At 65.2% G+C, this 114,077-nt stretch carries 101 protein-coding genes, 1 tRNA gene and 2 pseudogenes (1 of these 104 running past the window's edge); 56 read left to right on the plus strand and 48 right to left on the minus strand.

What is annotated here, in order from left to right; genetic code table 11:
- Positions 1 to 289: 289 nt before the first annotated feature.
- From ACFRAH_RS08665 to ACFRAH_RS08690, 6 genes are all read left to right on the plus strand, one after another.
- Positions 290 to 958: a DUF5134 domain-containing protein gene (locus ACFRAH_RS08665; protein WP_377990492.1), complete on the plus strand. Its 669-nt coding sequence runs from the start codon at positions 290 to 292 to the stop codon at positions 956 to 958.
- A 161-nt stretch (positions 959 to 1,119) separates the two neighbouring features.
- Positions 1,120 to 2,625, plus strand: coding sequence for a glyceraldehyde-3-phosphate dehydrogenase (locus ACFRAH_RS08670; protein ID WP_377990493.1), 1,506 nt, complete (start codon positions 1,120 to 1,122; stop codon positions 2,623 to 2,625).
- A gap of 8 nt (positions 2,626 to 2,633) precedes the next feature.
- On the plus strand, positions 2,634 to 3,659 hold the full coding sequence (locus tag ACFRAH_RS08675) for an ATP-dependent 6-phosphofructokinase (RefSeq protein WP_377990494.1): 1,026 nt from the start codon (positions 2,634 to 2,636) through the stop codon (positions 3,657 to 3,659).
- Positions 3,660 to 3,761: 102 nt separating this feature from the next.
- Positions 3,762 to 4,355 carry a histidine phosphatase family protein gene (locus tag ACFRAH_RS08680; RefSeq protein WP_377990495.1) on the plus strand — a complete coding sequence of 198 codons (594 nt, stop codon included), beginning with the start codon at positions 3,762 to 3,764 and terminating at the stop codon, positions 4,353 to 4,355.
- A gap of 124 nt (positions 4,356 to 4,479) precedes the next feature.
- Positions 4,480 to 5,193, plus strand: a complete 714-nt coding sequence (locus ACFRAH_RS08685; protein WP_377990496.1) for a hypothetical protein — start codon at positions 4,480 to 4,482, stop codon at positions 5,191 to 5,193.
- A gap of 88 nt (positions 5,194 to 5,281) precedes the next feature.
- The gene (locus ACFRAH_RS08690; RefSeq protein WP_377990497.1) at positions 5,282 to 7,444 is read left to right on the plus strand and encodes a transglycosylase domain-containing protein; all 2,163 of its coding nucleotides are present in this window, start codon (positions 5,282 to 5,284) and stop codon (positions 7,442 to 7,444) included.
- A gap of 41 nt (positions 7,445 to 7,485) precedes the next feature.
- Here the strand turns inward: ACFRAH_RS08690 and ACFRAH_RS08695 are convergent, their stop codons facing one another.
- From ACFRAH_RS08695 to ACFRAH_RS08750, 12 genes are all read right to left on the minus strand, one after another.
- On the minus strand, positions 7,486 to 8,217 hold the full coding sequence (locus ACFRAH_RS08695) for an ANTAR domain-containing protein (protein WP_377990498.1): 732 nt from the start codon (positions 8,215 to 8,217) through the stop codon (positions 7,486 to 7,488).
- A gap of 29 nt (positions 8,218 to 8,246) precedes the next feature.
- A complete protein-coding gene (locus ACFRAH_RS08700; RefSeq protein ID WP_377990499.1) occupies positions 8,247 to 8,594 on the minus strand; it encodes a hypothetical protein in 348 nt (115 codons plus the stop codon).
- Positions 8,595 to 8,655: 61 nt separating this feature from the next.
- Entirely contained in the window at positions 8,656 to 9,441 is a 786-nt protein-coding gene (locus tag ACFRAH_RS08705; protein WP_377990500.1) for a DeoR/GlpR family DNA-binding transcription regulator, read from the minus strand.
- Between the two features lie 67 nt (positions 9,442 to 9,508).
- On the minus strand, positions 9,509 to 10,189 hold the full coding sequence (locus ACFRAH_RS08710; RefSeq protein ID WP_377990501.1) for an SDR family NAD(P)-dependent oxidoreductase: 681 nt from the start codon (positions 10,187 to 10,189) through the stop codon (positions 9,509 to 9,511).
- Positions 10,186 to 11,475, minus strand: a complete 1,290-nt coding sequence (locus ACFRAH_RS08715; RefSeq protein WP_377990502.1) for an exo-alpha-sialidase — start codon at positions 11,473 to 11,475, stop codon at positions 10,186 to 10,188. Before ACFRAH_RS08715 ends, ACFRAH_RS08710 begins: the two co-directional genes overlap by 4 nt.
- Positions 11,476 to 11,479: 4 nt before the next feature.
- Positions 11,480 to 12,256, minus strand: a complete 777-nt coding sequence (locus tag ACFRAH_RS08720) for an HpcH/HpaI aldolase/citrate lyase family protein (protein WP_377990503.1) — start codon at positions 12,254 to 12,256, stop codon at positions 11,480 to 11,482.
- A gap of 48 nt (positions 12,257 to 12,304) precedes the next feature.
- Positions 12,305 to 13,294: an aldo/keto reductase gene (locus ACFRAH_RS08725; protein WP_377990504.1), complete on the minus strand. Its 990-nt coding sequence runs from the start codon at positions 13,292 to 13,294 to the stop codon at positions 12,305 to 12,307.
- A 60-nt stretch (positions 13,295 to 13,354) separates the two neighbouring features.
- On the minus strand, positions 13,355 to 14,182 hold the full coding sequence (locus ACFRAH_RS08730) for an ATP-binding cassette domain-containing protein (protein WP_377990505.1): 828 nt from the start codon (positions 14,180 to 14,182) through the stop codon (positions 13,355 to 13,357).
- Positions 14,175 to 15,089 carry an ABC transporter ATP-binding protein gene (locus tag ACFRAH_RS08735; RefSeq protein ID WP_377990506.1) on the minus strand — a complete coding sequence of 305 codons (915 nt, stop codon included), beginning with the start codon at positions 15,087 to 15,089 and terminating at the stop codon, positions 14,175 to 14,177. Before ACFRAH_RS08735 ends, ACFRAH_RS08730 begins: the two co-directional genes overlap by 8 nt.
- Before the next feature lies 1 nt (position 15,090).
- On the minus strand, positions 15,091 to 15,996 hold the full coding sequence (locus ACFRAH_RS08740; protein WP_377990507.1) for an ABC transporter permease: 906 nt from the start codon (positions 15,994 to 15,996) through the stop codon (positions 15,091 to 15,093).
- On the minus strand, positions 15,993 to 16,928 hold the full coding sequence (locus tag ACFRAH_RS08745) for an ABC transporter permease (RefSeq protein ID WP_354262938.1): 936 nt from the start codon (positions 16,926 to 16,928) through the stop codon (positions 15,993 to 15,995). Before ACFRAH_RS08745 ends, ACFRAH_RS08740 begins: the two co-directional genes overlap by 4 nt.
- 3 nt (positions 16,929 to 16,931) lie before the next feature.
- Positions 16,932 to 18,506: an ABC transporter substrate-binding protein gene (locus ACFRAH_RS08750; RefSeq protein ID WP_377990508.1), complete on the minus strand. Its 1,575-nt coding sequence runs from the start codon at positions 18,504 to 18,506 to the stop codon at positions 16,932 to 16,934.
- A 163-nt stretch (positions 18,507 to 18,669) separates the two neighbouring features.
- On the opposite strand from ACFRAH_RS08750, the gene pdxA reads away from it, so the two are divergent.
- Positions 18,670 to 21,021: a 4-hydroxythreonine-4-phosphate dehydrogenase PdxA gene (gene pdxA, locus ACFRAH_RS08755; protein WP_377990509.1), complete on the plus strand. Its 2,352-nt coding sequence runs from the start codon at positions 18,670 to 18,672 to the stop codon at positions 21,019 to 21,021.
- Positions 21,022 to 21,045: 24 nt separating this feature from the next.
- Here the strand turns inward: pdxA and ACFRAH_RS08760 are convergent, their stop codons facing one another.
- From ACFRAH_RS08760 to ACFRAH_RS08775, 4 genes are all read right to left on the minus strand, one after another.
- Positions 21,046 to 21,822: an SDR family NAD(P)-dependent oxidoreductase gene (locus tag ACFRAH_RS08760; RefSeq protein ID WP_377990510.1), complete on the minus strand. Its 777-nt coding sequence runs from the start codon at positions 21,820 to 21,822 to the stop codon at positions 21,046 to 21,048.
- A gap of 30 nt (positions 21,823 to 21,852) precedes the next feature.
- The gene (locus ACFRAH_RS08765) at positions 21,853 to 23,235 is read right to left on the minus strand and encodes an MFS transporter (RefSeq protein WP_377990511.1); all 1,383 of its coding nucleotides are present in this window, start codon (positions 23,233 to 23,235) and stop codon (positions 21,853 to 21,855) included.
- A gap of 110 nt (positions 23,236 to 23,345) precedes the next feature.
- Positions 23,346 to 24,368, minus strand: a complete 1,023-nt coding sequence (locus tag ACFRAH_RS08770; RefSeq protein WP_377990512.1) for a PHP domain-containing protein — start codon at positions 24,366 to 24,368, stop codon at positions 23,346 to 23,348.
- Positions 24,369 to 24,374: 6 nt separating this feature from the next.
- On the minus strand, positions 24,375 to 24,752 hold the full coding sequence (locus ACFRAH_RS08775; protein ID WP_377990513.1) for a VOC family protein: 378 nt from the start codon (positions 24,750 to 24,752) through the stop codon (positions 24,375 to 24,377).
- Positions 24,753 to 24,917: 165 nt separating this feature from the next.
- Between ACFRAH_RS08775 and ACFRAH_RS08780 the strand changes: the two genes are divergently transcribed.
- The 7 genes from ACFRAH_RS08780 to ACFRAH_RS08810 all read left to right on the plus strand — a co-directional run bounded on the left by ACFRAH_RS08780 (position 24,918) and on the right by ACFRAH_RS08810 (position 30,435).
- A complete protein-coding gene (locus ACFRAH_RS08780) occupies positions 24,918 to 25,535 on the plus strand; it encodes a hypothetical protein (RefSeq protein WP_377990514.1) in 618 nt (205 codons plus the stop codon).
- A 44-nt stretch (positions 25,536 to 25,579) separates the two neighbouring features.
- Positions 25,580 to 26,047 carry an SRPBCC family protein gene (locus ACFRAH_RS08785; protein ID WP_377990515.1) on the plus strand — a complete coding sequence of 156 codons (468 nt, stop codon included), beginning with the start codon at positions 25,580 to 25,582 and terminating at the stop codon, positions 26,045 to 26,047.
- A 296-nt stretch (positions 26,048 to 26,343) separates the two neighbouring features.
- Positions 26,344 to 26,958 (plus strand): TetR/AcrR family transcriptional regulator, encoded by a 615-nt coding sequence (locus ACFRAH_RS08790; RefSeq protein ID WP_377990516.1) that lies wholly within the window; start codon positions 26,344 to 26,346, stop codon positions 26,956 to 26,958.
- Between the two features lie 121 nt (positions 26,959 to 27,079).
- Entirely contained in the window at positions 27,080 to 28,003 is a 924-nt protein-coding gene (locus ACFRAH_RS08795) for an AEC family transporter (protein ID WP_377990517.1), read from the plus strand.
- Positions 28,004 to 28,100: 97 nt separating this feature from the next.
- Positions 28,101 to 29,273, plus strand: coding sequence for a cytochrome P450 (locus ACFRAH_RS08800; RefSeq protein ID WP_377990518.1), 1,173 nt, complete (start codon positions 28,101 to 28,103; stop codon positions 29,271 to 29,273).
- Between the two features lie 109 nt (positions 29,274 to 29,382).
- A complete protein-coding gene (locus tag ACFRAH_RS08805; RefSeq protein WP_377990519.1) occupies positions 29,383 to 29,541 on the plus strand; it encodes a hypothetical protein in 159 nt (52 codons plus the stop codon).
- Positions 29,542 to 29,631: 90 nt separating this feature from the next.
- Complete coding sequence (locus ACFRAH_RS08810) at positions 29,632 to 30,435, plus strand: hypothetical protein (protein WP_377990520.1); 804 nt, start codon at positions 29,632 to 29,634, stop codon at positions 30,433 to 30,435.
- Here the strand turns inward: ACFRAH_RS08810 and ACFRAH_RS08815 are convergent.
- The 4 genes from ACFRAH_RS08815 to ACFRAH_RS08830 all read right to left on the minus strand — a co-directional run bounded on the left by ACFRAH_RS08815 (position 30,420) and on the right by ACFRAH_RS08830 (position 35,458).
- Positions 30,420 to 31,658, minus strand: a complete 1,239-nt coding sequence (locus ACFRAH_RS08815) for a fumarylacetoacetate hydrolase family protein (protein ID WP_377990521.1) — start codon at positions 31,656 to 31,658, stop codon at positions 30,420 to 30,422. The genes ACFRAH_RS08810 and ACFRAH_RS08815 overlap by 16 nt on opposite strands.
- The gene (locus tag ACFRAH_RS08820) at positions 31,655 to 33,187 is read right to left on the minus strand and encodes an aldehyde dehydrogenase (NADP(+)) (RefSeq protein ID WP_377990522.1); all 1,533 of its coding nucleotides are present in this window, start codon (positions 33,185 to 33,187) and stop codon (positions 31,655 to 31,657) included. Before ACFRAH_RS08820 ends, ACFRAH_RS08815 begins: the two co-directional genes overlap by 4 nt.
- Positions 33,184 to 34,530 (minus strand): L-fuconate dehydratase, encoded by a 1,347-nt coding sequence (locus tag ACFRAH_RS08825; RefSeq protein ID WP_377990523.1) that lies wholly within the window; start codon positions 34,528 to 34,530, stop codon positions 33,184 to 33,186. The genes ACFRAH_RS08820 and ACFRAH_RS08825 overlap by 4 nt, the downstream gene beginning before the upstream one ends.
- Before the next feature lie 205 nt (positions 34,531 to 34,735).
- The gene (locus ACFRAH_RS08830; protein WP_377990524.1) at positions 34,736 to 35,458 is read right to left on the minus strand and encodes a GntR family transcriptional regulator; all 723 of its coding nucleotides are present in this window, start codon (positions 35,456 to 35,458) and stop codon (positions 34,736 to 34,738) included.
- A 225-nt stretch (positions 35,459 to 35,683) separates the two neighbouring features.
- Between ACFRAH_RS08830 and ACFRAH_RS08835 the strand changes: the two genes are divergently transcribed.
- The gene (locus tag ACFRAH_RS08835) at positions 35,684 to 37,012 is read left to right on the plus strand and encodes an MFS transporter (RefSeq protein ID WP_377990525.1); all 1,329 of its coding nucleotides are present in this window, start codon (positions 35,684 to 35,686) and stop codon (positions 37,010 to 37,012) included.
- Between the two features lie 91 nt (positions 37,013 to 37,103).
- Here ACFRAH_RS08835 and ACFRAH_RS08840 read toward each other — a convergent pair.
- Positions 37,104 to 38,528 (minus strand): annotated as a pseudogene (locus ACFRAH_RS08840) (flavin monoamine oxidase family protein); the annotation flags it as partial.
- Between the two features lie 133 nt (positions 38,529 to 38,661).
- Between ACFRAH_RS08840 and ACFRAH_RS08845 the strand changes: the two are divergent.
- From ACFRAH_RS08845 to ACFRAH_RS08855, 3 genes are all read left to right on the plus strand, one after another.
- Entirely contained in the window at positions 38,662 to 39,369 is a 708-nt protein-coding gene (locus ACFRAH_RS08845) for a TetR/AcrR family transcriptional regulator (RefSeq protein WP_377990526.1), read from the plus strand.
- Positions 39,370 to 39,441: 72 nt separating this feature from the next.
- Positions 39,442 to 40,023, plus strand: a complete 582-nt coding sequence (locus ACFRAH_RS08850) for a hypothetical protein (RefSeq protein ID WP_377990527.1) — start codon at positions 39,442 to 39,444, stop codon at positions 40,021 to 40,023.
- Positions 40,024 to 40,103: 80 nt separating this feature from the next.
- Entirely contained in the window at positions 40,104 to 41,549 is a 1,446-nt protein-coding gene (locus tag ACFRAH_RS08855) for a hypothetical protein (RefSeq protein ID WP_377990528.1), read from the plus strand.
- A 5-nt stretch (positions 41,550 to 41,554) separates the two neighbouring features.
- Here ACFRAH_RS08855 and ACFRAH_RS08860 read toward each other — a convergent pair whose 3' ends face one another.
- The 6 genes from ACFRAH_RS08860 to ACFRAH_RS08885 form a co-directional block, all read right to left on the minus strand.
- Positions 41,555 to 43,825, minus strand: coding sequence for a putative bifunctional diguanylate cyclase/phosphodiesterase (locus ACFRAH_RS08860; RefSeq protein WP_377990529.1), 2,271 nt, complete (start codon positions 43,823 to 43,825; stop codon positions 41,555 to 41,557).
- Positions 43,826 to 44,153: 328 nt separating this feature from the next.
- Positions 44,154 to 45,272: an NAD(P)/FAD-dependent oxidoreductase gene (locus ACFRAH_RS08865; RefSeq protein WP_377990530.1), complete on the minus strand. Its 1,119-nt coding sequence runs from the start codon at positions 45,270 to 45,272 to the stop codon at positions 44,154 to 44,156.
- A gap of 122 nt (positions 45,273 to 45,394) precedes the next feature.
- A complete protein-coding gene (locus tag ACFRAH_RS08870; RefSeq protein ID WP_377990531.1) occupies positions 45,395 to 46,438 on the minus strand; it encodes a Gfo/Idh/MocA family oxidoreductase in 1,044 nt (347 codons plus the stop codon).
- Positions 46,438 to 47,217, minus strand: coding sequence for an amino acid ABC transporter ATP-binding protein (locus ACFRAH_RS08875; RefSeq protein ID WP_377990532.1), 780 nt, complete (start codon positions 47,215 to 47,217; stop codon positions 46,438 to 46,440). The genes ACFRAH_RS08870 and ACFRAH_RS08875 overlap by 1 nt, the downstream gene beginning before the upstream one ends.
- Entirely contained in the window at positions 47,214 to 48,002 is a 789-nt protein-coding gene (locus tag ACFRAH_RS08880) for an amino acid ABC transporter permease (protein ID WP_377990533.1), read from the minus strand. Before ACFRAH_RS08880 ends, ACFRAH_RS08875 begins: the two co-directional genes overlap by 4 nt.
- A gap of 83 nt (positions 48,003 to 48,085) precedes the next feature.
- Entirely contained in the window at positions 48,086 to 48,949 is an 864-nt protein-coding gene (locus tag ACFRAH_RS08885; protein ID WP_377990688.1) for an ABC transporter substrate-binding protein, read from the minus strand.
- Between the two features lie 180 nt (positions 48,950 to 49,129).
- Between ACFRAH_RS08885 and ACFRAH_RS08890 the strand changes: the two genes are divergently transcribed.
- Positions 49,130 to 50,212 (plus strand): LacI family DNA-binding transcriptional regulator, encoded by a 1,083-nt coding sequence (locus ACFRAH_RS08890; protein WP_377990534.1) that lies wholly within the window; start codon positions 49,130 to 49,132, stop codon positions 50,210 to 50,212.
- A 28-nt stretch (positions 50,213 to 50,240) separates the two neighbouring features.
- Here the strand turns inward: ACFRAH_RS08890 and treS are convergent, their stop codons facing one another.
- Entirely contained in the window at positions 50,241 to 52,448 is a 2,208-nt protein-coding gene (treS, locus tag ACFRAH_RS08895) for a maltose alpha-D-glucosyltransferase (RefSeq protein ID WP_377990689.1), read from the minus strand.
- A gap of 883 nt (positions 52,449 to 53,331) precedes the next feature.
- Between treS and ACFRAH_RS08900 the strand changes: the two are divergent.
- Positions 53,332 to 53,777 (plus strand): annotated as a pseudogene (locus tag ACFRAH_RS08900) (recombinase family protein); the annotation flags it as partial.
- A gap of 216 nt (positions 53,778 to 53,993) precedes the next feature.
- Here the strand turns inward: ACFRAH_RS08900 and rarD are convergent.
- From rarD to ACFRAH_RS08920, 4 genes are all read right to left on the minus strand, one after another.
- Entirely contained in the window at positions 53,994 to 54,893 is a 900-nt protein-coding gene (gene rarD / locus ACFRAH_RS08905) for an EamA family transporter RarD (protein ID WP_377990535.1), read from the minus strand.
- 272 nt (positions 54,894 to 55,165) lie between these two features.
- A complete protein-coding gene (locus ACFRAH_RS08910) occupies positions 55,166 to 56,017 on the minus strand; it encodes a pyruvate, water dikinase regulatory protein (RefSeq protein WP_377990536.1) in 852 nt (283 codons plus the stop codon).
- Positions 56,018 to 58,420: a phosphoenolpyruvate synthase gene (ppsA, locus tag ACFRAH_RS08915; protein WP_377990537.1), complete on the minus strand. Its 2,403-nt coding sequence runs from the start codon at positions 58,418 to 58,420 to the stop codon at positions 56,018 to 56,020. It abuts the gene before it with no gap.
- 312 nt (positions 58,421 to 58,732) lie between these two features.
- Positions 58,733 to 59,626, minus strand: coding sequence for a dihydrodipicolinate synthase family protein (locus ACFRAH_RS08920; RefSeq protein WP_377990538.1), 894 nt, complete (start codon positions 59,624 to 59,626; stop codon positions 58,733 to 58,735).
- A gap of 349 nt (positions 59,627 to 59,975) precedes the next feature.
- Here ACFRAH_RS08920 and ACFRAH_RS08925 point away from each other — a divergent pair, with 349 nt between their 5' ends.
- The 9 genes from ACFRAH_RS08925 to ACFRAH_RS08965 all read left to right on the plus strand — a co-directional run bounded on the left by ACFRAH_RS08925 (position 59,976) and on the right by ACFRAH_RS08965 (position 70,511).
- Positions 59,976 to 60,782, plus strand: a complete 807-nt coding sequence (locus ACFRAH_RS08925) for an IclR family transcriptional regulator (protein WP_377990539.1) — start codon at positions 59,976 to 59,978, stop codon at positions 60,780 to 60,782.
- Between the two features lie 167 nt (positions 60,783 to 60,949).
- Entirely contained in the window at positions 60,950 to 61,570 is a 621-nt protein-coding gene (locus ACFRAH_RS08930; RefSeq protein WP_377990540.1) for an NAD(P)H-dependent oxidoreductase, read from the plus strand.
- Complete coding sequence (locus ACFRAH_RS08935) at positions 61,548 to 62,525, plus strand: DMT family transporter (protein ID WP_377990541.1); 978 nt, start codon at positions 61,548 to 61,550, stop codon at positions 62,523 to 62,525. Before ACFRAH_RS08930 ends, ACFRAH_RS08935 begins: the two co-directional genes overlap by 23 nt.
- Positions 62,526 to 63,472: 947 nt before the next feature.
- Positions 63,473 to 64,870, plus strand: a complete 1,398-nt coding sequence (locus tag ACFRAH_RS08940) for a protoporphyrinogen/coproporphyrinogen oxidase (RefSeq protein WP_377990542.1) — start codon at positions 63,473 to 63,475, stop codon at positions 64,868 to 64,870.
- A 32-nt stretch (positions 64,871 to 64,902) separates the two neighbouring features.
- On the plus strand, positions 64,903 to 65,787 hold the full coding sequence (locus ACFRAH_RS08945; RefSeq protein ID WP_377990543.1) for a dihydrodipicolinate synthase family protein: 885 nt from the start codon (positions 64,903 to 64,905) through the stop codon (positions 65,785 to 65,787).
- 86 nt (positions 65,788 to 65,873) lie between these two features.
- Entirely contained in the window at positions 65,874 to 66,635 is a 762-nt protein-coding gene (locus ACFRAH_RS08950; protein ID WP_377990544.1) for an SDR family NAD(P)-dependent oxidoreductase, read from the plus strand.
- A gap of 170 nt (positions 66,636 to 66,805) precedes the next feature.
- Positions 66,806 to 68,182 carry an NAD-dependent succinate-semialdehyde dehydrogenase gene (locus tag ACFRAH_RS08955; protein WP_377990545.1) on the plus strand — a complete coding sequence of 459 codons (1,377 nt, stop codon included), beginning with the start codon at positions 66,806 to 66,808 and terminating at the stop codon, positions 68,180 to 68,182.
- Positions 68,183 to 68,269: 87 nt separating this feature from the next.
- Complete coding sequence (locus ACFRAH_RS08960) at positions 68,270 to 69,601, plus strand: MFS transporter (RefSeq protein WP_377990546.1); 1,332 nt, start codon at positions 68,270 to 68,272, stop codon at positions 69,599 to 69,601.
- 616 nt (positions 69,602 to 70,217) lie between these two features.
- Positions 70,218 to 70,511, plus strand: a complete 294-nt coding sequence (locus tag ACFRAH_RS08965) for a hypothetical protein (RefSeq protein ID WP_377990547.1) — start codon at positions 70,218 to 70,220, stop codon at positions 70,509 to 70,511.
- A gap of 474 nt (positions 70,512 to 70,985) precedes the next feature.
- Here ACFRAH_RS08965 and ACFRAH_RS08970 read toward each other — a convergent pair whose 3' ends face one another.
- Entirely contained in the window at positions 70,986 to 71,615 is a 630-nt protein-coding gene (locus ACFRAH_RS08970) for an NAD(P)H-dependent oxidoreductase (protein WP_377990548.1), read from the minus strand.
- A gap of 143 nt (positions 71,616 to 71,758) precedes the next feature.
- On the minus strand, positions 71,759 to 72,439 hold the full coding sequence (locus ACFRAH_RS08975) for a GntR family transcriptional regulator (protein ID WP_377990549.1): 681 nt from the start codon (positions 72,437 to 72,439) through the stop codon (positions 71,759 to 71,761).
- A gap of 363 nt (positions 72,440 to 72,802) precedes the next feature.
- Here ACFRAH_RS08975 and ACFRAH_RS08980 point away from each other — a divergent pair, with 363 nt between their 5' ends.
- The 4 genes from ACFRAH_RS08980 to ACFRAH_RS08995 all read left to right on the plus strand — a co-directional run bounded on the left by ACFRAH_RS08980 (position 72,803) and on the right by ACFRAH_RS08995 (position 76,346).
- A complete protein-coding gene (locus tag ACFRAH_RS08980; protein ID WP_377990550.1) occupies positions 72,803 to 73,984 on the plus strand; it encodes a glycine betaine/L-proline ABC transporter ATP-binding protein in 1,182 nt (393 codons plus the stop codon).
- Positions 73,977 to 74,894: an ABC transporter permease gene (locus tag ACFRAH_RS08985; protein WP_377990551.1), complete on the plus strand. Its 918-nt coding sequence runs from the start codon at positions 73,977 to 73,979 to the stop codon at positions 74,892 to 74,894. The genes ACFRAH_RS08980 and ACFRAH_RS08985 overlap by 8 nt, the downstream gene beginning before the upstream one ends.
- A gap of 43 nt (positions 74,895 to 74,937) precedes the next feature.
- Positions 74,938 to 75,834 (plus strand): glycine betaine ABC transporter substrate-binding protein, encoded by an 897-nt coding sequence (locus tag ACFRAH_RS08990; protein WP_377990552.1) that lies wholly within the window; start codon positions 74,938 to 74,940, stop codon positions 75,832 to 75,834.
- Between the two features lie 308 nt (positions 75,835 to 76,142).
- Positions 76,143 to 76,346, plus strand: a complete 204-nt coding sequence (locus ACFRAH_RS08995; protein ID WP_377990553.1) for a hypothetical protein — start codon at positions 76,143 to 76,145, stop codon at positions 76,344 to 76,346.
- A gap of 849 nt (positions 76,347 to 77,195) precedes the next feature.
- Here the strand turns inward: ACFRAH_RS08995 and ACFRAH_RS09000 are convergent.
- The 5 genes from ACFRAH_RS09000 to ACFRAH_RS09020 form a co-directional block, all read right to left on the minus strand.
- Complete coding sequence (locus ACFRAH_RS09000) at positions 77,196 to 77,600, minus strand: tautomerase family protein (protein ID WP_377990690.1); 405 nt, start codon at positions 77,598 to 77,600, stop codon at positions 77,196 to 77,198.
- A gap of 135 nt (positions 77,601 to 77,735) precedes the next feature.
- Positions 77,736 to 77,882, minus strand: coding sequence for a hypothetical protein (locus ACFRAH_RS09005; protein ID WP_377990554.1), 147 nt, complete (start codon positions 77,880 to 77,882; stop codon positions 77,736 to 77,738).
- Between the two features lie 135 nt (positions 77,883 to 78,017).
- The gene (locus ACFRAH_RS09010) at positions 78,018 to 79,529 is read right to left on the minus strand and encodes a CoA-acylating methylmalonate-semialdehyde dehydrogenase (protein WP_377990555.1); all 1,512 of its coding nucleotides are present in this window, start codon (positions 79,527 to 79,529) and stop codon (positions 78,018 to 78,020) included.
- 59 nt (positions 79,530 to 79,588) lie between these two features.
- Positions 79,589 to 79,936 (minus strand): cupin domain-containing protein, encoded by a 348-nt coding sequence (locus ACFRAH_RS09015; RefSeq protein WP_377990556.1) that lies wholly within the window; start codon positions 79,934 to 79,936, stop codon positions 79,589 to 79,591.
- A 10-nt stretch (positions 79,937 to 79,946) separates the two neighbouring features.
- A complete protein-coding gene (locus ACFRAH_RS09020; protein WP_377990557.1) occupies positions 79,947 to 81,371 on the minus strand; it encodes an NAD(P)/FAD-dependent oxidoreductase in 1,425 nt (474 codons plus the stop codon).
- 118 nt (positions 81,372 to 81,489) lie between these two features.
- On the opposite strand from ACFRAH_RS09020, the gene ACFRAH_RS09025 reads away from it, so the two are divergent.
- The 4 genes from ACFRAH_RS09025 (at position 81,490) to ACFRAH_RS09040 (ending at position 85,775) form a co-directional block, all read left to right on the plus strand.
- Positions 81,490 to 82,926: a PucR family transcriptional regulator gene (locus ACFRAH_RS09025; protein ID WP_377990558.1), complete on the plus strand. Its 1,437-nt coding sequence runs from the start codon at positions 81,490 to 81,492 to the stop codon at positions 82,924 to 82,926.
- Positions 82,927 to 83,168: 242 nt separating this feature from the next.
- Positions 83,169 to 83,906 carry an SDR family NAD(P)-dependent oxidoreductase gene (locus ACFRAH_RS09030; protein ID WP_377990559.1) on the plus strand — a complete coding sequence of 246 codons (738 nt, stop codon included), beginning with the start codon at positions 83,169 to 83,171 and terminating at the stop codon, positions 83,904 to 83,906.
- 146 nt (positions 83,907 to 84,052) lie between these two features.
- Positions 84,053 to 84,847, plus strand: a complete 795-nt coding sequence (locus ACFRAH_RS09035) for an MOSC domain-containing protein (RefSeq protein ID WP_377990560.1) — start codon at positions 84,053 to 84,055, stop codon at positions 84,845 to 84,847.
- On the plus strand, positions 84,837 to 85,775 hold the full coding sequence (locus ACFRAH_RS09040; RefSeq protein WP_377990561.1) for a PDR/VanB family oxidoreductase: 939 nt from the start codon (positions 84,837 to 84,839) through the stop codon (positions 85,773 to 85,775). The genes ACFRAH_RS09035 and ACFRAH_RS09040 overlap by 11 nt, the downstream gene beginning before the upstream one ends.
- 283 nt (positions 85,776 to 86,058) lie before the next feature.
- Here ACFRAH_RS09040 and ACFRAH_RS09045 read toward each other — a convergent pair whose 3' ends face one another.
- The 6 genes from ACFRAH_RS09045 to ACFRAH_RS09070 form a co-directional block, all read right to left on the minus strand.
- Complete coding sequence (locus ACFRAH_RS09045) at positions 86,059 to 86,334, minus strand: hypothetical protein (RefSeq protein ID WP_377990562.1); 276 nt, start codon at positions 86,332 to 86,334, stop codon at positions 86,059 to 86,061.
- A 150-nt stretch (positions 86,335 to 86,484) separates the two neighbouring features.
- Positions 86,485 to 86,838, minus strand: coding sequence for a hypothetical protein (locus tag ACFRAH_RS09050; protein ID WP_377990563.1), 354 nt, complete (start codon positions 86,836 to 86,838; stop codon positions 86,485 to 86,487).
- A gap of 89 nt (positions 86,839 to 86,927) precedes the next feature.
- Positions 86,928 to 87,332, minus strand: coding sequence for a universal stress protein (locus ACFRAH_RS09055; protein WP_377990564.1), 405 nt, complete (start codon positions 87,330 to 87,332; stop codon positions 86,928 to 86,930).
- Complete coding sequence (locus ACFRAH_RS09060; RefSeq protein ID WP_377990565.1) at positions 87,329 to 88,861, minus strand: tripartite tricarboxylate transporter permease; 1,533 nt, start codon at positions 88,859 to 88,861, stop codon at positions 87,329 to 87,331. Before ACFRAH_RS09060 ends, ACFRAH_RS09055 begins: the two co-directional genes overlap by 4 nt.
- Positions 88,862 to 88,870: 9 nt before the next feature.
- Positions 88,871 to 89,416 carry a tripartite tricarboxylate transporter TctB family protein gene (locus ACFRAH_RS09065; RefSeq protein WP_377990566.1) on the minus strand — a complete coding sequence of 182 codons (546 nt, stop codon included), beginning with the start codon at positions 89,414 to 89,416 and terminating at the stop codon, positions 88,871 to 88,873.
- 5 nt (positions 89,417 to 89,421) lie between these two features.
- On the minus strand, positions 89,422 to 90,423 hold the full coding sequence (locus ACFRAH_RS09070; RefSeq protein WP_377990567.1) for a Bug family tripartite tricarboxylate transporter substrate binding protein: 1,002 nt from the start codon (positions 90,421 to 90,423) through the stop codon (positions 89,422 to 89,424).
- A gap of 145 nt (positions 90,424 to 90,568) precedes the next feature.
- Here ACFRAH_RS09070 and ACFRAH_RS09075 point away from each other — a divergent pair, with 145 nt between their 5' ends.
- From ACFRAH_RS09075 to ACFRAH_RS09115, 9 genes are all read left to right on the plus strand, one after another.
- Positions 90,569 to 91,453, plus strand: coding sequence for a LysR family transcriptional regulator (locus tag ACFRAH_RS09075; RefSeq protein ID WP_377990568.1), 885 nt, complete (start codon positions 90,569 to 90,571; stop codon positions 91,451 to 91,453).
- Between the two features lie 140 nt (positions 91,454 to 91,593).
- Entirely contained in the window at positions 91,594 to 92,508 is a 915-nt protein-coding gene (gene kdgD, locus ACFRAH_RS09080; protein ID WP_377990569.1) for a 5-dehydro-4-deoxyglucarate dehydratase, read from the plus strand.
- A gap of 36 nt (positions 92,509 to 92,544) precedes the next feature.
- Entirely contained in the window at positions 92,545 to 94,158 is a 1,614-nt protein-coding gene (locus tag ACFRAH_RS09085; RefSeq protein ID WP_377990570.1) for an aldehyde dehydrogenase (NADP(+)), read from the plus strand.
- Positions 94,155 to 95,483, plus strand: coding sequence for an enolase C-terminal domain-like protein (locus ACFRAH_RS09090; protein WP_377990571.1), 1,329 nt, complete (start codon positions 94,155 to 94,157; stop codon positions 95,481 to 95,483). The genes ACFRAH_RS09085 and ACFRAH_RS09090 overlap by 4 nt, the downstream gene beginning before the upstream one ends.
- Positions 95,484 to 95,518: 35 nt before the next feature.
- Positions 95,519 to 96,439, plus strand: coding sequence for an AEC family transporter (locus ACFRAH_RS09095; protein ID WP_377990572.1), 921 nt, complete (start codon positions 95,519 to 95,521; stop codon positions 96,437 to 96,439).
- Positions 96,440 to 96,707: 268 nt separating this feature from the next.
- Positions 96,708 to 97,835 (plus strand): mandelate racemase/muconate lactonizing enzyme family protein, encoded by a 1,128-nt coding sequence (locus ACFRAH_RS09100; protein WP_377990573.1) that lies wholly within the window; start codon positions 96,708 to 96,710, stop codon positions 97,833 to 97,835.
- 10 nt (positions 97,836 to 97,845) lie between these two features.
- Complete coding sequence (locus tag ACFRAH_RS09105; protein ID WP_377990574.1) at positions 97,846 to 98,541, plus strand: FadR/GntR family transcriptional regulator; 696 nt, start codon at positions 97,846 to 97,848, stop codon at positions 98,539 to 98,541.
- Positions 98,542 to 98,742: 201 nt separating this feature from the next.
- Positions 98,743 to 100,098: an MFS transporter gene (locus ACFRAH_RS09110; protein ID WP_377990575.1), complete on the plus strand. Its 1,356-nt coding sequence runs from the start codon at positions 98,743 to 98,745 to the stop codon at positions 100,096 to 100,098.
- A 101-nt stretch (positions 100,099 to 100,199) separates the two neighbouring features.
- Positions 100,200 to 100,397 carry a hypothetical protein gene (locus tag ACFRAH_RS09115; protein ID WP_377990576.1) on the plus strand — a complete coding sequence of 66 codons (198 nt, stop codon included), beginning with the start codon at positions 100,200 to 100,202 and terminating at the stop codon, positions 100,395 to 100,397.
- Positions 100,398 to 100,475: 78 nt separating this feature from the next.
- On the opposite strand, the gene ACFRAH_RS09120 is transcribed toward ACFRAH_RS09115, so the two are convergent.
- Positions 100,476 to 100,558: transfer RNA gene (locus ACFRAH_RS09120), tRNA-Leu, on the minus strand.
- A gap of 425 nt (positions 100,559 to 100,983) precedes the next feature.
- Here ACFRAH_RS09120 and ACFRAH_RS09125 point away from each other — a divergent pair.
- The 8 genes from ACFRAH_RS09125 to map are packed head-to-tail and all read left to right on the plus strand — an operon-like array spanning position 100,984 to position 111,503.
- On the plus strand, positions 100,984 to 101,727 hold the full coding sequence (locus ACFRAH_RS09125) for an FhaA domain-containing protein (protein WP_377990577.1): 744 nt from the start codon (positions 100,984 to 100,986) through the stop codon (positions 101,725 to 101,727).
- The gene (locus ACFRAH_RS09130) at positions 101,724 to 102,206 is read left to right on the plus strand and encodes an FHA domain-containing protein (protein WP_003800263.1); all 483 of its coding nucleotides are present in this window, start codon (positions 101,724 to 101,726) and stop codon (positions 102,204 to 102,206) included. The genes ACFRAH_RS09125 and ACFRAH_RS09130 overlap by 4 nt, the downstream gene beginning before the upstream one ends.
- A 2-nt stretch (positions 102,207 to 102,208) precedes the next feature.
- Positions 102,209 to 104,014 carry a protein phosphatase 2C domain-containing protein gene (locus ACFRAH_RS09135; protein ID WP_377990578.1) on the plus strand — a complete coding sequence of 602 codons (1,806 nt, stop codon included), beginning with the start codon at positions 102,209 to 102,211 and terminating at the stop codon, positions 104,012 to 104,014.
- Entirely contained in the window at positions 104,011 to 105,465 is a 1,455-nt protein-coding gene (locus ACFRAH_RS09140; protein ID WP_377990579.1) for an FtsW/RodA/SpoVE family cell cycle protein, read from the plus strand. The genes ACFRAH_RS09135 and ACFRAH_RS09140 overlap by 4 nt, the downstream gene beginning before the upstream one ends.
- Entirely contained in the window at positions 105,462 to 106,916 is a 1,455-nt protein-coding gene (locus ACFRAH_RS09145; protein ID WP_377990580.1) for a peptidoglycan D,D-transpeptidase FtsI family protein, read from the plus strand. The genes ACFRAH_RS09140 and ACFRAH_RS09145 overlap by 4 nt, the downstream gene beginning before the upstream one ends.
- Positions 106,913 to 108,754: a protein kinase gene (locus ACFRAH_RS09150; protein ID WP_377990581.1), complete on the plus strand. Its 1,842-nt coding sequence runs from the start codon at positions 106,913 to 106,915 to the stop codon at positions 108,752 to 108,754. The genes ACFRAH_RS09145 and ACFRAH_RS09150 overlap by 4 nt, the downstream gene beginning before the upstream one ends.
- Before the next feature lie 3 nt (positions 108,755 to 108,757).
- Positions 108,758 to 110,695 carry a Stk1 family PASTA domain-containing Ser/Thr kinase gene (pknB, locus tag ACFRAH_RS09155; protein WP_377990582.1) on the plus strand — a complete coding sequence of 646 codons (1,938 nt, stop codon included), beginning with the start codon at positions 108,758 to 108,760 and terminating at the stop codon, positions 110,693 to 110,695.
- 31 nt (positions 110,696 to 110,726) lie between these two features.
- Complete coding sequence (gene map, locus ACFRAH_RS09160) at positions 110,727 to 111,503, plus strand: type I methionyl aminopeptidase (RefSeq protein ID WP_377990583.1); 777 nt, start codon at positions 110,727 to 110,729, stop codon at positions 111,501 to 111,503.
- Here the strand turns inward: map and ACFRAH_RS09165 are convergent.
- Both ACFRAH_RS09165 and ACFRAH_RS09170 read right to left on the minus strand, forming a co-directional pair.
- On the minus strand, positions 111,500 to 112,141 hold the full coding sequence (locus ACFRAH_RS09165; protein ID WP_377990584.1) for an aminodeoxychorismate/anthranilate synthase component II: 642 nt from the start codon (positions 112,139 to 112,141) through the stop codon (positions 111,500 to 111,502). The two genes, map and ACFRAH_RS09165, sit on opposite strands and share 4 nt — an antisense overlap.
- A gap of 169 nt (positions 112,142 to 112,310) precedes the next feature.
- Positions 112,311 to 113,111, minus strand: a complete 801-nt coding sequence (locus ACFRAH_RS09170) for a class E sortase (RefSeq protein ID WP_377990585.1) — start codon at positions 113,109 to 113,111, stop codon at positions 112,311 to 112,313.
- 172 nt (positions 113,112 to 113,283) lie between these two features.
- Between ACFRAH_RS09170 and ACFRAH_RS09175 the strand changes: the two genes are divergently transcribed.
- Together ACFRAH_RS09175 and ACFRAH_RS09180 are read left to right on the plus strand one after the other, a co-directional pair.
- Entirely contained in the window at positions 113,284 to 113,535 is a 252-nt protein-coding gene (locus tag ACFRAH_RS09175) for a cell division protein CrgA (RefSeq protein ID WP_377990586.1), read from the plus strand.
- Positions 113,536 to 113,545: 10 nt separating this feature from the next.
- On the plus strand, positions 113,546 to 114,077 hold the 5' portion of the coding sequence (locus ACFRAH_RS09180; protein WP_377990587.1) for a DNA-3-methyladenine glycosylase I. Its footprint extends 65 nt past the window's final position; only the first 532 of its 597 coding nucleotides appear in the window; its start codon is at positions 113,546 to 113,548; the stop codon falls past the right edge of the window.

Here is a 114,077-nt window from a genome sequence, read left to right on the forward strand (position 1 = left end):
ACATCGGCTTCATGCTCGAACCCCACGGCTTCTTCAACCAAAACCCCACCCTCAACCTCCCCACCGAAACCCGCACCACCAACAGCGGCCACTGCTCCACCAGCAACGGACACTAAGCAAGGCCAGCCCTGAATAAGCGGTCCCCGATGCTGCCGGCACGGCGGCGTCGGGGACCGCAGCTTTTCCACCCCGAACTTCCCAAACTTCGGGCCCCGGTGCTGACGGCACCCGCACCGGGGCCCGAGCCAAACAACCCCAATCCAGACCAAACAGTAGGGCGTGATCGAACGTGTTCAATATCCCCGCACTTACCTGGACCCTCACCGCCGTCCTGCTGCTTGGCGGAAGCTACAACCTCCTGCAGGCGGCCCGGTCCCGGCACCTCACCGACCGGGTCAACAACAGCCTCCACGCCCTCATGAACGCACTCATGACCGCCATGCTCTGGAACCTGGGACCCTCCACCATGCTCGCCCAAATCGGCATCCTCGCCGGCGCCGCCCTCTGGTTCACCATCCAGGCCGTCGCCCGCCCGCAATTCAAACTCCTCTGCGCCGGCAGCCAAGGCAGACTCAAATGCGCCTACCACAGCCTCACCATGACCGGCGCCGCCACCATGATCGCCCTCATGACCACCCACACACCCACCAACGCAACACCCACCGCGGCAACCCAGGACATGGCAATGCCCATGCCGCACCACACCATGACAGCCGCCCACAACACAACCCACACCACCGCACCCACAGCAGCAACCGGCCTCGGCAACGCCCCGGCCATCCTGCTCACCCTCTTCTTCGCCGCCGCAGCAGCAACCTTCCTCATCCTCCTGCTCCGCCGCCGCACCACCACCACCCACCACCAGGCCACCAGCAAACACTCCACCCGCACCGAACACGGCCTCGAAGCCCTCGGCGCCGCCACCATGGCCCTCATGTTCGCCACCATGACCGCCTGACTGCCTGGCCTCATCACCTACCCAAAAGGGTCGTTTAAAACCATCCTGAATTAGCGTTTCCGCTACCCGCAAATGACGGGACCATGGAAGTCAAGCCCCTCTCCGGACCATCTCAGGAGCTAGAGCTCAACCAGACCACACCCTTTTGGAAAGGCAGTCCGATGCTACATACCTCAGATTCTTACCTCGATGCGTGGATGGGCCGGGAGGCCCTCGCCGAGGCTATGATTCCGGTGATCGGCCGGCTGTACCGTGAAAACAACGTGGTGACCAGCATCCACGGCCGGGCCTTGGTCAACAAATCCACCATGAGCATCCTGAAGGCGCACCGCTTTGCGCGCCGGATCAGCAAGGACGAGCTGCTCCTTGAGGAGACGGCGCCGCTGCTGAACACGCTGGCACAGCTGGACCTTGGTGCCGCTGCCATCGACATTGCCCGCCTGAACCAGAAGTTCAAGTCCGACGGCGGCGACCGGACATTGGAGGAATTCCTCCGCGCCGAGCTGGCTGAGGTGGTGGGCAAGCGGGGCGCGGACGGCCGCGCCAGCACCGACGTCGTGCTCTACGGCTTCGGCCGGATCGGACGGCTGGTGGCGCGGCTCCTGATCGAAAAGGCCGGGGGCGGCCACGGCCTGCGCCTGCGCGCCATCGTGGTCCGGCGCGGCTCGGACAACGACCTGACCAAGCGCGCCAGCCTGCTGCGCCGCGACTCGGTGCACGGCTCCTTCGAGGGAACCATCCGGGTGGACACCGAGGCCAACACCATCACGGCCAACGGCGTCCGGATCCAGGTCATCTACTCGGACAACCCCGCCACCATCGACTACACCGCCTACGGCATCAACAATGCCCTGGTGGTGGACAACACCGGCCGCTGGCGCGACGCCGACGGCCTGTCCCAGCACCTGCTGAGCAAGGGCGTGGCCAAGGTCCTGCTGACCGCGCCGGGCAAGGGCGACCTGAAGAACATCGTGCACGGCATCAACCACCGCGACATCACCGATTCGGACAAGATCGTGACGGCCGCATCCTGCACCACCAACGCCATCACCCCGGTGCTGCAGGCGCTGAACGACAAGTACGGTGTGATCCACGGCCACGTGGAAACCGTCCACTCGTTCACCAACGACCAGAACCTGATCGACAACTTCCACAAGGGCGACCGCCGCGGACGCTCCGCCGCGCTGAACATGGTGATCACCGAGACCGGCGCCGCCAAGGCCGTGGCCAAGGCACTGCCGGAACTGCAGGGCAAGCTCACCGGCAGCTCGATCCGCGTCCCCACCCCAGACGTGTCCATGGCCATCCTGAACCTGAACCTGGAACGCGGCACCACCAAGGACGAGGTCAACAACTATCTCCGGGAGATGGCGCTGCACTCGGACCTGCGCCAGCAGATCGACTACATCGATTCCCCCGAGGTGGTCTCCACCGACTTCGTGGGCTCCCGCCACGCGGGCATCGTTGACGGCCTCGCCACCATCTCCAATGACAAGAACCTGGTGCTCTACGTCTGGTACGACAACGAGTTCGGCTACAGCTGCCAGGTGGTCCGCGTCATGGAGGAAATGGCCGGTGTGAACCGGCCGTCGTTCCCCGCGGCGGATGTTGTTGAGGAGGCCATGTCGGTGCTTGCCGCCGTGGAATCCGCCGCACCCACGATTTGAGCCGGAACATGAAAATTGGAATCCTCACCAGCGGTGGCGACTGCCCCGGCCTGAATGCGGTTATCCGCGGGGCCGTCCTCAAGGGCATTGCCATCCACGGCCACGAATTCGTGGGGTTCCGTGACGGTTGGCGCGGTGTGGTGGAGGGTGACGTCGTCGACCTCCCTCGGACAATGGTCCGCGGTATTGCCAAGCAGGGCGGCACCATCCTTGGAACGTCGCGGACCAACCCGTTCGAGAACGGCGGCGGCCCGGACGTCATCAAGGCCCACATGGACCGGCTCGGGATCGACGCGATCATCGCCATCGGCGGCGAAGGAACGCTCGCGGCCGCCCAGCGGCTGACGGATGCCGGGCTGAAGATCGTCGGTGTTCCCAAGACCGTGGACAATGATCTCGACGCCACCGACTACACCTTCGGATTCGACACGGCCGTGCAGATCGCCACGGAAGCCATCGACCGGCTGCGCACCACCGGCGAGTCCCACCGCCGCTGCATGATCGCCGAAGTGATGGGCCGGCACGTCGGCTGGATCGCACTGCACGCCGGCATGGCTGCAGGCGCCCACGCCATCCTGATTCCGGAGCAGAAGGTCAGTGTCGTGCAGATCGCCCAGTGGGTGAAGGAAGCCCATGCCCGCGGGCGCGCGCCGCTGGTGGTGGTTGCCGAAGGCTTCATGCCGGAGCACATGGAGACCCCGCACTCCGAGCGCGGTCTGGACACCTTCGGCCGGCCCCGCCTCGGCGGGATCGCCGACCAGCTGGCCCCGGAAATTGAGGCCCGCACCGGCATCGAAACCCGCGCCACCATCCTGGGCCACATCCAGCGCGGCGGCGTCCCGTCCGCCTTCGACCGCGTCCTGGCCACCCGCCTGGGCATGGCCGCGATCCACTTGGTGGTGGAGGGCCTCTGGGGCACCATGGTTGCCCAGAAGGGAACCGACATTGAACACGTCGGTTTCCAGGAGGCCCTGGGCAAGCTGAAGACGGTCCCGCAGAAACGCTATGACGAAGCCGCGGTCCTCTTCGGGTGACTCCCTCCCCCACTCCCGAGTTTTTGTACAGATAATGGGCGCAAAACGGCCGCGAACGCCCATTATCTGTACAAAAACTCCATCGGGACCGGATGCTTCACAATGGAAGGCATGACCCTCACGACTTTCGCCCTCATCCGCCACGGCCAGACAGACTGGAATGCGCAGCGCCGGCTGCAGGGATCCAGCGACATCCCGCTGAACGACGTCGGCCGCGGCCAGGCGCGTGACGCCGTCGCCGTCCTGTCCGGGCAGGAATGGGACACGGTTGTCTCCTCACCGCTGAGCCGCGCGGCGGAAACCGCCGAACTGATCGCCGCAGGGCTCGGGCTCACGGTGGCCCGCCACGTGCCGGAGCTCACCGAGCGCGGGTTCGGACCCGCCGAGGGCCTGCAGGCAGGCCCTGAACTGGAGGCACTGCGCATTCCCGGCGGCTTTCGGGGCGCGGAGAGCGACGACGAAGCGGGCTCCCGGGGCCTGGCCGCCCTGGAGTCGCTGGCCGAGGAGTTCCGCGGGCGCCGGGTGTTGGTCGTGGCGCACGGCACGCTCCTCCGCCTGGCCCTCGGCCGTGCGATCGGCAGCACCCTGGACAGCATCGACAATGCCGTGCTCAACCTGGCCCACCACCACGCCGTCGACGGCTGGCAGCTCGAATACTTCAACGGCGAACGGGTGGTGGAGGCCGTCCACAGCTAACGAAAGTTGGTGCCGCCCCTGTCCCCGGCGGCCTGACAGGACTACCTTTTTCCTATCAACCGGGCAGGCAACAGGTGCTCCGGGAAGCATAAGGGTTTCTACTCAACGAGGAGTGGGACGGGCGATGAAGGCAAGAACCATAGTTTTGGGGATCGTTATCCTGGTGCTGGTGGCTGGCGGGGCGGCATTTTTTTACTTCAACAACTTGAGAAGCAGGGCTGCTGACTACAACCCGCAGATCAAGCCGGCGGAGTTCACGACGAAAATCACGAACAAGTACTTCGCGCTTCCGGTCGGCAAGAAGATGACGTACGGGGCCGGGGACAACAGGATCGAGATTGAGATCCTAGCCGAGACGCGGGTCATCGGGGGCGTCGAAACAGTCATCTATCTGGACAAGGAATTCAAGAACGGGCAGCTGGTCGAGGAGACCAGGGACTACCTGGCGCAGCACAAGAACGGCGATGTGTGGTACTTCGGCGAGGACGTGAACAACTTCAAGGACGGGCAGCTGCAGGATCATTCCGGCAGCTTCATCCACGGCCAGGACGGGGCGAAGGCCGGCATTTGGATGAAGGCCGAACAGCGCGTGGGGGACACGTACCGGCAGGAGTATTACCTGGGCCACGCGGAGGACATGCGGGACACCATCGCCACCGGACAAACCGTCACAACGAAGATGGGCACCTACACGGACTGCGTCAAGGTGGACGACTGGACGCCGCTGGAGTTCAACTCGCGGGAGCACAAGTACTACTGCCCCGAGGTGAGCTCGCTGGTCCTTGTTGAGGAACCAAGCGGGGCGCGGTCCGAGCTCACGAACATCAACATGCCCTGAGCTGCTTTCACCGGAGACGCAGCTCTGGCCCGGCCGTTGCGCGAAGGGTATTCTGGAAACACGCTTTTTTGGGGTGTGAACCGCAGGGATGGTACGCAAAAGCCTGGTATCGCGATCGCACACGGCCCTGGCAAGGTTGCTCGGGTTCGTGGTCCTCAGCTGCGTCTGCGGCGCCCTGGTTGCCGCCTATTTTGTTCCGCAGCTTGCCGCCGCCGGCGCTGCCGTGAGCGGCTCGATGAACTTTTACAACGGCCTCCCGTCCGACCTGGCGGTGCGGCCCCCGGCACAAACCACCAGGATCCTGACCTCGGACGGAAAGCTGATCGCCTCGTTCTACGAAGAGAACCGGGTCAGGGTTCCGCTGAACAGGATGTCCCGGTACATCAAGGACGCCGTGGTGGCGATCGAGGACAGCCGCTTCTACGAACACAGCGGCGTCGACCCCCTGAGTGTTCTCCGGGCGCTGGTGAGCAACGTCTCCGGCGGTAACCGGCAAGGGGCCTCCACGCTGACCCAGCAGTACGTCACCAACGTGGCCAATGAAGCCAAAATCACCTCCGGGCGCGAGGATGAGGTGGTCCTCAGCGGGGAGAAGACCGTTGGCGACAAGGTGCGGGAAATGAAGCTCGCCATCGAGCTCGAGAAGAAATTCACCAAGGACCAGATCCTCGAGGGCTACCTCAACATCGTCTTCTTCAACCGCAGTGCCTACGGCATCGAAGCCGCGGCGCAGCACTTCTACAGCGTTCCGGCGAGCAGGCTCACCCTCCCCCAAGCCGCATTGCTGGCGGGGCTCGTCAACAGCCCCAGCCTCTACGACCCCGTAACGAACCCTGAAAACTCGCTCAAGCGGCGCAACCTGGTCCTCGACGCCATGCTGGCGCAGGAAAAGATCACCCAGAAGCAGCATGACACCGCCGCCGCCACCGGCGTCGGCCTGAAAGTCCGTGCCTCGAAACAGGGCTGCGCCGCCGCAGCCATCGCCCCGTACTTCTGCGACTACGTGTCCCACCTGATCCTCAACAACCCGGCTTACGGCGCAAACACCCAAGCCCGGGAACAGAGGCTGTTCCGGGGCGGCCTCACCATCACCACCACCCTGGACAGCCGGCTGCAGGCGGCGGCCCAGGCCCAGGTTGACTCCACCGCCGGCGCCAACCCCGGCAAGTGGGGAGCGTCGCTGGTGACCCTGCAGCCCGGCACCGGCAAAATCCTGTCGATGGCGCAAAACACGGTGTTCCTCCCGCAACCCGGGAAGTTCGACACCCAACTGAACTTCAACGTGGACGCCAAGGACGGCAATGGCAGCGACCTTAACGGTGCGGGCGGATTCCAGCCGGGATCCACCATGAAGCCGTTCACCTTCGCCGAATGGCTGCACCAGGGACGGAAAATCACCGAGGTCGTGGACGCCACGCGGAGGGAGTACCCGCTGGGCTTCCGTTGGCGGGACTCGTGCGCCAAGGTGGTGGGCGGCTACAGCAGCAGGCAGCGGGCTGCCGGCCTTGAAGCTGCCGACGATCTGCAGAACGCCTCGGACGGCTACTACCGCAGGATGCCCGCCAACTATGGGCTGTACAACTCCATCAACACGGCCACCTTCGCCGAGGTTGCCCAGCTGGACATCTGCGGCATCCAAAAAATGGTGGACACCCTGGGCCTGCACAGCGGGCTGGACGGGGCCGGGATCAACATGCACCAGCTGGGCAACGTGCTTGGCGGAACTGCCGTCTCGCCGCTGGTCATGGCGACCGCCTTCGCCACCTTCGCCGCCGACGGCCGCTACTGCGCACCGTTTGCCATCCAGCGCGTTACCGACTCCACCGGACGGGCGCTGTCCAGCCAGCAGCCGGCCTGCCGGACCGCCGTGGAGCCGAATATTGCCCGCGGTGTGAACTCCGTGCTGCAGGACGTGCTCAAGAAGGGTTCAGGCGTTTACATCAATCCCAAGGTCCAGAGCAAGGTCCCCGTGGCGGCCAAGACCGGCACCAACAACAGCAACGGTGCCACCTGGGTGCTGGGCTACACCAGCGGCATCGCCACCGCATCCTTCTTCGGGGACGCCCTGAACGGCCAGAAACGGCCGGGCCGGAACATCACCATCAACGGCACGCACTACGACCGCATCGACGGCTACATGATCGCCGGACCGCAGTGGGCCAAGTACATGCTCAAGGTGGCCCCACTGTATCCGGCCAAGCCGTTCCCCAAGCCTCCGGCGTCCATGATCGGCAACGGACCGCCCAGGTAGCGCGCGGCGACCTGTTGAAGGGGTTGGTGTGGTTGGAAGCCCTATTGGAAATGCGTCTCGACGTCTGATGCCGAAAGCCTGCCCAGGAGTTCCACGGCCACGTCGCGCAGCTTCTGGTTCCGGTTACTGGAGACTTTGGCCAGGATGTCCATCGCTTCCTTCTGCGAACACCTGTTCTGCGCCATGATCACCCCGCAGGCGACGTCTATCGCCGTCCGGCTCTGCATGGCGGCCTCAAGGTTCTGCGCCCGGGACTGGGCTGCTCCGAGCCGGACGGACAGGTGCAGGGTGCGGCTGGCCAGCTCTCCGAATCCGACTGCCCTGTCGAAGAGTTCGGCCGAGAAAATGCCCGGCGACGGGGCGAAGAAGTTCAACGCTGCACTGGCCCCCTCCCCGATGTCCAGGGGGATGCCCAGGGTGGAGTACACACCGTGTTCGGCGAGCCGCTTCTGGTACTCCGGCCACCGATCGTCCGTGTCGACGTCGGCGAGCAGTTCAGGGGCCATGGTGAACAGTGCCCGGATGCAGGGGCCGTCCCCGACGCGCTGTTCGATGAGGTCCAGCTCCACTGCCCGGGGGCTGCTGCCGGCCACGGTGGCGGTGTGCCGCTGCCGCTTCAGTGTCACGGCGCATTCAATGCCGGTTCCTGCCAGTCCGGTGAGGGTGGCTGCTGAGAATCGGGCCAGCCCGTCAAGGAAGGCGTCAACACTTTCCGCCCCGATCAGGATGTCCTGCAGCTGCAGGACGGCCGAACCTTCGTTCGCTTCAGTCATTCCACAATGCTAGACGCCGGCAGGCCATTTCAGGCTGCCTGCGGGGCTCCAAAGAGTTCGGCGGCAAGGCGCAGCAGGCGCTCCGGGATGCTGGTGTCTTTGCCCTGCGCGTCGCGGCCGAGGATGACTGCCGGGCCGCGGGCGGCGCCTGCCAGATCGAGGCCGCAGTCATGCATGAGCTGGGCGGCGCGGAGGTTCGGCGGCAGATTCCCCGAGGTTCCCTCGGCGTTGAGATAAAGGTGCCAGTCGCCCCGGGCGACGGACTCGAGGTCGCCGCCGAGCAGGTCCTTCAGGCCGTCTGCCCCTTCGACGGGAACGGTGCGGAGAGGCTCGCCCAGGCGGGCCGGGACAATGAGGGCAATATAGGTAGCGTTCATTTTGGGTCATTGTTAATAACAAATTCAGGCATAACGGTGTTCCCCATGCCTTGGCAAGGCCCTATGCCGACGCCTGCTCCGCTGCCTGGACCAGCTGCACCTGGACGCCGGTCCCCCTGAACAGCGCAACCTGGGCCGGATCTGCGCCGGAGTCCGTCACCAGGGTCCACGGCAGGCCGAGTTTCGCCCAGGCGTGGAACGGCCTCTTCCCAAGCTTGCTCGAATCGGCCAGAACATAGACTGCGGCGCCGCGCCGGGCCATGAGTTCCTTGAGCCTGGTCTGCGCGTGGTCCGCCTCGCAGAGCCCGTCGTCGGCCGTGACGGCGTCGGCGCCCAGGAACACGCGGTCGAAGCTCATGCGTTCCAGGGCCGCCTCGGCCAGGGGACCGACGAAGGTCTGGCTCACGCCCCGGAGCCGGCCGCCAAGGCAGTCCACCTGGATCCCTGGTGAATCGGCCAGCTCCTGCAGCGTGTTGATCCCGGGGGTGGTTACCGACAGGCTTTCCCGGCCGCGCAGGGCGTGTGCCAGGGCACCGACCGTGGAGCCGCCGTCGAGCAGGATGTTTTCGCCGTCCTTCACCTCGGCAGCAGCCCAGGCCGCGATGGCGTGCTTCTGCTCGTACGCCTCGCCGGTCCGCTGCCGCAGGGACGGTTCGGGGTGCGCGCCCAGCGCCACCGCGCCGCCATAGGTCCGCGCCAGCTTCCCTTCTTCGTTCAGGTGGGCCAGATCCCGCCGGATGGTGGAGGCGGTGACCCGAAAATGCCGCGACAGCTCCTCGACAGACGCCAGCCCCGTGGTGACGGCGAGGTGGTAGATCTCTTCGCGCCTGGCTTTGGCGGTGGTCATCTGTGGCTCTCCTTTTGCTGTCACCATCGTAGGGGGCGTGCGGCTGCGCGCCTCACAGGGAGGCGCCTCACAACGAGGCGCCGCCGCAGATCACGTAGTTCTGCCCGGTAATGGACTTTCCGTGCGGCCCCAGCAGGAAGCCGGCGAGCGCGGCGACGTCCTCGGGATCCACCAGCCGGCCCAGCGCCGGCAGCTTCGGCGGCGTGGCCGCCCGCCCCGGATCGGCCAGCATGGGGGTGTCCGTGGGCCCCGGCGAGAGCACGTTCACCGTGATGCCGCGCGGAGCAAGCTCCTGCGCCCAGGTCCGGCCCATGCCCATCAACGCCGCCTTCGTGGCCGCGTACTGGCTCTTGCCCGCCGCGCCCGTGGAGGTCCGGCTGCCAATCAGCAGCACCCGGCCGCCGTCCGGCATCCGCGGGACCACTTCATTGGCCAGCGCGCTGGCTGCCCCCACGTGCACGGCGAACATGCCGGCGAGCGCCTCCGGATCCAGCTCGCCCAGCAGCGCGGTGCGCTGGTACCCGGCGGCGTGCACCAGCGCGTCCGCCGGTTCCACTGCCGCAACAGTTTCCGCCAGCGACGCCGGATCGGACAGGTCAGCCTGCAGCCACCGGAACCCGGGGCCAAGCGAGGTCTCGCTGCGGCTCAGCCCGGTGACTGTCCAGCTGTCAGCCAGCAGCCTTTCAGCGATCGCCTTGCCGATCCCGGAGCTGCAGCCCGTGACAACCGCGTGGCGGGAACCAGTCACTGCCCGCCGCCGCCTTCAGTGCCGCCGGCTTCGTCCCCTCCGGGCGTGGTGCTTCCCTCGTAGGCCCACTGCGGGTCCACGCGGACGAACTTGATGGCCTGCCGGAAGTAGGTGTAGGCGATGTTCAGCGCGCCGTCCGGGCCCTGGTGGATGGACGGGTAGGAGTACTCCCTGTTCAGGCCGTCGCGGGAGTTGTTGGAGAGGCAGTAGCCGTCCCCCACGTCCAGGTTGCGCCGGATGGGCCAGCTGCGCCCGGAATCCTCGGAGATGGCCAGCGTCATGGGCGAGCGCGGCGTCCCCCAGAAGGCGCGCCGGCCGCCGTTGTCAATGCCGACGCCGGCAGAGAGGTCGGGTTCGGTGACCTGGCCCTGTTCGGCGGCCAGGCCGTCGTCGTCGATTTCGTCGTAGAGCGAGAGCCGCCGCTCGGTGTTCGCCTCCGCCCGGCTGTGGTTGTAGACGAGGGCCAGGCGGCCGTCGGCGAGCGCCGTGAACTGGATGGAGGAGTTGTTGTTCGGCAGCTCGGTGGGGACGGGCTCGCTCCAGGTGGTGCCGTCGTCGGCGGACCGGGATTCGTAGATCGAATCGGCCCAGCGGCTGCGGAACAGCGCCAGCAGCGAGCCGTCGGCAACGGGCTGGATGTTCATGTGGACGCAACCCAGGCTGCCGGGCAGGATCTGCTCGCTCCAGGTGGCCCCGCCGTCGTCGGAAATCATGACGGCGCTGTCGTCGCTGTTGCCCACCCACTTCTCCCCTGGAGTGGTGATGCAGCGGAAGATTGGGATGATCAGGCGGCCGGACGGCAGCAGCACCGGCAGCTGGCGGACGAACACACCGCCCGTCTCGTTGGCGGGGAAGAGCGTTTCCACCGGTCCCCACGTGCGGCCGCCGTCCGTGGAAGTACGACGGCGGACCTCGGCTGTGTCCTGGTTGCCCGCCTTCTGCGCGGTGTACAGGAGCCAGAGGGAACTGCCCTCTCCGGCAATGCCGGGCGCCGTGAAAAGGATCGGGTTCTGCTCCGAGCGCGTGGAGTCATCCGACAGCTGCTGCGCCGGCGACCACTGGCTGCTGCCCGGCTCCAGGGTGGAGAACCAGATGGAGATGTCCGGCACGCCTTCCTGGGTGCCGCCGAACCACACGCAGCCGAGGCGGCCGTCCGGGAGGGTCAGGAGGTTGGCGGCATGGCTTTGCACAGTGGGTGCAGGGAGGTACGCGAAGTCGGCGCCGTCCGCGCGCTTCAGGGCGCCGTCGGGGGTGATGGTGCTGTAGCCGGCATTGGTGGTCTGCATGGCCTTACCCCTCCGCCTTTGCCGCAGCCAGGTGCGCCTTGGCGGCCAGCTCCAGGTGGGTCAGGTCCGACGCGACGGTGGTGAACGTGTAGCCCTGGTTCAGCCGCTGGGCGGCGATCTCCCCCGCTGCGGTGTGGATGCCGGCGGCGATGCCCGCGGACGCGGCCGCCTCGGCGACGGTTTCCAGTGCCGCGTTGAATTCGGACTCGACGGCGGGGTCGCCCGGGAAGGCGCCGCCGACAGCGATGGCAAGGTCCGACGGGCCCACGTAGATGCCGTCCAGGCCCGGCGTCGCGCAGATCTCCTTGACGTTGGCCAGCCCCTCGGGCGTCTCGATCATGGCGAAGACGAGGGTGGCCGCGTTGGATTCGGCCGGGACGGGGCCGATCCGCAGGGCCGACCGCATGGGCCCGTAGGACCGGCCGCCCATAGGCGGGTACTTAGCCGCCGCCACGGCCGCGGCGGCGTCCGCGGCGTTGTTGATCAGCGGCACAATAACGCCGACGGCGCCGGCGTCAAGCGCCTTGCCGATCGCGGTGAAGTCATTGGCCTCCACCCGGACCATGCCCACGGCGGTGTGCCCGGCGTCGATGGCCATCAGACCGTTCAGCACGCCCGAGTAGCCGAGCAGCCCGTGCTGCGCGTCGAGGGCCACGTAGTCGTAGCCGAGCCGGCTGATGCGTTCCGTTGCAACGGGCGCGTCCAGCACCGCCCAGTAGCCGACGGCCTGCTCGCGGGCGCGGATCTTGCGGGCGAATTCAATGGCCAGGTCCGATGTCATCTTTATCTTCTACCTTCAGTTCGTGGGTGGTCTTGGCGTTTGCAGGCGTCAGCGGTTGTAGGCCGGCATGGGTCCGCGGAGCCCGGAGCCGACGGCGTCACAGGCGGCGGTGACGTCTTCGGGCAGCGGTCCCTCGGCCACTGCCGCAATGTTGGCGCGCAGCTGCTCCACCTTGGAGCCGCCCAGCAGCATCGAGCCGACGCCCTCCCGGTAGGCGAGCCAGCGCAGCGAGAGTTCGGCGAGGGTAAGGCCCGCCCCCTTGGCGATGCCGGCCAGAGCGGTGACGGCTTCAAACAGCTGTTTGTCCCAGTAGCGCTGGGTGTACATGGCGGCCAGCTTGGAATCGCCGAAGCGCCCCTCCGACGGCTTTGACCCGAAGCTGTGCTTGCCGGTGAGCAGGCCGCCGCCCAGCGGGTTGTAGACCATGGTGTGGACGTTGTGGGTGGCGGCGAATTCGAGGTATTCCTCCTCCACCCGCCGGGCCACGAGGTTGTAGAGCTGCTGCGCCACCACGGGGCGGGGTGCGCCCACCTCGCGGGCCACGTGGATCACGTCGGCGATCTGCCAGGCGGCGAAGTTGGAGACACCGAGCGCCCCGATCTTCCCCTCTTCAGCCAGCTCGGCCACCGTGCGCAGGGTGTCCTGCAGCGGGGTCGCGCGGTCGGGCTGGTGCAGGTAGAACAGGTCGATGCTGTCCACTTCGAGCCGGCGCAGGCTGCCCTCCACGCTGTTGCGCAGCCCTTGCGGGGACAGCGGCGAATGCTGGCCGTGGTTCGGGTGCGGCATGCCGGCCTTGGTGGCGAGGATGACCTCGTCCCGGCGTCCCTTGAGGAGTCGGGCGAGTATTTCCTCCGTCACTCCGCCCACGTAGGCGTTGGCGGTGTCGATGGTGGTGATGCCGGCATCGAGCGCCTCGTCCACCATGCGCGCGGCGGTGGCCTCGTGAGCGGTGTCGCCGAACGTCATGGTGCCCAGGACCAGCCGCGAGATGGGGAGCTTCAGTCCTTCCACCGGGTTTCCTTCTGGCTGCTTGCTCATGCGTTGATTCTCCGTGGGTTGCAGTATCGGTTGGATTCGGGGCGGGTTGAGGGAGCCGGATCAGGCGCCTTTCAGCGCCAGCGACCGGACAACGTGCCGCGGTTTCAGGCCGCGCATGGTGGACGGGTCCAGCGCGGCGCGGCGGAGCCTGCGGGTGTAGTCCTCCTTCGGCGCGGTCAGCACGGATGCAGTGCTGCCGCACTCGACGAGCTTGCCGCGCTGCATGACCATGACGCTATCGCTGATCTCCTGCACCACGCCAAGGTTGTGCGAGATGAACACGTAGGTGATGCCCGTTTCATCCTGGATGGACTTCAGCAGCCGCAGCACCTGCGCCTGGACGGACACGTCCAGCGCGCTCGTTGCTTCGTCGCAGACCAACAGTTCCGGCTTGGAGGCGAGCGCGCGGGCAATGCCGATGCGCTGCCGCTGCCCGCCGGAGAACTCGGCAGGGTGGCGGTCCAGCGACTTGGCCGGCAGGCCCACCTGGTCGATCAGCTTCGCAGCTACCTTGTGCCGCTCGGCCTTGGACCGGACGCCCTGCAGCTTCAGCGGCTCGGCCACGATCTCCTGGGCGGTGAGGTGCGGGTCCAGGGAGCCGTACGGATCCTGGAAGACCATCTGGAACTTGGAGCGCAGCGGCCGCAGCTTGGCTTCGCTGAGCGCGGCCAGGTCTGTGCCGTCCAGTTCGATCCGGCCGCTGGCCGGCGTCACCAGCCGCATCAGCGCCTTGGCGATCGTGGACTTGCCGCAGCCGGATTCGCCGACGACGGCGATCGTCTTGCCTTTGTCCACCGAGAAGGAGACGTCATCCACGGCACGGAACGTTCCGCCCGGCACGTGGTAGTCCACCACAAGGTTCTCGACGGAGAGGAACGGCTTACTCATGGCTGGCTCCGGTGTTGGTCAGGGCGGCTGTGGACTGTGAAGGGTCGACGGCGGGGGTTTCGTCCCAGGCACCCAGGACCGGCACCGCGGCCAGCAGGCTGCGGGTGTACTCGGTGGCCGGGTGCTCCACGATCTGCTGAACCTCGCCGGACTCAACAAAGGAGCCGTCCTTCATTACGTGGATGCGGTCCGAGATGAGGCGGGCCACGCCGAGGTCGTGCGTGATCATCAGGATGCCGATGCCGCGCTGCTCCTGAAGCTCCAGCAGGAGGTCCAGGATGCCGGCCTGCACCGTGACGTCCAGCGCCGAGGTGGGTTCGTCGGCCACCAGGAGCTGTGGTTCGCTCGCCAGGGCGATGGCGATCAGCACGCGCTGGAGCATGCCGCCGGAGAGCTGGTGCGGGTACTTCTTCAGCTGCACCTCCGGCGTCGGGATGTGGACCTGCTCCAGCAGCCGGATGGCGCGGGCCCGGACGGCGTCCTTGTCCTTGGAAGCGGCGCCGGCGATCCGGATGGCCTCCGACAGCTGGCTTCCGATGGAGTGCACGGGGCTCAGCGCGGTCATCGGGTCCTGCGGGATGAGCGCGAGGGTACGTCCGCGGACCTTGTCGATGGCCTTGGGCTCGGCCACCACGTCCACGCCGTCGATGAGCACCGTGCCGGAAAGCACCGCCAGGTCGTCCGGGAGCAGGCGGAGGATGCCCATCGCCGTCGTCGATTTGCCGGAACCGGACTCACCGATAATGGTGACCGTTTCGCCGCGGTGGATGCTGAAGTTCACCGAATCCACGGCCCGGATGATGCCGGCGTCAGTGATCAGCTCCACCTGGAAGTCGCGGACCTCGAGCAGGGCCTGCTCCTTGTGGTCCGCGGCGCTGTGGCCGGTGGTGGCGGTTCGTGCATTCATGTCAGGCACCCTTCTTCTTGCGGCGGGGACGGTCGCGGAGGCCGTCGCCCAGCAGGTTCACGCCCACCACCATCAGCACGATCACCAGGCCGGGCAGGGTGACCATCCACCAGGAGGTGGTGATGTAGTCCTGGCCGTCGGAGATGATGCGTCCCCAGGTGGCGAACGGCCGCTGGGGGCCGGCGCCGAGGAAGCTGAGCGCGCTTTCGAGCAGGACGGCCTGGGCCAGGAGCAGCAGCACCACGAGGGTTGCCTGCTTGATGACGTTCGGGATGATGTGCTGGATCAGGATCTGGATGCGGTGCAGGCCCAGGATGCGCGCCGCGGAAACATACGGTTTTTCGCGTTCCACCAGCACCATGGACCTGGTCAGCCTGGCCACTTCCGGCCATTGGGCAATGGCGATGACGAACGTGATCACGGGGATGGACGGGCCGAAGAGCGCCACCACCAGGAGCAGCATCATGAGCAGCGGCAGGGACATCTGGGCTTCGAGGAGGCGGGAGACCACCGTGTCCACCCAGCCGCCGAAGTAGCCGGCGGCGGCACCGAGGATGATGCCGATGGCGCCGGAGACCACCACGGCCAGGATGCCGATGGTCAGCGAGACCTGGCCGCCGTGGAGGACCCGGGAGAGCAGGTCGCGGCCCAGCTGGTCGGTGCCGAACAGGTGGCCGTCCACCAGCGGGGCGAGCCGGCGGGCGGAGAGGTCCTGGTGGTTGGCGTCCGGCAGCGGAAGCACCTGGGCCAGCAGGATGGGGATGATGACTAGCAGCGTGCAGACGGCGCCGATGCGCAGTTTCCACTTGGCGGCGTTGCGGCGGCGGGTGGCGCCGGCCTTCGCGACGAGTTCCTTGGTGACGGCGCTCGGGGACGGGGTTCGTGTTGCGGTGTCGCTGAGGCTCATGCTGCTGCCGCCTTTCCAAGACGAACGCGGGGATCAAGAAGCGGGTAGGCGAGGTCGATGACGAGCTGGACGGCCACCGCCAGCAGGGAGGTCAGCAGGACGGTTGCCTGGATGAGGGGATAGTCGCGGGTCTCGAGGGCCCGGACAATGAGGGAGCCGACGCCGGGCCAGGCGAACACGACTTCCACCACCACCACGCCGTTCAGCATGGCCGCGAAGCGGGTGCCCAGGGCGGTGAACACCGGAATGGCGGAGTTGCCCATGGCATAGCGCCAGGTCAGCGCCGGGCTGCCCACTCCCCTGGACCGCGCCACGGTCAGGTACGGGGCCGCGAAGTTGGCGGTCATCTCACGCCGCACCATACGGGAGATCAGCGCGATCTGCAGGATGGCGATGGTGACGGTGGGGAGGACCAGCCCGCCCCAGGTGGCGAAGCCCGAGGCCGGGAACAGCGGGATCAGGACGGCGAAGCCGGTGAGGAGCATGATGCCCGTCCAGAAGTCCGGCATGGACTGCCCGGCAATGGTGAGGACGTTGACGCCGAGTTCCCGGTTGGTGTCCGGGCGGCGGGCCATCCACACGCCCAGCGGGATGGCGATCACGGCGGTGAGGAGGATGGCAGCGGTGGCAAGGGTGAGCGTGTACGGCATCCGTTCGGCCACCACCTGCATGGCCGGCGCCTGGAACGAGTAGGACGTGCCGAGGTTGCCGGTGAACAGCTGCTGCAGGAAGATCCAGTACTGCTCCAGCACCGGCCGGTCCAGGCCGAACTGTTCGCGGACCTTGGCCAGCTGCTCCGTGGTGGCCAGCGGGCCGGCGTAGGACACGGCCGGATCACCGGGTGCCAAACGGATCAGGACGAAGACCGTGGAGACCGTCAGGAACACGGTCAGCAGGCCTTGGCCCAGCCGCTTGAGGATGTACGTGGTCATGACTCAGGCCTCCAGCCGGACGTCAACAAGGGGGTAGGAGTTGGTGGGCGCCAGCGCCAGGCCTGCCACGCGCTTCTGGTGGGCCAGCACGGACTTCGGCACGAAGGCCCAGGCACACGGCCAGGTATCCCAGATGGCCTTCTGCGCGGTGGCGAGCAGCTGCTCCCGGCGGACCGGGTCCACCTCGGAGGAGGCGGCCTGGATCTTGGCCTGCACGTCCGGGACCACGTAGCCCTGGTAGGTGTCGCGGGTCTTTTCCTTCTCCGCGGTTCCGGCGTACATGCCCTGCATCATGGTGATGGCCAGGCCGGTGGGGCTGCTGAAGCCGTTGCCCAGCAGGTCCCAGTCGCCCTGCTTGCCCTGGCGCCAGGCCAGGATGTTGCCGCCGGGCTCGAACTGCTGCAGCTGGGTTTTCACCCCGATGTTGCCGAACATCTCCACGAGCGCCTCCATCACGGAGGTGTCGGAGGCGAACTCGCCGGTTTCCCAAATGATCTTGAGGTTCAGGTCGGTGACACCCAGGCTCTTCAGAGTGGCCTTGGCCTTGTCCGGGTCAAAGGTGTAGTTGCCGGCCTTGGCGAAGCCGGTGAGGCTGGAAGGCACCACGCCTTCGGCCTCGCTGACCGAATCGACCAGGACATCCTTGACCAGGGACTCGCCGTCGACCGCCCAGCTGAGGGCCTGGCGGACCCGGACGTCGGACAGCGGGTGGCTGGCGGGCTTGCGGAAGTTGTAGAAGATCTGGTTCAGGCGGAGGCTGGACGCCTCAGCCAGGACGACGCCGGGAAGTCCGGCCAGCTGTTCGCGGGAGTCGGGCGTGATGGAGTCAATGACGTCCACCTCGCCGCTGCGCAGGGCAATGACGCGGCTGGATTCCTCCGGCAGGAAGCGGACCTCGACGTTGTCCACCTTGGGGGCGGGGCCCCAGTAGTTCTCGTTGCGCTTGAGGCTGTAGGTGCCGGCACCGCGGTTGAACTTGGTCACGACGTACGGCCCGGTGCCCACACCTTCCTGCAGCTCCTCCGGCTTGTTCTTGGCTGCCGGGCTGATCAGGATCATGCTCATGAGGGAGTCGAGGATGGGGATGGGGTTCTTGGATTCCATCCGGAACGTCCGGTCATCCACCGGGACAACGGTGGGGAATTCGGGGAAGAACCCGGCAACGAAGGAACCCTCCACCTGCTGGTACATCTTCAGCGCCGTAGCCACGTCCTCGATCTGCAGCGGCGTGCCGTCGGAGTACTTGACGCCTTCGCGCAGCCGCACGGTCCATACCGTGGGGGAGGTCATTTCAAAACGGTCCGCGAGGACCAGGACCGGCTTGGTTTCGGGGCCGATGGCCGTCAGTCCCTGGCGCACGGAGCGCTGGACGGTGACGGCGGCGTCGAACTGGTTGAGCTTGTTGTCCAGGCTCACGAGGGACCTGTTGAGGGCCAGCGTCAGGGTGCTGGGTCCCGGCAGGCCTGTGGGGCCGGCACACCCGGCCAGGGAGCCTGTGCCCAGGAGAAATCCGGCGGCTGCGCCGAACTGCAGGAGGCGGCGCCGTGAGATCTCACTTCCTTGAGGAAGAACGGTCATCGTTGACCTCTCGGTTGATTGGGACGGCTGGCGGCCGGATGGCCTGCGCCGTGTTACATGGATCACTCTGCCACCTCTGCGCGAAATGCGCAACTGATCTAGCGCATTCCGCGCAGTCATGCCAGAATGGAGCCACCTGATCCATAGACGAAGGGAGGACAACGTGGCTGCAGTCCTTATCCAGGCCGATGACTTTTCCGGCGCAGCAGAAGTGGGGCAATGCTTTGCAACCCAGGGGCTGGACACATGCCTCCTCCTGTCCGCCCCCGAGGAAGGCACTGCCACTGGCAGCGGCGCCGAAGTCGTGGTGGTCGATACGCATTCGCGGGCCGTGGCTCCGGAGTCCGCCGCAGCGGCTGCGGCAGCCGTCTTCGGCAGCCCCGCCGCACACGGCGCGACCGTCCTGTTCAAGAAAATCGATTCGCTGTGGCGGGGCAATATTGGCCCGGAACTCGCAGCACTTTCGGCCCTGGGGCACCACGTTGTGGTGGCCGGCGCACTCCCCCAGCTGAACCGGGCCGTCGTGGGCGGCCGGCCCTTTGCCGGCGGCGTCCGGCTGGACAGCACGGACCTGTGGCGGGCAGAGGCGGAAGCGCCGCCCGCGGAAATTGCGCAGCTGCTGGGCTCCGCCCCGGTGCAGCTTGTGGACCTGGCCACGGTACGGGCCGGCGGCCTGCCGGCCGTCCTCGGCGCCGCCTTTTCCGGAACGCCATCCAGCGCCGCTCCCGCCACCGTGATCGTCGACGGCGAGACTCCGGCTGATCTGGAGAAGGCCGCCGACGCGCTGCTGGACCTGGACTTCAGGGCCGGCGGACGGCGCATCGTGCTTGCCGGGACCGGCGGCATGGCCCTGCTGCTGGCGGCGAAACTGGTCTTTACTGCTGCGCGAAACGCGCAACCCTCGGCGCCTCAGGGCCTGGCGCCCGCGGCGGGCGCACCCCGGCCGGTGCTGGCCGCCGTCGGCTCCGCCTCGGTAAAGGCCGCGGCGCAGCTGCGGAACCTGGAGGCCGCCGGCTTCACCACCCTGGGCATCGCACCCGCCGAACTGCAGCGTCCCGAAGATTTCCGCCCGAGGCTCGCGGAAGCGCGGCAGCTCCTGGCGGCCGGCGAGCCAACAGCCCTGACGGTCAGCGCCGACGTCGTCAATCCGCAGGAGTCCGGCAGGATCGTGCGGAACCTGGCGCAACTGGCTGCCGGCGCGGCAGCGGGTCCGGCGGCGTCCGGTCCCGAGGCAGCGGACCTGATCCTCACCGGGGGCGAAACCGCCCGCGAGGTAATAGACGCCCTCGGCATCCGATCGCTGACCCCGCTGGCGTCCGTGCAGCACGGCGCCGTGGTCAGCCTTTCCGACGACGGACGGCTGGTGGGCACTAAGCCCGGCAGCTTCGGCGACAACGACGCGCTCGTCCAGCTTTACTCCGCCATCAAAGACCTCCGGTCATCCAACAGCGTTTCCCATCCCTCCCACACATCTGGAGCTCCAATGACATCAGCAGTGAACGCAACCGAACAGGACACCCGGCCCTTCATCGCCGTGACCATGGGTGACGGCGCCGGCGTCGGCCCCGAGGTGACCGTGGGCGCCCTTCTCGACGGAAACGCCTACCGCGCCTGCCGCCCCGTGGTGGTCGGCGACGTCCACCGGCTGCAGCTCGGCGCCAAAGCGCTGGGCGTGGAAGCCAACATCGTGGAGGTGGCGACGGTGGGCGAGGCGGTCTTCGAGGCCGGCCGGATCAACGTGATCGATCCCAAGCTGTTGTCCGCCGACCTGGCCTGGGGCCAGGAGTCCGCCGAGGCCGGCAATGCGGCCTACCACTACATCCGCATCGCCTGCGAGCTGGGCATGAGCGGCCAGGTCCAGGGCATCTGCACGGCACCGCTGAACAAGGCGGCGCTGCACAAGGCCGGGCACATCTACCCCGGCCACACCGAGCTGCTCGCGCACTTCATGGGCATCGAGGAAGTGTCCATGATGCTGTCCACGCCCAAGGTCAAGGTCATCCACGTCACCACGCACATCGGCCTCATCGACGCCATCAACAGGATCGAGCCGGGCCTGGTGGAGCGGACGGTGCGCCGCGGCCACAGCGCCATGCAGCGCGCCGGCATTGCCAACCCGAAGATCGGCGTGTGCGCCATCAACCCGCACGCCGGCGAGAACGGCCTGTTCGGCTACGGCGAGGAAGCGGAGAAAATCACCCCGGCCATCGAGAAGTTGCAGGCCGACGGCATCGACGCGGTCGGCCCGCTCCCGGCCGACACCGCGTTCTTCCTGGCGGGCCGTGGCGACTACGACCTGATCGTGGCCATGTACCACGACCAGGGCCACGGACCGGTCAAGGTCCTCGGCATCGAGGCCGGCGTCAACATCACGGTGGGCCTGCCCGTCATCCGCACATCAGTGGACCACGGCACAGCGTTCGACATCGCGGGCAAGGGCATCGTGGACGTGCGCAGCATGATCGAGGCGCTGCGCCAGGCGGCGGAGATGTCGCCCAGTCCCGCGGCAGCCTGAGCACTACCGCGGCAGCGGTGCCAGTCAGGAAATCTGCAGGCCGCCGTTGATGTCGTACGTCGCGGCCGTGATGTAGCCGGCGTCCTCCCCCATCAGGAACGCCATCAGGGCGGCGATGTCGCGGACCGTGCCCACGCGGCCCACGAGGATGTCCCTGGACATGTCCGCCTTGCGTTCCTCGGTCAGGGTGCCGCCCATGATGTCGGTGTCCACGGGACCGGGGGCGATGCAGTTGACGGTGATGTTGTGCTGGCCCATCTCCCGCGCGAGCGCCCGGGTGAAACCGATAATGGCTGCCTTCGAGGAGCTGTACGCCACCTTGGAGTAGGTGCCGCCGCCGCGCTGCGCGGAGATGGAGGACACGCTGACCACGCGGCCGAGCCTGCGTTCGATCATACCGCGGAGCACGCGCTGGGTGACCAGGAACGTGCCGGTCATGTTGATCCGGAAGACCCGCTCCCAGGCCTCAAGGGTCTCGTCCATGAACTCCGTGGGCGAGCTGATGCCGGCGAGGTTCGCGAGCGCCACGATGGGGGGCATGTTGGCCTCCACCTCGTCGATGGCGGCGTTCACGGTGGCTTGGTCCGAGACGTCGGCGCCCACGCCCCTGGCCAGCACGCCGTACACGGACGAAATGTCCTCCGCCGCGCGCCTGGCCGCGTCGCCGTCGATGTCGAGGATGGCCACCGACCAGCCCTCGCTGGCGAGCATTTCCGCCGTCGCCCGGCCAATGCCCCGCGCGGAAGCGGCCCCGGTCAGCACCGCGGTGCGTTCGGCCGGGAACGTGTCGTGGTGCGTCATATCTGTGATCCCCTCTGGTGCGTGGTGCGTCTAGTACTTGCTGTCGCCGAACTCGTCGGCTGCCACCGCTTCTTCACCCACCGCAGCGTGCGTGCCCGGCTTCACGTGGCCTTCCGGACGCCTGCGGGCGTAGAGGTAGGTGGCGACGGCGGTGACAGCCAGGCAGGCGGCAAGGAAGACCAGGCCGGACCGGTTGTCGCCGGTCGCATCGTTGAGCACGCCCACGATGTACGGCGCCACGAAGCCGCCGAGGTTGCCCAGTGAATTCACCATGGCCAGGCCGGCCGCGGCCGCGGCTCCCACCAGTGCCGTGGACGGCATGGCCAGGAACGGAGCGATGGCGGAGTAGATGCCCATGGCCGCCAGCGTCAGGGCGATCATGGCAAGGATGGCGTTGACCTGCACCAGGCTGCCGGCAGCCACCAGCCCGACGGCGGCCATCACCATGCTGATGCTGGCGTGCAGCACGCGGTTGCCGGTGCGGTCGGAGCGCCTGCCCCAGTAGTAAACGAACACCGCGGCGATGGTGTACGGGATGGCGACGATGAAGCCCACCTGGGTGGTGCTGAACTTGCCCAGCGCGGCGACGATGGTGGGCATCCACAGGCCCAAGCCGTAGATTCCGCAGACCAGCCCGAAGTAGAGCGCCGAGTAGGCGATGGTGCGGGGGTCCTTGAGGCCGGCGAGGAAGTGGTGCGGCTGGCCCTTCTGCTTGTGGGCGAGTTCCTCGTCCATGGTCCGGGTGAGCCAGTCCCGCTCGTCCGCGGCGAGCCAGTGCGCGTGGCTTGGCTTGTCCGTCATGAGGAGCGGAGTGAGCAGGCCAAGGAGGATGGCCGGCACGCCTTCGATGATGTACAGCCACTGCCACCCGTGCAGGCCGGCGATGCCTTCCATTTGGAGCAGGAGGCCGGAAACCGGAGCGCCGAGTGCGTTGGAGACGGGCTGGGCGAGGATGAAGATGCCCAGCACCAGCACGCGCTGCGGGGCGGGGAACCACAGGGTCAGGTAGAAGAGGATGGCCGGGAAGAAGCCTGCCTCGGCCGCGCCGAGCAGGAAGCGGATCACGTAGAAGGTGGTTTCGCCGTTCACGAGCGCCATGGCCGTGGCGAAGATGCCCCAGGAGATCAGGATGCGGGCGATCCATTTCCGGGCACCGAACCTGTACATGCCGGCGTTGCTTGGGATTTCCAGCAGCGCGTAGCCGATGAAGAACATGCCCGCACCGAGGCCGTAGGCTGCGGCACTCAGGCCGATGTCCTCGCTCATGGTCAGCTTGGCGAAGCCCACGTTGTTGCGGTCCAGGTAGGCGACGAAGTACAGCAGCACGATGAGGGGCATGAGGCGGCCGCGCACTTTTCTAAGGGTCCGGTGGCCCAGTTCGTCGAGATGGTTCGCTGGATTCGTAGCGCTCATGGTGCACCTCGCAAGGAGAAACGTATCCGCCCGGGTTCCGCGACGGAACAATTAAGGTGTACCACTCCATCAATTGATAGTCATTATGCTTACCAAATTCTTGAGGAACGTCAGTTTCTGCTGTTCAGCCACTCGAGGAGACGGTCCAGCGGCCACGTGGTGATGATCCGCTCGGCCGGAACGCCGTTGCGTTCGGCCCGCTCGGCACCGTACTGCAGGAAGTCAAGCTGCCCCGGGGCGTGGGCGTCGCTGTCGATGCTGAACAGGCAGCCGGACTCGAGCGCCAGCTGTATCAGGTTGTCCGGCGGGTCCTGCCGCTCCGGCCGGGAGTTGATTTCGACGGCGACATTGGCCTCCGCGCAGGCGGCAAAGACCCGCTCGGCGTCGAATTCGGACTCGGGCCGGGTCCCGCGGGATCCCTGCATCAGGCGGCCGGTGCAGTGGCCCAGTACATTGGTGTGCGGGTCGCTGATGCCGCCGAGCATCCTCTCCGTCATGGTGCGCCGGTCCGAGCGGAGCTTGGAGTGCACGCTGGCCACCACCACGTCCAGCCGGTTCAGCATCTCCGGTGTCTGGTCCAGCTCGCCGTTTTCCAGGATGTCCACTTCGATGCCGGACAGCAGCCGGAAGTTCCCGCCCGCGCCGCCGTTCAGCCCGGCCACCACGTCCAGCTGTTCGCTGAGCCGCCCGGCACTGAGCCCGTTGGCGATCTTGAGGTTCGGCGAATGGTCCGTCAGGGCGAGGTATTCGCGGCCCAGCGAGCGGGCGGCATCGGCCATCAGCTCCGGAGGGGAGCCGCCGTCGGACCAGTCGCTGTGGCTGTGCAGGTCGCCGCGGAGCAGCGGGCGCAGCCCGTCTCCCCCGGCGGCAAGTGGCTTGGCGCCGCCCTCGCGCAGCTTTTCCAGATAGTCAGGCACGGCGCCGTCCACGGCCTGCCGGATGACGTTGAAGGTGGTGTCCCCGATTCCCTTCGTCCGCTTGAGCCGGCCGTCGCGGGCCCGCTCCGCCACATCGTCCGGCGCCAGTCCGCCGATGACCCCGGCCGCCTTCCGGAACGCCTGGACCTTGAAGGTGGGCGCGGCGCTGCGCTCAAGCCAGAACGCAATCTCATTCAGGGCATCAGCGGCGTCCATGCAGTGCTAGTCCTGATGCAGCTGGATGAAGTTGCCGCAGCCGTCGTCGAACACAGCGGAGACCCCGGACGGGTCCTCGGCGGGCTCGCCCCGGAACTGGACGCCGGCGGCGGACAGCCGCTCGTACTCACCCTGCACGTCCGGCGAGCCAAAGACGATGGCGGGGATACCGGCGTCGTACAGTCCCTTGCTGTACGCAGACGCGATCGGGTTGTCGCTGGGCTCCAGCAGCAGTCCCACGCTGCCGGCCGCTCCCGGGTCCTTGACGATGAAAAGGTTGTGCTCGGGCATGGCCATGAGCGTGTCGAAGCCGAGGGTCTCCGTGTAAAAGGAGTGCGCCGCGGCCGGGTCCTGGACGTGGATGCTGCACATTTTGAGTCGCATGGCGCCTACGCTACGCCGCACGGCCGCCGGTGCAAACCGCCCGTCCGCCCACTGGGCAGGTTCATCCATAGAGCAGCTCCGCCCATTGACCGGGGAGCCCGCAGGGGCTGCAATTTAAGTGCAGCCCGAATTGCCGGGCAGCGCCCGTCCTTGGGAGGTGCAGTGGTGCCCGCAGTTTCCGAAGCCGCCCCCTTGGGGCTGCTGCAGCTGGTCCTCTGGAGCGCGGTGCTGGTGTCCGCCGTCGCCTGCACTGTTTTTGTGGTGCGGCACCATCTAAAGACGTCCGACGGCGCCAGCCCGGACCTGCTGTTCTGGGACCTTTTCGGCGGCGCCGTGGTGATTGCCCCGGCCCTGCTCATCCCCGCGGTGGCCTCACCGCCGGCGGGCCTGGCCCTGGCCGCCGTGGCAGGGGTGAGCGGCATAGCCGCCTACCGCAGCAGCCCCGCTGTGCTCTCCTGGTACGAGAGCCGGCGGCGCCGGCGGGCGGAGGTCCCGCTGAGCCGGGCGGCCGCCGTCGTGCATGGAGAGATCGTGGGCCGCTGGGCGCAGTACGAACTGGACCCCGCGCTGGCTATCAGCTACCCGGATTTGGCCGACGTCCGGAGGCCGGAAACCGCCGCTTTTGTGAAAGTGCTGCGGGAGGCCGAGACCCTGAAAGCCCTCGCTGATCCCGGATATCCGCACGCCGTTGCACGTCTGGGCGAGGCCCTGCACCGTGCGGAAACGGCAGCGGGAGTCCCGGCGGGTCTGCCGCCGGCACCGCCGGCGGGGCAAAACGCCTGATCAGACGCATTCGGACTGTCTGTCACCGGCCCTAGGATGGGGCCATGTCAACGTACTCAGTCACGCGCAGCACAGTCATCCCCGCGCCCGCCAAGGACGTGTTTCCGCTGGTCAACGACTTCCGTGAATGGCCCAAGTGGTCGCCGTGGGAGACCCTGGACCCGGACATGAAGCGGACCTACTCCGGTGCGGAATCCGGTGTCGGCGCCAAGTATGCCTGGAGCGGCAACCGTAAAGCCGGCGCCGGGAACATGGAGATCACCGAATCGCGGGAACCGGAAGTCATCCGGATCCGGCTGGAGTTCACCAAGCCGTTCCCCGGCGTGAACCCCACCACCTTCACCTTCGAACCGGAGGGCGGCGGCACCCGCGTCACCTGGAGCATGGCAGGCGAACACAAAGGCATCGGCAAGCTGTTCGGCCTGTTCATGAACCTGGACAAGATGGTGGGCGGTGACTACGAGAAGGGCCTGGCCGCGCTGGCGTCCGTCGTTGCCAGCGGCAAGGCCTAGTCCGCACCTCAGCGGGTCCGGGTGCTTTGCCGGCGACACCGAGCTGCCCGACCAGGTGGACACCGACCAACACGCCGGCCTGCTCTCGCAGCTCGGCATCAACCCCGCAGAACTGCTGGGCAAGCTGCCCGGAGGGCTGGGGGACAAGCTCGGCGGCCTCGGGCTGTAGCAGGCTGCAGCGCTGAAAAGGCGGGTTCCGCACGGAACCCGCCTTTTTTGTGGGCGCCGGCGGTGGCTTATCGTCTAAACAGGGAACCGACCCGCTCAGGGCACCGACCAACGGAGGGGCAGGACGCATGAAGCCAGCAGCGGCGCCACGGCAGCGGCGCCTGCGGCAGGATTCCATCCGCAACCAGCAGGAGCTCGTGGTGGCCGTCGGCGAACTTCTCCGCGAGGACCCGGACTCGGCCACCATGCCCGCCGTGGCTGAACGCGCCGGCCTCTCGCTGGCAACCGCATACCGGTACTTCCCGACGCTCGATGAGCTGCACCGCAAGTTCATGCTGAGCGTCATCGACGAGCTCCACGAATCAACGAAGAGCCTTGCGAGTACGGGCATGGACCTTTTCCAGGACACCATGGCGCAGTGGCTTAGGGTGGTGGCCGAATATGGCCCGGCCATGGTTCTGGTCCGTTCCCGCGAAGGATTCCTGACGCGGCTGCAGGCGGGCGAACCCCACGCCCAGGCCCTGGAGCGGGTGTGGGGACCGCCCGTCCGCCAGCTGCTCGATGAGGCCAACATTGACGCGGAGCAGCTTCCATACGCGCTGTCCCTGTTCAATGCCATGTTCAATTCACGGGAAATCATGGACTTCCGGGCGGTGTCCAGCATGCCGGACGAACAGCTTGTGCAGCGGTGCAGCCGCCTCTACTGGAGCGCCCTTCAGGGCCTGCGAAACCCCGGCGACTGACCGGCCTGTGCTTGGGCGCCAAGCCCTTCCGAACGCCAGCCGACACTAAATAACACTGTAGTCTTAGATAAGCGCGCCACCCGGCGTCGTAATGGCGGAACAGACGGTTGAGGACAGCGGCTTGGATGGCGTCTTAAAGGGATTCTTTGTGGTGGGCGTGGTTCTGCTCGTCGGCTACATCCTGGCGAGGACGAACGCCCTCGGTCCGCACGGGACGAAGGTGCTTTCCACCCTGACCTTCATGGTGGGGCTGCCCAGCCTGATGTTCTCCACGATCGCGTCCCGGCACATTTCCGAGATCCTCAGCCAGACGGGCCTCATCTCCGTCGTCACCGCACTGTGCGTCATGGCACTGTTCACACTCAGCGGGCTCATCGGCAGATGGGGCGTCCGGCGGACCACCATCGGCGCGCTGTCCACGGGCATCGTCAATTCCACCAACCTCGGCGTCCCACTGTCGCTGTACATCCTCGGCAGTGCCACCTTCGTCACCCCCATCATGCTGTTCCAGCTGGCCCTGTTGACCCCGGTGGCGCTGACCATCCTGGACCTGACGGATCCTGAAGGAAAAAGGGCGTCTGTGTGGAGCATCCTGTCCACTCCCCTGCGCAACCCCGTCACGGTGGCTGCCATTCTCGGCGTCATCGTCAGCGCGTCCGGCATTGAGCTTCCTGCCCTGGTGCTGGATCCCCTGAAGCTGGTTGCCCAGCTGACCGTCCCCCTGATGCTGATCATCTTCGGCATGTCGCTCCACGGCCTCTCAGCCCGCCAAGGCACGGTGGACCGCGTTCCCACCCTGTTCGCCGTCGTCCTTAAGTCAGGCGTCCAGCCTCTGCTCGCCTGGCTGCTGGCCGTGCTGGTGTTCCATCTCGACACCTTCAGCACCTTCGTGGTCACGGCCTGCGCGATCCTGCCCACGGGCCAGAACGTGGTCCTCTACGCGGTCCGTTACGGCGTGGGCCAGAACCTTGCCCAGTCCACGGCGGTGGTCACATCGGCACTGGCTGTCCCGCTGCTGCTGGGGGCGGCCTGGCTCTTTGGTTGACCCCCGCCTGGCGATGTCCGGCCCGCGCTACTGACGGCTGGCGCCCTCGCGGCATAGACTCGGCTCCTACCGGCCAGTTGTCCCAGGGAGGCCAGCCATGGACGCGCGACGCGATGACGAGTCACCACTGAACCCCTTCCCGCACTACGGGAGGATGCGTGAATCCGCTCCCGTCTTCCACGACGAGCAGTCCGGAAGCTGGCACGTGTTCCGGTACGACGACGTCGAGCGGGTTCTGTCCGAACACGGCACCTTCTCGTCGAGGATGGGAGGGGACGAGCCGTCCGAAACAGGCCAGCTCTTCGCTGCGAGCCTGATCACGGCCGACCCGCCCCGGCACCGGCAGCTGCGTTCCCTGGTGACCCAGGCGTTCACGCCCCGGGCAGTCGAAGCGCTTGCTCCCCGCATCTCGGCGCTGACGGAAGAGCTGCTGGATGCGATTGCCCCCAAGGGCTCGGCCGACCTCATCGACGAGCTGGCCTACCCTCTGCCGGTGATCGTGATCGCGGAGCTCATGGGCATCCCCGCCGAGGACCGCGACCGCTTCAAAACCTGGTCGGACGTCATCGTCAGCCAGACCCAGGCCGGAGCCCGGACCGCCGACCACAGCTCCACTAACCGGGAAATGACCGAATACTTCCTGGCCCTCATCGAACACCGCAGGCGCAGCCCCGGAAACGACCTGATCAGCAACCTGCTCGTGGCCGAGATCGACGGTCAGAAGCTCAGCGTGCCTGAGCTGCTGGGATTCTGCGCCCTGCTGCTGGTGGCCGGCAATGAAACCACCACCAACCTGATCGGCAACGCGGTCCTCTGTTTCACCGAAGCGCCGGAGACTCTGGAACGGCTCCGCGCCGAACCGGCGCTGCTCCCGCAGGCCATAGAGGAAGTGCTTCGTTACCGCTCTCCCGTCCAGTCGATGTACCGGGTGACATCCGCCGGCACCACCTTGGCCGGACTCCAGGTTCCGCCCGGCGCCCCGCTGGTGGCCTGGATCGGTTCGGCCAACCGCGACGAACGCCAGTTCGAGCACCCTGAAGTGTTCGACGTCGGCCGGACACCCAACCGGCACCTGGCCTTCGGCCACGGCATCCACTTCTGTCTCGGCGCACCGCTGGCCAGGCTTGAAGCCAGGACCGCCCTGCAGGGCATTCTGCAGCGGCTCCCCGGACTTGCCCTCACCCCCGGAGCGCACCTGGAACGGATGGACAGCACCATCGTTTACGGGGTCAAGGAGTTGCCCGTCAGCTGGCAGGGGGCCGGCAGATGACCGCGCTAATCGCCGCAGCACCGGAAGTCCTCCAGGCGTACTACCGGATCCTCAGCGCGGGAAATCGAAGCCTACGATCCGGCCGGAGAGCTTGGAACGCTCCTCGCTGATGACCTGGAGTTCGAAGGCCCGCTGGCCGGCAAACGTAGAGGGGCGCAAGGCTTTGACCGTGCGCTTCGCGGAATTCTTCAGCCTCAGCGACGGCAAGATCACCGCACTGAGAATCCATTACGACGGCGCGGACTACACCCGGAAGGGCGGCCGCTGAACGCAGGCCCGGTTGCGGGGCCTCTTGACCCGGCCTCCTTCGGCACCGATGCTTGTGCTTCGTTGTGTTGCCGTCAAAGGAAGGCCGGCCATGTCCGCTACTCGAACCGTTCTGTCCCGTTTCCGGTGGCTCCCGGCACTGGCCGCCGCCGTCCTGCTGATGCTGCTTCCGGCCGTCCCGGCAGAGGCAGCCGCTTCGGGAGTCGGCAATGATGTTTCCTGGCCCCAATGCGGCAAGGCCCTGCCGAAGGGGCAGGCGTTCGGGATTGTGGGGGTCAACAACGGCCTGGCAAACACCACGAACCCGTGCCTGGCAACCCAGCTGACGTGGGCTGGGTCCTCGTCTGGCAGCACGGGACAGCCCAAGGTGGCACTGTACGTCAACACCGCAAACCCCGGATTGGCCGGCAGCTGGTGGCCCACCAGCAACACCTATGCCGGAACGGCGGTTTTTAACCCGTACGGCCAGTGCAAAGCGAACGAGGTTGGCCCGGCCTGCTCCTACATGTACGGCTGGGCCAAGGCCTACGACGACGCGTACATCCGCGGCATCAGCAGCCCGTCCAGCTACACCTGGTGGCTGGACGTGGAAACCGGCAACTCCTGGTCCGCCGACAAGGCGGCCAACCGGGCTGACCTGGAGGGAATGGTCGCCTTCTTCGGCAGCATCAATGCCAAGACCGGGATCTACTCCACCGCCACGCAGTGGGCGCAGATCGCCGGCACCGTCCCGGCAACCAGCCCGCTGTACACGCTCCCCAGCTGGCTGGCCGGGGCCAGGACGCTGACCGCGGCCAGCCGCAACTGTTCCAGTGCCCCGCTGACCGGCGGCGGCGCGGTCTTCCTCACCCAGTACATCTCCGGCGGCTTCGACTACGACTACTCCTGCATCTGACGGCCGGTGGCCGCACCCTCGGACTGCCGTTGCCCCGCGAGGTAGCCAAACAGCTGGCGCAGGCCGAAGGTCCACTCCGGCAGGTCCTCGGCCGCGCCCACCCGGTTGATGAGGGCGCCGAGGTGGCGGCTGCGGATCGTCACAACATCCCCGTGTTTGTGCGTGAACCCCTGTCCGGCCTCGTCGCGGTCCTGGGTGGGCGCGAACAGCGTGCCGGTGAACAGGGCGAAGCCGTCCGGGTACTGGTGGTGCCGGCCGCGGGTCGCAGCCACGAGCTCCTCGAACGGCCTGCTGATCCTCGCGAGCGTGTTCCGCCCCTCGAGCAGGTAGCCGTCCGGCCCGTCGACGCGCAGCAGGATCTCCTCCCCGCGCAGGGTATCGAGCGTGAAACCGCCCTCGAAAAGCCTGATCAGCGGTCCCAGGGCGCTGGACGCGTTGTTGTCCTTGGCCTTGCCGAGCAGCAGGGCGCTGCGGCCTTCGACGTCGCGCAGGTTGACGTCGTTGCCGAGCGTGGCTCCCACCACCTCGCCGCGGGACGTGGCGATCAGCACCAGTTCCGGCTCAGGGTTGTTCCAGGAGGAGAACGACGGAATTCCGATGCCGGCGCCCAGACCCACGGAGGAGAGCACCGGGGCCTTAGTGAACACCTCCGGGTCCGGCCCGATTCCCACCTCGAGGTACTGGGACCAGAGCCCCTCGGCGACCAGGACCCGCTTGGCCTCGGCCGCCTCCGGGGAGCCGGGCCGGACCATGGCGATGCTGCCGCCGAGTGCTTTCCCCACCAGTTCGCGCATCCCGGCCGCACGCCCGGCATCGCCGGCACACCGTTCCTCGATGACACGCTCGATCATGCTGTCCACGAACGTTACGCCGCAGGCCTTGATGACCTGCAGGTCCACCGGGGCGAGCAGGTACGGGCGGGCGGTGTCCCCCGCCAGGGAAGAGCCGACGACGTCGGCCGTCACCCACCGCTGTTCCGCCAGCACCGGATCGGTGAGCGCCGCGCGGACGGCCGCCGCCGGGTTGGGCAGCTCCAGCAGTTCGGATACTGTGCCGGCTACCCGGGTCAGGTCAAAGACGGAGCCTCCGCTGACCGCGGCCACGCGCGGGCCTCCGGTTTCAGGATCCCACACGCGGCCGATCAGCAGCGCCTGGTCAGCGTCCTCCGGAAGGACTGAACCCCCCGGAAGGACTGAACGCCCGGAAATTGAAGGGGCGCTCACGGCTGGCCCCCGGCCTGGCCATCAATGCCGGTATCCGATGGCCTGCGCCAGACACCGTCCACGCGCTGCGGCACGCTCCACGGGTTGCTGTCCCGCAGTGGTTCCGGCAGCCGGGCGGCAGGGAACGACTGGTAGGCCACCGGCCGCAGGAAGCGGCGGATGGCGGCCGTCCCCACGGACGTCGTGGCCGACGTCGTGGCCGGGTACGGGCCCCCATGGTTCTGCGCGTAACTGACGGTGACCCCGGTGGGCCAGCCGTTCCACAGCACCCGGCCACTGATGTCGGTCAGCCGGGCAGCAAGCTCCGTGACGTCGTCGTCCTCCAGAGCCTGGAGCGTGGTGGTGAGCTGCCCCTCGAGCAGTTCGGCGAGGCCCGGAAGCTCAGCCCCGTCCGTGTATTCGACCACCAGGCTGGCCGGGCCGAACATCTCCTGCCGCAGGAGGCCCGGGTTGCTGCGCACCGCTTCCGCAGTGGTGCGCAGGACGGTGGGTGCCGGCGCTGCGGCGAAGTCCCCCTCGAGCAGCACGTCCACGCCGTCGGTGCCGCTGAGGCTGCGGACGGCGTCGCTGTAGCCGCCGTGCAGCCGTTCGCTCAGCAGCTGCGCCGGCGTGAAATCGGCGAGCCCGCCGGCCAGGACACGCCGGAGCTCGTCCGCTTCCCCCGCGGACGCTGCGGCGGGGACGAACAGCAGCCCGGGCTTGGTGCAGAACTGGCCCATGCCCAGGGTGAAGGAGCCTGCGTATCCTGCGAGGATTTCGTCGCGGCGGGCCGCCCAGGCGTTCGGCGTGGCAAAAACGGCGTTGATGCCGCCCAGTTCACCAAAGAACGGGATGGGCTCGGGCCGCGCGGCGGCGCGGTCCAGCAGCGCCCGGCCACCCGCCGTCGAACCCGTGAAGCCGATGGCCTTCACCAGCGGGTGGTCCACGAGTGCCTCGGCGGCACGCCGTCCGGTAACAAGGGCGAACAGGCCCGACGGCGCCCCGGCCTCTTCCAGCGCGGCGGTCACCGTTTCCGCGGTGCGGGCCGCAAGCCCGCGGTGGCCATCGTGCGCCTTGTGCACGACGGCGCAGCCGGCGGCGAGCGCCGAGGCACTGTCCCCGCCCATTACGCTGAACGCAAAAGGAAAGTTGGACGCTCCAAAGATGCCCACCACGCCGAGCGGAACGTTGCAGCGCCGCAGGTCAGGGCGGGGACCCATGCCCCACGCGGGGTCCGCGTGGTCGATGGTGGCATCGAAGTGCTCACCCTGCAGGATCTCGGCCGCGAACAGCCGGAGCTGGAAGACCGTGCGCTTGAGCTCACCCTCCAGCCGCGGAACGCCTAGGTGGGTTTCCCGGGCGGCGATGTCCACCAGCGTCTCGGCATCCTGCTCCAGGCCGGCGGCCACGGCCTCAAGCCAGGCCGCACGGGTGGCCGGGGCTGCGGTCCTGCCCTTGCCGAAGGCCGACTGCGCCGCCTCGACGGCCGCATTGAGTTCCCCGGCGGTGGTGGATTCAGCGATGACAGCCGCGGCGGCCCCGCCGGTCACTGGGCGGCCCCCGCGGGAGCAAGGTTTGCGCCCGTGACGGCGGCGCGGCTGCCCACTTCCTGCCAGCCGGCGCCGGCCGGGAACTCCCAGCGGGCACGGGAGGCGCTCAGCATCTCCGCCCCTGTTCCGGGCAGAACCGGAGCGGCGTACCGCCCGTTGGTGATCCGCACCGGCTCGGCGAAGTGCTCGTGCAGGTGGTCGACGTATTCGATCATGCGGCCCTCCTGGCTGCCGCTGACGGCGGCGTAGTCGAAGAAGGAGAAGTGCTGGACCAGTTCGCACAGGCCCACACCGCCGGCGTGCGGGCAGACCGGAACGCCGAACTTGGCCGCGAGCAGGAGGTTGGCGATGTTCTCGTTGACGCCGCCCACGCGGGTGGAATCGAGCTGCAGGACGTCGATGGCGCCAGCCTGCAGCAGCTGCTTGAACACAATGCGGCTGGCGACGGCTTCCCCGGTGGCCACCCGGACCGGAGCGACGCCCTTCCGGATGTCGGCGTGGCCCAGGATGTCGTCCGTACTGGTGGGCTCCTCGATCCAGTACGGATCGAAGCCGGCAAGCTCGTTGACCCAGTTGATCGCCTCGGATACTTCCCAGCGCTGGTTCGCATCAATCGCGATCGGCAGGTCGCCCACGGCCTCGCGGGCAAGGGCCATGCGGCGGCGGTCGTCGTCGAGGTCGCCGCCCACCTTGAGCTTGATCATCGAGAAGCCCTCGGTGGCTGCCTCCTTGCTCAGCCGCACCAGCTTCTCATCGCTGTATCCCAGCCAGCCGGGCGAAGTGGTGTATGCCGGGAACCCGTCGGCCTTGAGCGCGGCAATCCGGGCGGCCTTGCCGTCCTGGCCGGCCCGCAGGATCTCCAGTGCTTCCTCGGGGCTGAGGGCGTCGCGGATGTGGGTGAAGTCGACGACGCTGACCAGCTCTTCGGGGGTCATTTCGCTCAGCAGGAGCCACAGTGGCTTGTTCTCGCGGCGGGCCCGGATGTCCCACAGGGCACTGACCAGCGCACCGCAGGCCATCTGCGTCACGCCCTTCTCGGGGCCGAGCCAGCGCAGCTGCGAGTCGTGGATGAGCCGGCGGGACGCGCCGCCCAGGTCGTAGATCAGTTCGTCGATGTCGCGGCCCATGAGGAGGCGGGCGTAGGCGTCGATGGCCGCGGTGAGGATCTCGTTGCCGCGGCCGCAGCTGAAGACGAAGCCGTGGCCTTCGTCGCCCGCGTCGGTGCGGATGACCAGGTAGGCGGCGGAGTAGTCGGGGTCAACGTTGACCGCGTCCGAGCCGTCCAGTTCCAGCGAAGTGGGAAACCGGACGTCCTGGGTGTTGATGGAGGTGATGGAAGGCATGGGCGCTTCTTTCGGGTCGTGTGACCGGCCGGTCAGGGTCGGTCCGGGGATTGGGGCGATTTCCTATATGAATTCTGATAATCATATAGGAACTGTGATGCAGATCAAGCCTGCCCTGCACCAAAACCCAAACCTTCGCGGCCTCCGGGCGCAAAAAAGCCCCGGCCACAAGGGTCGGGGCTTGCCGGCGCCGCTGCCGGTGACGCTATTTGATGATCCGCTTGCCCGGCGGACCGACTTCCTGCAGCGGGGCCAGCTCGCCCTCGAAGGCCTGGGCGAACCTGTCGAAGGAGTTGCGGATGTGCCGCGTCATGGCCGCCTCGGCACCCTCCGGATCACACGCCTCGATGGCGTCCGTGACGGCGGAATGCTCCGCCACGGTGATGGCGCCATCCACGTCGGCAGGGTAGAGCCGGAAGGTGTGGAGATGGCAGTGGGTCTGCGCGAAGGCGTGCCTGACTACCGGATTGCCGGACGCAGCCAGGATGGTGTCGTGAAAGCGGGTATCGTGCGCCACGAGGTCCTGGCGGAGATCCTTGGTGACCTTCATGGTCTTCCTGAAACCGGCGAGCTCCTTCTCCAGGGCGGACGCCGGATTGGCCAGCCGGTCGACGGCGGCGGCCCGGGCAGCCCAGGGCTCCACGAGCAGCCGGAACTCAAACAGCGAGCGCAGCTCGGCGATATCGAGCAGCGGCGTGGTGCTGTATCCGCGGCCGGGGCTGTAGACCACCAGGTTGTCGCCTTCCAGACGCTGGAGCACCTCGCGCACGGGCGTTTGCGAAACCCCGAGGCTGCGTGCGACCGCGTCGATGTTGATGCGCGCGCCCGGGGCCATGTCACCCTCGAGAATGGCTGCGCGCATCGACGCATACACATCGCTGACAGCAGCCTTTCCGCGGGAAGTTTCGGACGATTGACGTGGTGGCACGCGGTTACCTCTTGATTCTGGACTGACCGGACTCGCTGGGGGAATCATAAGCCACCCACCCGGGCACCCCCGCTCAAAGTTTTTTGGACGGACACTTGATCCGCGGCGCTTGATCTATATGATTAACCAGATTCCTATATGATTTTGGCGCCGACCTCTTCGGCGTCTTCCCCTCCCGCCGGTGCCCACAGCACCCGAAGCCATGTTCACGTCGAAGGAGACCGCATGACTACGCTCGGAAGCAAGACCGCCGCCACATCATCCGCAACAGCACCCCGCCTGATGACCCGAAAGCGCTGGGTCATCATCTGGCTCGCCTTCATCGGCCTCAGCATCAACTACCTCGACCGCTCGAGCCTCAGCGTCGCCCTGCCGTTCATGGGCAAGGACTTTGAACTCACCGCCACCCAGCAGGGGCTTATTTTCGCCGCATTCTTCTGGGCCTACGACTTCTGCCAGCTCGCAGCCGGCTGGTATGTGGACAAGGTGGGCCCCCGCCGCTCATTCTCGCTGGCGGCGGTGTGGTGGTCCGCCTTCACCATGGTGACTGCCGCCGCGTCCAGTTTTTGGACGCTGTTCGCGGCCAGGTTCCTGCTGGGCGTCGGCGAGAGCCCGGCCCCCAGCACCGCCGCCAAGGTGGTGGCCACCTGGTTCCCGGTCCGGGAACGCGCCTTCGCCACGAGCATCTGGGACTCCGGATCCCGCGTCGGCGCCGTGATCGCACTGCCGATTGTCACCCTGATCGTTGCCCTCACCTCCTGGCATGCGGTGTTCATCATCATCGGCATCGCAGGCATCATCTGGGCCACCGTGTGGTGGAAGTACTACCGCAGCCCCGGCGAGCACCGGGGTGCCAATGCGGCCGAGGTGGAGTACATCCGCGAAGGCGGCGCCCGTGACGAGGCAAGTGATGATGCCGGCGCAGCGAAGCTGCCGTGGCGGTCCCTGTTCAGGTACCGCACGGTGCTCAGCATGATGTTCGGCTTCTTCTGCCTGAACAGCGCCATCTATTTCTTCATCACGTTCTTCCCCAGCTACCTGGTGAAGGAACGCGGCTTCGACCTCCTGAAGCTGGGCTTCTTCGGCGCCATCCCCGGCATCTGCGCCGTGCTGTTCGGCTGGCTCGGCGGATACCTCGCCGACCGCGCTGTCCGTGCAGGAGCCTCCGTGACGAAGGTCCGCAAGACCGCCATTGCCGGTGGCCTCGCCGGCGGCTCCGTCATCATGTTCGCCGCCATGGTTCCCGAGGCGTGGATGGCCCTCGCCCTGCTGTCCGTGGCCTACTCCAGCCTGACCGTCGCCGCCACCGGAATCTGGTCGCTGCCTGCGGACGTGGCACCGAGCTCCCGGCACGTGGGTTCCATCGGCGGCCTGCAGAACTTCGCCTCCAACCTTGCCGGCATCTTCACTCCAATCCTGATTGGCGTGCTGGTGGACCAGACGGGCTCGTTCGTCGCGCCGCTGGCAGTCATCGGCGCGGTGTCGCTGGTCGGCGCCGCGAACTACCTGTTCATCATGGGCAAGATCGAACCCCTGAAGGTCAAAGAGGCCTAGCCACAGCCAAAGCAACGCGGGGTCACTTGGCGCCCATCCGGAGGGCCGGATTGGGCGTTATGTGACCCCGCGTTGCTGTTTGGAGGCGCTGTTAGACGACGGCGGCCGTTGCGTCCGCCAGTTCGGGCGCCGCAGCTGCGGCAGCCTCGGCGATGCGGGCGGCGGTGGACTGGCCCATGCGGACGGCTCCGTCCACGTGCTGGTAGCCCTCGGCCGCGAGGTCGGAGGAGCACCAGTAGATGGGACCGACGGCCGCGTGCTGGTCCTTGCCGTACCGGTGCAGGCCGCCGAGGTCGTAGCTGGCAGCGTACGCGCCGCGGGTCCACTCCTCAGAACCCCAGTCCGATTCGTAGTACACCTCGGGCTCCAGCGCCTTGTCCCCGAGGAAGCCGGCGATCGATTCCAGGATGGCGCGCCGGCGTTCGTCAGCACTAAGCTCGAAGACGGCGTCGGCCTTTTCGTCGGAAATGAAGCCCACGAGCGTTCCGCGGGTATCGCCGTGGTTGGTGTTGTCGTAGACCTCCTGGACCAGTGATCCGGCGCCGAACCCGGTGCCGGAGAGCCCGTCCTCGCGCCAGAACGGCGTGCTGTAGACGGCATGCACCTTGATGACCAGGCCGAGGGACTGGTGCTGGTGCATCTGGTGCTGGCGGCGCGGCAGCGGCGGGTTGAAGGAAACGCGGGAGTACAGGTTGGGCGGGACGGCCATGATCACGAAGCGCGCGTTGACGGTGGCCTGGTCGGAGACGGCGGTGACGCGGTGGCCGCTTCCGTCGTCGGCCTCCCAGTGGATGGTGCGCACGGGGCTGTTAAGCACGACGTCGGAACCCAGTTCCGCTGCCTGCAGCAGGGAGACCTGCTGCATCCCTCCGATAACCCGCTTGTCCAGGATGAAGTCCTCATCGGTCAGGTGGCTGAAGGAACCGGCGGACGCGGCCATCAGGACGGCCTGCAGGGCGGAGAAGGCGTGGGCCGGCTTGGTGAGCATGCCGCCGGCGATGAACAGCCCGATGTTGTTGCAGGCTTCCTCGTCCGGGGAGTTCTGGCGCAGCCAATGGTGGAAGGAGATGGTGTCCAGCTCCCGCGCCTTGGGGTGCGCCCACGGTTCGGTGGGCCCGATCTCGGCCGCCAGTTCGTCCAGCAGGTCGGTGAGTTTGTCCATCTCGGCGGCCGTGGTGGCGCTGACCGGGAACATGTCTCCCGTGTAGCGGACCGGCGCGCCGCCCGCCCCGATGTACACGGATTCCCCGTCACGGTAGCGGGAGTAGGTTTCCAGCCCGAGCTCGTCCAGCAGGGCCAGCAGCGCGGTCTGGTCCGGCGATACCCACTGGCCGCCGATCTCGAGCATGGCACCGTCCACGGTGTCGGTCCACGTCCGGCCGCCCACGCGGTCCCGGGCTTCCAGTACTGTGACGGTCAGGCCCGCCTTTTTCAGTTCGCGGGCAGCGGTGAGGCCGGAGGGGCCGGCGCCGACAATCACTACGTCGCGGTCAAGATTCAGCATGATGTCCTTTCTCTGTGGCCGCGTAAGTGATGCGAACCACTAAATGAATGCCATTCATTTATAAGAACTATAGAGCCTTTGGCGCAGGAGCGGAAGAGGCTGATGGAATAATGCGAAAGGACGTTCATCCGCAGAAAGGTCAGCCATGCCGGCATCACCAGCCGTAGCGACAGCCGGTTCAGCGACGGCTGGCTCAGCAACAGATCGCCAGGGCAACCGGCGCCGCGCCGGACGCCCCGTGGGCGGCGTGCTGGACAAGGGCGGCATTACGGAGGCCGCGCTGCGGCTTATCGAGAAGAAGGGCTACGACGGCCTGACCATGGCCGCACTGGCCCGCTCACTGAACGTGGCGCCGTCGGCCCTCTACAACCACGTGAAATCCAAGGGGGACGTGCTCCTGCTGGTGGAGGACCACCTTGCCTCACTGGTGGACGTCTCGGCCTTCGGCGCCGGCCCGTGGGAGGACGCCGTGCGGACGTGGGCGTGGAGCTACCGCGACGTATTCTCCCGGCACACGCCGCTGATTCCGGTCATTGCCGTGCTCCCGGTGACCGACGCGCCGCAGACCCTGGCCATGTATGAAACGGTCAGCGCAGGCTTCCGCGACGCCGGCTTTCCCGATGAGCGGATCGTCTCTTCGATCGTCGCGCTGGAGTCCTTCATTTTCGGCTCGGCCTACGACGTCACCGCGCCGGCGGACATTTTCGATCCCGGAACCATGGCGGAGGCAACGCCCAGTTTCACGGGCGCCGTCCGGAGCCTGGCCGAGCAGGGGCACGAACGGCCGGCCGACGTCGCCTTCACCCTTGGCCTTGAGGCGCTGATCAGCGGGCTGGGCGCGCTGCGGGGCTGATGCCGTTCCTCACGCAGGCCTGGGCGACTAAAATTCCTTAACACGCAACGTTGCGAGCCCAAGGACGGCGCCATGACCGTAATCGACCCGGAATCGCTGTTCTTTGAGTACAAGCTCCGGTACCGCGGCACCCCCGGGCTGGAGCATGACCCTGTGGACTATCCGCTGCGCTGGGACGTTGCGGTGAGCTGCCCTCTTCCCACGCCCGGCGGCGACGCGGAACGGCAGCTGGGCAGCGCCGTCGTCCAGGTTGTTCCCAAAGCCGGCATGATCAACCTCTTCCTCACCACCGGCAAGTCAGACCCGGAGATGGGGAAGGCCGTCGAGATGCTCACCACGGACCGCCCCGACCTGATCAGGGAGTACCTTCAGGACGGCGGGGACCTGATGATCGTCTCCTCGCTCGAGATTTCCCCGGAATACCGCGGCGGCAGGACGGGCTACTCGGTGCTCAACGCCATCGTCGAAACCGTGGGCCGGTCCGTGAACCTGGTGGTGGTCCACGCCGCACCGGACGGTGAGGGGTCCCCGGCGCCAGACTCGCCGGAGTACGAGGAGGCGAAGTCCGCATTGCGGGCGTACTGGCAGGACTTCGGGTTCGAGGAGGCCACGCGCGACTACCTCGTGTTCTTCCACAAGAAGATCCTGGCCTGACGAACCGCTGGCTATATGCTCGTGTCCGGATGGCGTTCGCGCGGGGGATGCGGGTGCCGCCATAGGCAAAGGTCTCCGCCGTGTCTGTTCTGAAAGTCCTTGTCGCTGCCCTTCTCGCGCTGGCCGTTCCGGCCGGAACCGTGGCCCTGGCCCCGCCGGCGAATGCGTCAGCGCAGGTCTACAACCCCTGCGCAAGGCTCAGCGCCGGGCAGACCAAGTTTTCCGGTTTCGGGGCGAACCGGGTCACTTTTGCCACGGCCACCACGCGCAACACCAGCCCGCTCACCATCACCGGCTGCGTCCGTTCCGGCAGCCGCTACGTCCAGGAATGGCAGGACTGGGGCTACGGCGGACAGTATGGGTTCGCGGCGCAGAACCGTGAATGGGAGGACACCTACCGGTCACCCACCGGCTCGTTCAGTTTCACGGAGGCGCTGGGACGCAGCAACCCCGGCACCGCCCTGAGGTACCGCAAGATCAATTACTGGTCCCGCTGGGGCGGCGAGTGGAACGGGAACTACAACCAGTACTTTGAAGGCGCCGGGGGCGAAGCCGACGAGAATCTTTGGACCTTCATGAACCAGGGCTATTACGAGCAGGCCGCTGTCATCAACTACAACCGGCCGCCGGACTCAAAGACCGTTCTCGGTGCGTCGTACGCCATCTTCTTCCACGCAGGCCGCGCCCCGAGTGCCGGCTGCATCTCCACAAGCCTGGCCACGGTGACGCGCCTGCTCAGGACCAACCGGCCGGGAGACCGCATCATCATGGGTGCGGTGGACGACGTCTTCACCCCATACTCGAGCAACCCGTTCGGGGCCATCACCGCCAAGTATGCCCGGACCGGCGGGCCGGCCAGTTGGCTTGGCAGCCCCGCGTCCCGTGAGGTGACAGGACTGCGCAGCGGCGGGGCATACCAGGTGTTCGGCGGCGGGTCGATCTTCTGGTCCGGCGGAAGCGGTGCGCGAACTATCGGAGGTGGCATCCGCAGCAAATGGGCCGCCGCCGGCGCGCAGAACGGACGGCTCGGCTATCCGACGTCGGATGAGGGCCGCGGCCTCAGGGACGGCGGCGCCTATCAAAGCTTCCAGGGCGGCCGGATCCACTGGTCTCCGGCAACGGGAGCGCACATCACCCGCGGCGGAATCCTGTCCGCCTGGGCGGCGTCGGGCTACGAACGGGGGCTGCTCGGCTACCCCACGGGCGACGAGTACGCCTTCAGCGGGGGCGCGGTGCAGAACTTCCAGGGCGGCGCCATCACGTGGACTGCCCAGGCGGGGCCCCGGATCGTCGCAGGTGCCATCGGTGCCAAGTTCAAGGTTTCCCGCACGCTCGGTTTCCCCACCACCGACCCGCTTCCGGGCACGGCAGGGGGCACAGCCCAGAAATACGAGTACGGGCTGACTGCCGTTGCCCCCGACGGAACGGTCACCGTCACACTGAACACCCCGCCGTCGTCCGCCCCGGCCACCACACCGGCCCCGACCGGCGGACCTGCAGCCACCGGAAGCGCAACCGGCGGCTGAGCAGGTCACGCTGAGGGAAGCTCGCTGTCCAGGCGTGACGCCGTGAGCCATTCGTCCAGTTCGGCCGCCGGCACGGGACGAAGGATGTGGAAGCCCTGCGCCTGGTCGCATCCGTAGCCGCCCAGCTGCTCCAGTGCCGGCCCGTCCTCCACTCCTTCGGCAACTACGGTCAGGCCCAGGCTGTGTGCGAGATTGATGGTGGAAGCCACCAGCGCTGCCGCCCGCGGACAGTGGGTCATCGGCACAATGAAGGAGCGGTCAAGCTTCAGCTCGTTGATGGGCAGGTCCCGAAGGTAGGCCAGTGAGCTGTAGCCCGTGCCGAAATCGTCGATGGCAATCTGTATTCCGCTGTCCTGCAGCCTGGAAAGGATGTCCCTGGCGCGGCTGCGGTCCGGCATCATGAAATCCTCGGTGATTTCGACCATCAGGGCGGACTCGGCCAGGCCCCGTTCCGTGAGCATCGCGGCGATCCGTTCGGGCAGTTCCGCGTCTATCAGGCTGCTGGCCGAAAGGTTGACCGCCACTGTCAGCGGACGTCCCCGCGCCTCCCAGCATGCAGCCTGGTCGAGGGCCAGGCTGAGGACCCTGCTGTTCAGGTCGGTCATGAGCCCCGCTTCCTCCGTGAGCAGAAGGAATGAGTCGGGTGCGAGCAGGCCACGCCGGGGGTGGTTCCAGCGGACCAGGGCTTCCACGCCCTTCACGTCGCCTTTCACCGCGTCCACCTTCGGCTGGTAGTGCAGCACCAACTGGTCCTCAGCCAGGGCGGTGCGCAGCTCCTGCAGCATCCGCAGCCTCTCCTCCCCCGGGTTCTGGTCCTCGCTGGCGTACACGTGGTGCCCGCTGCGGGACGTCTTCGCACGGTACATGGCTGTGTCCGCCTTGCGCAGCAGCGTCTTCAGGTCCTCCCCCTGTTCCGGAAACAAGGCGATGCCGACGCTGATGCCGACCTGCACGGCAATGCCCTTGAGGGTCAGCGGCTCGCTCAGGGCAGCCCGCAGCCGCTCGGCGGTCTGGACGGACTCATCCAGGCCGGCGTCGATCAGGAGAATGGCAAACTCGTCCCCGCCCAGCCGGGCTATCAGGTCCCCCGGACGCAGGCAGCGGCGGAGGCGTTCACTCACCTGGATCAGCAGCCTGTCCCCCACGTCATGGCCAAGACTGTCGTTGATTTCCTTGAACCGGTCCGCATCCAGCAGCAGGAAGGCGCATGGGACGCCCGGCGTTGCCTCGAGCAGCCCGGGAGCGTCGGCATACAGGGCCCGTCGGTTCGGCAGGCCCGTCAGTTCATCCGTCCTGGACTGCCTGCGCACCTCGGCAAGGGTGACCAGCTGGCGGAAGGCCAGCTGGGTCCGGATGCCTGCAGACACCAGGGTGGCCGCGGCCAGTCCGACGGCGAGTTCCGGCACCGGTGTCCCGGTGCCCACAATCAGGACCCCGAGCCCGGCGGCGGTGGCAGCCATCGGAACCGCCGGCGTCCACGCGCCTTCACTGGCACCTTCGGTTGTTCCGTCCTGCCGGGTGAAACCGTTAGCCCACGTCGCGATGAGGCCCATGCCCGCTGTCCAGCCGGCATCCAGGGGTGTGCCCAGGGAGTACGTGTCATTTTCGAGCCTGAAGGCGTAGGCCACATCGGCCGCGGCGAACACCATCAGCCCCAGCATCAGGATCATCCCGCTGCGTCCGGTGGCCAGGCCAGGCACCGCCGCCATGCCGGCGGTCACGGCGAGTACCGCCAGATCCAGCAGTGGATAGGCGACCGCAACGGACGTGGCGAACGAGGGGAACCCGCCTGCGGCAGACAGGAGCGGGCTGAGCAGGACCACAAGGACAGAAGCGGCACCGAGTGAGCCGACGACGGCGTCCAGCATGACGGAGCGCGCAAGCCGCTGTCGCAGCGGGAGCAAATAGACGAACAATCCACTGAGAACCAGCGGATAAAACATCAGGTAGCCGATATCCGCGGGTGACGGGAACGGCAGCGAACTGGCCCCCGCCAGCGAGGAGACGTAGACGGTGCTCCCCGCAGCAAACGCGGACAGGGCCATCGCCACCAAGCCAAGGGCCAGGTGATTCTTGGCGCGGTAGGCAGCCAGCCATGCTACGGCTGCCGGCGCCCACGACGCCGGCATCCCCAGCCAGAGGTCCACGACCGGGTTGAAGCCCTCGCCGTGCAGCATCAGACCCGCCAGATACAGGCCGAGGAACACCCACATGCTCCACAGCAGCCACGACCGTGGTCCCGGCCGCCCGCCCGGCCGAAGCATTCCTCGGTTCACGCCCGTTTTCATCCGCCCCCCAGCATCAGATGCGCCCAGCAACTCCTTTAACCCCGGGGATAAAGACGGCGTGACTGCAGTATTCGGCATTGCCTTCCCTGCAGGGGTACGGCAACGACATGTGACTCGTATCGTATGTCACATGCCCCCGCCATCCGATAGCCGCCTCGTGATTGTGACCGCCTCTTGACTTTTAGTTACTGACCGGTAGCTTTAGGAAAGCACTCCGGGACCCCAGACCGGAGGATTCGCCAAAGAAGCCCCGCATCACCCTGCCCATGAGGGCGGTGCGGGGCTTCCGCTTCCTTGTATCAGGAGAACCGCTGCCTCAGGAGAACCGCGCCGGACGGAAGGTGGCCAGCATGGGGTGCCTGTCACCGGTCAGGATCTCGCCGGCGAGGAGTTCGCCGACGACGAGCCCCAGCGTGGCGCCGGAGTGTGTGAAGGCCACGAAGCAGCCGGGAACCTGATCCAGTTCGCCGAGCACCGGCTCCCCGTCGCCCGGAATCGGCTTGTAGCCGATCTTCCAGTCCGCGGGCTTCAGCTCCGGGTTGCCGGCAATGAGCTTGCTGGCTTCGCCGGCAAGTTCGTGGACCACGTCGTCCGGGATGCTGAACGAACCGTCTGCATGTTCCGTGATGTGCTCCTCGTACCAGTCATGGTCCAGGGCGAAGGTCCTGCCGGGGTTGGGGCGAATGGCTGCCCGCGGCGTGTTCAGCACGGCTTTGACGTCGTGTTCCACGGGCTTGGTCAGCACCAGCATGGACACCGGGGAACCGTTGGGGATTTCCACGCCCAAAGGAGCAACGACGGCGGGTGTCGCCGCCCCGCACGCCACCAGCACCACATCGGCGTCGTACGTCTCCCCCGCCGCCGTGGTGACGCCTACGGCCCGGCCGCCGTCGACCACCACGGAAGACTTGCCGGTGTTCAGCACTAGCCGGCCGCCTCGCCCATGGAACTCCTCCATCAGGAAGTCCACGAGATCCGGCAGGCTGACCCAGCCCTCACCCGGGTTAAAGATGGCGTTTTCCGGAACAGCGCCCGCGTCAATGCCGGGCGTGAACGCCGCAATGCCTTCCGGTGCCAGCAGCTTTGAGTCGTAGCCGATGGACTTCTCGTACGCATGCCGCGTCTCGGTGACCTCCCGCTGGCCTTGGGCGTTCCACATCAGTCCGCCGCCGAACTGCAGCCATTCCCGGCTGGGGTCGGCTGCGAAAAGCGTGCGGTACCGGTCCACGCCCGCGAGCCGGAGCTGGTGGTAGGGCGTGGACCGTTCACCAGCGGAGTTGAGCCACGAGAGCGAACGGCCGGTGGCTTCACTGGCCAGGCCGCGTTCGGTCAACAGAGTCACGGATGCGCCCTCGCGAAGCAGGTGGACAGCGGTGGAGACGCCGAGGATGCCGCCGCCGATGATGGCGACGTGCTTGGTGGCGGTGGAGGACATGGTTCTCCCTTTCGGTGGAAATTGGACACGGTGCATGGGGCGCGGCCCTGATACCCGGACAAAGGCGCGCTTGGGAAGGATGGGCGGCAAATCGCCGCAAGGGTGGTGGCAGGTGGTGGGGCTCAGGTCAGAGCGTGGATGCCCTCGATGATCCTGAGGACCTCCAGCGGTTCCGCCGGGTCGACGGGCAGCGGCCCCTCCCCGCGCAGCGCGGCGGCGAGCTGCACGTAAAACTCTGGGTAGGCGCCCCGTTCTGCGGGGACGGGCGTTGCGGCGCCACCGACTCCCAGCAGCCCCCAAGTCTCCTGGGAGTCGGTGCCGTAGGCCGGGTCCGACGGCGTCATGCCGGCCGCCAGCGCGGGCTCCTGGCCGTCCAGGCCCCACTTCGTGTAGCCGGCTCCGGAGCCGAGGACGTGGAAACGCGGCCCCACCTGGGCTGCGATGCCGTTCATCCACAGCCTGGTGCGGACGCCGGACTCGTGGAGCAGGGACACGAAGGCTTCGGTGTCGGCGCCCTCCGGGGCGAGGCCGTGGTTTGCTGTCTCCCCGTAGCTCTTTTCGACGGGGCCGAACAAATGGATGGCCTGGTCGATCAGGTGGGCACCGAGGTCGTGGAGGATGCCGCCGCCCTGCTCGACGGAGGCACTGTCGCGCCAGTTCCCGAATCCCTCCGGCCGCCACCATTCGAACCGTGATTCGAAAGTGCGCACTTCACCCAGGGCCTGCTGCCGAAGCAGCTTCTGCAGCGTCAGGAAGTCGGCGTCCCACCGGCGGTTCTGGAACACCGTGAGCTGCACCCCGCCGTCGGACGCCAGAGCGATCAGTTCTGCCCCCTGCGTGGAGGTGGGCACGAAGGGCTTGTCCACCACCACATGGAGGCCGTGCGCAATGGCGGCGGCCGCGAGGTCGAAGTGGGTGTGCGGCGGGGTGCCCAGGATGACAAGGTCCAGGTCCGCGGACAGCGCAAACATCTCCTCCGGCGTCGGAAGGATCCGCGCCTGCGGGTAGAGCCGGGCCGCCTCGGCGGCCCGTGCCGGATCCGCCGTCACGATGACGTCCAGCGAGTACTGCGGATCCGCGGCGATCAACGGCGTGTGGAAAACCTTGCCGGAAATCCCAAAGCCGACGACGGCGGTCCGGATGGGTGCCGCTGTAACGTTTCCCATCAGAGCACCTCGGAGAGGAAGCGCTGGAGGCGTTCGCTGCGCGGGTTGTCGAAGAGTTCGGCCGGGGTGCCGGCCTCCACCACTTCGCCTTCATCCATGAAGACCACTTGGTCCGCGACCTTGCGGGCGAAGCCCATCTCGTGCGTGACCACCAGCATGGTCATGCCGCGTTTGCCCAGGCCCGCCATGAGGTTCAGGACGCCTTTGACCAGTTCCGGGTCCAGGGCACTGGTGGCTTCGTCGAAGAGCATCACCTCGGGCTCCATGGCCAGCGCACGGGCGATGGCGACGCGCTGCTGCTGGCCGCCGGACAGGTCCCGGGGGCGGTGGTCGGCGCGTTCCGCGAGGCCTACCTCGGCGAGGCCGCGGCGGGCGCGTTCCCTGGCTTCGGCCTTGGGCATGCCCTTGACGCTCCACAGGGCCAGTGCCACGTTTTCCAGTGCGGTGTGGTCCGGGAAGAGGTTGAAGTGCTGGAAGACCATGCCGATGCGGGCGCGCAGAATGTCAGGTTTGACCTGCAGGGCGCTTTCACCGGCCAGGAGCACGTCACCGCTCTTGGGTTCGTGCAGCCGGTTGACGCCGCGCAGCAGCGTGGACTTGCCTGAGCCCGAGGGGCCGATGATGCAGGTGGTGGTGCCGGGTGCGACCGCGAGGCTGACGTTGCGGAGGACCTCGATGTCGCCGTAGGCCATGGTCAGGTTCTTCAGTTCCAGGCTGGAGCCGTGGAAGGTGTGGCTTTCCGGGGCCGCCTTGTTCGTGCTGGTGCTTGCGATGTTCATGTGTTGCTCCCGGTGATCAGCGGCGAGGCCGCGTCGAGTTCGGTGACTTCCTTCAGCCCGGACATGGGCGGGGCCGGACGGCGGCGGCCTGTGCGGAACCTGTTGTCGAAGTAGTTGACCAGGTGGGTCAGGGGCACCGTGATCACCAGGTAGAAGATGCCGGCCATGACCAGGGGTGAGAGGTTTCCGGAGAGCACGGCGGCGTCCTGGCCTACGCGGAAGAGTTCGCGTTCGCTGACCAGCAGGCCCAGGAAGTACACCAGGGAGGAGTCCTTGACGATGGCGATGAACTGGTTGACCAGGGCCGGCAGGACCCGGCGGACGCCCTGCGGGACCACCACCAGGGCCATGGATTTGGCGTAGCTCATGCCCAGGGCACGGCAGGCCTCGCCCTGGCCCTTGTCCACACTGAGGATGCCGGCGCGGAAGATTTCGCCGATGTAGGCGCTGGCGATGAGGCTCAGCGCGATGATTCCCAGCGGGTACGGCGAGGGCCCGAAGATTGATTGGCTGAGCCGGGCGAAGCCCTGGCCGATCAGCAGGATGGTGAGGATGGCGGGCAGGCCGCGGAAAAGGTCGGTGTAGATCCGGGCCGGAACGCGCAGCCAGCGGGACCGGGAGATGCCCATGACCGCCACCACCATGCCCAGCACCACACCAAGGACGGTGGCGGCGACGGAGATGATCAGGGTGTTGAGAAGGCCAACCCCGAGGAGTTGGGGCAGCACCTCGGCCATCGCTCGAAAGTCGAAGAAGGTGCGGCTGATGATGTTGAGCCAGTCCATTGAGTGCTCTCAGACGTTAGTTGTTTTGTTCGCGTGCCGGGCGGGCCGGAGTGCGGCCCGCCCGTCTGGATCCGGTGGTCCGCCTACTTGCTTGCAGTCGGGGCCGGGGTGGCGGTCTGCTCTGCCTTGGGCAGGTACTGCTCGGGCATCGGGGAGCCCGGGAACCACTTCTGGTAGAGCTTCTTCCACGTGCCGTCCTCCATGGCCTCCGCCAGGCCCTTGTTGAGGGCCTCCTTGAAGGCCGTCTTGCTCTTGGCCAGGGCAAAGCCTGCGGGGGCGTCGAAGGACGGGATGTCCGCGGCGCTGACAAGGCCGTACTGCTTCTCGTAGGCCTTGGCAGCCTCGTAGTCAAGGAAGTGGGCGTCCACGGACCCGCTGTTCACGGCGGAGATGGCCGAGTTGTTGTCCGGGAAGCGGACCAGGTTGGCCGAGCTGAAGTTCTTGACCGCGTACGCTTCCTGAAGCGTCCCCTGGACTACGCCCAGGCGCTTGCCCGCCACACCGTCGGCGTCCTTGATGCCCGAGGTCTTGGTGGTGATGAGCGTCAGGTAGCCGGCCAGGTAACCCTCGGAGAAGTCGACCGTTTCCTTGCGCTTGTCCGTGATGCCAATGGCGGCCACACCGACGTCGAACTGGCCGTTGGCCACCGCCGGAAGGATCGCGGAGAAGTCCTGACCGGTGAAGACCACTTTGTCCACGCCGGCGCGGTGGGCCACGTCCTTGAAGAGTTCTACGTCGAACCCGGTGAAGTTACCCTGCGCGTCGGTGAAGGTGTACGGCTTGGCGTCGCCCAGGCTTGCCACCCGGATGGTCCCCGGTTCAATCAGGCCGTACGGGTTCTCGGCGGGGGCCGAACTGGCCGGCGAGGAGCCGCCGCAGCCGGAAAGCGCGAGGATAGCCGCCAGGGCTGCCGCAGCCACCGCTGCCGGGCGGAAGTTCAGTTTCATCACAGCGTTGTCCAATCGTGGGAGGGAAGGCGGTGCTGTCAGGGCCGCCGAATGATTTTGGTCGATGGGGGTCTTGCTGAGTCCGGTCTCAGTCCCTACGATTGAGACCGGACTCACATCGATTGCTAGAAATGTAGCGGAACTCATACTCCGCGTCAACAGCCCCTCTGAAAGGTGAACATGAGCAGTGACGGAGCACGACGGCGGGACGTAACAGTCGCCGACGTCGCAAAAGCTGCCCAGGTATCGAAGGCCCAGGCCGCACGCGCACTGGGCAACTACGGGGCCGTCAGCGACGACGTCCGTGAGCGGGTGCTCGCGGCTGCCGAGGAGCTGGACTACAGGCCCAACGAACTGGCACGCAGCATGAACACCGGAAAGTCGCACACCATCGGCGTTGTGGTGGGCGACATCGAGAACCCGCATTTCGGCCTGGCTACCCGGGGTATCACGGACACCGCCAAGAAGAGCGGTTTCAACGTCATCCTGGTCAACACGGATGAGAACACCGCGGCCGAGGTGGACGCTGTCCGCGTGCTGCTCGACAAGCGGGTCGACGGGTTGATCGTCGCCCCGGCGTCGTCGGTGGAGACGCAGCACCTGCGGCGCGTCCGCGAATCCGGCCGGCCGCTGGTGCTGCTGGACCGCTCGGCCGACGGCCTCGACGTGGAGACTGTCGCGGTCGACATGGCCGTGATCTCGTACGAATCCACCCGGTATCTGCTCGAGGCCGGGCACCGCAGGGTCGCCTTCATCTCGACACTGCGCGCTGACCCCGGGTACGCCGCCGGAACGCGGCTGGATTCATCGCAGATTTCAGAGCGCCTGGAAGGGATGCGGCGGGCTTTCGCAGACGCGGGATGCGAGTTCCCGGCGGACCTTGTCCGGCTCAACGCCGGCGATGCCGGCTCCATCCGGACCCTCACGCGCGAGGTGCTGCTGGGCGCTGACCCGGCCACCGCCGTCGTGGCTTCCGACGGCCTGATTGCCCTCAGCGTCGTGGAAGCCATCCAGGAACTGGGCCTCCGGATCCCGGACGAGGTGTCCTTCCTGATGTACGACGATTTCGCCTGGACCCGCCTGACCACGCCACCGCTGACCGTGGTGGCGCAGCCTGTTTACGAGATGGGGGTCGCGGCGGCTGCAGCCCTGATCCGGCAGATCGAGGGCCGCCCGCCACTGGTGCCGGCCCCCGAGTTCAATGCCACCCTGGTCCGGCGGGGGTCGGTGGGTGCGGCGCCCGCGAGGGTGCCGGCACCTTAGGTGACCGGCATTTAGGTGGCGGGAACCCTCACTCGGCGTCGCCGTCGGACTCCTTCTCGCCTTCCTTCAGGAGCAGTGCCGTCCCCTGATAGGCACCCAGCTCGAGGAAGAAGCTGTGCAGGTCATCGACCTGTCCCACGGCGTCGCCGGTGAAGAGGTCGTGGACGCTGCTGCCGGGAACCAGGTGGGTGGACTGGATGCTGCCTGCGATGTCCTGGCCGGAAAAGTTGAGCACCGTTGCCTGCAGGTTCCCGTCCCCCAGCCGGTTGACCAGGACGAGCAGCCCGCGCTGGGAAACTTCCGGCACGTCCAGCAGGGTGCTGGTGGCGATTCCGCTCTGTTCCCGCACCGCAAGGATTTTCTGCAGCCGCCGGGCGAAGGAGGCCGGGTCCTTGAGCTGGTCCGGCAGCGGGCCGTAGAGGCTGCGGGCCCGCGGCATGCCGGCGGATGACGCCGTCGCCTCGGGGCTGGTGCCCATGATGTCGTGCGCGCCGCGGTTGATCCAGCGGGTATCCCCCTGCGCGGTGAGCTCCCGCACTTTCTGCCGGTCAAGGGCGGTAACACCGGTCAGGTCCCAGCCGGACAGGGCAAAGACACCGGGCTGCAGGGCGTTGTACATGGACAGCAGGATGTGGACGTCCAGGACCTGCGCCCGCTGTTCGTCGGTGATGTTCTCCGGGTCCTGGATGCCCAGTGCCGCCATAATGAAGCTCGCCGTGGTGCAGGCGATGCCGTTCGTGGTGAACAGGGCGTTGTACGGGGTCTCCGGGCCCGTCAGCCGTTCCCGCAGGGTTTGCTGGACATGCTCGGCAACCTCGGCCCCGGTGAGTTCCTGGCCGTTGAGTTCGAACACGTCGTCCTTGTGGCCGGCGGCGAAGTGGACCAGTTCGTAGGTCAGTTCATCGTGGTTCTGGAGGGCGTGCACCAGGGACGCCTGGTCCACGCCGATCTCCATGGCGAGCCGCAGTGTCAGGCGGAGGAATTCGGTGTCCGCGGTCACCAGTGCGTAGTGGTAGGCGGGCCTGGTGACAAAGTCGTAGGAGAGGTCCGGGCCTGCCTCCGACGTTGCCTTGATGTCGTCGATGGTCAGGTTGAGTTCCTGGAAGGAGAACCCGCCGACCTTACGGATCATGGAGCCGATCAGCTGATTCGCCGCCTCGGACAGCGGGTGGCCTTCGGACCATCCCGGCTGTTCCTCGGCACTCTTTTCCACCCCCAGGAACCCGTTGGCGTCCAGCCGGAGCGCACCCGTGCCCAGGTCGAGGAGCGAGTGCAGCGCGTCCCCCACCACCAGGCGCATTCCGGCAAAGGTGGGATCCAGCCAGTTGATGGACGGCTGGCCGGCCTTGAAGTAGTGCAGGTAGACCCAACGGCGGGTCTTCCCGGCCGTGTCCACGATGGGCCGGGTGGCGCTCCAGTTGGTCTCCTTGACCCCCGGCTCATAGAAGATCACGCGCTGCAGCCGGCCGATGATGTACCCCGCCTTTTGCAGCGCCTGTTCCGCGTCGGGGCTGATGTTCACCGAGTCTTCGCCCGCAGGGACGTCGGGCAGCAGGTGCCAGTCCTCTTCGGGGATATCAATCATGTGATAGATGCCGGGATAGTCCCGGAAGTTCATCTCGGCGAGGCGGAAGTCAGCTCCCTTGCCGGTGTGGCCCGGAACGATGTCGTCGATCACCGTGCCCTCGTGATCGGCCGCGACCTCGCACATCCGGCGGAATTCATCCTCGGTGCCGAACACGGGGTCGATCGCCATGCTGATGCGGTCGAAGTGCCCGTCCACGCTCGGCGTCTGGGACCAGCCGCTGATGCCGCCGGCAAGCTTGACAGGCCCGGTGTGCAGGCCCCTGATCCCGATCTCCCGGAACGCGTCCCAGAGTTCAGGATCCCCCAGGGCCGAAAGGAAGGACTGGCCCGGGCGGGTGATGAAGGACAGCGGGTAGGCGGTAAACCAGACGGGTGCGCGTTCCACGGCAGCCCGCGGGTTGGGATGGGCGTACGAGTTCTGCCACATGCTGGCCTGGCCGGAGAGCTGGCGTGCCATCACGTTCGCGTCCCCCAGCATGGCCTGGTTCCGCAACCACTCCACGTAGGCCGCGTTCCGCCCGTCAAACTCGAGCGACGGGCGGTCAGCAAAGAACTGGCGACGGCGGGCGATCGGCCTCAGCGCCTTGGGACGGGCCGGATAGAACTGCTCATCATAGGTGATGTCGCCTGCTTCGGCAGCTTCCGGCACTTCGCTGACTTCCGGTGCTTCCGCCGCGGGCGCACCGTCCACCGGCGCTTCGGGCGCTTCGTCCGCTGAGCCGGTTGCTTCGACGGCGGAGGAGCCGCTCAGTCCGGCCGGGGCCGGATCGAATCCGTCGGGCTCCACGCCCAAATCGTCGTCTGCTGAAACGCTCTTGTTGAAGCTTGCTTCCCGCACAGATTGCTCCTTTATCGGTGGTTCCTGAGTGGCACCTACCCGAGGTGTTCTTCAGTCTTCCCGTACCCCGGCGCCTTGAGAGTATTCATTTGTCGGCTTAGCCCACCGTATGTCGAGTGCCACAGGAATAGCGACTATTTGACATCATGGCTCTCCCCCGTGGGCGGGACGGGCAACACCTACTGGGGCGTCTGAGGGGCAGGCGTACGGAAACCGGCCCCGGACTCTGCGCCACCCTATGCGGCGAGGTTCCAGTGGACCCGGATTGCCTCTGCAATTGGGCCGGTGATGACGTCCACGCGCAAAGCAACTGGCGCGGTGCCTGTCTCTTCGACTATCGCGTCGCGGTACAAGCGGCCGCAGGCGGGACAGAGGGTGTGGAGGTCCTCATCCGCGGCCATTCCGCCAGGCCAGCGGGGACGGCGGTGTTTGCTCCGGCGTGAACGGGGACGCCATCTGAGTTCGCCTGGATCAGTCCGTCCTGGCTGCCGGTATTGCCACACACGCAGGTGATGGTGGTGACATCATGACCGGTGACGACGGCGGTTTCAGCGTCCACAATGAGCTCCCCGGTACTGGAGGCGACTTTCTGCTATTAGCATGTGCCCGCCGAAACGCACGGTCGCCTACGTATTGACCGGCTGTTCGTGCCGTTGGTTTCAACCATTTCGCCGGAATGGCAATATTCCGCATTATCAAAGTGGTGCTGGGCTTCGCCCACGATGGGGACACCGTCGTCGTACACAGTATGGACCGGCTCGCGAGAAACCTGGATGACCTCCGCGCTCTGGTCCAACGCCTGACCCGGAAGGGCGTCCGGGTGGAGTTCGTCAAGGAACAGCTGGCCTTCACCGGGGAGGACTCCCCCATGGCCAACCTCGTGCTCTCCATCATGGGCGCGTTCGCGGAATTGAACGTTCCCTGATCAGAGAGCGACAGCGGGAAGGTATCGCCTTAGCGAAGCAGCGCGGCGCCTACAAAGGGCGGAAAAAGACACTTACCCCGGAACGGGAGGCGGAATTGGTCCAGCGGGCAGCTGAGGGGATTCCGAAGTCAGTCCTCGCCGGCGAGTACGGTATCAGCCGGGAAACGGTGTACCAGTACCTGCGACAGGCACAGCTTTCTATCCCGACTTTTTGAGCGGCTTTACTCGGTGTCGGATCCGGCCCGTTCGAGGGCTACGACGAGGTGCCCTTCCTTAGGAAGCCTGTTCGACAAAATGTGCCGCGGGCTGTGGCACATTTGCCGGTCTGCCGCACCAAGTGCCAGTCAGGGCTGACGGAATCACAACTATTGGCGCTGCATGCGCACAGCAGCAACAGTTTGCACCGAAGCGCGTCCGACGGCGTCCAACGGTCAGGACCTTGCGCTGGCCCGCCGGTGGAGACCATGGACTGCCTCTATGGCAAGCAGGACGAGTGCCAGCGTGATCGGAACGTAGATGGAGAAATCCGACGGCGTCAGTCTTTCGCCGAGGAACATGACGGCGACAATTATTAGGAGTACAGGCTCAAGGTAGCCGAGAAGGCCGAAGAGAGCGAAGTCGAGGAGCCGACTTGCGGCCAGGTAAGAGCTGAGACCCGCCGCGCCGAGGACTCCAAGCAAGAGGACCGCGACGAACAGTGTCGGCGGTGCGCCGCCGAAGGACCGGGATGCATCTGGTTGCGCGAGCACCCAAATGACAAACGGGAGTAGCGCGATAGTTTCGAAAAACAGAGCTCCAGCGCCATTGAGGCCCGTGCGCTTTCGGAGCACGAAATAGACAGGGAAGCCCAGCGAGACAACCAAGGTGGGCCAGCGGATCCCCCCTGCCAGTACAACGGCGGCTATGACGCCCACCGCTGCTGTCACCACGGCGGATGCCCTCCAGACAGAGAGCCGCTCGCCATAAAGTAAAGAGCCGACGACGACAGCTACGAGGGGGAGCATCAGGTAGCCCAGTGCGATGTCGAGTCCCTGCCCACTTTGGGGACCCCACCCGAAGAGCCACGTTTGGACACCGATCAGCGCACCACACGCGACTAGAACAAATCCCTTGGATGGGCTCTCGCGGATGCGCCGAACGACACTGCGTACATCGGCCCAACTTCGGGTAAGAGTAAGCAGCAATGCCATAGCGGGAATAGTTACAACAGTGCGCCATGCCAGAACCTGGTTAGCGGTCAGACCTTCCAGCAGGCTGGGCAAGAAGAACAAGATACCGAAAAGAATTGAAGCCGAGACAGAAGCAAGGACTCCACGAGTGGTTGTAGGCATCACTTTTCGGAGGCTCCTACAGATTGGGGCATGCACCACTACTTTCTGACTAGACGGCCCACAGCAAGGCGGCGGGTGAGTTCCCTTTTGTATCGAGTATTCAGCCAACCCGGGGACACTAACCACATGCAATTGGCTAAATTGGTCGCCGCGTTATAGCACTTCGTATAAGAACGATGACTAGATATCGGCCGCTTGGACAGGCATGAGTTGAACAGAAGCGGTAGCTCTACTGCTGAGGTTTCTGCCGCAAGTCGGCCGCGGACTGCTGATCAATGGTGCAACTGCATCCGCTGAAGCACGGTCGCTGATATTTCCTCCACGGACATTGATGCGGAGTTCACGTACGGCACATGATTGGTCCTGTACATGTCCTCCGCGTTGCGCAATTCATATGTGCATTGGGCGAGGGATGCATAAACGCTGCCCGGCCTGCGCTCTTGGCGAATCTGACTCAGCCGTACTGGCAAGGAGGTGAGTCCGAAACACTTACCCCTGAAAGGCAGCAATGGTTCCGGCAAGGACAGGTTGGCGAAGTCTTCTTCTACCAGGGGAAAGTTGGCGGCGAGAATGCCATGCTGCAGCGCCAGGTACATGCTGGTAGGGGTTTTGCCGCAGCGTGACGGCGCGATCAGGATCAGTTCGGCCCGTTCCAGCGCCCGCAGCGACTGGCCGTCGTCGTGCTCGATGGCGTACTCGACGGCGGCCATGCGCGACTGATAGCGCACGGCGTCGCCCACTCCATGGGCCTGCCCCGGTTGGCCACTGGCGGAGGTGTGGAGGGCCTGTTCGAGTTGGCCGATGTGCGAGCCGAATAGGTCGAAAAAGTGCCCGCGGCTGCGGGCAAGGACGGCGCGAATGTCCTGCCCGACAGCGGTCGAAAAGACGATCGGCCGCGGCCCGGTGGCAGCGAGCTGGTCGATGACCCCCACCACCTCCAGCGCCTGCTCCACGGTGGTGATGAACGGAATTGTCCGTCGCTCCAGCGGTTGCCCGGGGAACTGGGTCAGCAGCGTGTTGCCAAGAGTTTCGGCAGTGATGCCGGTGCTGTCAGAGAGAAAGAACACTGTGGGGGCGGACGGACCGCCCGCCCCCACGAAGCCAGTCTGGCGCTGGTCTGCCACTTAGACCTTTGAGCGGAGGCCGGACTTGGCCAGGCGCAGCCAGGTTTCGGTCACCGCGTCCGGGTTCAGCGAGATGGAGCTGATGCCCTGCTTCAGGAGCCACTCGGCAAAGTCCGGGTGATCGCTGGGGCCCTGACCGCAGATCCCGACGTATTTGCCGTTGGCCCGGCAGGCGGCAATGGCCACCTCGAGGAGCCGGGTGACAGCAGGGTTCCTTTCGTCGAAGCCCTCGGCCACCAGGGCCGAGTCCCGGTCCAGGCCCAGGGTGAGCTGGGTCAGGTCGTTGGAGCCGATGGAGAAGCCGTCGAAGTAGCCCAGGAACTCGTCGGCGAGCAGCGCGTTGGCCGGAAGCTCGCACATCATCACGACCTCCAGCCCGTTTTCGCCGCGGCGCAGCCCGTTGGCGGCGAGCAGCTCGGTGACGCCGCGGGCCTCCTCCAGAGTGCGCACGAACGGAACCATGAGCTTGATGTTAGACAGGCCCATCTCGTTCCGGACGAATTTCAAGGCCTCGCACTCCAGCTCGAACGCCTGGCGGAACGAGTCCGAGAGGTACCGGGAAGCGCCCCGGTACCCGATCATCGGGTTCTCCTCGGCCGGCTCGAACGCCGGACCGCCCACCAGGTTGGCGTACTCGTTGGATTTGAAGTCTGAAAGCCGGATGATCACCGGTTCCGGCGCGAAGGCCGCGGCGATGGTGGAAATGCCCTCGGCCAGGCGCTTGACGTAGAAGTCCCGCGGCCCGTTGTAGGCTGCGGTCATATCCCGGATCTGCCGCACGTCATAATCCGACAGCGAAGCCGGCCGTACGATCTCGCCCGCCACGGCCAGCAGGGCGTTGGGGTGGATGCCGATCTGCCGGTTGATGATGAACTCCAGGCGGGCCAGCCCCACGCCGTGGTTGGGAAGGCGGGCGAAGCTGAAGGCCTGCTCAGGTGTGCCCACGTTCATCATGATCTTCACCGGCGCTGGCGGCATGGTCTCCAGACTGGTCTCCTGCAGCGTGTAGTCCAGCAGCCCCTCGTACACGAAACCGGCCTCGCCTTCGGCGCAGGACACGGTGACCGGAGCGCCGTCGCGCAGGACCTGCGAGGCGTTGCCGGTGCCGACGACGGCCGGGATGCCGAGTTCACGGGCGATGATCGCTGCGTGGCAGGTGCGCCCGCCGCGGTCAGTGACGATAGCGGCGGCCTTCTTCATGATCGGTTCCCAATCAGGGTCGGTCATGTTTGCCACGAGAACGTCGCCGGCCTGGAACGAGGCCATCTGGTCGATCGAGGTCAGCACCCGCACCTGGCCGGCACCGATACGCTGGCCGATGGCCCGGCCCTCGGCCAGCACCTCCGAGCGCTCGGTGAGCGTGTAGCGGGAAACGGTGCCGGTTGCCTTCCGGGATTCGACGGTCTCCGGGCGGGCCTGGAGGATGTAGAGCTCCCCGTCCACCCCGTCCTTGCCCCACTCGATGTCCATCGGACGGCCGTAGTGCGCCTCGATCGCCAGTGCGTGGCGGGCGAGCTGCTCGACTTCCGCATCGGTCAGGCTGAAACGGCGGCGAAGGGACTGCGGCACGGGAACGAAGTCCACGGTCTTGCCAACTTCGGAAGACTCCGTGTAGATCATCTGGACGGCCTTCTCACCCAGACCGCGCTTGAGTACCGCCGGTCGGCCTGCTGCCAGGGCGGGCTTGTGCACATAGAACTCGTCAGGGTTGACTGCGCCCTGAACGACTGCCTCGCCAAGTCCGTAGGAAGAGGTGATGAAGACGGCGTCGGTAAAGCCCGTTTCGGTGTCCATGGTGAACATTACGCCGGAAGCGCCGACGTCGGAACGCACCATCCGCTGGACGCCCGCCGAAAGTGCCACGTCGGAATGGGTGAAACCGTGATGCACCCGGTAGGCGATGGCCCGGTCGTTGTAGAGGGAGGCGAAGACGTCCTTGACGGCGAGCAGAACGTTGTCTACGCCCCTGATGTTCAGGAAAGTTTCCTGCTGGCCGGCGAAAGACGCATCCGGCAGGTCCTCGGCTGTGGCACTGGAACGCACCGCCCAGGACACATCCGTGCCGTGCTCGTCCGTCAGGCGGTCATAGGCGGTCCGGATTTCTTCCTCGAAACCGGGAAGGAATGGAGTGGAACGGATCAGCTCCCGGATCTTCGTCCCGGCCAGGGCCAGGGCAGCCACGTCGCCGCTGTCCAGGCCTTCAAGGATTCCGTCAATCCGGATATCGAGGCCGGACTCGCCCAGAAAACGCCTGTAGGCGTCAGCCGTCGTGGCAAACCCGTCCGGGACCTTTACCCCGGTCGAGGCGAGGCTCCGGACCATTTCTCCGAGCGATGCATTCTTGCCGCCCACTTGATCGAGATCGGACAGGGCAAGGTCTGAAAACCAGAGAACGTCAGTCATTGGTGGTGCTCCTTCGTTGGGCACGCGCCGACAAGCGCTGAAAAAGATGTGATGCAAGGGTCGTCGGAAGGAGTCCGCAGAAGCAAATACGTGTGACCCGGACAACACAAGAGGTAGTAATGCGAGGTCACCTAGGCAGCGGGTTCAGCACCTGGATCCTTCGATCATTCCGGCTTGCCCCCGTGGTTTAGTCAGAGAGCGCTGCAGGGTAGCTTTGCCTGCAGCACTCCCATACCGGCAGCGACGTCAAACTCACATGCCCTCATTCTTCAGCAATGCATTGCTGAAGAGGCATTCAAGGGATGGCTGCGGTCAGGCGCAGGGCAGGGTCAGCGCGTGAGAAGTAAGCTTCGCCAGGTTTTCCTTGCCCGCTTCTGAGATCGGCGTTGTAGGAACCCGGGTGCCACCAACGGCGACCCCCACGGATTTGAGGCAGAACTTTGTGGCCGCGATGAACGGTTCGGTATCGATCCCGCTCACGAAGGGGTACAAGTCGCTCCACAACTGCTGCGCCCGTGCGAGGTCTTTGTTCTGGATAGCGTCGTAAACGGCCACAATCTGACCGGGCGCCACGTTGGCGGTGATCGCCATGAGCCCGGCGCCTTCAACGAAGCAGGACAGAGCCAGGGTGTCCCACCCGACGATGGTGTCAATGACGTCGCTAAGTTCACGAACGAACTGAACGGCTTGGGCCATATCTGGACTGGTGTTCTTTACGTACTTGATGTTCGGGCACAGTTGGGCAAGTTCCCGGATCGTGTCAGACTGCAGATTTACGCCGGTGACCGAGGGCATGTTGTAAAGCATGATCGGGATGTCCACGCTCTCGGCAACGGTGCGGTAGTAGGCCTTGACTGCATCCAAGCTCACCGGGTCGTAGTACGGGGCGATGACCATCGCCACGTCGGCGCCTGCTTCCTGGGCGTGCCTTGTTAGATCGACCGCTTCTTGGGCCGTGAGCGCACCAGTCTGCGCGACAACCGGCACCCGTCCGGCCGCTTGGTCAACGACCGTCTCGACAACGAAACGGCGCTCTGCATTCGTGAGTGTCTGGAACTCGCCGCTGGTGCCATTGGCAACCACTCCGTGCACGCCGCCTTCAATGGAGCGATCCACTACCGCCCGCAGTTGTCCTTCATCGATCTGGCCCTCGGCTCCAAAGGGCGTAACGAGTGGCGTTAGAACGCCGTGAAGCTTCTTGCTCATGAAATCTCCTTCTGTGGGTGGACCGCCCCGTGCGGTGATCGGAATACACCCGCTCGCCGAAAACGCGAGGCACGCGAAGAGGGTGGCGCTCTCCGCGCACCCCTTGGCCATGGATCCAAAGCTTAGGTGTCCAGAAAGTGGACTAGGTGTCCATAACTATGGCGGAAGGTATAACCGTCGTCAAGAGCAAAGAGTCAGGGTTCGCCGGGGTTCCCTAGGATGCGGCACGGGTGGCCGGGTAGGAATAAATCGGACAGTCTGTCCAATTTTCGGACAGTAGGGGTTCACTCCACTGCCCCTGGCTGATATTGTCGGCCATGAAGATAACCTGCGACACAAAGACAGCCTCATGAACGAAGCATCTACGGGCAATAACGAGTCCGACGTCAACAAGTCGGTGCTAAAGGCGGCGAGCCTGCTGCGAGCCCTCGCAACCCAGCCGCGAACGGGGGCCAATTCCTCCGTTTTGGCCCGCGCTACTGGCCTTTCCCGTCCGACCGCAATCCGCCTGCTCTCCACTCTCGAACAGGCCGGGCTGGTGGATCGGTTCGGCAACGATTACGTCCTGGGTTGGGACCTCGCTCGTATGGCTCGCCTGGTGGACCCATATTCAGGTTTGGCTGAGCGGACCCAGCCTATACTTCAAGAACTTGCGGGAGCCGTCAACGAGATGGCCACGCTTGAGGTCGTTAATATGCGCGATGGGCTTGATTTGATCGCCGAGGCCATGGGATCGCACTTGGTGAACATGCGCAGTCAACTTGCCGAAGGGGATATCGCCCAGTGGCCCCTGCACGCCGGTGCAGCCGGCAAGGTCCTGCTGGCGCATATGCCGCGGGAGAAAGTAGTGTCTCTCCTGCCTTCGAAGCTGCCTTCCTATGCCTCTCGGACCATCACCGATCGGGACGTCCTGCTTCAGGAACTGGCCAGGATCAAGGAGCAGGACTATGCCCTTGCGGATAATGAGCTTGAGGAAGAACTCGCCGCAGTGGCCCGACCCATTTACGACCAGGCAGGAACCTTTGTCGCGGTACTAACGATCAGCGGTCCCCGCTACCGCTTCAGCCTCTCCCGCATCCATGAGGTCCTTGAACACATGGATGCAACACGGAAGCTGCTCGTGTCGACCTGTTGGCCCGACGGGGCCGCCGGCTGACCAACGCGTCCGGGCTGCGGGTCGCCGATGTAGCGATTTGGGGTGAAGGGCCGGCCCGCAGCCGCCGACTCCTCCGCAGGCTTGTGCCCTTCACCGCGTCCGTAACTCCAGACCATTTTCAGCTGCTTCAACCGAAGCAGCTGATCCCCTATGCAAAGGCAACTAGAATGCACGTGCTCATCGTCCTCACTCACCCGGATCCGGGTTCGCTGACAACTTCTGTCGCGCAGGAAATCGCCCATAGGCTCTCGTCATCGCACACGGTCGAAGTGGCCGACCTGAGCTCCGAAGGCTTCGCGCCCGCCTTCACCATGGAGGACCTCCGGGCATACCGCCTCGAAGCGCCGTTGCCCGCCGACGTGCAGCGGGAACAGGAACGCGTCAACCGGGCAGACGCCATTGTGTTCGTCTACCCGATCTACTGGTGGGGTATCCCTTCCCTCCTCAAAGGATGGATCGAGCGGGTCTTCAGCAACGGTTGGGCGTGGGGCGCGGGAAACGACGACGGCCCCCAAGGAAAGGCCCTGGCCGGCAAGCGCATGCACCTCGTCGGACTCGGCGCGAGCAGCCTCGACCGCTACGAACGCCGCGGGTTTCTCAATGCCATGCACACATCAATCAACGAAGGGACCTTCGAGTACTGCTCTGCCCCTGTGACGTCATCAAGAATCCTGCACGGGTCCGAAGGCGACGTGTCCGACCGCGCTGCATTCGTTGACTCCGCCGTGAGCGACATCCTGCAGAGCCTGGACCCGGCGGAACAGTATGACCACGCCGCCATCTACTGAGCAACGCTCCCCCACCACCACCTCGTGGGTAGTTGCCGGGTTATCGGCTGCCTTCATAATTGCGTGGAGCTCGGGGTTCATCGGTTCCCGTCTCGGAACCCAGACATCCACCACGCTGAACCTGTTGTCCTGGCGGCTGGTGGTGTTGTGCCCCGTCGCGGTGATCATCTTGTCGGTCACCACTAAGCCCAAGCCGAACACCTCGCGACGGATGCCGGCCGGCTGGAAGCAGCAGGTGCTCGTTGGCCTACTAACCCAAGTGATTTCCACATGGGGCGCCGTGGCCGCCATCGAATACGGCGTAGGTGTCGGCACGGCAGCGGTCATTGCTGCACTCCAGCCAATGATTACAGGTGCCTTCGCCTCTCTGGTTCTCAAGGAAAGTGTGAAGAAACAGGAGTGGCTTGGACTGGGCGTCGGTTTGGTCGGTGTTGCTCTCGCTGTGAGCGGCGATCTCGGGGCAGGAATGGCGCCATGGTGGGCCTATCTCCTGCCATTCTTCGGCATGCTCGCCCTTGTCGCTGCCACCCTGATCGAGGCACGCAGGCCGAGTCAACGTCCGATAGCAGAGCGGCTCAGCATCCAAGTTCTTGTCGGCGCAATCGTGTTCGGTGCAGTTGCAGTTTTCACAGGACAATTTGTGGGGCCGCACTTGTCGGAGAGTCTCTTCTGGATGACGGTGGCGTGGTACGTGGTGTTCTCCATAACCGGTGGCTACACCTTGTACTGGGTCGTGCTGCGCCGAACGAGTGCGACCAGAGTGGGCGCACTCATTTACCTAACGCCGCCGACCGCTGCCGTATGGGCATGGCTGATGTTCGGGGACACCCTTAATGGGATTACTGTAATCGGCTTCGCAGTAGTTGCCTTAGGTGTAGGGCTGGTTTTCCTCCACTCCTCAAGGACGGCGAATACGGATGTTGAGCAAACCCGAGGAAAAGCGCCGGTCGGTTGAAGCGGATTGCTTGCCGGCGGGTCGCCTGAGGCATTCGTTTCCCACCGGGGTGTTGTGCAAAGCATGCGCTCCCTTGTGGAATCCCCTGGCGACCTCCGCCAACGGAAACGGGCGCAAAGCTGGGAAAGAAGTCCCTATAGTCTTCCAGGCTTTCGGTGAAGACCGAGGGGCTGACCACATTGATCCGTTGTGGCGTGATTTCCAGCGCTTCGGCGCGGACGAAAGCCTCGATGGCCCCGGCAGCGCTGCGGCGGCGGACGCAACCACGGGCTCTCGGGAATCCGGCCGATCAACGTAAACGATCCACGCTCGGCGACATGGGCTAGTCCAGTCCGAACGAGGTTGGTCTGCGCCAAGACTTTCTTACTGAAGCCTGACTGGAATCCTCGGTGCGAAGCTCGCCAACCGGTGCGTAGGGCACCTCGACGCTGACCACTGCGTCAACCTGTGCTCGTGAATGGCGCGCCGGGCCTTGCCTGCTCCCCCCAACAATCACGATTCGCACACGGCAACGCTGGATACTCGCCCATCTCGTAGGGGGAATGTTCACCGGCCACCAAACCGATGCGTTCGCGCAATTGGCGGCAGCTTGCTTCCTCCGGATCACCCACAGCTGACCGGGTCCCTGGTCAAGTTGGCTGGCGCCTCCGGACCGTTGCTCGGAAACATTCGGCTTTTCGGCAGCCACAACCCTAACAGGAAGACTTTGATCAAAAAATTTGATCAAATTTCTTGACATGCGGCTGTGATGCGCTTCATAGTGTGTTGTATGTCGTCAGCACGAATCGGGACCGAAACCTCATATTCCACACCCGCTTCGTGAGCACCTCGCAACGAACCGGCCTAGAGCATGGATGCTCGTGGCCACGACATCAATGGGTGAGTGCTTCGATGTTGCTCGTAGCGAGACGCACCCAGTCCGTTTTAGAAAAGATGAGAAGGCAATAATGAAAGATGTAGTCATTGTCGGTGGAGGTCTCGCGGGGCTTTCTGCTGCGTGGCGTTCGCGCTTTTTCGACACCCTGCTGCTTGAAAGCGAGCCCCGCATTGGGGGGCGAGTCCGCTCGGAGCGACGAGGTTCGTACTGGCTCAACTGGGGTGGCCACATGTACGCAGGTCCCGGCTCGGCGACCGACACCCTGTTCAACGAGACTGGCATCGAGGCTGTTGAAATCCCGGGCTCGCTGACCGGATTCAACATGAACGGCAAGACGTTGTACAAGGGGACACTGGCGACCTATCCGTTGCGTCTGCCCATCTCCCTGGACTCGCGGGTCGCGGCATTCACCGTGGGGGCGCGCATCCTGCGTTCGCTCATTATGGAGTACATGGATGTGGTGAAAGTCCGTCCAGGCGAATCCGCAATCAAGCGGCAGCAGCGCGTCTACGACTTCCAGAACGAGATCTCGTTCCGCGAGTGGATCGGCCGGAAGATGCCGCGGGACGCTGAAGAGATCTTCGACGTCACCGTAACCCGGTGCACCGGTTCGGTTGATGACATTTCCGCAGGTACCGGCATCGGCTACTTCTCGCTGGTACTGGGCATCGGCGCCGGCTTGAACCGCGGCGTCATGGGTGGACCATCGACCTTGACTGAGACCATCGCGGCCCGTTTGGGCGATCGCGTCCAGCTGGGTGCCGAAGTCGTCGAGGTTGTGCCGAAGAAGGATTCCGTCGTCGTCCGGTACCGGCAAAACGGCGAGGACCACGAGGTGGAGGCTCGCACGGTCGTGATGGCGACCACCGCGACGGTAACGAACCGTGTTACGAAGAACCTCCCCCAGGACCTGCGCGATGCCCTGGGCCAGATCAAGTACGGGAACCATGTGGTCACCTCCGTGATGACCAATGAGACCACCCCGAAGAAGTGGGACGACGTGTACTGCATCGCAGCCCCGAAGCGCTCGTTCTCAATCCTGACGAACCAGTCAAGCATCGTCCGCGGATCTGAGAAGGAACGTCAGCCGGGCTCCACGTTCATGGTGTTCTCCCCCGGCGCAAAGGGCGCAGCCCTCATCAACAAGACCGATGAGGAGATCATCGACATCCACCTCAACGACATGAACGAAGTTCTGGGCGAGGGCTTCCGAAACTCGGTGGTAGAAGCCGAAACCTGGCGGCTGCCCGAAGGTGCCCCGTACTGCTTCCCTGGACGCGGTAAGCTCCAGCCAACTCTGCTGCGGGGCACCGAGCGCATCAAGCTCGCTGGCGACTACCTCGGCACGATGTACACGGAAACGTCTGTCGCCACCGGCTTCCAGGCAGCACAGGATGCCATGAGCCTGATCGCTACGGAGAACCAGCGAGGCCTGGCTCCGAAGAACTCCCTGCTTTCATCCATCTAAGACCCCTACCTGACCACATCAAGGAGAACAGAATGTCTGACTTCCAATTCGCCGGGTTGAACCTGGCCCTTGCAACCCCCTTTGACGCGAACGGCAAGGTCGCTTATGGCCAGCTGGAGGAGAACATCGAGCGGTACCTTGATGCCGGGATCTCGAGCTTCCTGCTCAGCTCCGGCACGGGTCTGCACGTCTACCTCACCCGTGAGGAAGCCGACGAGCTCATCGAGCGCGGATCAAAAATCATCAATGGCCGCGCCAAGACCATCGCCCAGACCTCCGCGCTCACCGTCGATGATGTGGTGTCCCGCACCAAGCACGCTGCCGATAACGGGGTGGACGGTGTCATGGTGCTGCCGCCATTCTTCGAGGGCCCGGCGGACGATGACAACCTCTTCGCCTACTACGAGGCAGTGAACGCCGGGGGCTTGCCCATCATCGGCTACAACGTTCCGGGCGGGGTCGCCCCTGCGATCACGCCCGATCTCTTCCGCCGGTTGATCGAGATCCCGAACTTCGTCTCCGTGAAGGACAGCCGCGGTGACCTGAGCGCCGAAGCCGACCTGATCCGCACCGGCCTGCCGGTGCTGAACGGTGCCGACTCGCTCGCAGCGGCCGCCTTGTACTCCGGTGCCGCAGGCATGATCTGGGGAGGTGCGAACATCGCCCCGAAGGCAGCCGTCGCTTTCGTCGATGCTGCCATGCGTGGCGAGTGGGACCTCGCACGTCAGCTGTGGCGTCCCCTGGAGCCGCTGATGAGCCACCTCGAAAAGGGTGACTACGTGCCTTCGGTTTTCGCTGCCGCGGAAATGACCGGCTACCCGGCAGGTTCGCCGCGCCGCCCGTTCAGTGCACTGTCCGCAGAGAAGCGGGCCCTGCTGAAGCCCTTCGTTGACGAGCTGCTGGCCGTCGCAGTTTAGCGAGCGGAACGCGCGTCTCCGAACGGTGACCGGGCTAACTGGTGGTCTGCGCCGGTGTTGCCATGACATTAAAAGGAACTGGAACAATGACAACGACAGACGCAGCGGGACCGCTGGCTGGGTTGACCGTTCTCGTAACAGGTGCATCCCGGGGCATCGGCGCGGCAACGGCGCGCACCCTGCACCGTGACGGAGCCACGGTCGTCCTGCACTACCGGTCAGCCGCCGGTCCGGCGGAGGCGATCGCACAGGACCTGGGTGATCGCCTCCATCTCGTGCAGGCCGACTTGTCCGAGGTGGACGGGCCGTCACAGCTTTGGTCGAAGACTCTCAATGCTGTCGAAGCCGTGGACGTTCTTGTCAACAACGCCGGCGCATGGATCCCTTCCCCTATGCTCGACACGGATGAGGCCTGGAAACAGGGCTGGGACGCCAACCTGTCCCTTAACCTGTGGGCAGCAGCCGATCTGGGTCGCTCGGCCGTGAAACACTTCCGCGGGCGGGGCGGCGGGATCATCATCAGCGTCGCCAGCCGTTCCGCCCACCGCGGAGATGATCCGGAACACCTGGCCTATGGTGCCGCCAAGGGCGGCCTGGCGGCAATGACCAAAGGCATCGCCCGGGGGTTTGCTGCCGACGGCGTGTTGGCATACGTCCTCTCACCCGGTTGGGTGGCAACGGAATTGTCGTCGGGCAGCGAAGCCGATGCGATCGCCGCGACACTGCCACTAGGCGAGGTTACTCCCCCGCAGGATGTCGCCGAAGTGATCGCTTTTCTTGCCAGCGGCCGCGCAAAACACGCCACAGGAACAACCATCGACATCACCGGCGCTGATTACGTCCGCTAAGCCAGATGCAGGCAGCGTTCCCGCGAAAAACGCCGCGGGAACGCTGCCTGATCCTCAAGACCGCCACTCGTCGCACAGCACATCCCGGCATCCCCGCGCATTGTGCGTGACCGTTTCGCTCACCTCACGTCGATCCTCAACCTGTTTTTTATTCTTTGAAAGAGACCATCATGTCCAAGTACCGTGTTCAGAATCCCGCAACGGGCGAAATTCTAGAGACCTTTGAATCGGCAACCGATGCAGACATTGAGGCTGCACTCGATCGGGCGGATTCCGTCTACCGCCAGTGGAGAGAGCGCAGCATTCAGGAACGGGCGGCCACCATCCAACGCGTTGCCGACCTGTTCCGGCAGCGATCAGAGGAACTTGCACGGCTCATTTCCCTGGAGGTGGGGAAGTCACTTTCTGAGGCGGCCGAGGAAGTAGAGTTCGCTGCCTCCATCTGCGAGTACTACGCCGTGCATGGTCCAAGCCTGATCACCGACTACGAGATCCCCAGCACGGTCCCAGGCAAGGCACGCATCGAGCAGCTCCCCATCGGAGTTCTGCTCGGCGTTATGCCGTGGAACTTCCCTTACTACCAGGCAGTCAGATTCGCGGCGCCGAACCTGCTTTTGGGTAACACGATCCTGCTCAAGCATGCAGACATTTGCGCCCGCTCAGCACTGACCATGCAGCAGATCATGGAGGACGCCGGCGTCCCGGCCGGCGGGTACCAGAACCTGTTTTCGTCGCACGACCAGATCGCCACGATCATCGCCGATCCCCGTGTGCAGGGTGTATCGCTCACTGGTTCGGAACGTGCCGGTGCGCACATCAGTGCGCAGGCGGGAAAGCACCTGAAGAAGTGCGTGCTGGAACTGGGCGGCATCGATCCGATGGTGGTGCTCGACGCAGAGGATGTACCAGTGATTGCCAAGCAGGCTTGGGACTTCCGCACCTACAACGGCGGACAGGTCTGCAACTCCAACAAGCGAATTATCGTCATGGCCGACATCTACGACGAGTTCGTCGCGCAGCTGACGAAGCAGGCCCAGGGCCTGAAGCCCGGTAACCAGCTGAATCTCGGCGCTGATGAGTACGCACCGTTGTCCTCCCGTGCAGCCGCGGAGACCGTGCATGCACAAGTGCAAAAGGCCGTCTCCGAAGGAGCGACCCTGGAGGCCGGCGGTATGCTCTCGCCGGGCCCTTCGGCTCACTACTCACCCGCGGTTCTGACCAACGTCCCGCTGGACTCGGAGTCATACCAGGAGGAGATCTTCGGTCCGGTTGCGACCGTGTACAAGGTCCACAGCGACGAGGAGGCGCTCCAGCTGGCAAACGACTGCGCTCTTGGACTTGGCGGTTCAGTGTTCTCCACCGATGAGGCCCGCGCCTCCCGTCTCGCTGCCCGCCTCGAAGTGGGCATGGCGCACGTCAACACCATCGCCGCAGAAGCGGCAGAACTTCCATTCGGCGGTGTAAAGCGCTCCGGTTTCGGGCGCGAAATGGGCCCGACCGGGATCGGAGAGTTCTCCAACAGCCGTCTCTTCTTCGTGTCATCGTAACTCCCTCGACACGCAAGCAAATAGACGGTAAGAAACAAATATCCGCCCGCTCGTTCAACACAGGTTGCGGATTTCAAAGGAAAGATAATGTCACATACACAGCAAACAGCCGAGGATACGAAGTTCAAAAGACGGTTCATCATCCGTCTCTTCGGGGTGCTGGCGGGCGGCACCTTCCTGGACGGCTACATTCTCGGCATCATCGGACCGGTAACCACTGTCCTGCATGAAGAGCTCAGTTTCACCGCACTGCAGGTCGGTCTCCTCGCCGCCATGACCATGCTGGGCATTCTTGTCGGTGCACCGCTAGGCGGATGGGCTTCCGACAAGTGGGGCCGCAAGCCTCTCTTTATCATTGATATCTCGCTGTTCGTCGTGGCGTCGGTTCTTCAGTTCTTTGTGGGTTCGCCGGAGCTGCTGATGTTCGTCCGCCTTGCAATGGGGCTTGCCATCGGTGCTGAGTACTCCGTCAGCTGGCCGATGCTCGCCGAGTTCGCACCGGCACGCACACGCGGTCGTCTCATGTCGATCAATCAGATCGCGTTCTATGGCGGATTTATGTTCGCTTACGCGTTGGCCTTTTACCTCAGCGCTATCGGAGTCTCCTGGCACCTCATCCTGGGGTCGTCCACAGTCCTCGCAGTTGCTCTGCTACTGGGTCGGATCGGCCTCCCGGAGTCTGCACGGTGGCTGTGGTCGAAGGGGCGGGAAGATGAAGCGCGCGCCATTGCTTACAAATACATGGACGGCGCTTCGGATATTGCCGACTTCAAGCGAGGTGGTCAAGAAGAGAAGAAGGCGCATTTCGCGGAAATCTTTTCACGGGAACACATTCGGTCCACCGCCTTCATCTCCGTTTTCTGGTTCTGTAACGTTCTCCCCTACTTTGGCATCGCTACCTTCGCAGGTACTGTCCTCAGTCAGTACGGGCTTGCCGATGGATTGGCCGGAGGCGTGGGACTGTCGATGGTGGCGGTCATAGGCGTAATAGTCACGATGTCACTGATCGACAAGGCCGGCCGTCGAGTTTTCACTGCGCCGCCTCAATGGATCATGCTCGGCATCTTCCTTCTGCTCGGTTTCTGGTCATCTGCCCCGTCATGGCTAGTGCTCATACTCTTCTTTGCGTTCTCGTTCCTGAACTCAGTCAATGGCGTCCTCACCGCTGTGTACCCAGGCGAACTGTTCCCTACAGGGGTGCGCGGTGTCGGGACAGGCTTTGCAGCCGCTTTCAGCCGGCTCGGTGCAGCAATCGGCACCTTCATGCTTCCCGTAGGCATCGAAACGCTGGGGATCGGGCCAGTTCTTCTGATACTTGCCGGCGTAGTCGCTATCGGTGCAATCGTCTCGCAGATATGGGCGCCGGAGACGAAGGGCAAGTCGCTGTCCGAAACCACAGCCTCGGTCATGGTGCACTAACCGCAGTAGAAGCCGTCCCGATCGTGGTTCAGCGTCACGGCAAGTCTTCGGGACGTGTGTGTCCACTAAAGGCCGGAGCGCTGGACTGAACGCCGGAAAAACAGCCCGCAGGGGCGACAGCTTCGGCGGAAGCGGATTCAAGGGTGATCTGTCTTCCGCCGAAAGTCTGTTCCCCCAAACAGGATTCCCCGGTTGCTTCAACCGATCAAGCTCCAACGCGCCGTCGGGGGCGTATCAAAAGTCATTCCTGCCGGGATTAAAGGTTCGGCAAGGGAACGGTCTGCCCATACCTGAGCACGCCTTTCAGGCGCAGTTTCCCTCGTCGGTGATCCCATCGCCGTCGTCGCTGCTAAACCCGGCAGCAGTGCTGTCCGGCCCCCGGGCTGAGCCGGCAGGTGCCCCCATGGTCTGCATCCTGGCGTCTCCCCCGTCCGCAGCGCTGAGGTCTGGGATCGCACCGTTGCCTGCCGACGCTTGCGGCCACATCTGGCGACGTCGGCTGCGCTGATGCCGTGGGACTGAGACTAGACATGATCACGTCATAGCCCGGCGCCTCAAACCCAATCAAACATCCGCTATCCCAAAGTAGCGCAGCTCATTAAAGGAGAACCTGTTCATGGACTTAAGACCTATCACCGACTGGACGCTTCTTGCCGGTGCCAGCGTCGAAATTCGGCAACAAGGAGCCCGGATTTGCGAAGGGCTTGTCGATGCGGTTACCGATGACGGCAAAATCCTCTGGCTGCAGCCTCCTGGCGGGAGCCGCCGCCTCTATGAAAAGGCCGAGTATTACGAAGCCTGGGCATCGGAGGAGCGTACCGGATTCCACTATGAAGTCACCAAGGGCCTCAACAGTCTGATCGAAGCCGATGACGACAGAGCTCATCGAGTCGACGGTGTGTTCGCCTAGGTTGGGTTCGCCAAAGCGGTCGGTGGATGAATACCACCGGTCTGTCAGAGGTGCGCCGAGGGCGTACAGGTTCTCCTTCGCCCGCCCTCATAAGCTTCACCAGTGCTCCCCTTGGCCTTTGGCTTAGGTTCCCGTCATTGCCAAGGAATGCGGGCCAAGCCAATGATCCGAATCTGCCGGACGTTAAGGTTTTCCCTCGGCCTCAAGTTGGTCCCGGCGCGCTTGCTGATCTCATGGGTGAGCCTGGGGTGTAAGCAGCTGGGCGGCTCCAAGTTCCCAGGCTGCTCCACTGGTGATTAATGCGAGGTCCAGTTCTGCTCCCGGCACTGCCGGTGGTTCACTAACCGCAACGGAACGGAGAGCACTGAGGCTTGGACGGTCCGCCGGTGGCTGCACGAACCAGTCCGGGCGCAGCCTCGTTGCGTTGAGACCAGATCCACGGCCTGGGTCAGGGGGTAACCGCAGCCTTAGTCATCAGCCCTTCTTTGACGTTGCGGGCTGGCGGTCAGCGGCGGAGAACGCCGCTCCGATGCTGCGTGCGTACGACAGACCCTCTTGTCGCGCCGGGGCGTTGTGCTCGCCTTCAACCTCGTACACCATGTGCCGTTCGATGTCGGTGATGCCGCAGTAGGCGAAGATCCCGACCTCGAGTTGTGTCCGCATGGCCTGGTCGTAGCCGTACTTGTCATAGGTTTTCTGGCCGGAGGCGCCGATGCCTATGAGGGCCGTTGGAATATTCCTCAGCCGCCGGGGTCCGCCATCAGGGTTGTCGGTGCCAGGGTACGCCCATCCGCCGGTGAAAACCCGTTCAATCCAGCCCTTCATCATGGCCGGCATACCCCACCAGTAGACGGGGAAGATGAAGGCGAGCCTGTCAGCGGCCTCTACTCGGCGCTGCATGGCCACGACGTCCGGAGGGATGGGGCCGCCGCTTCGATAGTGGGAATGATCGTCTTTGGTGAAGCGCGGATCGAACCCTTCATCGTGAAGATCGGCAATGTCGATTGAGTACCCTGCCTGTTCGAAGGGCTCATGGAAGGCATGCATGACCTCGGCCGGGTAGGTGTCGGCATGGGGGTGGGAAAAGATGGTTAAGAGCTGCAAAACAATTCTCCATGATTATCGATGCTGAAGATTCGATCCCCGGTGCGTTTCACACAACGCCTGCAAAGACCGCCGCGTTGGCCGAAAGAGAAACACACATGGACCCGAGGCTGGAAGCCGGCCTGTTGTGACATCCCGGGTGGTTACTCTCCAGCCTTGTGGGGCAGGCTTGCCTTGATGCGTCCGATCGCGTCGAGCAGGAAGTCATCGACCACCTGACTGACAGCGTGACCGTCGTGGACAGCGGCCGCTGCAAGCAGCTCCTCGTGCGGCTTCCAAAGTATGGAGGTGTCGTCGCCAGCCAAGGCCTGACGTGCGCCCAGGATCTTGTAGGAACGGCAGCGTGTCCACAGGCCCCGGATCATTTCCAGCAGCACAGGGTTGCCGGCTGAGCCGTAGAGGATGCCGAGCAGCCGTTCATCGTGGTCAAGGTAGTCGGTGATGCGGCCTTCACGCACAGCCGTGCGGATCGCTTTGTATTCGGCACGCATCTTCTTGAGACCTTCACGCGTGAGCAGCTCGGCACCGTCCTTGGATGCCGCCACCTCAACGATTCTTCGGGCCGAATAAACATGGAGAAGTTCCTCATGATGGAATTCCTTGACTACTGCAGTCCGGCGCGGAGGGTTGTCCACCAGGCCGGTCTCCTCGAGCCTCCGGAGGGCTTCACGCACCGGCATGTGGCTTGTGCCCAGCTGCGCGGAAAGTTCCTCGATCCGCAGCTTCTGGCCGGCCTCGAAGTCCCCGTTCATGATGCCGGCGTAGATCGCGTCAAAGACCTGCTCACCCGCAAGGCCCCCCGGTTCAATTTTCGCCAGCTTCATCCCACAAGCTTACGCCGGAAGTTTTTGATCAGAAAGAGCGATCACAAATCTTGATCAAAAAACTTGATCAAACTCATTGACGCTTCGTGTGACTTGTCTCATAGTTGCTTGTATGAGAATCAGCACACGCCGGAGTCTGCTGGCTCTTGATCCCTCATCGAGGCCATCTCGATCGGGACGAGACTTCGGAACCGCTCTAGCCAAGGTCGAGAAAGAGGCCAATCCCTGCAATCCCGAAGGCACGTCCCGGCCCTTCCGGATTAGTGACGCAGTAACAAGCCGGAACATCCATGCCACCATCTATGACGCCCTGCGCCTGTGCGAAGCCGTCTAGAGATTCCAAGCACAACAGGAGTACGGGACATGAGCGCACCAAGCGCAATAGAAGTAAGAAATCTCACCAAGATCTACGAGCTGCCAAAACTGCAGCGGACCTGGCGCCAGCAGTTGGATCCGGTGCGGAAACCAGCAGTCGACTCAGTTTCCTTCTCCATCAAAAAAGGCGAACTTTTCGTCATCATGGGGCTTTCCGGGTCCGGCAAATCCACCCTTCTGCGGATGCTGAACCGCCTCGTGGAACCCACATCGGGCGAAACCGTCATCGCCGGCCTCTCCATCAACGGGCTGAAACAGAAGGACTTGCGAACCACTCGGAACGAAACCATCAACATGGTGTTCCAGCACTTTGCGATCTTTCCGCACCGGACCGTTCTGGAAAACGCCGCCTACGGGCTTCAGGTCCGCGGTATGGAACGCGCAGAGCGTGAAGCCCGTGCGATGGAGGCACTGAAAACAGTCGGCCTCGAAGAGTGGGCACATGAACTTCCCGGTGCCCTCTCCGGAGGCATGCGGCAGCGCGTGGGCCTGGCCCGCGGGCTGGCAACTGACGCCGAGATCCTCCTCATGGACGAACCCTTCAGTGCACTCGATCCCCTGATCAGGCGTGACATGCAGGATCTGTTGCTGAAACTGCAGGACAAGCTGCAAAAAACCATCGTCTTCGTCACGCACGATCTCAATGAGGCCATGCGGCTGGGCGATCGCATCATGGTGATGCGCGATGGCAAGGTAATACAGCTCGGAACGGCCGGCGAGATCCTCGCCCGCCCGGCCGACCCGTACGTGGCGAAATTCGTCTCGGATGTCGACCGCTCCCGTGTCGTGACTGCGCAGGAGGTCATGCGCGAGCCGCTCCTGACCGCGGCCAGGGACGAGTCAGCCGGGGATGTCCTCGCTCGACTGGCGAACGCTGAAGCACATGGAATCTATGTCCTGGACCAGAGAGGGTGCGTGATCGGGGCGGTCAGTGCCGAGGCGCTGAGCCGGGGCGTACAGGAAGGCGCCCAATCCCTGGCACAAATCCCTACGGCCGAATACTCAACGGTCGACTCCCTCACCCTGTTGAGCGAATTGTTCCCCCTGGTGGGACGCAATTGCGTCCCGCTGGGGATCACCGACCCGTCAGGTCGATTGGTCGGCGTGCTCTCCGTTGCGGCGCTACTCGCCGCTCTCTCCGATACCGAGCGGCGGTTCGAAAATGCCTGAAATTACCATTGGAAAGTACGTCGCCGCAGTAGTGGCCTGGATGCAGGACAACATGGAATGGCTGTTCGCAGCCATTGCCTCCCTCATGGAAGCCCTCATCAACGCACTCCTTGTTGTGGTGACCGCCCCACATCCCCTGGTCATCGTTGCCATCAGCGGAGCGTTGGCTTTTTGGGCCCGGGGAATTGGTCTTGCAGCCTTCACAGTGCTGGGAATGCTGCTCGTCCAAGGCATGCAATTGTGGCCCCAAACCATGGATTCACTCGCCATCGTCCTGGTCGCAAGCTTCCTGGCCATTATCGTCGGCGTTCCTACCGGCATTTGGGCCGCCCGGAGCAAGGTCGGAAGCCAGCTCCTTCGTCCGGTCCTCGACTTCATGCAGACCCTTCCCGTGTTCGTCTACCTCATCCCGGCAGTTTTCTTCTTCGGAATCGGTGTCGTCCCAGCCGTTGTCGCGACCTTCATCTTCGCTATCCCGCCCGCGGTCAGGCTGACCGAACTTGGCCTGCGCCAGGTCGACGGAGAGATGGTAGAAGCCGCGATAGCCTTCGGTGCCAGCCCCCGCCAGATGCTGCGCCAAGTCCAGCTGCCACTGGCCATCCCTTCCATCATGGCCGGCCTGAACCAGGTCATCATGATGTCGCTGTCCATGGTGGTCATCGCAGGCATGGTCGGGGCGGGCGGCCTTGGCGCCGTCGTCGTCACCGGCATCAGCCGACTGGACATCGGAGTCGGCTTCGAAGGAGGCCTCGCCGTCGTCTTCCTGGCGATCTTCCTCGACCGCCTGACCGCAGCCTTCCCCCGGACGCGCCGCGCACGCAAACCCAGCGCAAAAAAGAACTCTGCACACGCAAAGAAGCTTGAGCAGGCAGACAAGACAGGAGCGCTTAGCACCGCAACCGCGAGCTAAGAGCAGCGTCGTACAACCACTAATGAAAAGGACTAATTTCCACATGTCTCCGTCAATCAGGCCCCTCAAAGTCCTGCAGGCCGCGTTGGTTGCAGCAGCACTTGCAGTAACAACCGCCGGGTGCAGCAACAGCACCCAGGCCGCAGGAAGCGCAACCACGACCGACAAAACCGTGACCATCGGCGTCAATCCCTACGACGAAGTCCTCGCCTCGAGCTACTTGTGGAAGGACATCCTCGAGGAAGAGGGCTACACCGTCAAACTGGAGCAGCTCGACGTAGCACCCCTGTACTCAGGCGTCGCCACCGGACAGCTCGACTTCTTCTTCGGAGCTGTCCCGCTGACCCACAAGGACTACTGGGACCGCTTCAGCAAGGACTTCAACGTCACAGGACAGTGGTACGACACCCTGCGCCAAGGCGTCGTCGTGCCCGAATACTCGGACGCTAAGACTGTCGCCGACCTGAAGAGCAAATCCTCGGAGTTCGGCGGAAAAATCATTGGAATCGAGTCCGGCAGCGGTCTGATGGCCCAAACCAAGGCCGCCCTCACCAAGTACGATCTCTCCGGCTACAACCTCATCGAAGGAAGCACCCCCGCGATGCTGGCCGCTCTTGACCGCTCCATCAAGAACAAGGAACCGGTCGCCGTCACGCTCTGGCAGCCCCACTGGGCCTTCCAGAAGTACCAGCTGCGGCTCCTTGACGATCCCGAAGGTGTCTACCCCCCTAATGACACCTTCAAAGTGATCACCAGCAAGAAATTCGCCAAGAACGAGGACGTAACCAAGCGGCTCGCGAGGTTCCACATGACCGCAGAGCAACTGCAGTCGCTGGAAATCGTCATCAACCAGGCAGGCCAGGGCAAGGAACAGGACGCCGTCAAGGCCTGGATCAAGGACAACCAGGCTGCCGTCGACACCTGGAAGTCCGCTTCCTAGGACGCCTCGTCCGCGGCAGGAGCCATTCGGCCCCTGCCGCGGACGCCCAAGCGTCCTCTGCGCATTTAAAAAGAGAAACACGAAATGAAGACTGGCCATCTCCGCGATCACTGATTACGCAACCGGCAAACGAATGGCCCACGTCAAGGCTAACTAAGCGGACCACGACAGTCTTGCGACCAGCGTCGTCCGCGACCCGCCAGCCTGCCCGACACCGAGGCGGCATTCACGGCGCACACTCCCCAGCGCCGGGCAACTGATAGCGCTGATCGACACCATCGAACAATCCTCACTAAGGACGACAAGGCATGACACTGAGACGCATTTCCGATTGGACACTGCTCACCGGTGCAGACGTTGAGATCCGCTATCAGGACCGGCATATCTCCCACGGGCGCGTCGATGCCGTAACCGATGACGGCAGTGTCCTCTGGCTGCACCCCTCCGGAGAGAACCGGCGCCTATACGAAAAGGCAGAGTTCTACGAAGCCTGGGCAATGGAAGACGCGTAGCGGTTTCCACTACCAGGTCACCTAATTCACCCGCAGAAGAACCCGCAAACAAAAGCGTAGAGGTGCCCCGGCTCACACCGTCGTGATCGGCGGCCGCGCTATCGCCTCACCCGAGCCTGGCACCTCCTTGCCCGGGCGCGGGACCTCACCATCATCGACGGCGTGGGCCATAGCCAGGGTGAGTCGCGGTCAACGCAGAACGCCTCCACCGGCCCGCACCATGGAGTCCAGCAGACCGGACGAGACGATTAACCAGGTCCGGGTCGATGCGAGCCTGCGGGCACTGGCGAAGTACTTCCGCAACACTGGGAACCGCCCGTGAAAGAAGACACTAGTGGTAGGCACGCGGCGGATGACAAGGAACGGGCCCCCGGCCACCTCGGAACCCAACATCGGAAAACCCGCAACACCTTCGTCTCCACCAAGAGACGGATGATAGGCATCATCCCCGCCCCCGGAACTGTTCTGCCCCGCCGAGACGATCTTCCGGGGACGTCGAGAGTGCGGAACAACGGGCCCTTCAATCTAGAGCCGATGGTCCTGGATTCAGGGACGTCGAAGAGCGCAACGACGGCCTGATGATCTGCCGTCATGCCGGCTGCCCGTGAACTCTCTACCCAGCAAGTACGACGCCAGGTCTATTCATGTTGCCTTCTGGCCTTGCCGCCGGTAGGTAGAGCAGCGAAGCCGAGTGTGGTAGCTGTCAGTTGTGCTGGCGGTGACCGCACCGCCAGCACAAGCGTCGAATGTGGAAATGATGTCTTGGCTGGTGTCCCCGGTCCCGGATAACGGCTTACAGTTCAAGCAACCGACCGAACATTTGCTCTACGGTGGGCTCGGCTCACCGTACTATTTCTGAGGAACCGCCAGTTCTCCGGTCAAGTATTGGGCGCGGCCAAATCCAAATGACCAGTCATCGGCCGCGTTCTCAAAGTAGCCGATGAATACGTCCTCACCTTTTACTCCACATTCACCCAGCCGGGCGGCGATGGCGGTGAAGAGCGATTGTTTGGCCTTTTGGCCGCGACCGCCTTGGGTGAATATTTGAATCATGACGACGTTGGCGGTTCGTTCAAAGCCCAGGCCTGCGTCCTGGGCGATGATGTGCCCTGACGGGTGCTGGGTGAGGATGTGGAAGTAGTCGCGCTCAGGAATTCTGTATTCACTCAATATCGCGGCGTGAATTGCTTTGCTGAGGCACTCCAGCTCGTCCTTGGATCGTCCTTCGTGAACGTCGATTCGGACCAAGGGCATGTTCTCTCCTTCTTCGGGGTGCGAAAACTTGTTTTGCGGGGGGAAAGTCTTTGCCAAGCCCGCCGGCAGCGATTGCGCCCTTACTGGCAACCGGGATAGGAATGGGTAGGTCACCAATGCCGGCTTTGGGGGTGCTCATGTGGGCACGTCATCCCGGAACGTCACCCATGCTGCGGTCGTGCCTCCCGCGCCGATCATGAGCAAGGTCAGACCAAGGGCCAGCGGCAGTGTGGACGTTGCAGTGATGCACAGGACGGCTCCGGTGACGGCTAAGCCCAACATCACGTATTTGAAGAACCTAATCATGAGGACAAACTCTCTGTGGTGTCTGGCACGAGGTCTGGGCCGAGGCTCAAAAAAAGTGGCCCCGGAAAGGACTTCCGGGGCCACCTCAAGGGCTATTGCCCTGGATGAGTGTTAGTTGGAGGGGAAGTTGTAGGAGGCGCCGGAGGCGTGGGTGGGTTCGGGCCAGCGGGAGGTGACGACCTTGCCGCGGGTGTAGAAGGAGACGCCTTCGGGGCCGTAGATGTGTTTGTCGCCGAAGAGGGATTCTTTCCAGCCGCCGAAGGAGTGGTACGCGACCGGGACGGGGAGGGGGACGTTGATGCCGATCATGCCGACGGTGACGGAGCGCTGGAACTTCCGGGCTGCGGCGCCGGAGGAGGTGAAGATCGCGGTGCCGTTGCCGTAGGGGTTGGAGTTGATCAGTGTGATGCCGTCTTCGAGGGTGTCGACGCGGACGACGACGAGGACGGGTCCGAAGATCTCCTCGGTGTAGGCGCTCATTCCGGTCTTGACGTGGTCGAGCACGGTGGGTCCGACCCAGAAGCCCTCCTCGTGCCCGGGGATGACGAGGTCACGGCCGTCCACCACCATCGCCGCACCGGCGGCTTCGGCTTCGGTGACGATCTTGACGATGCGTTCCCTGGAGGCGGGGGTGATGACCGGGCCCATCTCGGCCCCGGGCACGGTGCCGTTGTTGACCTTGACCGCGACGGCGCGTTCTTCGACCTTCTTCACCAGCAGGTCGGCGGCGTCACCGACCGCGACGGCGACGGAGATCGCCATGCAGCGTTCTCCGGCGGAGCCGAACGCGGCGGCGGCGAGGTGGTCGGCGGCGTTGTCGAGGTCGGCGTCGGGCAGGATGATGGCGTGGTTCTTCGCCCCTCCCAGGGCCTGGACGCGCTTGCCGTGCGCGGTGGCGGTCTCGTGGACGTACTTGGCGATCGGGGTGGAGCCGACGAAGGAGATCCCGTCCACGTCCGGGTGGGTCAGGAGCCCGTCGACGGTTTCCTTGTCGCCGTGCAGGACCTGGAACACGCCGTCCGGCAGGCCGGCGTCCTTCCAGAGCCTGGCGAGCAGCAGGGAGGCGGAGGGGTCGCGTTCGGAGGGCTTGAGGATGAAGGCGTTGCCGGTGGCGATCGCCATCGGCGCCATCCACAGCGGGACCATGACGGGGAAGTTGAACGGGGTGATGCCGGCGACGACGCCGAGGGGTTCGCGGAAGGAGAAGACGTCGATGCCGGTGGAGACCTGGTCGGAGTAGTCGCCCTTGAGCAGGGACGGGATGCCGCAGGCGAACTCGATGACTTCCAGGCCGCGGCCGATCTCGCCCTTCGCGTCCGAGAGGACCTTGCCGTGCTCGGCCGTGATCAGCTCAGCCAGCTGGTCCACGTGCTCGGCAACGAGCTCACGGAACTTGAACAAAACGGCGGTGCGCTTGGCCAGGGAGATATCACCCCAGGAATCCGCGGCCTTGCGGGCGGCGGCGACGGTGGTGACCAGGTCGGCGCGGTTGGCCAGGCGCAGCTCGGCGCTGACCTGCCCGGTGGCCGGGTTGTAGACCGGGGTGGTGCGGTCGCCCTCGCCGGCGGTCTCGGCGCCGTTGATGAAATGGTTGATGGTGGTCAAAGTGGTCGTAGTCGACATATGCGGACTTTCTAGTCGTCAGGCTTGTGGTGCTTAGATGTGAGTGTGCCGTCTTGGGCTCAGTAGATGGCGTAGACCTTGCGGACGGTTTCTGTGACGTCCCACCGGCCGGACCAGCCCACGGGCAGGACAACAAAGTCTCCGGCGCTGATGGTGTTGACTTCGCCCGTGGCGTCATCGGTGATCTTGGCGGTGCCTGCCAGGATGTAGCAGACCTCGGTGTCTTTCCTGTCGATGACTGGCCATCCCCCTGGCTGGCACTCCCACACGCCGATGTTGCTGCCGGTTTCGGGTGCCAGGGTCTTGACGCTGAGGGTGGGGTTGCCGCTGTCGGCGCCGGGCCGCAGTCCGGCTTCCGGCAGGGTGCCTTCGACATCGTTCTTTTTAAGTACGGTCATTTGTGCCATTGGGATCTCCTTAGTGTGCGCCTGTGAGCTTTTCGAGAATTTTCGAGATATTTGAGGGTTTGCCGCTCAGGCGTTCTTCTACGTCTGCAGCCGAGGCGGCGTAGAGGCCCATGTTCACCAGCAGCCAGCGGAGGGGTTCGCGTTCCCATTGGGGTGAGCGGTGGTCCACGATGGGCAGGCTGGTCAGGGAAGACTTCTTGTCAAGGATCAGGTCGCGGAGTACCCGGCCGGCCAGGTTGCTGGTTGCGACCCCGTCCCCTACATACGGTCCGGCCCAGGCCAGTCCCGTTTCCTTGTCCAGTCCTACGGAGGGGTGCCAGTCCCGGGGCACGCCGAGCGGGCCGCCCCATCGGTGGGTGATGGCCGTGTCTTCGAGGGAGGGGAAGAAGTCCAGCATGGTGCGGCGGATCTTGGCGTGGATTCCGTCGTTCACGTCGTAGGACTCTGAGACCGATGATCCGAAGTGGTAAGGGGCTCCCCTGCCTCCGAAAACGAGGCGGCCGTCGGTTGTCATCTGCGCGTACACGCGCAGATTCCGCAGGTCGTTGAAACCGAATCGGTGATCAAGCCGCAGTTCGCGCCGGGTCGCTTCGGGGAGGGGTTCGGTTGCCAGGACCAGGGAGTAGAGCGGAGCCAGCGTCCGTTTATGATTCGGCAGTTGTGAGGTGTAACCCTCGGTCGCGCGAATGATGTATTTTGCTGTGACCCTGCCGCCGCTGGTTTGGATCTGGCCGGGTTCAAAGTCCACGACGTTGGTGTTTTCATAGATGGTTGCGCCCATCTTTTCCACCGTTGCGGCCAGTCCGCGTACCAGCTTTCCAGGGTGGACGAGTGCGCAGTGCTGGGTGTAGGCGGCTCCAAGAATTCCGTGGGCTCCGACGGCAGCCTGTGCCTCCTCCCGGCTGCGCAGGTCCCACTGACCCTTCAGCCCGAAGTCGTTGGCGGATCTGACCGCTGCCTTTGCTTTTTGCAGTTGAGCTTGGGAGCGTGCGAGGGAGAGGAAGCCCTCTTTGCTGAAGTCTGCGTCGATTTTCTCTTCCGAGATGATCGTTCCGACTTCGTCGACCGTGTCGTTCATCGCGTACTGCAGGGAGAGCGCCTGGTCGTAATTGTGCAGTTTGGCCACGCGGCCGAGGCTGATCGGGAAGATTGCCGAGCACCAGCCTCCGTTGCGCCCCGATGCGCCGTAACCAACGTACTCGCGCTCGACAATGACTACCCGCAGGGAAGGGTCGGCCTTCAGCAAGTAGTAGGCGGACCACAGCCCGGTGTATCCGGCCCCGATAATGACGACATCGGCAGTAGTGTCAGCGGAGAGCGGCGGGCGGACCTTCTCCTTCAGCGACGGCGCCCACACGGGAATGCCCGGGCTCTGGACGGAAGCCAGATCCGCCGGTGCGGTGTTTCTCAGTTCAAACTGGGGGTTGATAGCCACAACGCCACCTTCCTTTCTTCCCTTCGAGTATGGTTTGGGCCGGTGACTCAAACCACAGACAACTTGCTAAAGTGAAACTTGTTTATTAGCACTTCGTATAAAAAGGCTTTGGGCGACCATGATCACCGTCGACAATCTCATCCGTATACCAGGGCTCGACATTGAGTACCTGGGAGGAATTGAAGGTGGAGGAAGGCCTGTGTCCTGGGCCCATGCTGTTGATCTCCCCGATCCATGGCACTGGGTGGAGGCGGGTGATCTCGTCATGACAACCGGGGCTGGTCTGCCCTCCGCCAAAGACCAGGCAGCTTGGTTGCTCCGCCTCATTGAAACCGGCGTCAGCGGGCTCATCATCGCGCCGCACCCAAAGGCACCCAATGTGGACGCGTCGATGATCCGCATGGCCGATGAGCACCAGTTTCCGCTGCTCAAGGCCCCCTTCGAGCTAGAATTCGTCGCGTTGGCTCGAGTCATTATCAAGAACTCCTTGGACATTGAGCATGAGCGCCTTGAAAACGCCAAACGGATTTTTGACGCCTACGGCGACTCGCTCAGCAGGGAAGCGGACCGCCTGGGACGCCTTGAAGCAATTGCCCGGGGCGTGGGCTGGGGGCTTGCGCTGGTGGATGATGCCACCGGTGACATCGTGGCCGAGTCCGGGCGGCATAAAGGCGCCGGAGTCGGCGACGTCGAGGAAATGCTGCAGGAGGTGCCAGGACGACTGCGCATGTCACTGAGAATTCGAACGGAAAAGAACACGCTCCCGGACCCGTTGCTAATGCACTACGTGTCGGGAATTACGGCGCTCGAGCTGGAGCAGTACGCCAAATCCCTGGATGAGAGACGGCGCGAAGGGGAAACGGTGCTGCGAAGTCTGCTCAAGGGTGCCTTGGAAATGCGCGCCATCTCCCCAGTCCTTGAGCAACGCGGGATGAGCGGCGACGTGGTCCTGCTCAGCATTCGGACCGGCAGCCATGGCTCCTACGATGAATCGACAATTCATCTTTCTCCTGCCCTGCGCGACCCCGAAATCCTCCTCTTGCAGGAAGACGACCAGTTCTTCGCTTTGGCACCGGACGATGACGCGCTTTTCGAGAAAATGTCATTCCTTCTGGGTAAAGCCGACATCGGCGTCAGCTTGCCCATCTCTGGCGTAGTAGGCATTCCCGAGGCCAGGCGCCAGGCCCACCTCGCTCTTCAGGACTCGCTGGAGGCCAACGCGGGAATCTCAAGGTATGGAAGCGTTGATGAAGAGCAGGCATACTTCCCCCGCAGCATCGCGGAATCGCGGGCATTGATCCGCGGAATCCTCGGTCCGGTCATCGAACACGACCGGAAAAGCCGCGGGGACCTCATGGAAACACTCGAAATCTTCCTTGCCGCGGACCGCTCCTTTGTCCGGGCTGCCCGGGAACTCAACATCCACAGGCAAACCCTGGTGTATCGCCTCAACACCATCGAACAGCTGACCAAGCTCCACCCCAACTCCACAGAAGGGACAGCAAGGTTCTGGTACGCATTCCAAGTAGGCAAACGCGCCGGACTGCTTCCATAACATCTCAGCAATTCGTCTAGGCCTCACGAACTTATTCATACACTTCCACAAGTGTGGTTGGGCTCACTTCGTATTTAGATGATGAGCGCTACATGCGTTGTCGAAGGAGGCAAGCGAATGCCCGAGCGAGCCCCCAGCCGCTCCCAGCTGCACCGAACGTTGAGATCCCTGCATCTGAAGATGATTGGCGACAACGCCCCAGCCGTAAATGGCCTGCAGTTTGGCTGCACCAAGGCCATGACATGAGCGGCGGCATGGTGGCAGGGAAGACGGTCCTGGTAACCGGCGCCTCCCGGGGCATCGGCCGCGCAACGGTCGAGGTACTGCACCGCGAGGGCGCCCACGTAGTACTCCATTACGGCAACGATAAAGACTCAGCACAGGCAACAGCGGATTGGTTGGGCGATCGGGTGAAACTCGTCCAAGGCGACCTGCGCTATCCTGCCGAACGGCTGAGAGTCTGGAGGGACGCGGCTGCATGGCGGGACGGCATCGATGTCCTGGTGAACAATGCAGGAGGCTGGCTTGCCTCTGAGCTGGACGACGAGGACTCCTGGCAGCGCGGCTGGCAGGCCAACTACGAGCTGAATCTGCTCGCCCCAGCCGACCTCTGCCGGGAAGCCATCCTGGGGTTCCGGACACGCAGCGGCGGGATCATCATCAACGTCACCAGCCGCTCAGCCCACCGAGGAGACGACGCCGAACACCTTGCCCACGGGGCAGCCAAAGGTGGACTACTGGCACTGACCAAGGGCATTGCCCGCGGGTACGCGGAGGAAAACGTCCTCGCTTACGCCGTGGCACCCGGCAGAGTCGCTACCGATATCTCCCGCGCTCATCCCGCGCCCGCAAGTCTCCCGCTGGGTGAGGTCACTCCCCCTGAGGATGTTGCCGAAGCGATCGCTTTCCTGGCCTCCGGCCGGTCCCGGCACGCCACAGGAGCCACTATCGACATCACCGGCGGAGACTACGTGCGCTAATACCCTCATGCCTCAGTTCAGGGAAATTTCACCCGCAGGGCTTTTTTGCCCACTATGGAAGCTTCTCGACCGCAAAACCAGGAGTCGCCTGCTGGTTACCGTAATTGAGCAGCCGCCTCCAGCTCCGCACAGAAGGACAACATTCAATGCAGATCGGCCAAGTCTCGGAGCTCTACGTCTACCCCGTGAAATCGATGAGCGCACAACAACTGGAGTCAGTACAGGTGAGCCCTGAGCACGGGTTCCCGTTCGACCGGGCCTTTGCTCTGGCTCATCACGGCGCGGCCACGCAACGGGAATTCGCTGAACCCCTACACCCGGACTTTCATATGCTCACCGTGGACCACCGTCTTGCAGGTCTTCGTACGCATTGCGATCCAGCCACCGGCCATTTTGAGGTCTTCGTCCAGGAACATCTTGTGTTCTCCTCCGACCTCTCCACTCCAGAGGGTTGTTCAGAGGCAGGGAAGTTTTTTGCGGCCGTGCTCGACCTTCCGGATGACAAGCCGCCCGTCATGGCCCGCGGGCTGGGGCACAACTACGCGTGGCTCGACAGTGCGTCCTGCCACATCGTGAACCTCGCTTCTGTTCGGGATCTATCCGAACGTGCAGGGGTAGAAATTGACCCACTGCGGTTCAGGGCGAATCTCTACATTGATACTGATGAACCCTGGGCGGAGTTCGAGTGGATAGGCGAAGAACTGAGAATTGGAGAGGACGTGCTGATAAGGCCGTCAAAGCGCGCCACCCGTTGCGCTGCTACGGAGGTGAATCGCCTGTCGGCAACCAGAGACGTGCCGATCCCCCGACTTATCAAGCGTCACTACGGCCACTCAGACTTCGGTATCTACGGGGCCATCATCAAAGGCGGCCTTCTCAAACCCGCTATGGCTGTAGAACGACGGCCCACCCATGAGAGGAGCGCCGTTGATGGTGCCTGAATACCTCAAGGTGCGACTTGCCCAAAAACGCCGGGTTGCCGAACACATCATCGAGTTTCGTTTCGATGCAGCAGACGGCTCTCCCCTCCCCGCACCCTCTCCGGGAGATCACATCGAGATCCTCACGCCGTCCGGCCAGGCCAGGTGCTACTCCACGACGGAAGACCTTCAGGGCGCCCAGGGCCGCTGGACCATAGCCATTGCGCTCGACCCAGCCGGCAGTGGCGGGTCGGCCAGCATGCATGCGCAAGCAACCGTGGGTGACATCATGCGTGTCCGACCACCCACAGGCAATTTTCCCTTCACAGTTTCCAAGAGGGCACTATTCATCGCCGGCGGCATAGGGATCACGCCCATCCGCTCCATGTACAACTCTCTCCGTCGACAACGGAAACCGTATGAGTTCGTCTACCTCGCTTCCTCCAAGAAGGAAGCAGCCTACCTAGAGGAATTCACGGACGATCCCCACACCACCGTGCACCTGCGCAACGAGCATGACCGACGCTTCGACCTGTGGAACGTACTCCAAGAACCGGGCGAACGCGACCTCTTCTGCTGCGGGCCAGTCGGCCTCATGAACCAAGTCCGGGCACTGACCATGCATTGGCGCCCATCCCGCATCCACTTCGAGGACTTCGGCGCGGTCTCACCGCTCAACGAATTCAGCGCTCCCTTTTCTGCACTGTGGGCGCCCACAGGTGAGCTGATATCTGTGCCGGCTGAGGCCACGCTACTGGACGCGCTCCGGGCGGCCGGAATCGACTGGCCGAGTTCCTGTAACGCCGGAACGTGCGGGACTTGCAAGCTCACGCTCCTCGCCGGCGACGCAGACCACAGAGACGTCGTCCTTACGGAGGACGAGCGGGCAACCCTGGTCACGCCCTGCGTTTCCCGCGGTGATGGCGTCCTGGAACTGGGGCCACTCTAAAACAGTCTTTGCGACCCTTAGCCTGACGTCGGGTTGAATTACACCCCAACCTGACGTCAGGCACGAAGCCGAACGGAGTCAGAATAGGGGCCCGATTCTCCTATTCCGACAAGGGCTTCGGGAACTCTTAGATCGCAACCTGACACCGATGCCAGCGCATCCAACGATGAGCCGATCAAAGGCATCGGGCCCCAACCACCCCCGGCGACTACCACTTCACCGAACTGTGCCGCAGAACGGAAAAGCCCCGGACCTGAAAGATCCGGGGCTGCGCAGGGTTCTGTTACCGCTCGATGCTGACGGTGAGATCCAGGTGGATATCGGTGCCGGCGGCCAGGCGTTCCTGGAGGTAACGGGCAAGGCTCGCGTCGCTGGCGGTGTGAACGCTTTGCGGGATCGCTCCGCGGAGGAGGGCCTTGGTGCTGGTGGACTTAACCATGTCCAGCGGCGCCCACCCACGGTGGGCGGAAGTCAGGCGTTCCAGGTCGGTGCGGAAGGAGCGCCGGTGGTCGTCGCGGACCGTGGCGCACATGGTGAACGGGATGAAAGCACTAGGCAAAGATGTCCTCTCAAGAGGCAGCCGGTGGTCGGCGCCCACGTAGAACAAGATCCGTTTGGCCTCTGTTATTCCGTTTCGGCAGGTTATGAGTCCGACGTCACGGCGGAGTGATCCCGACCCGCCGGCAACAAACGCCCGACGCCGGATCCGTCACCATGGCGTGCGGAAACGGTGCCTTAGCGGCGGCCGGAAAACCGTCAGCCCGTCCTTCTGGTGGATCATCGCCCGGCCCTTGCCGTCTTCCTGAATGATCCAGAAAACGCTGCCGTCCAGCGCCACCATGTCAACGCGCCCGCTGGCCATCACCCGCCGGTCGCGGCACACGGTAACCTCGTCCGAACGCGAAAGCTTGCACCAGTTGGGGACCGGCTCGAGGGGGTTGATGCGGGCCTGCCCGCCTGCGGCGAGCCGCTGGTTGCGTAGGCGGTGCTGGCGGGGCGCTCCGATCGGCGTGGATGGGGTCGGCGTGGATGCGGTCAGCGTGGATGCCATCAAAATGGACATGGGTCTTTACCTCTAAAAGAGTATGGCTAAGGCGGGCCGGAATCCTGTTCGGGTGCCGGCCCGCCTCTTACCAAGCGGTGCTTCGGGAACTAAAACTGGCCGCCGTCGGCCTTCACGGCCAGGACGGGACGGTCAGCCTGCATGAGGATGCGCTGGGCGTGGCTGCCCAGGATGAACTTGCCCACCTGCGTGCGGTGCCGCAGTCCGATGACGATCAGGGAGGCGTTCGCCTCGCGGGCGACGTCGAGGAACTCATCCGCCAGATCATGCTGGTAGGGCGGCTGGATCACCCGGGCCGTCACGCCTGCGTCCGCCGCCTGCCGGGTGGCGTTGGCCAGGACGTCGTCGGGTGCCACGGACTTGTCCACGAGGGCGCCTTCACGGGCGGAGTTGACGATCACCAGGTCCTGGTTGCGGAGGCGGGCCTCCGCGATGCCGGCCGCAAGGGCAGCCTCCCCTGCCGGGGTGGGGACGAATCCGACGATGATGCTCATACCTTCTCCTTGATTTCAGTGGCGGCCGGTTCCGTGGGGACGGTGGCCTTCCGCTTGGCCAGGCCCGAGCGGATGCCCGGGAGCGCGGCCACAACAACGAACACGATGAGCAGCGTCGCGGAGATCGGCCGGCTGAAGAAGCCCAGCGGGTCGCCGCCAAACACCAGCAGGGCACGGCGCAGCGAGCTCTCGAGCAGGGAGCCCAGGACGAATGCCAGCACCAGCGGGCCGGGTTCGAAGCCGAACTTCTTCATCAGGTAGCCCACGATGCCGAAGACCACCACGAGCGTCACGTCGAACATGCTGTTGTTGATCGTGTAGGCGCCAAGCAGGGTGATCAGCGCCGTGATGGGTGCCAGGATGGCGGCCCGGACGCGGAGGATCTTCACGAAGATCCCCACCAGCGGCAGGCTCATGATCAGCAGCAGGATGTTGCCGATGTACATGGAGTTCACCACGCCCCAGAACAGTCCCGGGTCCTGCTCCACCAGCTGCGGGCCGGGAGTGACGCCCTGGATCAGCAGTGCGCCGAACATCAGCGCCATGGTGGCGTTGGCCGGGATGCCGAGGGTCAACAGCGGAATGAACGACGACGTCGCCGCGGCGTTGTTGGCGGTTTCCGGCCCTGCCACGCCCTCCGGCGCGCCCTTGCCGAAGCGCTCCGGCTGCTTGGCCCGCTTCTTCTCCATGGCGTAGGAGGCCATGGAGGCGATGGTGGCACCGCCGCCGGGCAGGATGCCCAGGAAGAAGCCGAGGACCGAGCCGCGTCCGATGGCGCCGGACGCCTGCTTGAGGTCGCCCCGGGAGGGCCAGACATTTGCGACGGCGGAGGGCGCCTTTGCGGCGCGGTGGCGCTCCTCGAGGTTGTACATGATCTCGCCGAGGCCGAAGATGCCCATGGCAATCGGCACGAAGTCGATGCCGTCGGCCAGCTCCAGGCTGCCGAAGGTGAACCGGTTTTCGCCGGTGAAGATGTCCCGGCCGACGGTCGCCAGCAGCAGGCCAAGGGCGGCCGCGATAAGCGCCTTGGTCTTTGAGCCGCTGCTGATGGTGGCCACCAGCAGGATGCCCAGCAGCGCCAGGGCGGTGTACTCGGCGGGACCGAAGTCCAGGGCGAAGCTGGCCACGACCGGGGCAAGGAACGTCAGGCCGATGATGGCCGCGGTGCCGCCGATGAACGAGCCGATGGATGCCAGGCCGAGAGCTGTGCCGGCCCGTCCCTGCTTGGCCATCTGGTAGCCGTCGAAGACCGTGACCACCGAGGATGCCTCGCCGGGCAGGCGCAGGAGCACCGAGGTGATGGTGCCGCCGTACTGGGCACCGTAGAAGATGCCGGCCAGCATGATGATGGCGGTGACGGGCTCAACGTTGTAGGTGAGCGGAAGCAGGATAGCGATGGTTGCCGCGGGCCCCAGGCCGGGCAACACTCCGATCAGCATGCCGATAACGACGCCGATCAGGCAGTACAGGAGGTTCATTGGCTCCAGGACGACTGCAAATCCGTTGATCACGGGATTCAGGAAATCCACGGTGGTCTCCTAGAAGAGGTGGGGAATGGAAGTGTTGAGCGCAGTCACGAAGATGCCGTAGAAGCCGGCCACCACGATGGCGCTGACCAGGAGCGTTGAGCGCCACGTTTCGCCGCCGAGGAAGCGCATCCAGATGATGCACAGCACCAGGGCCGGCAGTTCGAACCCGGCGATCGGCATGAGGGCCACCATGGCGGCGAGCGTGACCAGCCCGGTCAGCGGGGCCATGGACATGCGTGTGAACTTCTCCGCGTCCCGGTTGTGCCGGCCCATGATCAGCTGGAACAGCCCGAGGGCCACCATCACGCAGCTGATCATGAACGGCCACAGGCCCGGCTGCGGCGCCGACGGCGTGCCCAGGCCCATGGCCACGGACAGGACCACGGCTCCGGCGCCGACGCCGATGACCACGAGGGAGGAGCCCACGTTGGCCAGCGCACCGGCGGACGGCGGCTTTTCCTCTTCCCACTGCGCTGCCAACTGGTCGGGGGTCAGGTCGTCAAGCTCTTCGGCGGGAAGCTCGTTCGCGCCGGATACCGGTGATGCTGCCTGCACTGGAATCACTTGTTCCCGGCGAGGCTGATGCTGTACTTCTCCACCAGGGCCTTGTACTTGGCTGCGTAGTCCTTCCACTGCGTGACTACTTCCGCGCCGGAGATTTCCTTCGGCGTCAGCATGTTCTTCTTGTTGAACTCCTTGTACTCGTCCGACTTCAGCGTGTCCTGGATGGCGGACAGGAGCTTGTCCTTGACTTCCTTCGGGGTTCCCTTGGGGGCGGCGACCGCGCGGTACTGGGCGACCGGAACGTCGTAGCCGGATTCCTTGGCGGTGGGGGTGTCCGGCAGGAAGGAGTTCCGCTCCTCCGAGAAGACCAGCAGCGGGGACACCTTGCCGGCCTGGATCTGCGGCATGGCTTCACCCAACTGGATGGTGGTGACTTCCACCTGGTTGCCCAGGACGGCGGTCAGGGCCGGCTTGCCGCTGTCGAACGGAACATCGGTGCCCTTGACGTTGGCCTGCTTGAAGAGGACGGTCTGGGCGAGCTGGCTGCCGGTGCCGACGCCGGTGGTGCCGTAGGTGATGTTGCGTCCGGCCGCGGTGAGGTCCTTGATGGACTTGAAGCCGGACTTTTCGCTGGCAACCAGGACGTAGTCGTCCTGCGACAGGCCGGTGATGATGTCAAAGTCATCGATGTTGACGGCCTCGTCCTTGGTCACTGCCAGCGGCGTGATGGTGATCAGGGAAGCGTTGATCAGCAGCAGGTTCTGGCCGTCGGCAGGTTTGCCTGCCACCTCCTTGCTGGCGAGTGCGCCGTTGGCGCCGGGCTTGTTGACGACGGGGATCGGGGCCCCGAGGGTCTTGGCCGCGCCTTCGGAGATGGCACGCGCGATCAGGTCAGTACTGCCACCGGGTGCCTGGCCTACGGTCAGGTTGACCGGGCCGTTGGGGTACTTCGATGAATCGGCGCTGCCGCCGGCAACGTTGCCGCATGCGGTCATTGCCAGAAGGGTGATGGCGGACGCCGCCCCGAGAACGGCGCGGCGGGTGGGGAAGTGCATCATTGAAACTCCTCGTTTGCACTGCGGGCTGCCTCAGCCCGCAGGTTTTGTGAACCGGGTCACTGCCGGATCGCTAGGTCGAGTGTAGGGAGGCGTTATGATGCATGTCTAAGCCCAAATATGCATTGAGTAATACCGGGAGAGCATCATGTTTACCTTCGACCAGCTGACCGGATTTATCGCCGTCGCCGAGGAACTGCACTTTGGCCGGGCTGCCGAGCGCCTCAACATGACCCAGCCCCCGCTCAGCCGCCAGATCCAGAAGCTGGAGAAGAGCGTCGGCGCCGAACTGCTCGAGCGGGACAACCGCCGGGTTGAGCTCACGCCAGCCGGACGCGCCTTCCTCGACGAGGCCCGCAGGCTCATGGCCCTGGCTGGCAGGGCACCCGTCACCGCACGGCGGATCGCCTCCGGCCGGCAGGGCCATCTCCGCATCGGCTTCACGGCCGCGAGCGGGTTCAGCATCCTCGGCCCGCTGCTGGAGGAGATCGGTGCCATCCTGCCCGAGGTGGACATCGACCTCCAGGAGCTGGTGACGGGCGAACAGATCCAGGGACTCCTCACCGGTGAACTGGACCTGGGCCTGGCCCGGCCGCCCTTCGACACCGATGTTTTCGACTCGCACCTGCTGTACCGGGAGTCGATGGTGCTGGCGGTACCGGCCTCGCATCCGCTTGCGGACCTGAAGCGGGACATCCGGAGCGAGGACTTCAAGGACGAACCGCTCATCATGCACTCCGCCACGGAGGCCCGGTACTTTTACGACCTCGTGGTCCGCCTGCACGATATCCGGCACGAAAACGTGGTGCACACCGTCAGCCAGATCCTGACCATGGTCTCGCTCGTGGCCGCCAAGCGGGGTGTGGCCTTCGTGCCGCACTCGGCAACGGCACTGGGCATCCGGGGCGTATCGTTCCTGCGGCTGGCGAGCGGGGAAGAGGAACCCGTGGAGTTGCATGCCATCTGGAACCGGGACGCTAAGAACCCCGCGCTGGTGCGGCTGCTGCGCGACCTGGAGTTTGCGGCCGGCTAGATTGCCCGCACTTGGAGACTAATGCGCTGAGGGTATCAATAGATACAAAAATGCACTTAGACAGGCATGGACGGTGGTCCCTAGTCTGAAGAGGAACCACCACCCCCCGCCGCCTCCGGCACCGACTCCAAGGACATCCCGTGGCAAAATTTTCACCCCAGGAACTCGCCAACACCCTCAAGGACGGGCTGCTGTCCTTCCCCGTAACCTCCTTCGATGCAGAGCTGCAGTTCGACGAGGAGAACTACCGCAAGCACCTGGCGTGGCAGGCCAGCTACCCCGTTGCCGGGCTGTTCGCCGCCGGCGGCACGGGTGAGGGCTTCTCCCTCACCCCTGCCGAGTCGGCCCGCGTGGTCCGCGCCGCCGTCGAGGAAGTCGGCAGCACCGTTCCCGTCCTGGCCTCCGCCGGCGGCTCCACAGCCCAGGCCATCGAGAACGCCAAGGCCGCCGAGGCCGCCGGCGCCGAGGGCATCCTGCTCCTGCCCCCGTACCTGACCGAAGCCGACCAGGGCGGCCTGATCGACCACGTCAGCGCCGTCTGCAATGCCACCTCGCTCGGCGTGATCATCTACAACCGCGCCAACGCTATCTACAAGGACACCACGGTGGCCACGCTCGCCGACCGCCACGAGAACCTGATCGGCTTCAAGGACGGCGTGGGCGACCTCGAGCACGACGCCCGCGTCTACGCCAAGCTCGGCGACCGCCTCTTCTACCTGGGTGGCCTCCCCACGGCAGAGACCTTTGCGCTGCCGCTCCTGCAGCTGGGCATGAGCACCTACTCCAGCGCCATGTACAACTTCGTTCCGCAGTTCGCGCTCGACTTCTACCAGGACGTCCGTAACAATGACCGCGTCGCCGTCAACCAGAAGCTCAACGATTTCGTCATTCCTTACCTGGACATCCGCGACCGCGTGAAGGGCTACGCTGTCTCCATCGTCAAGGGCGGCCTCGACGCAATCGGCCGTTCCGCCGGCGGCGTCCGTCCCCCGCTGCAGAACATGGCGGAAAAGGATCTGGCCGACCTCAAGGCGCTCATCGCCAAGGTCTCCTAGCTGCCGGCCAACACCTTATATTTAGGAGGAACCACCGTGACCCTTACCGGACACTCCCTGATCGCCGGACAAACCGTCAAAGGCGAAGGCAAGACGACCTTCGCGTTCAACCCGGCCAGCAACGAACAGCTCGAACCGGCCTACACCCTGCTCACAGAGGAGCAGCTCAAGGCTGCGACCGCCGCGGCCGCCGAGGCCTTCGCGTCGTTCAGCACCCTGGACCCCGAAACCCACGCCGCGTTCCTGGACGCCATCGCGGACAACATCGAAGCAATCGGCGACGAACTGATCATCCGCGCCGGCCAGGAAACCGGCCTGCCCGCCGCCCGCCTGACCGGCGAACGCGCCCGCACCGCCGGCCAGCTCCGCCTCTTCGCCAACGTCGTCCGCCAGGGCGACTTCCGCGGCGTCCGCATCGACCCCGCCCTGCCCGACCGCACGCCCCTGCCCCGCGCGGACATCCGCCAGCGCCAGATCCCGCTCGGCCCCGTCGCCGTTTTCGGCGCCAGCAACTTCCCGCTGGCGTTCTCGACGGCGGGCGGCGACACTGCCTCCGCCCTCGCCGCCGGCTGCCCCGTCGTGTTCAAGGCCCACAACGCCCACCCCGGCACCAGTGAACTCGTCGGCCACGCCATCACGAAGGCCGTTGCGGACCTCGGGCTGCACCCGGGAGTCTTCTCCCTGATTTATGGCCCGGGCTCCAGCATCGGCCAGGCCCTCGTGGCCGACCCCGCGATCAAGGCTGTCGGCTTCACCGGCTCCCAAAGCGCCGGCATCGCCCTGATGCGTACCGCCGCCGCGCGCCCCGAACCCATCCCCGTCTACGCGGAGATGTCCTCCCTCAACCCGGTGTTCGTCTTCCCCGGCGCCCTCAAGGGCGACGTCGACGCCCTTGCGCAGCAGTACATCACCGCCGTGACCGGCAGCTCCGGCCAGCTCTGCACCTCCCCCGGCCTGCTCTTCGCCCCCGCCGGTGAGGCGGGCGACAAACTGGCTTCCGCCGTCGGACGCGCCGTTTCCGCCTGCGCCGGCCAGACCATGCTCACCGCAGGCATCGCCGACTCCTGGAACACCGGAACCCAGGCGCTTGGCGCCGCAGACAACGTGACCGTCGTCGGGACCGGAACCCCCGGCCCCACCCAGAACGCCCCGGCACCGGCCATCTACGGCACCCAGGTCCGCGACTTCATCACCAACGAGGTGCTGCACGCCGAGATCTTCGGCGCGGCGTCCCTGGTGATCCGCTACTCCTCCGCCGAGGAACTCGTCGAGGCCACCCATCGAATCGAAGGCCAGCTCACCGCCTCCCTGCAGCTCACCGAGGAGGACTACCCGACGGCGGCACAACTGATCCCCGCACTCGAACAGAAGGTGGGGCGCATCATCGTCAACGGCTGGCCCACGGGCGTCGAAGTCGGCCACGCCATGGTCCACGGCGGACCCTTCCCCGCCACCTCCGACACCCGCACCACCTCCGTCGGAACCCTCGCCATCAACCGTTTCCTCCGCCCCGTCGCCTACCAGAACCTGCCCCAGGAACTCCTCCCGGCAGCCCTCCAGGACGCCAATCCCTGGCAGCTGAACCGCCGCATCGACGGCACGGTTGCGGCCGCCGATGCCGCTGCAGAGAAAGAGGAGGCCAACGCATGACCGCCCAGCCGACCATTGCCCGCGTGGAGGTGGTCCCCGTTGCGGGGTACGACAGCATGCTGATGAACCTCAGCGGCGCCCACGGGCCGTTCTTCACCCGGAACGTGGTCATCGTGACCGACTCCGACGGCCGCACCGGCCTCGGCGAGGTTCCCGGCGGCGAGAAGATTCGCACCACCATCGAGGAGGCCGGCGCGCTGATCGCCGGCAGGCCGGTGGCCCGCTACCGCTCCCTGCTGCGCGAAATCGCCGCGGAGTTCGCCGACCGCGACGCCGGCGGCCGCGGCCTGCAGACATTCGACCTGCGCACCACCGTCCACGCCGTCACCGCCGTCGAGTCCGCACTGCTGGACCTGCACGGCCAGTTCCTGGGCGTCCCGGTGGCCGAGCTGCTGGGCGACGGGCAGCAGCGCACCTCCGTGCCAATGCTCGGTTACCTTTTCTTCATTGGTGACCACCAGCGGACGGACCTGCCGTACCTGGTGGAGGAATCGCCGTCGGACCGGTGGGAGCAACTGCGCCGCCAGGAGGCAATGACACCCGAGGCAGTGGTGGCGCTGGCGGAAGCCGCGCAGGAGCGCTACGGCTTCAGCGATTTCAAGCTCAAGGGCGGCGTGCTGTCCGGCGACGACGAAGTGGACGTGGTCACGGCGCTGGCCAAGCGCTTCCCGGATGCCCGCGTCACCCTGGACCCGAACGGCGGCTGGCTGCTCGAGGAAGCCATCCGGCTCGGCAAGCGGATGCAGGGCGTCGTGGCCTACGCCGAAGACCCCTGCGGCGCCGAAGGGCGCTTCTCCGGACGCGAGGTCATGGCGGAATTCCGCCGGGCCACCGGGCTGAAGACCGCCACGAACATGATCGCCACGGACTGGCGGGAAATGGCCCACGCCATCAGAAGCAACGCCGTGGACATCCCGCTGGCGGACCCGCACTTCTGGACCATGCACGGATCGGTGCGGGTAGCGCAGCTGTGCAGCGAATTCGGCCTGACCTGGGGCTCGCACTCAAACAACCACTTCGACATCTCGCTGGCCATGTTCACCCACACCGGCGCGGCAGCCCCCGGCGAGATCACCGCGCTGGACACGCACTGGATCTGGCAGGACGGGCAGGGCCTCACCAGGAACCCGCTGCAGATCAAGGGCGGCGCCATCGAGGTTCCGGACGCTCCCGGCCTGGGCATCGAACTGGACCGCGAGGCCCTGGACAGGGCGCACCAGCTGTACCTGCAGCACGGCCTGGATGCGCGGGACGACAGCATCGGCATGCAGTACTACATCGACGGCTGGTCTTTCGACCCGAAGCGGCCCTGCCTGGTTCGGTAACAACCAGTCCGTACAGATAAATAGAAGGGCAGAGTGTGGGCGGCGTCGTCTCCGGAATACTCATCGTTTCTGCTGTCATCGCCGTCGGCTACCTCGCCGCCAGGTTCCGCATCCTGGGCCCGGAGGTCCAGGCTGCGCTGACCCGCACGGCCTTCTACATCACCAACCCTGCCCTGCTTTACACCGTGGTGGCGGGCTCCGACATCCGGGCCGCCCTCGGAACCGATGCCCCGCTGGCGCTGCTTTCAGCAGCGGCGGTGGGGCTTCTTTACTGGCTGCTGAGCTTCCTGTTCTTCCGGCGCCCGGCCGCGGAGACCGCCGTCGGAGCCATGGCCAGCAGCTATGCCAATGCCAACAACATCGGCATTCCGGTCTCGCTGTACGCCGTCGGCACGGCGCAGCATGTGGCGCCGGTCCTGCTGGTGCAGCTCCTGGTGCTGGCCCCGTTCTACCTGACGCTTTTAGGAGTGTTCTCCGGCGCCCGGATTTCGTGGAAAAAGGTGCTGCTCCAGCCGCTGTCCAACCCCATGATCATCGCCTCGGCACTCGGCGTCGTCGCCGCGCTGACAGGGTGGCATGAACCGGAGCTGCTGCGGAAGCCGATCGACATGCTGGCCGGCGGGGCTGTCCCGATGGTGCTGCTCGCCTTTGGCCTGTCGCTGGCCGGCCGTGCGCCGCTGCAGAAGGACGACGGCCGGACCGAGACCCTCGTGGCCACGTTCCTGAAGATTGCGGGCATGCCGGTGATTGTCTGGCTGCTGGGGCGTTTTGTCTTCGGCCTCGAGGGGCAGCACCTGCTGGCCAGCGTGATCATGGCGGCCCTCCCCACCGCGCAGAACGTCTTCCTGTTCGCCTCACCCTATGGCCGCGGCACGACCGTGGCCCGCGACGTGATCCTCTGCACCACCGTCCTGTGCGTGGGGGCGCTGCTGGTTGTGGCCTGGGCCGCGGGGTAGGTGGAGAACAGGGTTTCTACAAGGTGCAGGGACGAAAGTTGGACCTGTCCTTGAAGGGAGGAAGCTCAGGCACCTCCGCGCAGGACTGCCGGGTCCGGCCTCCTCTCGGGTGCTGGACCCGGCCCTTGCCTGCTCATTTTGAGTGGCCCGTCCTCCCTTCGAGTCCCAACTGCGGCGATTCTCGACTGGGTGCATTACTTGTACTACAAGTAATCAACTTGTATCCTAGGTAGGCGGGCGATGTTGCCCCCATTCCCAAGGAGAACCCATGAGCACCGTCGACCTCATCCGGCACGTCAAACTTTCCACCGCACGCCTGCCGCTGGCTGTTCCGATCAGCGACGCCAAGGTGTTCACGGGGCGCCAGAAGCCCATGACCGAAGTCGTTTTCCTCTTTGCCGAGATCACCACGGAACAGGGCCACACCGGCCTCGGCTTCAGCTACTCCAAGCGCGCGGGCGGGCCGGCCCAGTACGCCCACGCCAAGGAAGTCGCCGAAGGAATCATCGGCGAGGACCCCAACGACATTGGCAAGCTCTACACCAAGCTGCTCTGGGCCGGCGCCTCCGTGGGCCGCTCCGGCGTCGCCACCCAGGCCCTCGCCGCCATCGACATCGCGCTGTACGACCTCAAGGCCAAGCGCGCCGGGCTGCCCCTGGCCAAGCTCCTGGGCTCCTACCGCGACTCCGTCCAGACCTACAACACCTCCGGCGGCTTCCTGAACGCCACCCTGGACGAGGTGAAGGCCCGGGCCACGCAGTCCGTCGAGGAAGGCATCGGCGGCATCAAGATCAAGGTGGGACTCCCGGACACCAAGGAGGACCTGCGCCGCGTGGCCGGCGTCCGTGAACACATCGGCTGGGATGTGCCCCTGATGGTCGACGCCAACCAGCAGTGGGACCGCGCCACCGCACTGCGCATGGGCCGCCAGCTCGAGGAGTTCAACCTCATCTGGATCGAAGAACCGCTGGACGCCTACGACTTCGAGGGCCACGCCCACCTCGCCCAGGTCCTGGACACCCCCATCGCCACCGGCGAAATGCTCGCCTCAGTGGCCGAGCACAAGGGCCTCATCGCCGCCAACGGCTGCGACATCATCCAGCCCGACGCCCCACGTGTCGGCGGCATCACGCAGTTCCTCCGCCTCGCGGCCCTGGCCGACGAACGCGGCCTGGGCCTGGCCCCGCACTTCGCGATGGAAATCCACCTGCACCTGGCCGCCGCCTACCCGCGCGAGCCGTGGGTAGAGCACTTCGACTGGCTGGACCCGCTGTTCAACGAACGCCTCGAAACCAAGGACGGCCGGATGATCGTCCCGGACCGCCCGGGCCTCGGCGTCAGCCTCAGCGACCAGGCCCGCGCCTGGACCACCGAGAGCATGGAATTCGGCGCGTAACCTTGAACCCATGAGCCGGAACCTGACCGCGGATCTCGCCGCCGACCTTCGCACCCGCATCGTCGACGGCGCGATCCAGCCCGGTGAGAAGCTCCCGAGCGAAAACACCCTTATCGGCGAGTTCGGCGTCAGCCGGACGGTCGTCCGGGCCGCGCTCACGCGGCTCCAGGCAGAAGGTCTGGTGGAAACCGAGCGTGGGCGGGGCAGCTTTGCGCTGACCCCGCCCACGGCGGGTCCGACGTCGGGCCAGCCCGCGAGGGCTGTGGTCACCGCCGAAGACCGGCTGCACCTGCTGGAATTCCGGATCGGCGTCGAGACCGAAGCGGCGGCGCTGGCCGCCGGAAACCGCACAGAGCGCCAGTTGCACGCCATGCGGCAGGCGCTGGCGGACTTCACCGACAGCGTCGAACATCCTGCACACGCCATGAAGGCGGACTTCGAGTTCCACAAGGCCGTTGCCGCCGCCTCCGGAAACCCTTTCTACACGGACTGCCTTGCCTCCCTGGGCCAGACGATGATCGCGATGCCGCGCACCCGGCTGATGACCGGCGTCGAGCACTACGCGCGGGACCACTTTGAGCAGGTGGTCCACGAACACGGGTCCATCTTTGCCGCCATCGCGGAGAGCGATGGGGCCTCAGCGTCCGCAGCGATGCGCAGCCACCTGGCCAACTCGCGGCGCAGGCTCCGGGCCGGACGCGAATAGGCCGCCGTGCACCAGCCGAAGCAGGTGGGTGGGCAGTGAGCCAGCAGTAGTTCCCTGCGGGTATCACGCCATGCAATATGCGTGTTGGACGGGCATGAAACCTACTGCTTACAGTTAATGAGTGCTGTGGCGAGGACCACAACGGCCTGCCCCGCAGTCCCCACAGCGTGATCTTGCTGCTCTATCAAAGAGGATTCCCCCATGCAGTCTGTAGACACCGCTGTCACGGATCTGGCTTCGGCCATGAAGAAGTTTTTCCGGCGCGTGCTGCCCATCATGCTGGTCATGCTCGTATGCAACCAGCTGAACCGGTCCAACATAGGCTACGCCCAGGACCATCTGCAGGCTGACGTTGGCATCGGCGCCGCGGCCTACGGCTTCGGCGCCGGGCTGTTCTTCATCGCCTACGCCATTTTCGAGCTTCCGAGCAACGTGATGATGGAGAAGTACGGAGCCAAGGTCTGGCTGACCCGGATCATGGTGAGCTGGGGCATTGTTTCCTTCCTCATGGCGTTCGTCCAGAACGAGATGATGTTCTACGTGCTGCGGTTCCTGCTCGGTGCGGCTGAAGCCGGCTTCTTCCCGGCCGTCATCTTCTACTTCGCCCGCTGGGTGCCCGCCGGGCAGCGCGGCAAGGCGACCGCCGTCTTCATCGCCGGGTCGTCGGTGGCAGCAGCCCTGTCCGGCCCCATCGCCGGCCTGCTCCTGAGCCTGCACGACGTCCTGGGCCTGCGCGGCTGGCAGTGGCTGTTCGGCTTCGAGGGGGTGCTCTCCGTAGTGGTCGGCATCATCGTGTTCTTCTTCCTCGACGCCAAGGTCCAGGATGCCAAGTGGCTCACGGCCGGTGAAAAGTCGGCTCTCACCGCGACGATCGACCAGGAGGACGCCCAGCACACCACGGCCGGCGACGGTAAGGTCAACCGCTGGAAGATGCTCCTGAACCCGCAGATCCTCCTGCTGTGCGGCATCTACTTCTCGGTGCAGCTCTCCATCTACGCGAACACGTTCTGGCTGCCGACCATCGTCAAGCAGATTCCGGGCACCACGGACCTGAGCGTCGGCTTCCTCTCCTCCATTCCCTGGGTGTGCGCCGTCTTCGCCATGTACTTCGCAGCGAAGTGGCAGGACAAGGCAAATTCCAAGCGCCCGCTGCTGGTCGCCGCACTCCTCGTGGCCGCCGTCGGAACGCTCGCGGCGGCAGTCGCTACCCCGGTCCTTGCCCTGGTATTCCTTGCCGTCGCCGCCATGGGCTTCAAGAGCGCGTCACCGCTGTTCTGGACCATTCCGCAGTCGGCCCTGCACCCGCTGGTCCTCGCCCCGGCCATCGCCATCATCAATTCCCTGGGCAACCTCGGCGGATTCGTGGCTCCGTTCGGATTCGGCATCATCAAGGAGCAGACCGGGAGCGTGGTGCCCGGCCTGTTCGCCCTCGCCGCGGCCTCCACGGTGGCTGCCATCCTGGTCTACTTCCTCAAAGAGCGGAAGCCGGCCTCCGGCGTTGCAGAGAAGGCATCGGCGCCCGGCGCAGCGCGGATGGAGCCGTCAACCGCCAAGTAGGTACCGGCGGCGTTAAGGCTGGTCCTCGGGGCGGGTGTCGGAATTCCGGCGCCCGCCCCGAGGAGTTTCCTGCGCAGGCAGCAGTGCCGGTGGAGGTCGCGGTGGAAGCGGACAAATCGATGGGCGCCCTGCAGACCCAGACCCTCCCCACCGGTCAAAAGCAAGCCGTACTGACCGTTACGGGTATTAAAGGCACGCTCGCGGCAACTGTGGTGAAAACCGGGGCCGCCGGCACCGTGTCTGCAGGTGCGGCGCCGGAACTCGCCAAGCTGGTCAACGCCGCGCTGGCTGCCGGCTGACGGGCCGGTTGAGTACACGCAACTTCTGAAACAAGAAAGAACCCCGGGAGATCATCGATTTCCCGGGGTTCTGATGCGTGCGCGAGGGGGGATTTGAACCCCCACGCCCTTTCGGACACTGGCACCTGAAGCCAGCGCGTCTGCCGTTCCGCCACTCGCGCGCAACTTCTTCCACTCGGCCCAGCCGGAATCCGGCTTGTTGCCTTGCGAAAGCAGCGAGATCAAGCATAACGGACATTCCCCGCAAATTCCTAATCGGGGCATTGAAGGCACTTTGCGGCATGGCCTGCACCTCCGCGGCCACGGGCCGCACGGGCACCGAAAGCCCCTGCAGATGCAGGATCCCCGCCTGTGATCGCGCCCACATTCGCTCGGGAAGCGTGAACGAATCGGATCCCCGGCGCGTTGTGGATTAAGGTCTTTCGCAGACGTGGCAAGTAGTATCGAATGTATAGGGCCCGCTTCCGGCGGGCACGGTTTTAGTTGTGCACTGTGTTTGTTGTGCGCAGTGTTTTGTTGTGACTGCGTTGCCAGAATGAGTTCCACGGGACGTGCTGTCCCTCAGCAGCAAGGAAAGGAGAAGACCATGGGTTTGCTGGACAAGGTTGAACGCGGCATTGAAAAGGCCGTCCGCGGTGTCTTCTCCACCGGCTCCAAAGCCCAGGTTGAGCCCGTGGAAATCGCGAGCCGCCTCCGCCGCGAAGTGGACCACAAGGCCATCACGATCGCTGCCGGACGCACGCTGGTGCCCAACGTCTTCGATGTTCTCCTGAGTGACGAGGATTTCCAGCGCGCCCAGGAGTGGGGAACGCCGCTGGCCGAGGAACTGTGCGACGTCGTCATCAACCACGTCCGCAGCCAGGGATACATCCTCCAGGGCCCGGTCCGCATTTCATTCCGCCGGGACGAGGCACACCGGGCCGGCGACTTCGAGATCACCTCAAAAACCGAAAAGTCATCCAGTGCGGCCCCGGCGGCCGCCCCTCGGGCCAACGTGCCGGCAGCCCCCAGCCGGCAGCCGGTCCGGCTGCAGCCCGTCCTGGACATCGACGGCCAGCGGTATTCACTCAATGCGCCCTCAGTGGTCCTGGGCCGTTCATCAGAGGCTGACATCCTGGTGGACGACACCGGCGTCTCCCGCCGGCATCTGGAAATCCAGACCCAGGGCGGCACCACCACCGCCGTCGACCTGGGCTCCACCAACGGCAGCTACGTCAACGGACAGAAAGTGGCCGGCAGCATGGAGCTCACCGACGGCTCCACCATCACGATGGGACGGACCAAAATCATCTTCCGCCTCCTGCCCGCCAACACTGGCGGCCGCCCATGAGCGAACTGACCATCACGGCCCTGCGCTTCGGGTTCCTGCTTCTTCTCTGGGTCCTCATCTTCAGCATCGTCTCCGCCATGCGCCGGGACCTCATGATCGGCCGCAAAGCCGCCACCGGCGCCCCCACGGCACGGCAGGTGCGGAAGAATCCCGAACTCGCCGAACCGGCACCGGCACCGGCCAAACAGCAGGCCCGCCAACTGGTGGTCACCGAAGGTCCGCTCAAGGGCCGTACGGTCCCCTTGGCTGCCAGCCCCATCCTGCTGGGGCGCGCCCAGGAGGCCACGCTGGTGCTGGAAGATGACTACGCCTCCGGCCGGCACGCCCGGCTCTTTCCGCAGGGAAGCCGCTGGTTTATCGAGGACCTCGGCTCCACCAACGGCACCTATCTGGCCGACCAGCAGCTCACCAGGGCCCTGCCCGTGGACCTTGGTGTACCCGTGAGAATCGGCAAGACGGTCATTGAATTGAGGCCGTAGCCATGGCCGCTCCGGACATGCCCGCGGGCGAGGTTCCAGCCTCGCCCCGGCCCCTCATCCTGCGCTATGCGGCGCGCTCCGACGTCGGCCGCATCCGCGCGAAGAACGACGACTCCGCCTATGTGGGCCGGCACCTGGCCGTCGTCGCCGACGGCATGGGCGGCCACGCCGGCGGCGATGTTGCCTCCGCCGCCACTGTCCTGGACATGATCCACCTGGACACCGACGACTACGACGACGACGCCGGAACAGTGCTGGCCGACGAGATCCAGACCGCCAACTCGCTGCTCTCGGAACTCGTCCACATCAATCCCAAGCTGGCCGGCATGGGCACCACTGTCACTGCCCTGCTGCTGGCCGACGGCAAGCTGCATTTCGCCCACATCGGCGACTCCCGCGCCTACCGCCTCCGCGACGGCGAGTTCGAACAGATCAGCATCGACCACACGTTCGTCCAGCGCCTCATTGACGAGGGCCGGCTGCGCCCCGAAGAAGCCGAAACCCACCCGCACAAGAATGTCCTGATGCGCGTCCTGGGTGACGTCGATGCCAGCCCTGAGCTGGACCTCGCGACCATCGAGGTTAAGCCCGGGGAGCGCTGGCTGCTTTGCTCCGACGGGTTGAACTACGTCGCCGGCCACGTCGTGGAGCGCACCGTGCGGGAGACCCCGGATCTTAGCGAGTGCGTCGAGACGCTCGTCGACCTCACCCTCGAGGCAGGCGCGCCGGACAACGTCACCGTTGTCATGGTGGAAATCGTGGAGGAAACGCCCGACGACGTCAGCACAGCCGCCGTCGACATCGTGCCTGACGCCGGACACCCGGAGGCGATTACGGGGACGAGGGCTGCAGCCTCCGGTGAGGGTCCGGCTGCCCCCGCTTCCGGGCCCGGTGCTGTGCCGCCGGCTTCCGTACCCGCCGATTCCGCGCCCGGCTCCGGTCTTCCTCCCGCCCCGCCGGCGGCGGCGCCCGCGTCCGCGGGCTCCGCCGTGCCGGAGGGGACAGCAGACGATGCCGGCAAACCGTCGGGCGAACCGGCTACCAGCACCGATCCGCATCTGGGCGAGCACCTGTCCGCCGAGGTGCTGCGCGAGGAACTTTCCTCCCGCCCCCACATCCTCGTCGGCGCTGCCGTCGCTGCCGCGGAAACCGGTTCAATCCCCAGCATTGCAGGCCGAACCGTTGCGCGCCGCGCCGCTACGGTCCTGACGCACAAGTCAGACCAGGCCCGCGAAGAGGCAGAGGAATTCACATCGGCCAGGCGTCCGCGGCGCTGGCTCACCCTGGGAATCGCCGGAGCCGCACTCCTGGTCCTCGCCGTCGGCCTCTGGCTGGGCTACGCCTGGACCCAGACGCGCTACTACATCGGTGAATTCGACCAGCGGGTGGCCATCTTCAACGGAGTCTCCCAGCGCCTCGGACCCATTCAGCTCTCCACGCTTGAAGCGGTCACGGACATCCGGATGGATTCACTGCCCCAGTTCTCGCAGCAGCGGGTCCGGCAGACTGTCCCGGCCCGTGATCTCTACGATGCGCAGCGGATCGTTAAGAATCTCGAGCGCACGGGAAGCACGGCGCCCTCGGACGAGTGCCTGACGCCCTCTCCGACCGCAACAGCTTCCGCCTCGCCGAAGGCCACGTCCACCGCCAAGGGGACCGCGACGGCCAAAGCCACCGCCACCCCGAAGCCGACAGCCTCAGCGTCGTCCAAGGCTACCTCGACCGCCAAACCCACGGCATCGCCCACCGCTACGGCGGGAGCCTCGGCCGTACCCACCCCAACCGCAACCTGTGAGGGGGGCCAATGAGCCACGCCGACACCATGCCCAAACCCCGGCGCAACGTGGAACTGCTGTTGCTCGTGCTCGCCCTGTCGGTCAGCATCGGCGCCAACGCGCTGATCAGCATCGACGAACAGACCTCGCTGGACACGGACTTCTGGTTCCAGTCCAGCCTGCTGGCTGTCGCCTCCCTGGTGTTCCATGTGGTCCTCCGGCTGCGGGCCAAATATGCGGATCCGGTGATACTTCCGCTGGTGATCGCCCTCAACGGCCTCGGACTGGCGATGATCCACCGCCTCGATGCCCCGGGCGAGGACACCGGCAACAACCAGCTGCGCTGGACCGTCATTGCCATGGCCGTCGCCATCGCCGTGATCTGGTTCCTCAAGGACCACCGCGTTCTGCGCCGTTTCACCTACATTTCCCTGGCCGTCAGCGCCCTGCTCCTGATCCTCCCGCTGGTTCCCGGCATCTCCGCGGGCGAAATCCTCGGTGCCCGGGTCTGGATCCGGCTCGGCCCGATGACGTTCCAGCCGGGTGAGGTCGCCAAGATCACCCTCGCCATATTCTTTGCCGGGTATCTTTCCTCGAACCGCGACCTCATCATGCTTGCCGGACGCAAGATCGGCCCCATGCAGTTCCCGCGCTTCAAGGACATGGGACCCATGATCACCGCCTGGCTCGTGAGCATCGGCGTGCTCATCTTCCAGCGTGACCTCGGGTCGTCGGTGCTTTTCTTCGGCCTGTTCATCGTGATGATTTACGTGGCCACCAGCCGCATCAGCTGGGTGGTGATCGGCGTCACCCTGATCCTCGGCGGCGGCTTCGTGGCGTCGAAGGTGTTCTCGCACGTTGCCCTGCGCATCGACAGCTGGCTCAACGCCTTCACCGAGGAAGTCTTTGGGCGCTCCCCCGGCGGCAGCGGCCAGATCGTGGAAGGCCTGTTCGGCATGGCCAGCGGCGGGCTCGTCGGCACCGGCCTCGGACAGGGGCGGCCCAACCTGGTGCCGTTTGCCAACAGCGACATGATCATCGCCTCCTTCGGCGAGGAACTGGGCCTCATCGGGCTCTTCGCCATTGTGATGATCTACCTGCTGCTCTTCACCCGCGGTTTCCGCGCGGCCCTCGGCACCCGCGACGCCTTCGGAAAACTCCTGGCCTGCGGCCTGTCCTTCGCGGTAGCGCTGCAGTGCTTCGTGGTGATCGGCGGCGTCACGCGGCTGATTCCGCTGACCGGCCTCACCACGCCGTTTCTGGCTGCGGGTGGCTCGTCGCTGCTGGCCAACTGGATCATCGTGGGCCTGCTGCTGATGATCTCGCACACGGCGCGAGGCCCGGTGGACACCACACCGATGCAGCCGGGCCGGACACCTGAGGCGCAGAAACCGGCGCCGCTGTCCGCCGCCGGAAACCGGCAGGACCGGAACGCCACCCAGACCCTCCCAGACGCTCCCACCGAGGCGGTGAAACACCTGTGAACCAGGCCATTCGACATTCATGGATCGCTGCAATCGCGATGTTCGCCCTGATTTTCGGTGCGATCAGCTATGTCCAGGTGGTGGGCGCGGATGAGCTCAAAGCCAACCCGTGGAACCGGCGCGCCATCCTGCAGAACTACTGCAATGACCGCGGCGCGATCCTCGTGGGCGGCTCAGCCATCGCCGAATCCGTGCCGGGCAACGAATCCTGCAAGTTCCAGCGCCGGTACAACCAGCCCGAACTCTATGCCGGACTGACCGGATACTTCTCCCGCAGCTACGGGGTCACCGGCCTCGAACAGTCCATGGACGGACAACTGGCCGGCAGCTCGGACCAACTGTTCCTCGACCGGATCGGACAGCTTTTCCTGGGCAACCAGCCCAAGGGGGCGTCAGTGGAGCTGACCATCGATCCTAAGATCCAGAAGCTGGCGTACGACCTCATTCCGGACGGCCAGCGGGGCTCGATCGTGGTGACGGATCCCAAGACCGGCAACATCCTGGCCATGGTCAGCAAGCCGTCCTACGATCCCAACCTCATCGCCACGCAGGACGTGGCCAAGGAACAGGCGGCCTACAACGACGCCATCAAGGTCCCGGGCGTCAACCTGAACCCCTCGGTCAGCGGACCCACAGGCGCCCTGCTGGCGCCGGGCTCGGTCTTCAAGCTGGTGGACACGGCCGCTGCCTTGAATTCAGGCAAGTACAACGCCGACAGCGTGCTGCCCAACCCGGCCCAGATGAGCTTCCCGGGCATCCAGTACCAGCTGCCCAACTACGCCGGAGGCAACTGCTACACCCGGAACACGGCCAGCTTCGCGTTCGCGCTGCAGCAGTCCTGCAACACGCCCTTCGCCAGCATTGCCCGCGATCTCGGGGAGAAGGCGATCGCCGAGCAGGCCAGCAAGTTCGGCTTCGGCCAGGAGCTGGGCGACCAGCTCAAGCTCGACTATCAGAAGAGCGTTTTCCCGTCGGACCTCGACGCGGCCGGACTGGCGCAGTCGGCCATCGGCCAGCGCGACGTCCGCGCCACGCCGCTGCAGATCGCGCTGATGACCTCGGCGATTGCCAACGGCGGCGTGCAGATGGCCCCCAACCTGATCAAGGCCGTCCGTTCCCCGGACCTCAGGGTGATTGACGAACCGAAGCCTGTTGCCCTGCGGACCTCAACGACACCTGAGATTGCCCGGCAGATCTCTGACTGGATGACCAGCGTGGTCACCGAAGGCATAGCCTCGGGGGCCGGCGTCCCAGGCGTCCAGGTGGCCGGCAAGACCGGCACCGCCGAGCTGGGGAACGGCCTGAACAACTCGTGGTTTACGGGGTTCGCTCCGGCTAACGATCCGCAGGTGTCCGTCACCGTCGTGATGCAGGGTGTGGACATCACCACCGGAGCACAGCTAACCAGTCCGAACGCAAAGAAGATTTTTGAGGCGGTGTTGAATAAGTGAGGCCTACATCGGGAATCACCCTCGGCGGCAGATTCCAGTTGACCACGCGTATTGCGATCGGCGGCATGGGTGAAGTCTGGAAGGCCAAGGACCTTATCCTCGGCCGGATCGTGGCCATCAAGGTACTCAAAGAGGAGTACACGGGTGACCCCGGATTCCTCCAGCGGTTCCGCGCCGAAGCCCGCCACACCGCCCTGCTCAACCACGTGGGCATCGCCAACGTCTTCGACTACGGCGAGGAGGAAGGCTCTGCCTACCTGGTGATGGAACTGGTTCCCGGCCAGCCGCTGAGCAGCATCATCGAGCACGAGCAGGTCCTCTCACCGGACCGCACGCTGTCCATCATGGCGCAGACGGCACGGGCACTGTCCGTGGCACACGCCCAGGGCCTGGTGCACCGTGACATCAAGCCGGGAAACCTTCTGATCACCCCGGACGGGCGGGTCAAGGTCACCGACTTCGGCATCGCGCGCCTGGCGGACCAGGTGCCGCTGACCCAGACCGGCCAGGTCATGGGCACCGCCCAGTACCTTGCCCCCGAACAGGCCACCGGCCAGACCGCCACCGGCGCCTCGGACATCTACTCGCTGGGCGTGATCGGCTACGAGTGCCTCACCGGACACCGGCCGTTCTCCGGCGAATCCCAGATTGCCATTGCCCTGGCGCAGGTCAACGACGCGCCGCCGCCCCTGCCCGAGTCACTGCCCAAGCCGGTCCGGGCCCTCCTGATGTCCATGCTGGCCAAGGATCCGAAGAACCGTCCGGCCAACGCCATCAAGCTGGCGGAAGCGGCAGAAGCCATCCGCAACGGTGACATCTCCGCAGCCCACGCCGCGGTCCCCGGGATGCTCCTGTACGAAGGCGGCACCGGAGCCATGACGGCCCCGGTGAATATCGCCACGGCACCCACCGGCGTGATCGGCTCGGAGAAGAACCCGACGGCGGCTACCTCCGCGCTGCCCGTACTGGGTGCCGCGGCCGCCGGTGCTGCCGCCGGCGGGGCAGCGGCTGCGGCCGCAGGAGACCCGGATGGTGCCCCGACGCGGGCGGGGAGCACGCTGTCCCGTGCCGATGCCCTGGCCGCGGAGCGCACCTGGGACCAGGAACCGGACCACTACGACGACGAACCTGCGGACGAGCCCGAGCGGCGCAAACGCAGCCCCTGGACCTGGCCACTGATCGCCCTGATCCTGCTGGTGCTGTTCGCCATTGCGGGTGTCCTGCTGAGCCAGGCAGGTTTGCTGTTCCCGGGCCAGAAGCCCGCTGCCACGACGTCGGGCACACCCAGCCGCAGCGTGAGCACGAGTGCCACCCCCACGCCGACGGAGACGTCTGCGACGCCGACCCCCACTCCGACGCCTACGCAGACCACGCCCGAGGCCATCAACCTGATTCCCGACGCATACCTCGGCAAGCAGTACAGTGAAGTCCGTGCCGAGCTGATCGCGCTCGGCCTGCAGGTGGACGGCAAGGAAGTGTTCGACCCCGCCACCCCCGGCACGGTCACGGACCTCAACCCGACGGGGCCGGTGCAGCCGGGCCGGACCATCACAGTCACCTATTCCAAGGGTCCGAAACAGATCAGCGTCCCGGACATCAGCACGGGCAGCAGTGAATCCGAGGTGCAGGCAGCCATCGAGAAGGCCGGGCTGCGCTGGCAAAAAGGCGCCGACGAGGCCGGCGAACCCGGCCAGGACGCCGGAACTTTTGTCCGGTCGGAGCCCGAAAGCGGCCGGGAGGTCGACGCCGGATCGGTCGTAACCTACCACCTGTCCCAGGCGCTGATCCCCACACCAGCGCCCACGCCAACTCCAAGCGGCTCGCCGACCGGAAGGTAAGCCGTGACCACGCCACGAACTCCGTCACACCGGGAAGACAACATCCCGGTGACCAGTCAGCGCGTCCTTAACGGACGCTATGAATTAGGGGACCTCATCGGCCGTGGGGGCATGGCCGATGTGCACCGTGGCGTGGACACCCGGCTGGGGCGGACGGTCGCCATCAAGCTGCTCCGCCCCGACCTGGCCCGGGACCCCCAGTTCCAGGCCAGGTTCAAGCGCGAGGCCCAGGCCGTCGCAGCCCTGAACCACCCCTCGATCGTCGCCATCTACGACACCGGCGAACACACCGTGCCGGGTGACGCCCATGACCAGGTCCGTGTTCCCTACATCGTCATGGAGTTTGTGGCGGGCAAGACCCTCCGCGACCTGATCAGGGCCAGGGACATCACCATTGAGCAGGCTGTGGAATACACGCTCGGTGTCCTGTCGGCACTGGAATACAGCCACAGGGCGGGAATCGTGCACCGGGACATCAAACCGGCGAACGTGATGTACTGCGAGAACTCGAACATGGTCAAGGTCATGGACTTCGGGATTGCCCGCGCGGTTGCCGATTCCGCCGCGACCATGACCCAGACACAGGCGGTCGTCGGCACCGCCCAGTACCTGTCGCCGGAGCAGGCGCGCGGCGAAGCGGTGGACGCCCGCAGCGACCTCTACTCGGCGGGCTGCCTGCTGTACGAAACGCTGACCGGCCGACCGCCCTTCGTGGGGGAAAGCCCCGTATCCGTGGCGTACCAGCACGTCCGTGAGAAGCCAGAGCCGCCCAGCAATTTCAATCCGGATATCTCCGAGGCGCTGGACAGCGTGCTGGAAAAGGCGCTGCAGAAGAACCGTGCTGACCGTTTCCAGGACGCCGCGGCCTTCCGCCGCGCACTGCGTGCCGCGAAGAACGGGATTGCCGTTCCGGCGTTGGAGCCCAGCGAGGCGCCGACCGATCCCAATGACATTCCCGAGCCGCACCGCACGCCGCCCACGGAAGCGTTTTCGATGACCGGGGCGAGCTTCCTCGACGACGCGCCCGCTGGCCGCCTGCGCCGCACCCGGGACACCGACGATGATGATTCCGTACTGCCGGCCGAAGCAGCGGCCGTATACGAGACAGCCGAGCACGATGAACTTCCGCTGGGGCTGCCCCGTGAACGGGAGCGGTCAGGGCTACAGAAGTCCCGCCGTCGGGCCTGGATCACCACATTCGTGATCTTTACGCTCCTGGTGCTGGCCGGCGGCGGCCTGTGGTTCTACAACTTCCTCAACCAGCCGCCTGCCGAACCGGCGCGCGTCGCCATTCCCTCCGTGGAGAAGCTCTCCGAATCGGAGGCGCTGCAGACGCTGTACGACGCCAAGCTGCGGCCCCACATCAAGCGCGTGCAGCACGACTCCATCGCCAAGGGCACCGCCATTGGCACGGCGCCCCCGGCAGGGTCGTCGCTGGAACCGAATTCGGAAGTGGTCCTGAACATCTCGGCAGGCCCGAGTGCCGTCAAGATCCCGGAGACGCTGCCGGGACGGACGGAGGCGGCCGCCCGTGACATCCTGCGGCAGGCGGGACTGGTGGGCGCGCCGTCCACCACCATGGCCAACAGCGCCACGGTTCCTGCCGGCCTGGTGATCACCACGAAACCGGCGCCGGGCCAGCAGGTGGCGGTGGGGAGCACGGTGGAGATCCTGGTTTCCACGGGCAAGGTGGCCATGCCGGAGCTGCGCGGCATGACCCGCGCCGAGGCAGAGGCGGCACTCAAGGAACTCGGCCTGGTTGCCGTGATCAATGAGGTGGAGAACTCCCAGGTCCAGCCCGGCAAGGTGACCGGCCAGAGCGACCCGCTCAATTCACTGGTCGAACAGGGCAAGGCGATTACGGTCACGGTGTCCAAGGCCCCGGCTCCGGAGCCCACACCCACTCCGACGCCGACGCCGAGCCCCACCAAGGGCAAGTGATACGCGGCAGGATGCGGAAGAAAGGCGCCACATGATCGAGATCCTGAGCCCCGCAGAACTGGCACGGGCCAGAGAGACAGGCGCCCTGGTCGCTGACATCCTGCAGACGCTGAAGCGCCGCACCACGGTGGGCACGAACCTCCTGGAGATCGACCGGTGGGCCGCGGCCATGATCCTCGAGGCCGGAGCGGAGTCCTGCTATGTCGACTACGAGCCATCCTTCGGGCGCGGGCCGTTCGGACACTACATCTGCACGGCCGTCAACGACGCAGTGCTCCACGGACTGCCGCACGATTACCCGCTTGCCGACGGCGACCTGCTGACACTCGACCTCGCAGTCTCCAAACGGGGAATCGCCGCAGACTCCGCCATCACCTTCATCGTGGGCGACTCAGCGCCTCCGGAGAGCGTCGCGATGATCAGTGCGACCGAGCACGCTTTGAGCGCAGGGATAGCAGCCGCCGGCCCTGGGGCCCGCATCGGGGACATTTCCCATGCCATCGGCTCGGTCCTCAGTGACGCGGGATATTCGATCAACACGCACTTCGGAGGTCATGGCATCGGATCGACCATGCACCAGGACCCGCACGTGCCCAACACGGGACGGCCCGGCCGCGGGTACACGCTGCGTCCCGGGCTGCTGCTCGCGCTGGAGCCATGGGTCATGGCCGACACCGCCGAACTCGTCACTGATGCGGACGGGTGGACGCTCCGAAGCGCCACAGGCTGCCGGACGGCGCACAGTGAGCACACGATCGCCATCACCGGCGACGGAGCCGAAATCCTCACCCTGCCAACGCAGGCCTAGTGCTGGATGAGCGGGCTAAGCTTGGCTGCCCGCTCGGCCGCGCCCTTCATGCCCAGTGACTCGAGCCAGTTGCCCAGCATCTGGTAGCCGCCCTCGGTGAGCACTGATTCGGGGTGGAACTGGACGCCGCACAGCGGCGCGGTGCGGTGCTGCAGCCCCATGACGACGCCGCTGGCGGTTTCCGCTGTCACCTCGAGGATCTCCGGAATCGTCTCACGGACGGCGGCCAGGGAATGGTAGCGCGTGGCCGTCACGGGGGAGGGCAGGCCGGCAAAAACGCTGGTCCCGCCGTGCTGGACCAGGGAGGTCTTGCCGTGCATGAGCTCCGGGGCGTGGGTCACCGTTCCGCCGTACGCCTCGGCCAGGGCCTGGTGCCCAAGGCAGACGCCGAACATGGGCTTCGTCTGCTCTCCGCACCAACGGATCAGCTCGATGCAGACTCCCGCTTCGGACGGCGAGCCCGGGCCGGGCGAGATGAGCACGCCGTCGCGCGCTTCCGCCATTTCGATCGCTTCGGCGAGGGTCACATCGTCGTTGCGGACCACTGTTGTCTCGGCGCCCAGTTCCTGGAGGTAGCCCACCAGGGTGTAGACGAAGCTGTCGTAGTTGTCCACGACGAGAATCTTTGCTGTGCTCATGGGTTTCTTGGCGCACCAATCGTTGAGTCGGTGAATTGGGTGAACTGGGACATCCAGGGGAACAGGAACTGAACCATCAGGAAGAGGGCGCCGGCAACCAGGACCAGCGACGTGAGGACGCGCAGCCAGAGGGGGCCGGGAAGATGACGGAATATCCAGCCGTACATGCCTAGCCTTCCCCTCGGGCGTGTGCCACCTGGGCTGCAATCTCGGCGGGCGGGCCTGCCGAGGCCGGCTGCCAGTGGTCCAGCACCGAATAGGCGATGATCCGTTCCTCGGAGCCGAAGCGGGGGTTGCAGCTGGTCATGGTGAGAAGTCTTTCGGTGGGACGCACCCCGGGCCGGTCGGGCACAGGAAGGAGGACATCGGCTTCGGTCGGCAGCACGATCCGGTTGTTGCGGAAGACGTAGACGTAGTAGCCGTCCCGGGTCTGGACGTAGATCTTGTCCCCGGGCACCAGCGTGTGGATGTTGTCCAGCACGGCGCCGTGCGTCTGCCGGTGGCCGGCCACTGCGAAGTTACCCACCGCGCCGGGCATGGCGGTGTTGCCGTAGTGGCCAAGGCCCAGCGTGTCCAGGACGTCGGCACTGGTGCCTTCAACGATGGGCCGGGTGTAGTTCTCACCGAAGCGGGGGATGTACATAATGCCGATGGTGCCGCCGTGCCCGGGAGCCTCTCCCACAACGGGCGCCCCGTAGCCCTTCGGGCCGGCTGCCCCGGTGCCGCCCGTCGCGGCCGGCGTGGGCGCAGGGCTCACCGGTCCGCCCAAGTCACGGGCGAAGTCCTTGACCGCAGCGCTCTGCTTGGCATCGGACTCCACATTGGTCCACCAGAGCTGCCACGCGACAAACAAAAGCAGTACTATTCCGGCTGTGATGAGGAGCTCGCCGAAGATCTGGACAGCTTTCCGCAGGATTACGACGCCGGCCGGCGGCTTGGCGGTTGCCGTCACCTTCTCCTGCACTACCACGCGATCTCCTTCAAGGCGGTTGCGGGGCACCGGCGCGGACTGAAGTACAGCTAGAATTGGCTGCTAGTAAGACTTCAGACCTGACCAAGAGTGTGCAGACCGCCGGCAATCCCCTTCCAGCAGGATATCAAGCCCCGGTCCATCCTCTTGATTCAGCCGCCAAGGAGGACATGTGCCCGAGTCAAAGCCACGCAAGAAGACTGCCCGTCCGGCCGAGCCCGTTTCCACCCAGGCCTACAAGCCGAACCCCGTCTGGTTCAAGCCCGTCATGTTTGGCCTGATGATCATCGGCCTGCTCTGGATCATCACCTTCTACATCAGCGAGGGCAAGCTGCCCGTGCAGGCATGGGAGTCCTGGAACATCCTCGCCGGCTTCGGCATTGCGATTGTCGGATTCCTGATGACCACGCGCTGGCGTTCCTGAGCATACGCCCATGACCGCAGAAGGCATCATCATCGGCGAGGATGGCCTGGCCCGTCCGCTGTGGGCATCCACGGATCCCCTTCTGCGCGAGTATTACGACACTGAGTGGGGCCTGCCCGTCCGCGACGAGCAGGGCCTTTACGAGCGCATCAGCCTCGAAGCTTTCCAGGCTGGCCTGTCGTGGGCCACGATCCTGCGCAAACGCCCGGCCTTCCGTGCGGCCTTCGACAACTTCCACCCCGAAACCGTGGCCGCCTTTACCGAGGCCGACGTCGAATGCCTCCTGCAGGATCCGGGCATCGTGCGCAACCGCCTCAAGATCCGTGCCGCGATCACCAATGCCCGGGCCACCATCGCGCTGCGGGAGGAGGGCGGACTCGTTGACTTTGTTTGGGACTTCCAGCCGACGTCCACCCCCGCCCCCGCCACCTACGCCGACGTTCCCACCACGTCCCCGGAGTCCATCGCCCTCTCCAAGGCGCTGCGCAAAAAGGGTTTCGCCTTCGTGGGGCCCACCACCATGTTCGCCCTGATGGAAGCCA

Source organism: Arthrobacter sp. NPDC056727 (assembly GCF_042790555.1).
Lineage (GTDB): Bacteria > Actinomycetota > Actinomycetes > Actinomycetales > Micrococcaceae > Arthrobacter.

What these genes read in the sequence shown, in the direction of transcription:
- ACFRAH_RS08670 (WP_377990493.1), top strand. Translation starts at nt 1,120, where the DNA reads ATGCTACATACCTCAGATTCTTACCTCGATGCGTGGATGGGCCGGGAG.
- ACFRAH_RS08675 (WP_377990494.1), top strand. Translation starts at nt 2,634, where the DNA reads ATGAAAATTGGAATCCTCACCAGCGGTGGCGACTGCCCCGGCCTGAAT.
- ACFRAH_RS08680 (WP_377990495.1), top strand. Translation starts at nt 3,762, where the DNA reads ATGGAAGGCATGACCCTCACGACTTTCGCCCTCATCCGCCACGGCCAG.
- ACFRAH_RS08685 (WP_377990496.1), top strand. Translation starts at nt 4,480, where the DNA reads ATGAAGGCAAGAACCATAGTTTTGGGGATCGTTATCCTGGTGCTGGTG.
- ACFRAH_RS08690 (WP_377990497.1), top strand. Translation starts at nt 5,282, where the DNA reads ATGGTACGCAAAAGCCTGGTATCGCGATCGCACACGGCCCTGGCAAGG.
- ACFRAH_RS08695 (WP_377990498.1), bottom strand. Translation starts at nt 8,217, where the DNA reads ATGACTGAAGCGAACGAAGGTTCGGCCGTCCTGCAGCTGCAGGACATC.
- ACFRAH_RS08700 (WP_377990499.1), bottom strand. Translation starts at nt 8,594, where the DNA reads ATGAACGCTACCTATATTGCCCTCATTGTCCCGGCCCGCCTGGGCGAG.
- ACFRAH_RS08705 (WP_377990500.1), bottom strand. Translation starts at nt 9,441, where the DNA reads ATGACCACCGCCAAAGCCAGGCGCGAAGAGATCTACCACCTCGCCGTC.
- ACFRAH_RS08715 (WP_377990502.1), bottom strand. Translation starts at nt 11,475, where the DNA reads ATGCAGACCACCAATGCCGGCTACAGCACCATCACCCCCGACGGCGCC.
- ACFRAH_RS08720 (WP_377990503.1), bottom strand. Translation starts at nt 12,256, where the DNA reads ATGACATCGGACCTGGCCATTGAATTCGCCCGCAAGATCCGCGCCCGC.
- ACFRAH_RS08725 (WP_377990504.1), bottom strand. Translation starts at nt 13,294, where the DNA reads ATGAGCAAGCAGCCAGAAGGAAACCCGGTGGAAGGACTGAAGCTCCCC.
- ACFRAH_RS08730 (WP_377990505.1), bottom strand. Translation starts at nt 14,182, where the DNA reads ATGAGTAAGCCGTTCCTCTCCGTCGAGAACCTTGTGGTGGACTACCAC.
- ACFRAH_RS08735 (WP_377990506.1), bottom strand. Translation starts at nt 15,089, where the DNA reads ATGAATGCACGAACCGCCACCACCGGCCACAGCGCCGCGGACCACAAG.
- ACFRAH_RS08740 (WP_377990507.1), bottom strand. Translation starts at nt 15,996, where the DNA reads ATGAGCCTCAGCGACACCGCAACACGAACCCCGTCCCCGAGCGCCGTC.
- ACFRAH_RS08745 (WP_354262938.1), bottom strand. Translation starts at nt 16,928, where the DNA reads ATGACCACGTACATCCTCAAGCGGCTGGGCCAAGGCCTGCTGACCGTG.
- ACFRAH_RS08750 (WP_377990508.1), bottom strand. Translation starts at nt 18,506, where the DNA reads ATGACCGTTCTTCCTCAAGGAAGTGAGATCTCACGGCGCCGCCTCCTG.
- ACFRAH_RS08760 (WP_377990510.1), bottom strand. Translation starts at nt 21,822, where the DNA reads ATGACGCACCACGACACGTTCCCGGCCGAACGCACCGCGGTGCTGACC.
- ACFRAH_RS08765 (WP_377990511.1), bottom strand. Translation starts at nt 23,235, where the DNA reads ATGAGCGCTACGAATCCAGCGAACCATCTCGACGAACTGGGCCACCGG.
- ACFRAH_RS08770 (WP_377990512.1), bottom strand. Translation starts at nt 24,368, where the DNA reads ATGGACGCCGCTGATGCCCTGAATGAGATTGCGTTCTGGCTTGAGCGC.
- ACFRAH_RS08775 (WP_377990513.1), bottom strand. Translation starts at nt 24,752, where the DNA reads ATGCGACTCAAAATGTGCAGCATCCACGTCCAGGACCCGGCCGCGGCG.
- ACFRAH_RS08785 (WP_377990515.1), top strand. Translation starts at nt 25,580, where the DNA reads ATGTCAACGTACTCAGTCACGCGCAGCACAGTCATCCCCGCGCCCGCC.
- ACFRAH_RS08790 (WP_377990516.1), top strand. Translation starts at nt 26,344, where the DNA reads ATGAAGCCAGCAGCGGCGCCACGGCAGCGGCGCCTGCGGCAGGATTCC.
- ACFRAH_RS08800 (WP_377990518.1), top strand. Translation starts at nt 28,101, where the DNA reads ATGGACGCGCGACGCGATGACGAGTCACCACTGAACCCCTTCCCGCAC.
- ACFRAH_RS08805 (WP_377990519.1), top strand. Translation starts at nt 29,383, where the DNA reads ATGACCTGGAGTTCGAAGGCCCGCTGGCCGGCAAACGTAGAGGGGCGC.
- ACFRAH_RS08810 (WP_377990520.1), top strand. Translation starts at nt 29,632, where the DNA reads ATGTCCGCTACTCGAACCGTTCTGTCCCGTTTCCGGTGGCTCCCGGCA.
- ACFRAH_RS08825 (WP_377990523.1), bottom strand. Translation starts at nt 34,530, where the DNA reads ATGCCTTCCATCACCTCCATCAACACCCAGGACGTCCGGTTTCCCACT.
- ACFRAH_RS08835 (WP_377990525.1), top strand. Translation starts at nt 35,684, where the DNA reads ATGACTACGCTCGGAAGCAAGACCGCCGCCACATCATCCGCAACAGCA.
- ACFRAH_RS08845 (WP_377990526.1), top strand. Translation starts at nt 38,662, where the DNA reads ATGCCGGCATCACCAGCCGTAGCGACAGCCGGTTCAGCGACGGCTGGC.
- ACFRAH_RS08850 (WP_377990527.1), top strand. Translation starts at nt 39,442, where the DNA reads ATGACCGTAATCGACCCGGAATCGCTGTTCTTTGAGTACAAGCTCCGG.
- ACFRAH_RS08865 (WP_377990530.1), bottom strand. Translation starts at nt 45,272, where the DNA reads ATGTCCTCCACCGCCACCAAGCACGTCGCCATCATCGGCGGCGGCATC.
- ACFRAH_RS08870 (WP_377990531.1), bottom strand. Translation starts at nt 46,438, where the DNA reads ATGGGAAACGTTACAGCGGCACCCATCCGGACCGCCGTCGTCGGCTTT.
- ACFRAH_RS08875 (WP_377990532.1), bottom strand. Translation starts at nt 47,217, where the DNA reads ATGAACATCGCAAGCACCAGCACGAACAAGGCGGCCCCGGAAAGCCAC.
- ACFRAH_RS08880 (WP_377990533.1), bottom strand. Translation starts at nt 48,002, where the DNA reads ATGGACTGGCTCAACATCATCAGCCGCACCTTCTTCGACTTTCGAGCG.
- ACFRAH_RS08885 (WP_377990688.1), bottom strand. Translation starts at nt 48,949, where the DNA reads ATGAAACTGAACTTCCGCCCGGCAGCGGTGGCTGCGGCAGCCCTGGCG.
- ACFRAH_RS08890 (WP_377990534.1), top strand. Translation starts at nt 49,130, where the DNA reads ATGAGCAGTGACGGAGCACGACGGCGGGACGTAACAGTCGCCGACGTC.
- rarD (WP_377990535.1), bottom strand. Translation starts at nt 54,893, where the DNA reads ATGCCTACAACCACTCGTGGAGTCCTTGCTTCTGTCTCGGCTTCAATT.
- ppsA (WP_377990537.1), bottom strand. Translation starts at nt 58,420, where the DNA reads ATGACTGACGTTCTCTGGTTTTCAGACCTTGCCCTGTCCGATCTCGAT.
- ACFRAH_RS08920 (WP_377990538.1), bottom strand. Translation starts at nt 59,626, where the DNA reads ATGAGCAAGAAGCTTCACGGCGTTCTAACGCCACTCGTTACGCCCTTT.
- ACFRAH_RS08925 (WP_377990539.1), top strand. Translation starts at nt 59,976, where the DNA reads ATGAACGAAGCATCTACGGGCAATAACGAGTCCGACGTCAACAAGTCG.
- ACFRAH_RS08930 (WP_377990540.1), top strand. Translation starts at nt 60,950, where the DNA reads ATGCACGTGCTCATCGTCCTCACTCACCCGGATCCGGGTTCGCTGACA.
- ACFRAH_RS08935 (WP_377990541.1), top strand. Translation starts at nt 61,548, where the DNA reads ATGACCACGCCGCCATCTACTGAGCAACGCTCCCCCACCACCACCTCG.
- ACFRAH_RS08940 (WP_377990542.1), top strand. Translation starts at nt 63,473, where the DNA reads ATGAAAGATGTAGTCATTGTCGGTGGAGGTCTCGCGGGGCTTTCTGCT.
- ACFRAH_RS08945 (WP_377990543.1), top strand. Translation starts at nt 64,903, where the DNA reads ATGTCTGACTTCCAATTCGCCGGGTTGAACCTGGCCCTTGCAACCCCC.
- ACFRAH_RS08950 (WP_377990544.1), top strand. Translation starts at nt 65,874, where the DNA reads ATGACAACGACAGACGCAGCGGGACCGCTGGCTGGGTTGACCGTTCTC.
- ACFRAH_RS08955 (WP_377990545.1), top strand. Translation starts at nt 66,806, where the DNA reads ATGTCCAAGTACCGTGTTCAGAATCCCGCAACGGGCGAAATTCTAGAG.
- ACFRAH_RS08960 (WP_377990546.1), top strand. Translation starts at nt 68,270, where the DNA reads ATGTCACATACACAGCAAACAGCCGAGGATACGAAGTTCAAAAGACGG.
- ACFRAH_RS08965 (WP_377990547.1), top strand. Translation starts at nt 70,218, where the DNA reads ATGGACTTAAGACCTATCACCGACTGGACGCTTCTTGCCGGTGCCAGC.
- ACFRAH_RS08975 (WP_377990549.1), bottom strand. Translation starts at nt 72,439, where the DNA reads ATGAAGCTGGCGAAAATTGAACCGGGGGGCCTTGCGGGTGAGCAGGTC.
- ACFRAH_RS08980 (WP_377990550.1), top strand. Translation starts at nt 72,803, where the DNA reads ATGAGCGCACCAAGCGCAATAGAAGTAAGAAATCTCACCAAGATCTAC.
- ACFRAH_RS08985 (WP_377990551.1), top strand. Translation starts at nt 73,977, where the DNA reads ATGCCTGAAATTACCATTGGAAAGTACGTCGCCGCAGTAGTGGCCTGG.
- ACFRAH_RS08990 (WP_377990552.1), top strand. Translation starts at nt 74,938, where the DNA reads ATGTCTCCGTCAATCAGGCCCCTCAAAGTCCTGCAGGCCGCGTTGGTT.
- ACFRAH_RS08995 (WP_377990553.1), top strand. Translation starts at nt 76,143, where the DNA reads ATGACACTGAGACGCATTTCCGATTGGACACTGCTCACCGGTGCAGAC.
- ACFRAH_RS09000 (WP_377990690.1), bottom strand. Translation starts at nt 77,600, where the DNA reads ATGCCCTTGGTCCGAATCGACGTTCACGAAGGACGATCCAAGGACGAG.
- ACFRAH_RS09005 (WP_377990554.1), bottom strand. Translation starts at nt 77,882, where the DNA reads ATGTTGGGCTTAGCCGTCACCGGAGCCGTCCTGTGCATCACTGCAACG.
- ACFRAH_RS09010 (WP_377990555.1), bottom strand. Translation starts at nt 79,529, where the DNA reads ATGTCGACTACGACCACTTTGACCACCATCAACCATTTCATCAACGGC.
- ACFRAH_RS09015 (WP_377990556.1), bottom strand. Translation starts at nt 79,936, where the DNA reads ATGGCACAAATGACCGTACTTAAAAAGAACGATGTCGAAGGCACCCTG.
- ACFRAH_RS09025 (WP_377990558.1), top strand. Translation starts at nt 81,490, where the DNA reads ATGATCACCGTCGACAATCTCATCCGTATACCAGGGCTCGACATTGAG.
- ACFRAH_RS09030 (WP_377990559.1), top strand. Translation starts at nt 83,169, where the DNA reads ATGAGCGGCGGCATGGTGGCAGGGAAGACGGTCCTGGTAACCGGCGCC.
- ACFRAH_RS09035 (WP_377990560.1), top strand. Translation starts at nt 84,053, where the DNA reads ATGCAGATCGGCCAAGTCTCGGAGCTCTACGTCTACCCCGTGAAATCG.
- ACFRAH_RS09040 (WP_377990561.1), top strand. Translation starts at nt 84,837, where the DNA reads ATGGTGCCTGAATACCTCAAGGTGCGACTTGCCCAAAAACGCCGGGTT.
- ACFRAH_RS09050 (WP_377990563.1), bottom strand. Translation starts at nt 86,838, where the DNA reads ATGTCCATTTTGATGGCATCCACGCTGACCGCATCCACGCCGACCCCA.
- ACFRAH_RS09055 (WP_377990564.1), bottom strand. Translation starts at nt 87,332, where the DNA reads ATGAGCATCATCGTCGGATTCGTCCCCACCCCGGCAGGGGAGGCTGCC.
- ACFRAH_RS09070 (WP_377990567.1), bottom strand. Translation starts at nt 90,423, where the DNA reads ATGATGCACTTCCCCACCCGCCGCGCCGTTCTCGGGGCGGCGTCCGCC.
- ACFRAH_RS09075 (WP_377990568.1), top strand. Translation starts at nt 90,569, where the DNA reads ATGTTTACCTTCGACCAGCTGACCGGATTTATCGCCGTCGCCGAGGAA.
- ACFRAH_RS09090 (WP_377990571.1), top strand. Translation starts at nt 94,155, where the DNA reads ATGACCGCCCAGCCGACCATTGCCCGCGTGGAGGTGGTCCCCGTTGCG.
- ACFRAH_RS09100 (WP_377990573.1), top strand. Translation starts at nt 96,708, where the DNA reads ATGAGCACCGTCGACCTCATCCGGCACGTCAAACTTTCCACCGCACGC.
- ACFRAH_RS09105 (WP_377990574.1), top strand. Translation starts at nt 97,846, where the DNA reads ATGAGCCGGAACCTGACCGCGGATCTCGCCGCCGACCTTCGCACCCGC.
- ACFRAH_RS09110 (WP_377990575.1), top strand. Translation starts at nt 98,743, where the DNA reads ATGCAGTCTGTAGACACCGCTGTCACGGATCTGGCTTCGGCCATGAAG.
- ACFRAH_RS09125 (WP_377990577.1), top strand. Translation starts at nt 100,984, where the DNA reads ATGGGTTTGCTGGACAAGGTTGAACGCGGCATTGAAAAGGCCGTCCGC.
- ACFRAH_RS09130 (WP_003800263.1), top strand. Translation starts at nt 101,724, where the DNA reads ATGAGCGAACTGACCATCACGGCCCTGCGCTTCGGGTTCCTGCTTCTT.
- ACFRAH_RS09135 (WP_377990578.1), top strand. Translation starts at nt 102,209, where the DNA reads ATGGCCGCTCCGGACATGCCCGCGGGCGAGGTTCCAGCCTCGCCCCGG.
- ACFRAH_RS09140 (WP_377990579.1), top strand. Translation starts at nt 104,011, where the DNA reads ATGAGCCACGCCGACACCATGCCCAAACCCCGGCGCAACGTGGAACTG.
- map (WP_377990583.1), top strand. Translation starts at nt 110,727, where the DNA reads ATGATCGAGATCCTGAGCCCCGCAGAACTGGCACGGGCCAGAGAGACA.
- ACFRAH_RS09165 (WP_377990584.1), bottom strand. Translation starts at nt 112,141, where the DNA reads ATGAGCACAGCAAAGATTCTCGTCGTGGACAACTACGACAGCTTCGTC.